Raw genomic sequence first — 114301 nt, forward strand, 5'->3', positions numbered from 1 at the left:
CAATGGACCATCTGCGCTATAGATATTTCCGCCAATCACTAAATCAAAATCGTAATCTGTGTATCGATAAATTTGGTTCTGTACCGTAGTGATGGTATATAGATCGGCCATTAGAAACTGATCTGCATCCAATAGAGTAATTAATTTTGCTGAAGCTGCTCTCATATTTTCATCCCCAATGATCCAATCATTTCAACTTTTGAGGCTTTCCAAAGCTTGGACATAAAATGTGTGTATTGCTGCTCATCATCTTTGAAACGACAGCGATAATAATACGTTCCTGAAATATGTATTTTCTGTCCATCTACTAATGGTTCAGAAAGTACAATCTTGCCATTCTTCGTCACACCAACTGTGTCAGCACTCCACATAGGTTTTTGTTCCACAGTAGCCCACATTCCTTTTGATTCAATTTGATTCCACATATCTGGATTAGATGGTTGTGTATCTTCAAGTGTGTTTCCAAGAGCAACTTGAGCTAAACCCTGCGATTTATAAAGTTGATAAGTTGTGGTAACCCCATCACCAACAAAAGAACAATTAAACTCATTGTCATCAGGTGCTTTATATAGGAATGAATCAAAAGCACCACGGCGAGCCTCGAAAAAGCTTTGTAGAATCTGCAATTCTTTACGCCCTTTGTTTTCACGTAAAAAAGCATAAGACATTGTAAATTCATACTTGGGTACAGACTGATAACTTGCTCGAAGCTCACGACCGTTCACCGAAGTCATAATTTTGGTATTAAAAATGGGAGTCTTTGTAAGCTCCCATTCTAGTCCTGGTAATTCAGGAAATAATTCATCCGACATATAAACTCCTTATTTACCGAAGTTGCGGTTATACCCTTTCAAACCTCCAGCCAACTCACGCCCGTGTTTCTTCATAAAGCGTTTTAAGTCTTTAGAATCCCAAGCCTGAATATTGACTTGTGGCATTGATCCAGTATCACCTGCACTTGCTTGGGCCATAGGCATTGAACCATCACCCATCACTGATTTACCCAGGGCGCGGATTGTATTGGCGTGTTGCTTCGGTAAAACCATTTCTTCTTCATGTAGCTGTGTCATTGGATTTACACCTGCAGGAATATCAAAGCCTCCTCGAGCAGATGATACCTTTCCAACAATTGCAGATACCCCTGCAAATGCGGCAATACCTGCTGCAACTCCAAGTGCTGGACCTACTATAGGAATTGCTGATAGTGCCGCCCAAGCTGCTGCCATTGCTTCCCATGCAGACATCATGATGGACTTAAGAACTTCCATGAGTTTTAAACCTAACCGGGCAAAAACACCTGTTGAAGTTGCTGCGGTTTTCATGCCTTCGCCTGTTACAACAGCAGTGGTTTGTGCAGCTTGGCCAGTTACTTCTGCTGCAGTTTCAGCTTTGATGAAACCCATTTTTACAGCAAGTCTTTTGGCTAAACCTGACATATAATCCTGAATGGGTTTAGTCACCATTTTTTGAACAAATTCCATGGCAACTTCAGAAAAAATCGCATTCGTTGCATTTTTCCACGTCAAGGTTCCGTTCAACATGGCTTGCATGCCTTGGTCCCACAAATTTGACATTCTAGAAGTTAGACCGCCGAACTTTTTATCAAAGTCTTTCATTTGGGCTTCGGTCATTAGACCTGGTGCGCTCACATCATTAATGGCCTTTTGATTATCAAGTTCAGCAATATTATTATTTGCTGAAACCAGTCCATCATTTTTACCTGTTAATTTTGCCTTATCTGCCTCTAGATCTAAACGCTCTAAAGCTCCATCACGTTTAATTTGATAAAGCTGATCCTGTAACTGCTTTTCTAGTTGAACTTTTTCAACATTGGTAATCCGACCTGCATCAAGTTCAGACTCTAAGATAGCTTTAAACAATTCGAAATTTCGCTGAGCTGACTCAATGCGTGACTGAATATCTTGTTCATTGATAACTTTCTTCTTTTCTAAAGCCTCAAGTTCCAATTGAACACGTTTTTCATTTGCTTCCTTTTCAGCCTGAATTGTATATGCGCGTTTTTCATCATCAGATGCCGTAGATTTATTGATACGATCAATCTCTTTAGCTAAATCCGACTGAACTTTTTCCTGCTCAGAAGCATACTTATAAGCTAATTCTAGACGTTCTTTTTCAGCCTTTTCAGTTTGACGATTTTGCTCCTCAACATATTTAAAATAATCATCATTTTTAGAGTTAGCCCCTTTGCCTGCAGTACCCTTAGTTTCACCCTTTGGTACTTTGTTCATCACATCGGGTGACTGATGAAGCAAACTTAAAATAACTCCATCACCAAAAGTCACTTTTGATACATAGCCACCCTTTCCACTGTTTGATGTCTCAACACTTTTTACACTGTGGTTTGTAGTAATAGGTGTGCCAACTGGCATGGCAAAATCCATACCTTTATGAAAAGTTGAAGCGCCTTCTGTAGGAGCCTTACGTGTACCATAGCCTGAGGTCATTGTGTAAGCTGATAATGGCTTACCACCAGCCTGTAATCTCGCCAAATGCTCTGCACTTACTGGTGCATTTTTACCAGAATAGCGAACATCTAAATGGGCCCCTGTTCCAATACCAGTATTCCCAGAAATACCAATAAGGCGGTTACTTACAGGTTTATCAGATTCTGATTTTTCCTTTTTATCCTTTTCATCTTTGGTTCCTGTTCCTACTCCTCGCTTTGAATCGAATGTAGACAATAATCGAGTTTCTTTTTTAGCCTTGTCAGTATCAGGTGAATATAAATTTTTAATTAATTCACCACCTTTGTTGGCAGAATCCGAGATCGTTTGTCCCATCAAATTAATTGCAGTTGATACCCCTGTTGCAGATTTTGTCCAGTCAGATTTAAGCCATTCAACTCGTTGCCCCATTTTTGAGGTGTATTTATCTGTAATTGAACTGAGTTCATTGAACCCTTGTTCAAAGGCTGCTTTAGCACCTGAGAAATTGAAATTTAATACATTCTCAACAATGTTTCCAAATGTCTTAAATTTGATCCCCAATACATCTAAACCAAATTGAATGGTATCTCTAAATCCACCAAATACATTCATAACTGTAGAAATTGATGCTGAAATGTATTGGCAAACGGAAACTACTACTGCTCGAATTGTTGCAAATGAAATTTGAATGCCTACTTTTAAACCAACAACTATTGTTGCTAAAGATTTTAGTGTTGCTGACAAAAGATCCATGAAAGTTATCTGTTGAACTGATCCATCACCAATGTCTTTTGTTAGGTCACTCCAGATATCAGAAATTAATTGCATAATACTTGTTGTACTATCCAACAAACTTTCAAAAATCGTAACAATTGCAGTGATTGAACCATCAATAGCCTCTTTAGACTTGGTTGCAGATGATAAGAAATTGTTGGCCATGTCTTTTAGACCAGGCGCTAACTCTGCAACCAATCGCCCTAGCAAGCCTTTAATCGTCGCGCTAATTAAACTTAAGGAAGAATCGAATTCCTTAGTCGCTAGAATTGCCTCATCACTCAGAATAATATTTAGTTCATGTGCTTGTTTCGAATATTCCTTTAATTTCTTGGCATTATCTTCTAATAGTGGCGAAAGCAATGTTGAATCATTTGCTAATGCTTCCATTTGAGTTGTTATTTCAGCTTGAGAAAGGCCAGCCTTTTGTAATGCATCATAATACTTACCTAGAATCTGAGGACCAGATAAACCTTGGAATGCTTTGGCAGTTAAACCAACCTTAGGGGCAATCTTCTCGAAGAAATCTGCCATCTCTCCGCCACCAGTGAGCATAAATTCACCAAACTTGTCATTAACATCCTTCATGATGTCACCAAGTTTTTCTTGGCTTATGCCAACATAATTAGAAGCAAAAGACCACTCTTGAAACTCTTGCGTTGTCGCATTAGCAAGGCGAGACATATTTTCAATTTCACGAGCATTCCGGATTACTTCACCAGTTAATGCACCAATTTGCAGTACCAGCTCACTTGCCATATTCGCTAGGAAGTTACCAAGGACACTTGTTCCTAATCCACTGCCACCACCGCCACCACCCGAACCAGATCCACCACCGCCACCACCCGAACCTCCTCCAGAACCACCACCGCCAGAATTTATTCGAGTCCTTAAATGATCAATACTCGTTTTTAAACGGTCCAAGGATCCGCGCAACATTGTACTAGTGGCATCAACATTAATAACTGTATTCAAGTTGATATTGGTGTGTTGCAGACGACTAATTGCACTTTGAATCATAGTGCGGGCTTGATTTAGCTGTGCTGACAATAAAGGCAAATTAACTGTAATTCGAATTGCATTAGAAAATACAGATTGCAATGTTGTTGATACAGTTTGCTTTGCCTGTTGTAACTCTGTGCGCAACTGGCTTAGATCGATGCCTAATTTGACTTTAACCTGTTGATTATTGATTTGATTCAAACGGCGTTGAATCTCATGAATATCGATATCTAATCTAACGTTTTGAATAGGAAGTGAAGACAAACGAGATCTAATCAAGTTTTCTGCATGGCCAATTTCGGAGTCCAATGCTGTTGTGTCAATTTTCAATTTGATTGAAGCTTCATCAACAATGCTATTAATGCGTGATTTAATGGTATTGGCTGCATTGCTCAATTTTTGTTGAACATCGCTCATATCAATGTTTAAGCTAACATCAATATTTTTTAGTGAAACACGTACACCATCAAAGGCATTTTTTATCGTATCTGCAATACGGTTAATATCAGCTGCAGCAGATTGAACTTTGTTAGTTGCCTCATTCATACCATCGGAAAGTGCATCCGTAGAGGCTGTGATTTTTACTTCAACTTCATTGGCCATAACTTTTCCTTAGGCATAAAAAAACCGATCCATTGGATCGGTTAGATAAATATTTAGTATTGAACTTTAAAAATCCAATTATATTTAAATTACATAACGACTAAATTTGTAATCCCGCAACTTGATGAGGTTGCCTGTGAATGTATAAAGCCCATATTGAATTCTTTAAATTTCTTGGTTTCACCAACTTTTATAATTTCATAAACTTGACGTTTATTACTGTCAATTTTAGTGCCACTATTTGAAGAGTGCTCACATTCAACTGTGAAATCTTTGATATCTTTAGTTCCATTATTTTTAATTGTCATATCGATCATCATAATGTTATCAAATCCTCCCTTGCTCCAATCAAACTTAAAATCTAAATCTTTAAGTGCTTGTTCTTTAGGAGATAATGATGGTTCGCCAGATGCTGATGAATTTGAACTAGAATTCCCACCACCAACCATTGCGCCGATGATTCCAAATACTATTAAACCTAAAAATATCCAAGTAATAATTGATGTAGGTTTTTTTACTTTAGCACCGCAACTCGGGCAATTTTTAGCTTGAGTACTAACTTGTGCACCACACTCTTTACAGTTGATTAATGCCATTTTCTGATATCTAATTTATAAAGCTACACAAATCTTAACCAACTGTTACATAAAAATCAATCAGGGCGACCGAAGTCACCCTTGCGGAAAGGCACTCAACATTTCTTCTAAATCATCTTCATCAACATCATCTTGAGACTGTGAATTATCTTCAATCCCCATAAATGCTTCTAAAATTCGACAAAGTCGCTGAATGCCAACATCTGCGGGAGGAAACTTTGTTTGATACTCATTTAATGCGCTGATTCTTGGTAAATCCATTTGATCACGGATATAGTCATAATCCTTACCAGTCGTCATCATTAAATGAGTATAAAGCTCCTCCCAGTCTATTCCCCCGATTCACCTGCATCAGCTTTATTATTTTTTAGTCCTGATACTGCCATAACAGCACCCATCACCTCTTCCAGCTGATCCATGTAAATCAAATCTGCAACATTATCACGACTGATTTCCGGATAATTACGCTTCAATGATTTATGCGCGACATCAATCACTGTACCAACATCATTTGGCTGAAAGCCTTGCAATGCTGGTAAAAGCTTTTCAACTGCACCAAGTGACAACGGCGCAAATACAAACGCTTGGCCATCAATCTTGATTGTAGTGCCGCGTGGATTTTCAATTTCTTTAAATTGCATAGGTTATTACTCCGAAGTATTCCAAGAAAAAACGCGGTTTAAATCATCAGCCATCGGCTGAAATTCGAATTCAGGAAGATCGTAATCATCCTGTTTAGAGCTAAACCCAAGTTTGTTACTGGTACAGCGGAAAAACTCCATGCCCATGAACTTACCTTTATATTCGCGCTGCAGGTTCACTGAAAATTCAGGTGTGTAACCCATATCAAGGTTATTGACTAAGCCTGACTTTGCACCTGCCACTGTTGCCGAATATTTAAAGCAGATAAATACCACTTTACCCACATCAGCAGTTGCAAATGTGTATGCACCAGTCGCCTCATCTACACTGTATTGACCCACAACTGGCGCAGATGCCACACGTGTAAGTGGAATAGCTTTACCATCTGTCACGCCCATATCTTTAACAAAGGTCCCAGCATTAGGCACAACAGGCGTAACAATTCCACCAGTGGCAATTTTTTCACCATTGATAGTTTGAGTGATAACCTCAATACCACCATCTGCAACAACACCACCGAAGAAAATCGAATTAAGCAAAGCACCATTAATTCGACCAATTGTAGCTTTACATTTAATTGAACCTTTGCCACGTGCAGCATCTACAGCAAATTGGCCACGTCCAAATAATTCTTTTAAATCATATGAAATATCCACTGATGTACTTTGCATTACACCCACTTCAATAGGTGTAGGATTGCTGATTGGTTTACCGTAAACATCTTGGATCGGTGTAGCAACGATTTTGCCTGCACCAAATAAATATTGAGCCATTGATTTTGACCTCTTAAAAATGACGAAACCGCCAATTAAGGCGGTTATAAATTAGGGTGAAAAGTTTAGTTAGTTGTTAAAATTTGAATTGGGATGATGGCAATACCTTGTCCATCCAGCATTCCATCAACACCTTCATAGACCTCAATTGTTCCATCGATCCAACAATGCTCAACCAAGCCATTTAAGGTTTGATATTCACATATTTCTGGAAACTCAGGTTTAATGGCTTCACGGATAGCATCAACATAGGTATTAATCTGTGTTGATATCGCTTTAACTGGATCTGCCTCAAAAACATATAAATACAAATCAGCACTAAGGATAATCTTAGCGTTTAATCCTTTGACGGGATTTTCAGCTTGATTCCCTTGGGTAAGAAATAATGCTGGTCGTTGATCATTATGAACATGATTAAAATGCTTTAAACGCCGACTGACTGAAACCATACCTTGTATATTTGAAAGCCGATTAAACAAAGCTTGGTAAATACTTTCACTATCCATTCAGACCTCGTTCAATCGCTTTATCTATATTTTTAGGCACAATCTTGGCAATCTCATCTAAAGAATCACGCATAAACCGTCTTTCTTTAAAATTCACAACACGGCTATGCGCCTTAACCAGTACATCTCTTGGGGTGATTGGTCTGCCAAATGCTTGCTTGATATGCCTTAAATGCTCTTTAATACTTATGGCAGCAGATAATCCAAACTCATGGATAAAAGCATATTTAACATGAGCCCCACCAGCGGAAACAATTCCTTCGATCACACCGCCGGTTTCTTCAACCTTTGAAGCAAGCGAACCACGTAAGCGCCCTGATTGAACATTCAGCCTTTGTCCGCTCAACATATCTTCTTGAACCATTCGCTGAAGTTTTAAGGTTAATGCTGTAATCGTTCTGCGTACTTCAACTTTCACCCGGTTATTTTCTTCGTTCAGTTGAATATGAACATCGACAGAATCAACCATAAATCACCTAGCTTTTAGTTATTGCCACTGTTACTGCTTTTTTGGGTTCATCTACATAGCGTGTAAAACCCAAAGGTTGTAGGGCAAAATAAATATCTTCTTTTGCCTCAACCACTCCATTTTTTAATGAATAGGATTGACCTGAAATCACTATACATGTGGGTTTGTAAGAATCAGGTGCTAGATACTTAAACAACATTACTTACTCCTAAATGACAAATGCCCCAACACCCAAACTATTAGGGTTTGTGCCTTTATCATCAATTGGGATTGAATTTTTTAATGCCAAATAGCGTTGGCCATAAATGCTTTGATCATAGAATGTTTCTTTTGAGGATCGAGCGTAACTCACACTCTGACCAGCGATCGACATACTCGAAGCATTGGAAATGGCTGTACCATTTGGATTGGATTTTTGAACTTTAAGAATATGTGCTGCATATAGACCTACAGCACGTTCCTTCAGTTTCCCAAACTCAATAATTGAAACAACAAGTTCAGCTTCTTCCAAAGCATCTTGAATTTCTGAATCATTTGAGTTGTAAAGTTGAGAATCTGATTTGAATCTTTCTCTAAATGCTTGTAGATCCATAGCTCCCACTTATTCCTTTGCTTGGGTTAACTTCGCCTGAAGTTGTTCAAGAGTTTCATCATCCGTAAATGTGATACCTAGCTGGGTAAGTTCACCTTTAACAGCGACTAATGCTGCATCATCCCCCTTGCCATCATCTTTTGCTTTGCTACCAGTTGATTTAGTCTTGGAATCTTCTGTAATTGAAACATCACCAGATTCAAGTAAAGTTTTAAAAACTTTACCCGATGAGATTTTTTTTAAATCTGTTGCTGTAATTTCAATGGTTTGATCTTTACCAACTTGAATCCCATCAAAAGAAAAAGCGGCTTGTAAGCCGCTGTATGTCAATTTTGGCATTGTTATTTTTCCTTATTCAACATCATAGTAACGAAGAGAGTCGACACGTTTTAGATAAACACCTTCATACATATAATGCCCAGGTGTACGCATCACATAATTGATTGGCTGTGCTGCTAAGAACTCCAAATCATTACAACGGAAAGTTATGCAGTTTGGATCACGGCGATAAATAATGCTTCGATCTGTTCCTCCAACACCTTTACCTTCCAAATAAGTTTCTGAAGCAAAATTAAGTGTTTTATTTTGCATCGCAAAGGTGTTCTTTTCCTTGATGTATTCAAGGAAGGTTTTACCCGCTGAATCAGGAACAATACGGCTGGCCAAGATGGTAAATTTATTTTCAGGCATTACAAATGTATCTGGCTGAACACTACCATCAAACTTAGATGCATTATTTGCACCTTTAATGGCTTTATTAATATCTGCCAAAACTACTTCAATGGTTGCAGTTGTATAATCAACAGTTGATGCCAATACTTCCACACCAGTTTGATTATAAAAGCCATTCAGACCTGTTTCAGCCTCACCAAACCACGCCACATCACTCATGTGATTTTCAAAAGCTAGACGTGTTGCAGTGATTTTGTCGGTTGCTAAAGCAATTCCAGCTTTTAGAGCGGCGGCAGTTTCAAAGATTGAAGTTTCATATCCAATCACACCAACTTGTACGGTGAGTTTTACTTCGTCATACATTACCTCAGCCAAAGGCACATCATTACCTAAACCAGAGTGACGTTTACCACGGCCAGCACCACGTTTACGTTGCAAAACACTGGCTGAACCAACCACCGCACCAGCTAAACCTTCAATTGGTAAGTATTTAGCATAGGCCTGTGCTTCTGCGAGTTGTGGCGACATTTCATCTACCGATTCAAGTTTGATCAGTAACTTGGCAAATGTATCTAAATTGAATGCATCACCCACTGCAGCTTTAACACTATGTGCTACTGCAGATAAACGAAGCTTCATTTGTTCTAATTCTTTAGACATGTATTACGCTCCACGTAAACGAAGAATTGCTAAACCATCAGAACCGGTGATGGTCTCCCATACTGAATTTGGTAATTCAGTTGAATCTGTAGCTACAGAAGATAAAGAGCCCAACGGCGCTTCGGCTGTTGGGTTTGAGGTACGAACATATACCTTTGCGTTGATGTTGGTCACTGGTGCTGTAGGTTTTACCCAAACAGATCCAATTTGCATGATCGGTGCACAATCAAGTTTTTGATACGCTTCTTTACCTTTAGAATTTTTGCCCGATTTTCCAATGTGCTGGAAAACGATGACTCCAAATTTTGTATTGGATGCATCAGTTACAGATTTAATTGTTTTTCCATCTGATGATTGCACAACAACATCACCATCACTTAAAACCCCATCTCCTGAGACTGGCAAAGATAGGATTTCTTCAGGCATGTGCAAACGTGCACGCATACCAGGAATCGCTTGAGGTGTTAAAGACATACTCAATTCCCCTTAGAGTTTTTGTTTCCAAGCATCTTTTTTTGAGCTTGGTTGTGGTTGACCTAAAGGCTTTTCATCACCAATTTTATGTTGTTGCTGAACATTGAGCGCATCATTGACAGGGTTTGCTGGAGTAACACCTTTGACCGCTGACAACGCTCGAAAAACAGTATCAACTTGATCAGGCTTTGCATCACCCACAGCAACACCACCTAATACTGCTGTCACAAGGTTGTCACCTGTTTTTGATGCAATTACTTCACGTTTGATCTGTTCGCATGTACAGCCTTCTGTTTTAACAGTTGGTAATAATGCTTTGGCATCAGCAATAACAGTTGCACGTTCCGCTGCAGCTTTTTCTAACTTGTCAGGTGTCATCTGATTTTTTTCTAAATCACCGACTTTCTGTTCAAGCGTTGCTTTATCAGTGTGTAATTGATCAACGACCGCTTGCACTGCTGGTAATTCATCACCAATAGAAAATTGCTTGTCGCCTACTTTTAATTTGGCGGCTTTTAAATTTTCCAATTGTTGTTTTTGAATGTTTAAAGCATCCGCTAAAGGTTTGTTATCACCGATATCGAAGCGGATACCATTTACTTCTACTTCCATTGTTTTCCCCTTTGGGTTTGGTTTTTGGTCACCGATGCGACAATCACCACCACAGCGACCGTATTTCACTAGTGCCATGTGATCGCCTGTAAAATTAATAAACTTCGCTTGGTACGGCGTACCATCTGGCGCCATACCTTGCTCAACTACTAATATGGCTGCATAGCCAAGCGACATTTCAATGCGCTCATTGCTTTGAATTAGGTCAATACTGACTTTATCCTTGATGAGAAGATCACCCACCAAATAGTCACCTTCTTGGCGCACGTTCTCACAATAGCCAATGTGATAATCCTTCCAGTTAGACGCATTAATTTCATTTTTAGGTGGGTGATAGTCAGTAACATCTACACCATTAAAACTTGCAACCGATTCAGGCTTAAAAAGTTCATCTGCAGGTGTGTAGACATTGATGTTCTGATCTGCCGTGAATCCCTCTAATGATGGGAATTCGTAGGCGTAGTACTGACGTACTTGTGGGGCTTTGGCCAAGCGAACATTGACACATTTCAAATACCCTTCTTTGGTAAATGAGCGTGACGATTCACTTGGCGCAAAGTCACCAATTTTTAGTTGATATAGGATTTTCATAAATAAGGCTCAATAAAAAAGAGCCCTATCGGCTCTTTGGATTACATGAATACAAATGTTTAAATCGTTTCTCAGATATTTCACCAATCAAACTTACCATCACTTTCGCTGCTTTTTTCAACGCCTTACGCCATGGTTCTAAATTCCAAGTTAAAGAATAATCACCACAACCATAATCAAAGCCAATATATCTAATATTTTTCTTTTGAGCTTCTAAACGTCGATAAAAACGCTTCTTGGAGTATTTCTTTCTGCGCATGACATCACCTTTCTGTTGGCAATAAAAAACCCACCAAAGTGGGTCAATGATCAATATCATTCAAGGCTTCAAATGCACTCGGATAGAGTGACGACCTTGAGTGGCATTATAACTATGCTCAATATCACGTACAGTGCCTGAAACTTCAACACCATTTAAATTTGAACCAATGAAATACTCACCAATACGAGGAATAATTTCTAAATTCGCATCTATTGCTAAATGATCATGACTAATAATTTCAACTTGCATAATAAAATTCCTATCTAATAAGAATCAACTTTATGAAAGTAATAAAATTTATTCAACCAAAATATCCTCATAATTTGGCAACGCCACACACCGACAACGAATAGGTTCACCAGGATGGCCACCGCTTGGCGGTTCATCCCATCTGAAAGTTTTACCTTGCTTGTTTCTGTGATCTGTTCGCACTCGCTCATCCTTGGCAGTCTGCCATGTATAAGATTCAACGCCTAAAGCCAATTGTCGCTGCTTATTGATATTAGAATTAATCTTACCCATCTGATCGGCAGCAATTAAACGTGCACGATACTCTGTAGATTGACCAAGCTTGTATATTTCTAAAGCAAGTTCTTCATTGGTCTGGCCTGTCTGCAAAGCATTTAAAACTAAGGCCTCTAACTTATCGGCATACTGTTGTGGTATCGATTTAATTAAAGATACGTTGGCTGCTATACACTGATCGACTGTTAGCTGAATATCACTTGCTTGGTATAAGGGTGTTAGATCAACACCAATAACTGATTTGGTGTGCTTAGCAATTTGATCATCCACTTCTTGCCTTACATCACTTACAACTTTGGTTGCTAATGGTTTTGATGTTTCAGAAACATATCGAACAATCTTATCTCGAATTTTCGAGAACATCTCACTGAACCAACTATCACCAATATTTTCACCAATTGCTGGTAAAACTATTTCTTTGGTCTGCTCTTGGCAATATTGAGCGATCGCTAAAAGTTGTCTGGTGTAATAAAGCTCCGTACGGCGATTAACCTTAATTGGCTTTAGCTTTGGCTTTCTGCCACGTTTATTCTTCTGGATCTGTTGGAGTTGGGGCTTTAGCAGTTGGATTATTGTCGTCATCTATATTCACCATCGATTCAAGCAACTTAATATGAGCGTCATCTATCACAGAATAAACACCGTCAATTTGTAGCTGACGAGCAATTTGTGGTTCGGTCAAAATGCCCATATCTAGATAGCCTTGGTCTCGCTCCTTATTATTTTTTTCAACTTCAGAACGTACCTTTGCATCCAATTGCCACAATGGATTAAAAACCACATTCAAGCCTGTAAATTGCCGACCAAATGTAGCTTGGCAAATCAAAGCTAAAAATTGCATCAGTACCGGCTTTACATCCCATGTCTGCTTTGTAGCAATACCATCATAGTAATTACGAGTGTCGTGCTCACCTGTGGCATTTAAACCTGCAGGTGATTGACCAAACAAAATGGTATATGGAATATCTGCTGCGCCTGAGGTTTGAATCGAAAATTCACGCATCATTTCAGGCAAGCCACCGAATGTATAAGACTTAGAGTCGTATTCCTCTTCCTTATCCAAAACCAACATGCCGTTTAAGCCTTTAAGCAAACCCACACTCAGAAAACGGTCAGTTACTGCTCTAAGATCATCTGTGATTTTTTCAATCAAACTTGGTGTCCTAATAATATCGATCTTTGCTTCATGGACTAGACTTGCAGCACCACGTTTCACACTAGCATGGTCTAATAGGTCGTTATACACTTCCTGTAAGATGCTTTGAGGCTCTTCATTCACCACATCCGCATGGCAAATCTTAATTAATCTTGTGTGATGAATTCTCTGCTCCGGTTTAACATCATCGAAACGTAACTTGTAAAACTCAGGCTGTTTAAGCAATCCACCACACTCTTGAGGTGGTAAGTACTTGGTCTTATCGGCCGTTATATATTTCTTCTTAATCACAGTGAAAAACTCTAATCTCCCAATTCCAAGCTTATTCAGCTCAAATGGCTGATCTAAAGTTTTTCCGTCAGCCGTTCCAAGTAATACATAAACAACACCGTATAAGCGAGATAAAATCAAACTAGATAGTAAAATCTTATTCAGATTGAATTCTTCACAAGCTTCTGTAAGTTTTAATAAATCATTGCCTTGAATACCTTCATAGAACCATCCAGCACGAAGCATGTCACTTGCTGGACGATTTACAATACGGCGCGCTAACCAATCCTGATAAACCGCTTCAAGCTGATCATCAGCAATATCACGGCGCACGAAATGTCCATATGATGCCTTGTCTCGACCTGTGCCGATATTAGACACAAAATTAGTGTAAGCCCCTGCATCGCCGATAGCGTCAGGCTTTTTCTTCTTAGCCATAATTTTTCCTAATCAAATACAGTTGGCTTACTTGCAACAGTGTCATTTATTGCATCAATTGTTGGATCCCACTGGTCGTCATGATCATGTGTCATATCAGCGGATAACCCTTCTATTTCTTCTACATAGTTCAAAAGCCATGGCGCAGATGCTGGCAACATCACCATGCCATCCTCAACATAAAAAACCACATCCATTGTACGTGTGAGTTTGTCTGTGCTTCGTTGAATGGCTCGGATCGGCAATGTAGTTTGTCTTGAAATGGTTTGAATCAGCGTTGTACCTGATGCTTTATCCTCAATGGCCATGTATCGAAGCTTGCCAATTTCTGTATTGGATTCTTTATGCTTATTGATAAATAGCTTGGCTTCCTTGATCAGCTCTGGTGCTTCCCACTTACCTCGCTTCACATCAATAATGTAAAGCTTGCCATCATGACCAAGTCCACCACATAGGAACACTGAAAAGTCGTTATGCTCTTTGGTCTTTTGCGCTGTATCAACCCAGATTGCCCGCCATTTAAGAACAGGTAATTTAAGGTACCGACCGAACCATTCAGCTTTAACCAAATCTCCACCAAGCTTTTTAGGTGCTTGTTGATATTGACTGGCAAAGGTGTAACGGGAGACAGTGGCTCCATCCTTATCTTGGCCACCCTTTTCTAACTGCAACAGAGATTGCAATGATTCTTTCAATGGCCAATAACTTTGACGACCTAATTCATCTCGTTCAACATCACGCGGGATTTTTCGCTGAATAATTGCAGGCAATTGATTAATGTAATCATCATCAATCAATGCAGGTATGCTTATCTGTTCCCATTCACCAGGAACATTACCCGTCATCACAAAGTTTGTTGGATCTTCATCGTGCAAACGTTGCATGATTAAAATGATCGGTGTATCAGAACGTGCTTTACGTGAATTGACCGTATTCAGAATTTTACGGTTTGCTTTACGTCTAGCCGTTTGGCTAAAAGCATCCTCGGGCTTTAACGGGTCATCAAGAATAATTGCCCCGGTAAAACCATCATTCGCTAAAGTACCAGCACGACGACCTGTAACCTGTCCACCCATTGATGCAGAATAAACATGCCCTGCATCGTAACCATCAACAGTAGTTTTCCAGCTTGATTTTGCATCCGTACTGGTGGAGATTTTCACTAGCCATAAGTTTTGAAAATCTTCTGACTTAACAATATTTCGTGCAGTTGCTGAAACATCCTCAACCAATGATTGAGAATATGACAAATATAAAAATCTTGACCGAGCATTACGTGCAATACCGCGAGCAATTAGATTGGTTAAAAGCTCTGTCTTACCACTACCAGGTGGAACATTAATAACTAGGTTTTTAACCTTTCCTGTTATCACTTCATCAATTTTGTCGGCAATATACTCATGGTGCCAATTGACTGAAAATTTAAACCCCATACGAGGTAGAAAAAAACGGCGTGTAAAGAACAAATGCTCCTTTTCACAACGTTCTTGTTCTATCTGCATTTCCAGCAAGCTAGTATTTACTTTCGAGTTCATCCATAACCTGCCTTACTTGCTCTTTTGTGGCAGTTACATAGGTTGAATTTTCACTTTGAAGTGGCCCACCGCCTGCACCGGTTATTTCCTGTTTATTGGTATATTTACCACCTATATCTTCAGCAGCTTGTTTAAGAATATTTAAAGCAGCTACTCGATTCTTAGAATGCTTCTGATATTGATTCTCTAATCGTTGAAGTCGCACAGATAGATTTGCTATAGGAATGTTTTGAGGTGTGTCTAAGAATTCTATTCGTGTAGCATCAAATTCACCCTTAAATTCAGCACTAAGATCCTTGCCAGCTCGTTTAGTTGGGTCATAAGTTTCAACCTGTTGCCTAGTCACATCTACATTAAACTCTTCCTTGACAAGCACAACAGTTTCTTGAGGAGTATTAAACTGTGCAAGTGACCGTACGATAAAGAGTTTTTGCTTTTTATTTAATATTGCCATTTCTCTCTATCCGTCAAGGTAGGTCAAGGAAACATGCCAAAAAAAATGAGCCCTAAGGCTCAATTAATTAGACATGTTCCGCAGCACTTGGAAATATTTAAATCTGATACAAACGGCGGGTTTTGAGCGACCTCAATCATTCGCTTGACATTCTCGCTTGCACCCCAGCGTTTGACAACGCCTATAAATTCTTCTACATCATGGCCAGCTAAATAATGCTTAGGTAAGCCTGTATGATCGCTGTAAAGGATTTCTCCATCATCATCACGTTCTACACCGATATGGTAAAGCTCATGCTCAATCAAAGCACAAAATTCTCGGTCGTTTGCACTTTCACAAAAGCTTGCATCTACCGTAATGAGATATATAGGTACAAATCCAAACCAGTCGCGCATTTGTTGTTCTTGTCGCGCTTTACGCCAACCGCCCTGGTTAAACATCACCTTTTCACATTGACCTAATACCATTCTCTTTTTAGCAACGGCGGCAGATGATGCCCATGCGAAAGCTAAAAAAGTTTCATCGTCGTGTAATAGCTCTGCTATGTGGTCATGGTCGGGATTATGAAGTGCACCGCCAAGTGTAAGAAAGTTGGTTACCACCCATTCTTTTAGATCTGCTGCAGGTGCCAAGCGAATCGCCTCTTCTTCCTCAGCTTGATCAATCAGTTCTGTCGGTGGAAATGGTCTGATCTGTTCCATTGAAAATTTGCCTCTTCAAATTCTTTAGCCACTGACTAGTAAAATTAGTTTCAACCTGTAGTGGCCCATCTTCCTGAATTTTATATCTTGGCGCTGACTCTATTCTAACAACGGTGTAACCCATTTCGGCAGCAACATCGTAACGATCCATACTCCAAGCTTTATCTTTCAGCTTACCTTTGCGACCACCCGACCATGGTCCCCCAGATATTTCAACTAAAATTCTGTGTTCAATAAGATGAAAATCAAAACGCCAATGTTTTGTTGATTCAAATTGGAATAGTTTCTCATACTTGATTTTGAATACATTCAGTGATTGCTCAAAGTCTTTAAAAGCCTCTAAGTATGCTTCTTTTGCCTTAGGTAGTGGTCTTGTTCTTGGTTTTGATTTAATTGGCTGCTTTCTAGTTAAGTTGGTGTATTGGTTAATTTCCATAAATAGCACCCATTAAAAAAGCCACCATATGGCAGCTTTAATTTCAACCCCTAGCTTCACGCCCAGGTTCATCTTCAAGTACTCTAAAACGCCAGTAGCGGTCAGGTTTAACCCAGACAACATTTTCTTCAGTCTTTTTCTTGAATCCACTATTAACGTTTAATTTCAGTACTAAATTACCATCAGCATTTTCTTTTAGAAAATCCATTTGATTATTTTTAACAAGATAATCCACTACATCATCTTGATATAAACAACTATCTTTTTCTAGATTTGTAAGCATCCAATTAATAATATCGCTAAGTTGCACTTTCTTCACCTTTCTTACGAATCAAAATCAGGCTATCCTCAGGAAATTCGCCACTATCTAATTTTTTACCTGCAAACCACTGGCATCTGTATGTTCCAAAAAACCTATTACTACTTGGATACCCTGGATGTGTTTCTTTTATAGCCATTTCAGGACCACCAGCACTCAATTTAACAATATCACCTATCTGATATTTTGGCACTAATCCTTCACTCATATTATTTTCCTAAAGTAATAGTAATGAAATTAATATTTTGGGATGAATGAAAAATATTCAAGTGCCCTAATTTTCAAAGATCGACAAAAGTTAATTAATTAAAAAAACCACCCTCAGGTGGTTTCTTCTACAATTGTTAATATTCTTGGTTTTCGTGGAATATTCATACCAACTAAGTTTTCTAGAAAACTAACATTTACATCCAAAGCCGCAGCAACATCCTCAGCGAAAATTTTCTTTTTTGCGAGCATATTAAAGCAAGCTTGAAGTAGCTCTGGCTTCTCCTTTGGAATCAGATGATCCTCTTTTTCATTAATACCCTCACCAGTTTTTTTTAGGTAAATCACTCCACTTGTATATTGTTCAGGAGTCAATAAGCCTAATTGCTTAGCTCTATATAAAATAGCCGCTTTGCTGACTTTCCATGTTTGCTTAAATTCACTCAACTTAGACCAGTTAAATCGTCCATTTTTATACCAAGTTGAAAAATGTGTCCGCATCATAACTTGAGGAATCAATAAGGCAGAAGCAAAATGATTAGCTTGAGATTCAGTCAGTCTATCACCAGTTACAATACCATCATGAAGTACTAAATGACCAAGCTCGTGCGCCAAATCAAAACGCTGACGACATATACTCTCCTTGGCTTCATTTCGTACAAATACTGGACGTTTTGTTGCTAAGGATAATGCATCCACTTCCTTAGATACTGAAGGAAAAGTAGTCACAATAATACCATGCGTTTCGCATAGACGAACCATGCTACTAATTGGTCCCAAACCTAAACCCCATTTCCCACGACATTGCTCAGCAATAGACTCAATTGCAGGATCTTGAGTAATCAGCTCATTTTCTGAACTATAAATATCATACTTTGGTAATCTTAATTTTGAGTCCAGATACTCAGTCAGCCGTTTTGTGTACTCACCTCTAGCAATAACAATCTGTTTAAAAGAAACTTTGGCAGTACGATTACTTCTAAAATGAATTTGATCTTCCTGTAAAACAGACTTTATCTGCATAAAAAAAGAATGTGGCACATTAAAATAATTTGCCACTTTTTCAACAAATTGATCGTTGGGTATGGTTTGCCCAGTTTCAACTTTATGAAGATATTGACGTGTATAATCCAGCTTGTTACCTAAGTCATCTAAAGTTAATTCATTGAATTGTCTTAGAAGCTTTAGTTCCAAGCCATTAAACTCAGTTGTCATGGCTAGTCATCTTACAATTAGTTGTTTACAGCTTCAGAATCATCGTCATCATCTTTATCCATTTCTGGATCTTCTACCAATGGTGAACCTAGTTCCACAGAATTTGGAGTTTCAGGTTCAACTAAATGAATATGGTTGATATCAGTAATACTACTAGAATCCCAATAAGCAACTACTTCATTTGCTAAGTTATAACCTGCAAATACAACTAAAGGTTCATCATCTAATGTTTTTGGCTCATTTAATATAAACCGCCAAAAATGAGGCTGAAGATCATCTAAAGGGAATAAACTCAAGCTTTGCAATTGTTGAATAAGGAATTTTTTCTTTTTCGGCTTCTCAAAATCATCTTTTACAAACCTTATAGTAGCATTGCCAATCTGGAATATTAGTTTATATGAACCATTAACCAAATGAACATCTACTGGGCATTGTTTATTTACGATCATATCCAAAAAGCAATTATAGGTCCTGTCGAAGATACTTGTTCCACGTCCATAATTTGAATCATATTTTTCACTCAATAAATAATTTATTTCACGATAAATATCTAACATATATTTGGCGAAGAAGCTTATAACCTCATCAGTTAATTGTGGTTCAAAACAAGAGGGATGACGCCATTCCATAATAAAATCCGCAATAAATAGTGAAATGTTGGGTTAAATCCAATTTATTGCTAATTTTAATTTCTGTCAACTAATTTTTATTGCTAATTTAAAGATTTGTCAACCAAAGCTTCTTTAACCAAGATTCTACTGTACTTTAAAGTGAATTAACCTTTTAAATCATAGATAATATAGTGATTGTAAAACCGTGACCAAAGACTAGGTAATAAAATGACGCCTAAGCGCCCTTTATTTCATCCCTGCCTAGCTAGCTTCTCAGCTTCGACAAACGCATCATGAAAACTTACTTTATCTGAAAACCAAAACTTATAAGTCTTGTAGCCGATTACGATTGACTGTTGAAAGTAATCATTTGGACTTTTCTCTACAACTTGACCGCTAAGATCACCACCGATGCAAATATTCATGTGTTTTCCTATTTATCGGTGGGAGTGTAGCACTTATTGTTTAAGGGTTTTAAAAGAAAGTTAGATAAAATAAAAAGATATAACCATCGCCAATAAAAATAACGCAATAACCAGATAAGTATTTATATTATTTAAGTTTTTAATAAATTCCAACATATTCAAATTCCAATAAGATTTTAAATAATTCTACAGTGAACCACTCATACTGCAAGAATTTAATAAAATATCAGACAAAAAAATACCCACGTATTGGAATAGATGGGTATGGAAATCAAAACCGTCTTGGTCTCGGATGAACCGTAATACGACCAGTATGGGAAAATATACCCCTATTTTTGGGACTATGCAATCATAAATCGTATTCTTCTGCGACTTTAAAGAAATGACCTCGTAAATGAGCATCTAAATCGATTCTCCAATCACCAAGAATAATTAAAGCTAATTTTTCATATTTATCGTATGTTTTCAAATAAGCTTTACGATCAATACTCATGCCTGAAATTCTATGTCTTTCAGATTGGTTATACGCATTCTCTTTTTTACCCTCACACTTACTACAATCAATGTGCTTACGATCCACTTTAGAAAAGATAAAACCTTTGCCATTACATTTGGTGCACAATCCACGCTTAAATAAAAATTGAATCAAGGCTGATCGTGCTACCCCTTTTGCTGCTTCCTTAGTTGTTATTTGTTTTGTCTTAAATCCATCAGCTTGAAACTTTAAACGGATCTCACTGGTAAGCAAGTTATGCAATAAAGCGAAATGTCTATCCATTGGATTAATTGAACGAACTAAAGCCCATAACATTGCATATTCTTCTGTAGCCATATCTTGCATCATTAAAGCCGCACTATTTACTTTACTTCCACAGTTTGAAGGGCCGCCTACCCCATCTTTAATCCCATCCATTGTTTTTTGTGCTAAATCAAGAAGTGTAAAATTTACTCGTGAAGAACTAGGCTTGAATAGCAAACGGCGTAAATCGTGGGTAATTGTCATATCTCTATGTTTTTCAAAACTTGCTGTAGCTACCATGTCACTCCCCTACCATCATCTCAATCTGTTGAACCGCTAAACCTGATTTCACTTGCTCTGTACTAAACCGTAAAACTTGAAACCCTAAAACAACTGCAGCGTTATATTTCTCCATATCACCGATATAACCCTTACCCCTTGTATGACGTCCACCGCTCCAAACACCGCCTTCGACCTCAACCAATATCTTCTTGCCTACAATATGAAAATCGGCTCGCCATTTTCGTTTAGGATGGAATTTATATTCTTGTTCAAAGCTGATTTTTAAAACTCGTAACTGGTTGGCCAACAATGATTCACCGATACTTTCACCTTGATGAGTTTTAACTCGAGTACTGCGCTTCGAGTTAGATTTCTTCTTAGTTCTAACACTGTAAAGTTTTTGATATTCAGCAATTGAGATGCTTTCCACTTACGCAGCACCTCTGCTTTTGGATTTAAATCCAACTGCCTGGAGATGTGATTTCCAGTTTTGGAGTTCATTTGGATCTGAGAGTTTTGCAGCAATACGGCTTGCTAGCTTTTCAAAGGATTCACCAGGCATACTGAATTTATCGATGACGTCTGGCAGTTGAGCGAGTTTGTTGGCAAACAAGTAAATCTGTTGAGGTGATGAGAAAAATACTAAATCAGATTCACCGATTGATTTTCCATTTTGCGCTTTATCGTATTTGTGACGGTTTTTCAAAAGTGTGTCAGCGAAGTGGTAAATCAAGAGATCATCACAAAGATTATTTCCAGCATTGAAAAGCTCGAATGCTTTTTTCTCACGTTCAAACCAACTTGCTTCGATAATCGATTTTGGTACTACCGTGGGATCAGCTTGATCTAATTCAGAACGAAGTTTTTTCAAACAAAGCCAATCTTTTTTATTTATAGATTCAATGGGAGATTCTATTGGGAGATTCTGTGTCCCGTTATTGGGACTGTTAGGCATCCCGTTATTGGGACTGTTACAGGTCCCATTATTGGAACTGTTCCGTTTTTGGGACTGTTCCGTTATTGGGACTGTTTTAGCTGGATTTTCATCATTTAACTGTCCCACTATCGGAACTGTTTCGCGTCCATTTATTCCTCTTAATTTATAAACTTTAACTTGTTTTGTGACGCCTTTACGCTCGCCAGTATCTAAAATAAAACCATCATCAATCAGCTCAGCGATTATTTTAAGTACAGTTTTACGCTCAATCCCAGTGTCTTTTTCAAGCCTTTTCATGCTTGGATATGCACAATGATCTTCTCCAGCACGATCTGCTAGAGACAACAAAACAAGGCGCTTATATGGAATTCGACAACCGCCCTTTTTTTCGCATAACTCGGCTCGCCAAGCCCAATTTGTTGCATCTAAACTCATGCTAAAACCTCCAGCAAAAGAATACGTTTTCTGCTCGAGCGCGTATTACAAAATTTTGAAACGAGATCCTGGTATTCATGTAAGAGTGAATAGTCAGGATTAATGCCAGTTAAATTTGGCAAGGGCCGCATACTGGCATGAAGTGAATATTTAGTTATTTTTTCAACCAGGCACATTAATGCGTAAACTTTTGGATTCTTTCGTGCTCCATGCATAAGATCTTCCACGCTGGCCATGATGCAGGCAATACAACTCAAGCGATCATTTTCTTGGTAAGCCCAATGAGGTTGTTGGCCAGCATCTTGAATCGTTCCGAAAACCTCATTGATTTTTAATTCATGGATTGGCAAATAATTAAACCAGGCACGTCCAGCTTTACCATTCTCTGGTGTGGGCTTGTATATTTCCTGCCTTGCTCTGTTATTTGATTCTTCGGCACGTAACCCCATGCAATTAACTATGCGTGTAAATCCATTTTCTTTGGCATAACGGCGCACTTCTCGCTTGATTGGATCTCGTTTTAAATCACTGGTACATTGGCGATATTTAGGTGATGGAAATGATGGAACCTCTGGACGTTCTGCATAACGCTTGAGGACCATCTCAAGAAATGATTTATTAGCCTTAGCCAAAATAAATGGTACGCCAGCTGCAGCAGCTTGATCTCTGGCAACCTCCAAAGCACCAGGCCACTCCATAAAACCCAAACTGGCATGAACCACTAGAATCTGCTCAGCAGGAACAAACTCCAGTAGTTTAATCATCATGGCCTGACTATCTTTGCCACCACTATGGTTAATAACAAATAAAGCAGGATTTAACCAAATATCATCAATGATCATGGGTGGTATCACTTATCACCCCCATCGTCGTTTGTTTTAATAAAACGACCAAACATTAGGATTTTACCTGCTCGCAATAAACTCGATATAATTTCACCGGCTTGATAAATAGTAATGCGGTGTTCCATCGTTAATACTTCTATGAACTCATCCCGTGTTACTGCAGCATTAGATTCATCACGCTTAATCTTGCGCAAATTCGAACGGCGGATATTTAAAATGCCTTCAAGCGAATTCAAAGCAGGCTCAAACCATGATTGCGTCCATTGGATCTGTTTATGCTCAGGTGACTTTTGGAAGTGTTGATTTGTAGTCATGAAACCTCCGCAATCGCTTGTTCAGCTTCAGTTAAACGGCGGTTGGCTTGGATTTCTGCTGTTGTCGCTGGGCGAATTTCATCTTTATAAATTGGTCCACATGCACCAGAAGATAAAACCTTAACCCTATACAAATCATTAGAATATTTATGCTTAATAATCTCTAGCAGTTCATTTTTTGTTCCGGCAGCAGTAAGCACAACCACATCACCTGGTAAAAAATCCACATCAAAACTTTTGTTACTCGGTAATTCCTGTACCAAGCAAGTCTTACACTGCTCGCCTTTAAATTCTGTGCACTTGTTAGCGCATGGATGTTTTGGTATATTTGGTTTCATATTCAATTCCTTGTAGTTTTGAATTAAAAGCCTGATCTAGTACATCAGGCTTTTTTAATGTCTGGATGTTCTTTCCGTACGGAATGTTTATCTTGTTCAAATAAATCAAAGCGTTCTCTAGGGATTCCAGATACCTTTGACATAAGATCCTTGTCGTCTTCACAACGCTTCATATCTAAAATGGCTAACCATCTTAAATACTGGCTATTTGACCAACCTCGGTCATATGCCTCTCTAGCAATATGCTCAGCAACTTTTTCTGATAAATGCGCAGGCATACATACAGTTTTCTTTGTGCTATTTCTGCGGGTCATGATTGTTCCTAAGGATCTAAGCGATTGGTTTATTTATTACATGGGGAATGTCTGGCTTGAGAATCAAAAGACCTCGAGCAGAAATTTCAGGGACATTCTCCCCCCATTGACTTATTGCAGCTCTAGAAACACCAAGACATCGAGCGAGACTTGCTGCGTCTGTATATGCAGCAATTGCATCGGTTGTTTTTATGATAACTTCCATACTGAGGACCATAACAATAAAATGTTAAGCAAAGTTAACCATACTTTATTTAAATTATCAAGCACACTTAATTATAGAAAAGTTAAGCTAGCTTTACTTTGTAAGGTAGAGTTACTATGAGCACCCTTCAGGAAAGATTTGCTTTAGCTATAAAGCACTATGAAGAATCTAAAGGTAAAAGATTCGTTAAGGCCCATCTAGCGGATTATTGTGGTGTGAGCAGACCAGCTGTTTCTGAATGGATTGACAAGAATGTCCAAACACTTGGACAAGATAATGCTGAGAAAGCGGCTAAATTTTTGGGTGTAAACCATAGATGGTTAAATGGATTGAGCTCAAAAATGTTAGAGGATGTTGAAAGTTCTAGTTCCGAAAATACACTGCAGGATGAAGGTGTACCTGTTATTGCTTGGGAGTCCCCCGATGATTTAGATCCAAATGTTTATGTAATTATTCCCCATGTTGAAGTGAAATTTTCAGCAGGTAATGGTCATTTGGCTGCTTATGAGCCAAGTCAAAGGGATATGGGGTCTGCCCATTTATTAAGTTGGGTACACAAGAAAAAAGTATCCCCTAAAAACTTAATAACTGTCGATACAGACGGTGACAGCATGGAGCCAAGAATACCCAGTGGTAGTGTTGTGATGCTCGATAAATCTATCAATACACTGGAGCAAATTCAATCTGGAAAAGTTTATGCAATTCGATATGGAAATGAATTAAAGATTAAAAGACTTTCTCGTCGATTTGATGGTGCACTAATTATTGATAGCGATAACCCGCAATATCAACGTGAGATCGTTGAACCAGATCAACTAGAGCATATTAGTGTTATTGGGAAGTATGTTTCCCATACGTATGATGGTGAAATCTGATTGGTCGTGTGTGAAATTAACTAAAAGTGAAATGATTATAAGTCGCCAGTTATTGTGAGATAAGTAATTAAAATTTTTAAGAAAAGAGAATATTATGATCGCAACACTAAACAAGTCTAAAACAGCCCTAACAATAAATCGCCAGGAATTCAAATTGGCCTTAGCAAAGATTGGTGTAGGAATTGATAAACAAATAGCTTCACTCAAAAAAGCTAAGCAAAGCTATGATCCTGCTGAAATTGCACATGAGGTTATTACTGAAGCAAATATCTTTGAAGCCATCATAGAAGGCTTTAATGAAGCAGAAGAAACTAACTTAAAGTTAATTGATATAACCAATATTGATGTGGCACAAGGATGGATAGATGAGTTTTTAGAAAAATACTCTGACACACATTAACTTACTTTCAGCATTAAAAACTACTAACCCACCCTGTGTGGGTTTTCTTTTGTCCACTAAAAAATAAAATTAAACATACTTTACAATATAATTGTTAATTGCACTTTACTTTATTTTACATGTTAAGTATGCTTACTTTACTAAATAAAAAAAAGCGCACCGACCGTCAAATCTAATGCGCTTTTCCAAACAACAGGTGAATTATGAACACAAAACCAAATTCAATCAATCCCATAGTTACACATCGTGTACAGCCTATGGGATTTTTCAAAGTCGCTGCAATCAGTGGTTTAGTTACAGTTGGTGCTATTGGTCTTACATATGATCAAAAAGCTACTGAGTACAAGCCACCTATCTCTACTCCTAATGTAACGCCATCAATTTATAGCGTTAGTGCTCTAAAGCTTACCTCTGAGTCTTCTGGGAAAGCAGTTATCAAACTTGATAGCTTCCTAGTTTTAGTCAGTTTTGATTTTGAATCCCATCCTGATAGTTACGGCGTACCTGGATCTGAATTTACTGCAATAGATATTACCAATTTGGCTGTTGAGAAAATCACAGATGTTAACGGTAAAGACTGGAATGACTTCACTGATTACAACGATCACCGAATGATTAATCAAATTATTGTCGGATATATAGAACGTAATAAATTAGTGGAGGCAATCTAATGAATACACCAACTACAAAAAAATCAGAATTCATTAGTGATGAAAACGGCGAATTTCGCATGCGTATTTATTCATCTGAATATATTCAGAAAAATGGAGAAATTTACCGAGTTAGCAAATCAGGATATTTGTTTCTTATCGAATTTGCAGAGCACTTAGAGAAACCTTGGATTAGCCTTAATTTTGAACTTGAGCGCAAGTTTCAGAAGCGCAAAGCATTGGCTATTGGGCTTCAAAATTCAAATATTCCCTCTTACGAACGTCGCGCATATAAAAAGCGTATGGGATGGACTGGAGCATAATTATGACAAATTCTAATAACCAAGTTTCAAATGTTCTTCAACAAATTCAACTTGAATTGAAAGCACCTAAAAGTAAAAAGAACACTTTCGGTAATTACAACTATCGAAACTGTGAGGATATTCTGGAAGCAGTTAAACCGCTTCTTCAGAAATATGATGCTTCCCTGGTAATCACAGATGAGGTTCAAGAAGTCGGTGGTGTAGTCGTTGTTACAGCAAAAGTAATTTTTACAGATGCAAACGGCAAAGAAACTACGGTAAAAGCCCATGCTGGTGTGGAGATTAGCAAGAAAGGTATGGATGTGGCTCAGACATTTGGCGCATCCAGCTCATATGCCCGTAAATACGCGCTAAATGGCTTGTTCTTAATTGATGACACCAAAGACTATGACTCAGATGAATATCACAACCAAGTTAATCAGGGTGCTACACGCAACAACAACCAGCAAAACACAAGGCAGGCTCAACAACCGAATCGCAATCAAAATAATCAAGCTAGTGGCCAGCAACAAAAGCCATTGGCTCAGCGTTATAACGATGCACTTTTAGCTATAAAAGATGCTAAAAATCCTCAAACACTCGATAAAGCAATTAACACATTCAAAGGCACTCAATACGAGTCAGGTATATCAAAAGCCTGCCGTGCTCGAGCAGATCAAATGGGATGGAATGAAGCGCCACCGATAAACCAAGTTCAACAACAAAATCAAATGCAGCACTGAGGTAAATAAAAAATGAATTTATTAAATAGTAACGAAGCATTTTCAGCACTCATGGCTGGTAAAAATATTATGTGCCGCGCTGTTGGCGAATTGATGGACTTTGATGACTTAAATCAATTCCCTGCTACGATCTTTGCTTTACCTGGTTATGAGTTCTGTATCAAACGAGAATCGTTAACTTTGGCAGATATTCAATTTACTAAGCCAGTAGAACCACACGATCTGGAGAATGGCCAAGAAATTTTTATTGTGATGCCAACATGTATCTTGCGTACTAAATACGATCCAGAACATGGAGATATATGTTTGAGTGTGGCAAATGGATTTGCTCAATTAGATGCTGAAAATGCACAACTGCAGCTTCAGGCATTTGGTAAAACATTTGGCAATATGATTACTGAAATTGAAATTAAAGACGGTTTCAGTGAAAAGCCTAAAAAAACTCGTACTCCACGTAAAGTAAAAGAGGCCACAAAAATTGAAGACATTTCAGAAATTGAAATAAATTCAGAGAAACTATATGCGTCAAAACTAACCAGCCTAGACCATCAAATTTATATAGACGGAATTAACTCTTGTGAATCTGAACAAGAGATTGAAATTACTTTGAGGGATGTTGATTCTCAAAGTTTTAGTGAAGAACAATTAAATGAAATCAGTAAGGCTAAACAATGCAAACTTACTGAGTTTGACCTTAGCTTAAAAGAACCCGCTTCAACATTAAGAGAATCCGCCCAATATAAAATTTTACTCAATGACTTAGTCAATCGTGCCCTAGAAGCTAAAACACCTACAGAGGCAAATGCTCTTATTGTTTATACAAAATCATGGTCTGAAGAACAGCGTAAGCCATTGATGGATGCAATTAATAAACGTTTGAGTGAATTAGGTGTGGCTGCTCCGCCTCCTGAACAACCTCCGTCACTTGCTGTTAAGATCCAAAATGCATCTGATTTAACAGCCTTGGATATTTTGGAAATTGATGTTGCAGGCCGTCATCCAGACATTCAACCGAAATTAATGGGACTGGTTCGTAAACGTCGATTTGAGCTTGAAAACTCAGTTTCCAAGGTGGTGGAAAATGAAATTTAAATATTCTTCCATCACTAGAAACTTAACCGTATTTGGCAACCGAATGACCCACATATTCAACAATGTTTCATTTTCGGAAATAGACAGTTTAATTGCGGACGCTAAATTTAAAGAAGCAGTCTGGAGATAAAAATATGAATACACCTATAGATTTAAATTCTATTTTATTTGCACAACTTGATCGTTTAAGCAATCCAGATCTTAAAGGTGATGAGCTTCAAGCGGAAATCCAAAAAGCCGGTGCAGTTGAAAAAATCAGTAAACAGGTTATTGAGAATAACAATATGCGCTTAAGTGCTGCCAAGCTTGTTGCTGAACATAAGGGATTGAAAAATGTCGATCCAATTGAAGTTCCTCAAAATCTGATTGGGTGATTTATGTCAAAAGGTACTGCTATTAAATATACCCAAGCTCAATTGGATTTTATTAAATCAAATTGCATCTTGGGGCGAAAAGAGTTAACTGAAAAGACTAATGCTCTATTCGGTACATCTTTTACTGTTGATCAAATAAAATCCCTTTGTAAGAGAAAAAAATGGAGTACTGGTAGAACCGGTTGTTTTGAAAAAGGGTCTAAACCTTGGAATACCGGTACCAAGGGCCTAACCAGTGCAAACAAAACCAGTTTTAAAAAAGGTCGGCCAACTTGGAATGCTAAGCCCATCGGCTATGAAAGAATTTGCTCTAAAGATGGTTATGTCCTGGTTAAAACATCTGAGCCAAGCGTGTTTGAATTAAAACATAGAATAGTTTGGGAAAAGGAAAAAGGCCTTATTCCTGAAGGCTATGTTGTGGCCTTTAAGAACCAGGATAAAACAGATTGTCGAATTGAAAATTTGATTCTAATGAGCAAAGCCGAAATGGTTAGATATAGTCAAAGCTATCATGAATTGGCTACACCAGATAGCAATGAATCCTGCCTATTACTGGCTAAGATCAAAAACTTGAAACATCAATTACATAAGCAGGTGGACTGATGAATCAAACAGTAGTGAAGACGAAAAACCTACTTGCTTTCAAAATTTGGTTGGAAATGCTTGGCTATGAAGTTAAAAATCTCAAATTTAAAGGTTTCACGGCGCGCACTAGCGATCGTGGAATCAAAAAGAAACATCACTATGTATTGGTAACAGATGCCCTAAATGGGAACACTGCTGCTTTCGAATTAGGTAAGGAATTCGAGGAGCATTTAGCTTCACCCGATTACATAACAGCAGAGGTAAATCCTAATGGAAATATTTCTCTTGTTGCTTGAAATCATGATTTATACGAACAGTTTAGTAATTATTAAATTTGAAATGTGGAGTTGGTGAGATGAATTCAGCTGCAGAATTAAAAAGACATAATGAATCACAGGCATTTGCACAAGCCAAAAGAACGGATAGTTGAGGAGAATAGTATGGGAGCAATTAAACTAAAGCCTGAAGAAAAATTAGCCCAACTCATTAATTCAGGCGCTAGTCTTGTAAGCACCACGGATGCAGCAACTATACTTGGTTATAAGCCAAACACTCTTAGAGTCTGGGCAAGCCAAGGTAAAGGTGATTTAAAACCTGTAATGACAGGAAATGGCGCTAAGTGGCGATTGACAGATATTCGAAATTTGGTAGGGGCTTAAAGCCCCTTTTTTATATTTATTTTATTAATTATTTTCGAAACCTCACCCACATTGATTATATGAAAAATTGAAACTAAAGATGTAATTGATGCTAACGAGAAAATTACGGTGATTAATATGTATGAACTTATAAAATTTAAATCACTTTTTCCTGTTGAAAATGTCTCTAGGTACCAGCTGTAAGTTTGTATAAGATAAACTGCAATACACCCAAAGATCATATACAGAACACCCCAAAAAGCTCCCTTTTTAATTAATCCATTTTCTGTATATTTACAACTTATAACATTATCATTTACCTCAAAATACCTTGAAGTCCTTTTTAGTTTTGAAACTAAATAAAAGTATTCAGACGCATATTTTGTTGTCAAACTATCAGTAATTTCTAGTGGTAGATCTACCCCATCGTTAAAAGATAACATTGCAGTTTTTTTAAGTAATTCGTTCGTTTTTATGCTTGTTGGGATATTTATAAATTTTCTATAATATTCTTCAATTTCTAAATATTTCTTTCCTGTATCTTTTTTAGAATTTGTTGATAAAAAATAAGATAAATACGTATATAAAGCAGCAAATATACCTGCTAAACAAGACATAATCGTTAAAAATAAAGTTAAATACTCAAATAATGAAAATGATGGAAATAAGTCAGGCATTTTTGTCTCTCGTGTTATATATCTTAGCTTCTTCTAGAATCCAATTTTCTATTTTTGTATGATGCATTCTCAAAAGATCGACTGGTCTATCTTTATAATGCTTCTCTGCTGTGGCACTTGGCTTATGCCCCATAATTTGAGCAACCACACCAGTTGGTATATCTAACCACTCTGCTAAATTTGAAAATGATCTACGCAAATCATGGATAGTAAATTTTGGCAGGCCCTTTTCTGCGAGAGCTGCATAATAACTGTTTCGAATATCTGTAATATGTCCTGACTCTGATTGCTCAGACCAAAAGACAAAATCTGACTCAGGGTGTTTTGGTAATTGTGATAAAAGCTTTTCAACATAAGGAGTCATCGGGATAATACGATTTTCCTGCTCTACTTTGTCCCAAATGCTTATAGTTTTCCATTTAAAATCAACTTGCGCATAGGTCAAAGAACGCATTGATTCAGAGCGAGGCCCACATAAGATACTAATTTGTAGAAAAGTTTTATGCATTATGTTTGGGATTTCATTTACAGCTAAAAACCAATCTTTTAATTGATTGCGCTGCACAGAATTTTTTACAGGCTTCAAAACTGGCACTGCTCGACGCACTCGTTTGGCTTGATGCACTTTAGCATCGATCAAATGCATATATATGTCATGCTCTTGACACCAATTTATACAAGATCTAGCAATCCTAAATCCTAATGCTGCCCTTCCAGGTCTTGTCTCTGCTTCCTTTGTTTGCCAAGCAATCAATGTATCTGATGATACCTTTACAAGTGGCACATCAAGTATCGAAGCTAAAACCCCCGGTATTGTTAAACCTTTCCCGCGTACTTTCTCTTCACCACCACGGTGAGATAGATCAATATGATCTCTAAGATGTCTCTCAGACCACAGGTGCTTATTCGCGTTTACATATTCAAAAAAGACATCACCAAAAGTTATTTTTTCATTTTGCTTATCTTGAGCAAAAGTTTCATTTTTCTGATCTTCTTCAGCCTTGTTTCTTCTTGGATCTATGCCTTGATCACAAAGTTGCTGTAAGCGTCTTGCTTCTTTTCGTGCATCATCTAGCGACCAGACATTTACATCACCCACAGTAATGCGTAAACTTTTGCCTGTAACTCGACTTTGAAAAATGTAAGATCTATTCTCGTTTTGGGTAACTCGCACAGAAAGACCAGGCGTATCAATATCCCAGTAAAAAACTTGATTCTTACCTTCTTCTGGTTTTTCTAGCTTAGCTACCTTATTTGTTGTGAATTTTAGCTTCATTTGCTTACATCGAACTCTGTGTAAGCGGTATGTAAGCAAATTAAATCAATAACAGTCAACACTGATAAATACAGATATCAAGTAAGCTATTAAAATTAAAGATAAAATATAATTTTAATCAACATTGATCAACAGTAGTAAACTCGAAAAATTCAGGACTCATAATCCGTTGGTCCCCAGTTCAAGTCTGGGCGGGCCCACCAAATAAGACAACCACTTAGGTGCATTAATCCTAAGTGGTTTTTTAATATATAAACTAACCTTACTACTACATAAAACAATTTGTTAGATTTTATCAATGAGAATGTGATGGTTAAGCTAAGTGGTCAGTTGATCTGTGTTTCTGAACAAGAATTAAATATTATAATTAAGTTTCTTCCAGAACATATCAAATTAACCAGACAAGAAGAAGGTTGTGTTTCTTTTGAGGTCAAACAAACTCCAAATCCCTTAATTTGGGATGTTCATGAAGTTTTTGAGAATCGACAAAGTTTTGAAAAACATCAACGTAGAATATCAGGTTCTGTGTGGGGAATTAAAACCCAAAATATTCGAAGATTATATGAAATAACCCTCGATTAAAGGGCTATCTCAAAAGTTTAAACTTTGCTTAGCCTGCTCTATTCACTTATTCCAACTCTTTTAATATCGCCTCATTAAAGGCAGGAATATCATCTGGACTACGCGATGTAATGAGTACCCATCCACCCGTATTACAACGATGAACTTCTTCATCTATCCAGTTTGCACCTGCATTCTCTAGATCGATACGAATACTTTTATATGAAGTCAAATTTTTCTCTTTAATTCTTTCTGCATTGATTAAAGCCCATGGTCCATGACATATGGCAGCAATCGGTTTCTTATGGTCAGTAAAGGATTGAATGATTTTCTTAGCATTCTTATCAATTCTCAATTGATCGGCATTGACCGTTCCCCCTGGAATAACCAGCAAATCATAATCACTTGGATCTACTTTTTCCAAAATCGCATGCGGACTATATGACACCGATTTTTCATCATCATGAACAACGGTTCGTACATCGTTTAATTCAATTGCAGCGTGTATGCTTTCTATGCCTTTGCTCGTCAAAAAGTCCAAAGGTTTTTTAAGCTCATCATGCTCAACGCCAGAATTGGAAGTGATGAATAGTACTTTTTTAGTCATTTTCTTACTCCAACAATACGGTATATTTTAAGCTAACAAAAAATGCGATTGTACATGTACAAGTTTTAGCTTCTTATTGTTAAATGTTTTAGGATATTGTTTTAAGGCTTGTTATATATCCTTTTTATTTTTTTTAATCTATAAATAATCGAAAACCGCATTAAGCAGTCTATGTATCAAAAGATCAAATATCGCAATAACAAAAACCACAGCAAAAACCAAAAATTATTCATTCAAAAATGGCATAACTATTGCTTTTTCAAGTGACCTTTTATTTATGAATCTCCTCAATGAAGCTTATTAAACGCTCTTTATTTTTACAAGTAATGATTGCATTGGTGATTGGTTGTTTATTTGGTTACTTTTTGCCTGATATTGCGATCAATTTTCAAGTGCTTGGTAATGGCTTTGTCAAACTTGTCAAAATGCTGATTGCACCGCTTATATTCTGCGTCATTGTTTTAGGAATTTATGGTGCAGGAGACTTAAAAAAAGCTGGGAAAGTGGGAATAAAAACGCTGATTTATTTTGAAATCATGACCACTATCGCTTTAATTTTAGGATTAGCCGCAGCCTACATATTTAAACCTGGACATGGAATGCACGTGGATATTTCGACTTTAGATGCGTCCCAAATGACCAAGTACAATGAAAATATCCATGCAGTTACAGGTATATCTGATTTCTTTTTAAATATGATTCCTCAGACTGCTGTAGGTGCATTCACAGGGAATGATATTCTGCAAGTGGTTGTCTTTTCAATTTTATTTGGCGTTGCATTATCTATGCTGTCTAAAGATGTCAGTGATCCTGTCGCCTCTTTTATTGACAAAATATCTCAAGTTATTTTTAAAATCATGTCCATCATCATCAAACTGGCCCCTATAGGCGTTTTTGGTGCAATTTCTTTTACCGTGGCAAAATTTGGAATAGAAACTTTACTTAATTTGGGCTATTTAGTCTTAATTTATTATGCAACTGTGATTTTCTTTGTGATCGTCATACTTGGTCTGGTATTAAGACTCTTAGGTTTCAATATTTTTAAGCTCATTCGCTATTTTAGAGAGGAAATCACCATTGTATGTGGCACATCATCTTCTGATTCGGTATTACCGCAAGTGATGTATAAACTAAAAAAATTAGGGATAAAAGACTCCACTGTAAGCCTAGTCATTCCGTCGGGTTACTCTTTTAACTTAGATGGCTTTTCAATTTATCTCACCCTTGCTGTTGTATTTATCGCGCAAGCGACAGGGGTTCACCTCACAATTTCAGACCTCATCATGATTCTTTTAATCACCTTATTTACCTCAAAAGGAGCACATGGCATTCCTGCATCAGCGATCGTTGTACTTGCTGCGACTTTATCCAGCTTTCCTGTTATCCCGGCGATTGGCTTGGTATTGATCCTTTCAGTGGATTGGCTGATTGGTATTTTAAGAGCAGTAAGCAACTTGATTGGTAATTGTGTCGCAACTTTAGTGATTGGTGTATGGGAAAATGATGTCGATAAGAAACGTGTACATCAAATGTTAGATGATCCGAACTGGGCAAAAAATGAATTGGGAAATTAAAACGCAATTAACACATAGTGGGGAAAATTAGAGTTTTATTCTGTAGCAAAACCAATGCACTACATAACCAACGCACTATTAGCAACACAATACGCTTTAGATAAAATCTTTTAACGCTATCTTAAGCACACATATTTCATCATAAGCCATTTCAGCATTGAGTCACTGAAATGGTTTTTTATGAATCATGGCATTTCCTTAAATTAAAGTCCTCAATCAAAGACCATTCCAGAAAACATAAGGAAATGAATCATTCGCATTATTTGGGCTGATGGTGAAAACCATAATAAAGGACTCAAGTCTGGAAGAGCTGCACTAAACCTTTTACTCCGAGGATTAGTGATTAAAGTAAATCAATAAAAATTCTGATTGCCATGCGTACACGGATTAAATTGAAACTCGATATTCAGAATAAAGTCAGAAAACTAGGATCGATATCCCTATTGATGACTTCAATTTAAGATCGTTTTTAGCTTAAACCTATCCTGATTTTAACCATGTACCTTTTGTCTTCTATGCGATAAATTAACCCTAATTCACAATTTTCGAGGTTCTTTTGAACTGGAATAATATAGAGATTCATTTTTCTCAAGTTGTTTTAAAACCATTTACACCTTTAGATGCTGATGAGGTATTTCAGTATATTACTCCCACCTTGACACGATATATGACTTGGGATCCACCGCAAAGCCGTCAAGAGTTTGATGAGATCTGGCATAAATGGCTAAAGAATATTAAAGATGGGAATGAGTTAATTTTCGTTGTCAGACACATTGTTAATCATGAGTTTCTTGGCCTGGCAGGACTGCATCAAATACAAACGGAAACACCTGAATTAGGCATTTGGATTCGAGAAGATCGACATAAGTCAGGATTTGGTAAAGATGCGGTAACAAGCATGGTTCATTGGGCTTCTGTTAACTTGAGTTTTAAAAATTTTATTTATCCTGTAGCTGTCGAAAATTATGCCAGTCGCCATATCGCGGAATCTTTAGGTGGGATTATTTCTGAGTATAAAAAGAAACCTAAATATGATTCTGTAAGTTATGCTATTCCTCCTCATACTCAATAATACCAATGGATAGCTTGAATTGTTTATGATTTATTGATGCAGGATGCCGAGCATCTTTGCAGTTTTATAGTCAACTCTCGCGGTAATGGTGGCATTTTCAAGTAAAAGCCGATACGATAATGAGAATTATTGTTATTTATATGGAATAAATCATGGCGCTGAATGCACATCGCACTTTTATTCAAGTGAAAGAGAAAATATATCTAGGTCCAAACTATATCCGTATTATTTTTGACTGTGCAGATGTAGAGAAATTCAAACACACCTGTATTGGTGATAACAATAAAATTTTTATTCCAAGGCATGATCAAACCACAATAGAAATTCCCGATTTTGATTTTGATCAGCGTAAATGGATCGTCAATAATCCTGAGATGATGCCAGAAATTCGGACTTATACCCATCGCGATATTGATTTAGTCAATAAAACCCTAACCATCGAGTTTGCAATGCATGGTACAGATACTGTGGCTTGTCACTGGGCAGATCGTGCCCAACCAGGGGATCAAATTGGTATAACCATGTCTACTGCCGCTAAAAATTCAATCCCTACAGGACTGAATCATTATCTCATTATTACTGATGGGACTGGGCTTGCAGTCACTCAAGCGATCTTAGAGAAATTAACAGTTGATGCCAAAGTATATGTCATTGCCGAAGTGGCAACTGTAGAAGATCAAATCGAACTGCATACACAAGCTAATTTAGAGCAAATATGGCTGTTCAATCCGCAGCCGCTTAAGCAAAGTTTATTGGCTGACGAGTTGCTACGCCATCCTGAATTTATTAATCTACCAGCAAGCCGTTTTGCACATATTACCGCTGAACTACAAGCTGTTCGCGCATGTCGTAACATCTTAAGAAAGCAAAGTGATTGGGGCAAAAAAGATTGTTATGCTTGTTCTTATTGGCAGATTGGGAAAGCAGATAATGAGCGACAGTCTAAAGTGATAGATGATTAAGCTCAAAGTGAATAAATGATCAATCCCAATATATAATTGGTATTATTTCAGGTAAAACTTCTAAAACCTTATAAACTAGTATTTATAAGGTTTTTAATTCCGAAAAAACTCAATTGAAAAGAACACGAGTCTTTGAAATATAAAATAATTAGAGAATCTGGTCATGTCTCTAAAAACTAAAGAAATTTCAAATTCCTTCATGAATGTAATGGAGAAAGCCAGTAAAACATCGAGACCAAACTCGTATTATCTAGGCCACAATACAGTTCATATTGTTGATTTAAAAACATTTAAATCGTTTTCTCATTCATATAACGCCAATATCGCTTTGGTACATATTGAATATGCAGTTTAATGTTTTTCCGCGCTGAAATATTTACACTGTTAAAATAATCTTTCCAAAGCTGATCATATAGAACCTCTTGATGATCTAATTCAACACTAAACTCCTGACTAGAGCCTTGACGAATATTTTGATCAATGTCTAAGACATTCATATTGACATGGTGAACCTGTTTTAAATCATAGTAGATACCAAAATTTCGTTTTTCATCATAAATAAGCCAGCGCTGGTCTTGATATCTGGATTTAAAATGCTTTTCGATCAAAGGCAAAACATTGAAATCTGGCTTAACCAAGCTTAAAAATAATTCATCTTTACATTTTTTAAAGCGAACAAAAGCTTCCATACGGTGCTTTTCTCTTCCCACTTGTTTGGCCCACTTTGACAGTGCCAAAACATCTGGATGACCATAATCACGGTCAATCGCTTTTTGAGCGAAGAATGCATAAACACTAAAATTAAACAGATGTTGAAAAGCATCTTCCTGTTCAGATAAAAAAGTATAGTAAAAATTACGTAAACCACTTGCTGAAACTTTTAACTTTAGGCCTTGCCAAACTCTATTGGCTTGGTCGTCATTAGATTCAACAAAAATCGTTTCATCAAATAAAGCCGATTGAGTGTTGTTTTCACTTGAGACAAAGACATCAAACTCTTTGAATTGAAATGCACGAAATACACAACACAAAATCCCGGTCATGGTCCCATCAAAAATATATTTCGCCATTTAGAATAATAAATCCAACTGGGGTGAAAGTTGTTGAGTATATTTTGAATGCCCTGTCTGTAATATTTTCTGGCGAATTTGGCTGGGTAATTGATCTTTTAAAAATGGCGGGGTATCTGCACAACGAATAAAATGCATTGCCCTATTATAAGCAATACCCAATTTTTTGATTTGATCAATATGAATTTTACCAAAGCGACGTGCTTGAACAATTTTTTTAGCTGAACGCACCCCAATTCCTGGGACTCTTAAGATCATTCGATAATCAGCTTGATTGATATCGATAGGAAATTGTTCAGGATGACGTAGCGCCCAACTTAGTTTGGGGTCGATATCTAAGTCTAAATTTGGATGCTGTGCATTAACAATTTCAGTCGCTTCAAAGCCATAAAATCGCATTAACCAATCAGATTGATACAATCTATTTTCACGCAGCAATGGCGGTGCTGAACCCACCGAAGGCAATGCTTTTTCTTCATCATTAATCGGAATATAGCCCGAAAAATATACCCGTTTTAGTTTAAATTCTTTGTAGTGACGATCAGCCATTAAGATAATATCCTGATCCGTTTCATTATGTGCGCCCACCACCATTTGAGTTGTTTGCCCTGCTGGGACAAACTTCGGCACAGTTTTTATAATCTTTCTTTCATCTTTAAATTGAATCAAACGATCGCGAATAATACCCAAATCTTTTTGCACTTCATCATGGGTTTTTTCAGGGGCAAACTTTTTAAGACCTTCAGCAGTAGGCATTTCTAAATTGATACTCATCCGATCTACATAAAGCCCTGCCTCATGGATAATCTCCTGTGAAGCACCTGGAATCGTTTTAAGATGAATATAGCCATTAAAGTTTTCTTCTAATCGTAGCTTTTTAACGACTTGTAGCATGCGCTCCATGGTATAGTCTGCTGACTTAAAAATTCCTGAACTTAGAAAAAGGCCTTCGATATAATTTCTTCTATAAAAATTAATGGTTAAATCAACAACTTCTTGTACCGTAAAAGCAGCTCGTTTGACATCATTAGAACGGCGAGAAACACAATATGAGCAATCAAAAATACACACATTGGAAAATAAGATTTTAAGCAGCGACACACATCGACCATCTTCGGTATAACTATGGCAAATTCCAGCCCCCGTATTGCCTAGCCCACTGTCTTTGTTTTTACGGTTACTGCCACTGGATGAACATGACACATCATACTTCGCAGCATCTGCTAAAATTTGCAGCTTTTCTCTAATACGCTCTGTCATCACTCACACCTAATTTTCCGAATGAACTCTAGTGATTATATAAATTATGAGCGTTCAGCAATGGCTATTTCTTTATTGTTGCGACATGAGCTGTCGTATAAATTTAAAGCATTAGGGTCTGTTGACAATTCGTCTATGTTTGCGACTACGTGTGTTTTTTAGGCGATACTAGGCGCGAAATACGAAATTTAGTCATTCTAAATGAGTAGTTCGTAACGACGTAGCGGCAAAAAACACGCTAGTCCCCCGCTGCGCCTTGCGCTGCAAACAAAGCAGTGCTTTGTTCTTGCTCAGGGTTGTGGCTAAAATTATCTCAGCCTACGTTATGAAACTCGAAAATAGTCTCGCTATTCTCTTCGTTTCATGCCTTGCCTGCTCAATTTTAACCTACAACGCAAGCCATTTATGAAATGTCTACAGACCCTAAATAGAAATTATTGTGCTAGAAAAACCTACATTATTTGCCCATTCAATTGAATGGGCAAATAACTTAAGCAGAAACAACTACATTTTAAGCTTGAGCAGAAAGTGGAACACCAAATAAACGATCAAAAGACCAATTAAAAATAAAGGTATAAATTGGAATGATAACAATTAAAGCCGCATCTAATAAAAATGCCTCTAGAAAACTAATATTCATCCACCATGCAATCAATGGAATAAGAAAAACCACCAAGGTTAATTGAAATCCGATCGCATGAGCTACACGGCGTTTTACTGTACGTTGACGTAAAGTTTGGCGTTTTTCCCATGCTTCAAAAATCAAGTTATAAATAAAATTCCAGCTCACGGCAATCGTGGTAATCAGGAAAGCCAAAGGCCCCGTATGGGTTAATTGTGTACCCGAAAGTAGTGCTAGCCCTAAAGAAGAAATACCCAATCCAATGATTTCATAGGTACTTACATAAATTGCTCTACGTTTAAGACCTTGCATAAACTTACCCAAACAGATTTTTAAAAAAGCTATTTTAATTTCAGTTATAATAATAGATAAAGACAATAGCTTTCAGTTTTACTGATACCAATTATGAATTTCACCAGCGAAAATATAGAATTATTTGTAAAAGTACTGGATACAGGCTCATTTTCTGCTGCGGCTCGTGCCTTAAATCGAGTACCATCAGCGGTCAGTATGGGTATTGCAAATATTGAAGCAGAATTAGGCTTACAACTGTTTGAAAGAACACCCCGCAAAGTGATTCCTACAGCGTCAGCACTTGCCTTAGCTCCACAGGCAAGAATCATCTCTGAACAATTAAAACAATTGAGTAAGCATGCTTATGAACTGTCCTTAGGTTTGGAGAGTACTTTAAAAATAGGTGTTGTATCAGATGTAAACAATCAAAAACTTTTACAATCTATTGATAAACTTGCATTAAAATATCCACTGCTCAATATCGAAATTATTACTGCACCACAAGATGATATTTTGCATTTACTGTATTCAGAACAAATCACAATTTGTTTAGCGGGTTCAGGACAACATATTAAAATGCAAGAACATTTGCAATTGGTCAGCATGGAGGTTGTTGTTGCAACGATATCTGCAAATCATGTCTTGATGAATCAAGCAGTTCATCCTATTTATATCGAGGATCTGGTCAATGTTCGGCAAATTGTTGTTGCGAGTAGTGCGCTTGATATTGCAGATTTGAGATCGGTCATTGCTGCATCTTATTGGCGAACCAATGATCTACAAACAGCGATTGATATGGTTGAAATCGGCTTAGGATGGGGAAATTTCCCATATTCATTGGTCAAATCACATATTGATGATGGGCGTTTAATCCAAATTGATTTTAAAAATACCTACAATCAACTTTCTGTTCCTATTTATCTAATTTGGTTAAAAGATAAAGCACTACCAAAAGCATCGCGCGAATTAATCGAGTTAATTAGACAAAGTCTAAATGAAGATAACAGCTCATTGAGTAACAGCAATACTCTCTGACTCAGTGCTCGATAGTGATTTTATTTTATCCAGTTTTCATCGTAAATTTATTAGAATTGAATGAAATTCTATAAAAAATTTGACTTGCGAAGCTCAGCACTTACAATACGCCTTTTAGATTTCTAGTATTGCCTAAATCATGTCAAACGATCAAATTGAAGCACAAATTGTAGAATTAGACAATTTGCAAGAACACCGTGAAATTGTGACATTTATGCGTAGATCGTCACCGCTCAATACTTCACAACGTACTGCGCTTGAACAACATCGTGATTTAATTTTGGAATACCCTGTCGGCGATTTACGTCAACACTTTGAACATCCAGAACGCCCACTTACGGTAGAAATTGGTTTTGGTATGGGCCGCTCTTTGGTCCTGATGGCTAAAGCCAATCCTGAACGTAATTTTGTTGGAATTGAAGTGCATGTGCCTGGTATTGCGCAATGTGTTTATGAAGCAGGTATGGCGGAAGTTAAAAACCTACGTGTTTTGGATGCAGATGCAATCCAAGTGTTACGAGAAATGCCTGACAATAGTATCAATACAGTTCAACTTTATTTCCCTGATCCTTGGCAGAAAAAACGTCATTTTAAGCGCCGTTTTGTTTCTCATGATCGTATGCCATTGGTTGAAGAAAAACTCGAAATCGGTGGTACATTTCACGCTGCAACAGACTGGGAACCATATGCAGAATGGATGCTCGATGTTTTAGATAATCGCCCTCGTTTAGAAAACTTAGCAGGCAAAGGCAATAGCTATCCTCGCCCTGAATGGCGTCCACAAACCAAGTTTGAACGTCGTGGTATTGAGGCAGGCCATAAGATTAATGACTTTATTTTTAAGAAAATGAGTTAATTAAACAGTGCTTAAGCTGTAACATTTGTTACAGCTTTTTTAGAAGACTGAATTTATCTACGCTTGAAAACTTGATAGAGGTTTAGATTTTGTACTAAACACATTGTTCTGTAATCGGGTCTGCATATATTCAGCATAAACCGATAATTTTTCATAAATATGTTCAGAATAAAACATATCTTCGACTAGGTTTTGCGCTTGTACTAGATCATAAAGACCTGATAAATTTAAAATTTTAGCATCCATTTCTGAAAATTTACGACATAAAGCTACATTAAAATCATCTTTATATTTAAACAAAAGCTTCTGCATATTTAATTTATTATCATGATGATCTAATTGCAGATTTAGACCATCTTGCTCATTTTCGGGATTTACCAAGAAAATTCGAACCTTAAAAAAACATTCTATTTCAAACAAATAATCTGGATTGATCGGTTGATCTGTAATTAAAAAGATACGATAAACTTCTGCCTGAGTCAGTGCTTTGAACAACTGAAAATAAACAAATTCCTGTGCATCCCATGTTTGATCTTGTAGATCTAAAAAGAGATTTAAACTTTCTAGAACGACATCATCCTTGGTCAAGTTCATGGTTTTTTCAACCTGATAATAAGGTTTTAAAATATCTTGAACCTGTGCCGTAAAAAGTGTTGAGTAAAGCACTGTTTGATTTAAATTCGCCAAAATAAACGGTGAAAACAAATAAGCCAGACTTAAATCATTTGAAGCAATTGCAGATTGGATAATCGCTGTACTTTTCTTTTTTGAAAATTCACGTAAGACTTTGGCACGCAACAATGTTGCTTCTAAGTTTACAAATCTTTGATTGAGTTGTTCTATCACCTTTTCAGAGCAACCATGCTCAAATAAAACTTGTGTGAGCACATTCAACTGAGTCGTAACAAACATATCCCTGCCTCATTCTATACTGCATCGCGTGCGACTATTTTGAAAAGAAATCAAAAAGAAATATAGCCACAAAATTTTAGAAAAAATATATAACAGATAGAGCTGTACTGATTGCGTCTGTTATAGTTATTTTAAATACTCACTTGCATTGACCTATGTATAAATCTGAACAACTGGCCCATAGCCTAAAATTATTGATTGAAAATGGGACGTGGAAAGCACATGAAAAATTACCCTCACTACGCCAACAGGTTCAACAATCAGGGTTAAGTCTAATTACGGTGATGAATGCTTATCAAGAGCTCGAAGCGCAAGGCCTGATTTATTCAAAAGAAAAGTCAGGGTATTTTGTGGTAGAACAAAGTTCAGATCATCCCACCACATTACATGTGATTAATGAAACAGTTGAAATTAACTCAATTGTTTTCAAATATTTGAAATCTACACAGTCTGAACACATTATCCCTTTAGGTTCTGCCTTTCCCAATAGCCAGTTGCTCTACTCCGCTAAACTGATACAAACGCTTGGACAACTTGCTCGACAACGGCGTAGCTATGAACAAACTCCAAGTCTCCCGCCCGGAAATTATCAACTTAGAAAAATTATTGCACAGAAATATGCGATGCAAGGCATCCCCACTGATCCATCTGATATTGTGATTACCTCTGGAGGTTTGGATGCATTAAATCTTTCATTGCAAGCACTTACACAAGCTGGGGACTATATTTTATTACAACAGACGATTTTTTATGGTGCATGGCAAGCGGCTGAACGACTTGGATTAAAAGTAATTACTATTCCAGAGCACCCTGAACATGGCATTGATTTAGATGCATTCGAACACGCAATTTTAAAATATCCAATTAAAGTGTGTTTGATGATGTTAAATGGTCAGAATCCAATTGGCTTTACTGTGAGTGATGAAATTAAATTAAAATTGGCTAAGTTACTCAACCAATATCAGATTTATTTGATTGAAGATGATGTCTATGAAGAACTTTACTATGATCAAAAAAAACCCCTCTCGATGAAGTACTTTGATCAACAAAATTGGGTGCTACATTGTTCTTCTTTTTCAAAAACATTAGGTGCAGGTTTTCGTATCGGTTGGGTCTATGCAGGTAAATTTTCTGAACATATTCAGCACACTCAACTTATGAGTACCCTTTCAGTCAACTCATTTATCCAAAATGCCTTGGTTGAATATCTCTCCCATCGTCATTATGAAAAACATTTAAAAACTTTACGTTCCACCTTACAACGCTATAAAAAACAATATTTTAATTATTTAAAAACCCATTTACCTGAGCAATGCCATGTCAATTATTATCCTTCCGGGTACTTTTTATGGATTGAATTGCCTGAACAGGTCGATAGTAATGACATCTATCAACACATGTTAGAACACGGTGTCAGTGTCGCACCGAGCAGCTTATTTAATATTAGCAATCAACAAAATCACTTTATTCGGATGAATTGTTCATTTGAAATGAATGAAAAGATTCAAAATGCATTAAATGAATTGATTCATATTATTGGTAAATTAGTCGCAACATAAGCTGAATTTTTATAACAGATTCATCATTGCTTACTTATCTGTTATAGTTTTTTTCTAATTTTTTGTATCTACAGTGTGAATTCGTTTCTATCCATAATGAATCTATATTAAGCAGAAAGAGATTTTGCGATGAATGATGACAAAAGCCCTAAAAAACCACAATATGCTGATAGCTCGATTTCAGACAAAGCCTTTAAACGCATGATCATCTGGTTTTTTATCTACTGTAGCCTGTTTTGTATTGGTGTTATTGTCACAATCGGTGCAGATCACGCTGCTTTAAACTAAATCTCAATTGATTTCAAAAGATACGATTGATAAAACACTCACTTAATCAAGTGAGTGTTTTTCCTGTATCTGTTGGCTTAAAAGTGTATAGGCATCTTTAAGATCTTCCCGTCCCATATCCTGTAACATGCGCTGATGCATATTTAAAATATTCACATCTCCACGCCTTGCAGGACCCGTCTGCATTGTTTCAGGATCATTTTGAGTGGCTTTTTTTGCTGTTTCCAAAATTAATGGATACAGTAAATTAAAATCGACCTGCTGTGCATCGACCACTTGTTTAGCCATGTCATAACAATAATTTGTAAAATTACAAGCAAATACCCCTGCCAGATGTAAGCTCAGCCGCTGCGCTGAATTATAGGGATAAACTTGATCGCTTAGACTATTTGCTAGCGTCATTACAGCAGACAAATCCTCTTGTAAAGCCGTTTCAATAAACAACGGGGTATTTTTCCAATCCACTTCACGTTCAAAACTAAAAGTCTGTAAGGGATAAAAAACCCCAGATTTTACATGGTGTTCAGTTAATATATTCAGATTGGTACTGCCTGAAGTATGGACAATCAAAACATCTGAAAGTTGTGAATGAATCATTTGGATGACTTGAGCAATGGCTTGGTCACTCACCGCAATAATCAATAAATCAATTTCAGGATCTATACCTTGTATAATATCAATAGCCTGAGCATTCACCAGCTGGGCTAAGCGTTGTGCTTTGTTTAAATCACGACTATAAATCTGAACAATATGATGTTGTTTTGACAATGCTTTTGCAAAATGTGTAGCAACACGACCTGAACCAACAATACTAATACGCATATCAACATCTAAAACTTTAAATATAGTTACAGCATGCCAATAAAAAAGGGATGAATCAATTCATCCCTCTCAGATCATTTTGATAACTACATCAATTTAATGCATTGTTTAAATAAATAATTCGCTCAGCGGTACGTTTATTAAAACACTTGGTATATTGCATCTCTTTGTTTTGCTGAGACATCGCATCATCCCAATATTGACGTTGTTGCTGATAGGTTTCAATTTCGCTATCTGGAATATCGCCAAAACTTTTCTGTGAAATGACTTTACAATCAACATCACGTTTTTCAAACCATTCTGCTTGATCTTGCTTAAACTGTTCTTTTTGTTCATCACTCAAACTATCCCAAGTCTGGTTTAAACGATCGACTTGTTTGAGTTTTTCTTCATCTAGCTCTTTTTTACGGATATCCATGGCTTTTTGTGCAAGCGCTGTTTGCTCTGCATTTTCAATTTGGTTGACCTGCTCGCGTTCACGCATATCTTTATTTTCTTTCATATAGGCTGCGTATTGCACTGCTTTTACCGTAACAAAAGTTACCCCTTGAATAACTGCATCCTGATTAAGCACATCAAGGGTTAAGCCATCTTTGTCTGTTTTCACAACATTATAATTAAACTTGCCTTTCAACTGATCATTGGCTAGTACCAATTTAGATTCACCAGCTTCGATATATTCACGTATGCTGCGATACCCATCACCTTCACATCCATCCTCACAATCTTGCCCAAATTCTGCATATGAATTTTCTGCACGCTGTTGTAAGCCTTTCGGGAATTGAACCACTAACTGACTTTCACATTCCAACTGATTGGTTTTAGAAGAGTCTTCAGTGATCGTACGAACATTCTTCACTTCAAACTTTAAAGCATTGTTAATTTTCTGAAGTAGTGCTTGGTCAGCTTCATAACCAGAATTTTTAATATTGTCTGCGACTTCACGCAAATACTCATCTTTCAAATATTTTTGAATTTGATTGATATTATCTTGATTGGTACAACTCCACTCTGCAAGCTCAGCATTACCTTCATCTTTTTTCTTTTTGAAGTAATCACAGCCTGACAGAATCAAAGTACTCGAAATCGCAGCAATCATAAATAATGGGTTTAATGATTTATTCATTGTTTATCCGATCATATTTTTATGTGGATCATTTAACCAAATAATTGAAGAATTTTCGAGTAAAAAATAAAAAGCTTCTGGATATTCAGAAGCTTTTTATACAATTTATGCCTGTTTTAGCACCGAACATACCACTTTAAAAGATTATGGTGTCGTTGCACCAATTACTTCAAACTCAATACGACGGTTTTTAAATTGCCCTTCTTTGGTTGAATTATCTGCAATTGGATTGTCTTGACCATGTCCTTCAGCAGTTAACTGTGAGGTATGTACGCCCTTTTCAACCAAATATGCCACAATCGATTTTGCACGTTTTTCAGATAATTTTTTGTTTGAATCCGCATTCCCAACATTATCGGTATAGCCTTTAACCACGAGTTTTGCATCTGGTAGTTGTTTTAACAAATTCGCTGCTTTATCCAAAATCGCTTTATTGGCTTCTGGAATACCAGAAGAACCTGTCGCAAAATTAATCACCTGTAAATTCAATGCAGCGGCAATATCATTTACATTGGCTTTATCTGCCTGAATGCTTGAAAGTGCTTGGTCTGCTTGTGAATTACTTGTATCTACATTTGCAGCACTGCTTGTTGCAGCTGCATTTGCATCGGCTGTTTGCTCTACAGAAATATGTAGATTAGGAGCAATAGCTTTTAACTCATCTGCCAATTTTTGTGCTTGCGCTAAATTTGGTGTTTGAATGGTAAGTTGATCACCGATCCAAGTCAGTGAAATATTTGGAATACCTTTAATTTTAGCCAACACCTGATCTACAGCATTTTGATCTGGCAAATCAGCGGCATAAGCACTGCTGGCTGTAACTTGACAATGATCGGTTTGACCAAACACTGAGGCAATACTGGTTTTTAAGCTGTCTAATAAAGATTGACTGCTCGATTGTGCCTGACAACTTGCTAATTTACCTTCTGCATCTGTAGAAATTTGCAGTTCAGCAGCTTGCAAATCAGCAACAGCTTGTGAAGCGCCACTGCTTACTGGATCTCCCCCTACTGGTGGTTTGCTACTGCATTGTTTAAATAACAATGCGGCCAATCCGGCAATCACCAACAAAGCAATAATTGGCAATAACCAATTGGATTTTTTAGGTTCATCTTGGATCGAATTTGTTGTGATTGTAGACGTATCAAGGGGTACTGGTGTTGGAGATACACTTTGTACAGGTGTGGGTGCCACAGGCTCTACAGGGGGGATAACAGCCTCAGCCACGGGAGCAGCTTGAGTAGTGCCTGCGAAACCAAGACCACCTACACTTAAGCCTAATGTTGCAAATAATCCTGTTGCCCAAGCGGGCAAAGCATCCTGAATATTGTTCCATTGTGCTTTGATAAAATCAAAAATTTCATGTTTACTATCTGAGCCAGCTTGATCCGCAAGCAATGATAAAGTTGGAGCAATAGAATGGTTTAATGTGGTTTCAATGTCTTGAGTTGGTGCATTGCCCGCAACCAAGCCTAAAAAATGCGCGACCGTTTCTGGTTGATGACTGAAAATTTCGCTTAAGCGAGGATTTAGATTTTGCTGCAGTGTGTCAATGAGTTCAGGTTTTGATTTTAAAACAGAGAGGAGAATGGGGTAAAAGGCACTTAAAGCACCGATTTTTTCGTCTTGAAACTGAAGATCACCCTGTAAAACTTTTGTGGTCACCCGTTCTTTTAAAAGCTCAATAATATTCATAATTTTGGACACTCCGATTTCATTGTTGTATTTGTCACTTTAATAATCATTTTATTGATCGTTTTTTATTCTAGTGATTAAATTCTAATAGTTATAATAGCTTTTTGTAGCGCAATGTGTTCAATATCTATTTGAAAAGCCAGCTTATGCTGGCTTTTTGTTTACTTTTTTAGGCTTATGTAAAATTTACATCTTAGCCAATAAAAGTATGGAGCACTTTACCAATCATTTTTTGATCGATTAATGGCGTATTTTTTCCATGAGATAAAATACTGTCATTGTTAACAACCCATTCCAAATCTGGATCAACCAAAGCCCAACCCGATTCTTTTACCCAACGATCCGTCATATTGGCCACTTTTGCAGGAGCGAGCGTGACTTTTTCAACCCATTCTAAAGGCTCAAACAAACCTTCACGAACCAATTGCACCCCAAAAGACACATAGGTATCAAATGCACTAATACCAGGTAAAGTCTCGGCAAAAGGCGCTAATTTCGCAGAACCACTCAAAGGTTCATGATGCGTACAAATCGCATCAATCACACCGTCTTTGACGCCTTGGCGCAGTAATTCTTTATCTTTTTCAGCACGTAATGGTGGGCGCACATGTGCCAAAGAGTTAAAACCATCAATTAAGTGTTCTGTTAAATGCAATTGATGCATTGCAACATCTGCTGTCACTGGCAAACCTTTGTTTTTTGCAATTTTAATCAACTCTACAGATGCACCACTTGAAAGCAAACCAAAGTGCGCTTTGACGCTTGTCGCTTCAATCATCAATAGGTATTTCGCAATAGCAACTGTTTCAGCCAGTGCTGGAATCATTGGTAATCCCTGACGTGAGGCAATAAACCCCTCATGTACACAACCATCTTTTGCGATCTGGTGCTCTTCTGGATAAAACACTACAGTCATGTCTAAACCAGCCGCATATTCCAAGGTACGCAGAACCACATCATCGTCTTTAAAAGTAGCATAGGCATTTGAAACAGCAGTACACCCCCCCTTTTTTAAACCTGCCATATTTGCGGGTTGTTTACCATTTAAACCTTGGGTTTGTGCACCAATCACTTGTAAATGAATACCACCATCTAACATGGCCTTTTCTACCAGTCCATGAATCAAAGCACCATTATCTTGCACGATCGGCTTTGAATCAGGTGGGGTAAATACATGCAAAATACCATTTTCACGTGCGGCTTTACCTTCTGACTTCAAGGTACCATGCTGTTGCTGACCTGGCTCGCGTAACCGTGCACACAAATCCACCATGGTGGGTATCAACCATTTGCCTTGTCCGTCAATTGTATCTACAACATTGGCAGATGATTCGACTATTTTTCCATGTTCAACATAAACCGTTTGTACAGTGTCAGTTTTTTTTATTGGGTCTAAGACACGTACATTTTCAATTTTTACACAACTCATGACTTTATCCTTCACCTTAAACCGCAATTGCTTCTAACAAACCTTTCTCTTGCAACTGACCTTGCATTGCCAAAGCCAAAACAGCCATTCGCACTGCAATACCATTGGTCACTTGATGCAAAATTACCGACTGTGCACCATCAGCAATACTAGAATCAATCTCTACACCGCGGTTCATCGGTCCCGGATGCATAACAATACAATCGGGTTTAGCCATGGCAAGACGATCTTTATTTAAACCATACATTTTGTAAAATTCAGCTTGTGACGACAAAGCTGGTGAATCAATACGTTCATTTTGAATACGTAAAGTAATGATCACATCACAGTCTTTAATGCCTTCATCCATTTTATTGAACAAGCGAACACCTTCACCATATTCGTCAAAACCACACGGAAGCAAAGTATTTGGTGCAATTACACGGATATCTTTGCAACCTAAAGTCTGCAAAGCTGCGATATCTGAACGTGCAACACGCGAATGCTTAATATCACCAATAATCGCCAGACTAATGTCTTCAAAATTCTTTTTCGTTTCACGGCGAATGGTTAACATATCTAACATTGCTTGAGTTGGATGAGCATGACGCCCATCTCCAGCATTGATGATTGCAACATGCGGACAAACTGTTTCAGCAATAAAATGTGCTGCACCTGATGAAGAGTGGCGTACAACAAAAATATCTGCTGCCATCGCTTCGAGGTTCCATAGCGTATCGCGCAATGTTTCCCCTTTTGAAGTACTTGATCGTGCAATATCAATGTTCAATACATTTGCAGATAACCGTTTTGCAGCCGCTTCAAAAGTAGTTCGTGTACGTGTCGAATTTTCAAAGAATAAGTTCATCACTGTACGACCTTCTAAAAGTGGTGTCGTTATCAGTTGATTTTGATCATTTATAAAGGAATGGGCTGTATCTAGAATTTTAGTGAGGGTTGCTTTAGAAAGACCTTCGATGGTGAGGAAATGCTTTAAGTTTCCGTCATTATTGAGTTGAATCTGACTCGGTGTATGCAATGCCGCCAAGTGCATGAGAGATTCCTTAGAGGTTAAGTTAACGTATTATACAGATTTTCTTTTTCTTTGGCAGTTGAAGTTTTGGACAAATAGTCATAAAAGTCAGCGATCAAATTTTAAATTTGATCTGCTTTAAGTCTGCCAGTTTGAGCGTTAAGTTCATTAATTTTTCTCGAAGTTGCTGAATTATATTGATGTAATCAATATCTGATTGATCTTTTAAAAGCTTGATATAAGCATCTATTCTCAGCAAGGATTGATTACGCCATTTAAGTAATTCTGCTATTGGATGGTAAATTTGTGGATCAAAATCATGCAATTGATATTCCAATATTTTTATATTGCTTAATGTCACATCATATTCTTTTACACGTTTTAAGCACTCTAAGGTATCTTCTAAACGAAAGCGGATCTCATGTTCACAAAGAAATTTTAAATGTGCCAAATCCTGTTGAGCAGCAAAATATTGTGCCAATGGCAGAGTAAAATCCTCATAAGGATACCAACGCCCATGCGCACAAGAGATCAATTCTTTATATTTTTTCTGTTCAATCCACAGGTTAAACACAGCAGCCTTTGCTTGATCATAGTGTCTTAATCGCAGTTCAGTTTGTTGTTCCGACTCATCAGCGGTACCCACATAAATCATTTGGTTGTTTTTTAAATATTTGCTAATTTCTGCATTTAATTTCGTATAACTCAAGAGATTGTCTCACAGCTTATCCTCAGTTTAAAAAATACTATAAATGAGTTTTAATTTTAATCACACTGTATCAATCAAGCTCTAACCCAATAGTTAGAGCTTAATGCCCGACCTATCTCAATGCACCAATATAGTGATGTGAAACTTGTGCTTGATAAATTTCTTCTTCTGTTGCACCAGAAACATATGCTTCCTCGCTTTGTTCAACTTGCGTTGTTGTTAGCATATTCACAGAAGAAACTGGTTGTTCCTGTTCTAATAAATGCTGTAAGCGCAAGGCATGCCGATTTAATTCTGGATCTTGAGTCGCCAATGACATATCAATCACATACTGTGCATAGCTTTTATTATCCACTAAATACATTACATCAATAACGCGCCCTGTCACACGTCTTAATCGCGTTAAGATTAATGCCCCAATGGAAAATGCATCTGCATGTGCAATAAATCTGCTGTTGTTAAGATCTTGCATAGAAATCCCCGTATTTATTAATTCATTAAAAATTCAATTAAATTTCTGAGCCAATACGGTGGATAATTAAGCAAATTGTGTACCAAAATAACGCCATTAAATGAAATAATAATGCATACACATTATTCTCTATTAAAATCTTGCCTACTAAAAATCGCCCTACACATTGCGGAGCGTCAAATAGATCTATAAATTACTCCGTCATGAAATTTGCTCTCATCATCATAAATCAAGAACTACATGTGTGCTTTATTCATAGATGATTCATCTATATAAATTGCAATACTGCTTGCAAATTTTTCTTGTTCTTAAATGATTTCAGTAACGCAAGAATTTTAAATCAAATTCTAATGATAAAAATAGCGCCAACACATTTCCAATGAAATTAAAATCAATAATAGCCCCATCACGATATTAAAAAAACGCGCCCGATTTCCTGTATTTAAAAAGCTTGCTAACTTTTCACCAGCAATCCCCCATAGCAATAAAGATAGATAACAGACGACAAAATAAATCACTACAAAAACCAATAAAACAGCATGAATATGCCCCGTTGAAAATAGCCCTGTACCCGCCACTGCGGCAATCCATGCTTTGGGATTTAGCCATTGCATTAACGCACCTTGTATAAAGGTCGGTATTTTTGCTTCATCTTGGGATTGACTAGAGATAATTGTCCCTTTTGCACGTAGAATATTCAGTCCAATCCACAACAATAAAACTGTACCTAAAATCGTGATCACATTAAGAAGTACAGGATAAACCACAATCATTTGATACAAACCAAAACAGACCGATGCCAATAACAAGGTAAAACCAATGGTCGCCCCTGAGATAAATGCAAAAGTTGCTTTTACACCATAATTCATACTGCTGGTTAAAATAGTTAAATTCACAGGTCCTGGTGAAATCGACATAGACAGCGAAAAAATAAACATTGAAACAATAAGACTAAGCATTTTTTAAATTATTTATTCGATCTTATCTACATATTGATATTTGAATATATTTCAAGCAAAAAAACCAAATTTTTAACTGAATTTAGTACTTTTTATAAAATTTCGGACTTAAAAGACCATTCTATAAGTTTTCGTCATTAAAATACGCTAAAATACGCGATTGCTTTTTTAATGTCTTTGGAAATATTCATGAATTCGAAACCACGTCTTTCTACATATTGGGTTACCTGTGCAGATGGACTAGAAACCTTACTGCAAGAAGAAATTCAAGGTTTAGGGATTCAAGATATTGAAAAATTTCCTGGGCGTTTAATTTTTAAAGGCAAACTCGAAGATGCATACCGTGTTTGTATGTGGTCACGTTTGGCTTCTCGTGTACTGACACCGATTCATGTTCATGAGCTTGAGTTTACCCATGATGCACGTGACGTTGCAGAAGAACTTTATGAAGGTGCGATCAATTTTGATTGGTCACTTATTTTTGCACCACAAAGTACTTTCGCGATTCGTCTTCATGTAGAACGTGATATTAAAGTCAATACACAGTTTGCGACTTTACGTGTCAAAGATGGTGTGGTTGATTCCTTCATGGAAGCTGTAGGTAAACGTCCAAGTATCGACATTAAACAGCCTGAAATTACACTATATGTACTTGCTGGAAAAACTGAACACACCTATTGTTTAGATTTATCTGGGGATTCTTTACATAAGCGTGGCTATCGTCGTTTTATGACAGATGCCCCAATAAAAGAAAACCTAGCAGCTGCTATCTTACAAAAAGCACAGCTTAAACAACGTAATCCAGAAATTATTCTCGACCCAATGTGTGGTTCAGGAACCTTTATTATTGAATCATTGATGATCCTGACTGATCGTGCACCTGGTTTAGTACGCCGTTTTGGCTTTAATGGCTGGAATGGACATGACCATGAGTTATGGATGTCGATTAAAGCTGAAGCAGCTGAACGTCATAAAGTTGCCTTAGAACAACCTTTGCCTAAATTCTATGCCTATGACGCAGATTGGGAAGCAGTAAAAGCAACCAAACAAAATATTATTGCTGCTGGATTTGAGCAACAACTGGATCAAATTCAAATTGAAGAGCGAACTTTAGCCGATTGGCCTGATTTCCAAGCAGAAGGAAAAACTTCATTTATTGTCACCAACCCACCATATGGTGAGCGTTTAGGGGAAAAGGCTTCTAACCGAGCTTTGTATCTGGGCCTATCCGCGCTTCTACAAAAGAATTTCCCCAATCAGCATGCTGCGGTTATCGCAGCTGCTGTTGAACAAGCAGATGTATTGGCGTTTAACAATCCACAAATTTTACGTTTAATGAATGGTAAATTACCAATTTACATTCGTTTTGGTGATATTAAGCCTGCTGCAGTGGTTAAACCTTTCCTTGCAGATTGGCAACCTCAACAATTTGAAAAAATTGAAGGTGCAGAAGACTTTACCAATCGCTTGCAAAAAAATATGCAAGCTTTAAAGAAATGGGCTGTAAAAGAAAATATTTACTGTTTACGTCTCTATGATGCAGATTTACCAGACTTCAATGTCGCTGTAGATTTGTATGGTGATCGTTTACATGTTCAAGAATATGCACCACCAAAAACCATTGACCCAGAAAAAGCCAAAAACCGTTTTAACCTTGCTTTGGCTTCAATACGTGCTGTAACAGGTTTAGGTCGTGATGCGATCTTTATTAAAACCCGTGCCCGTCAAGAAGGTAAAACCCAGTATGCAAAACAAAGTACAGCATCTAAACGTTTTATTGTTCAAGAAGGTAAAGCCAAGATTTTAATCAATTTGACTGATTATTTGGATACTGGATTGTTCCTAGATCACCGTCAAATGCGTCTGCGCATTGCAGCTGAAGCTAAAGGAAAACATTTCCTTAACCTATATAGTTATACCTCTACAGCAAGCCTACACGCTGCTTTAGGCGGTGCTGCAAGTACCACAAGTGTTGACTTATCCAATACTTATTTAAACTGGTCTAAAGAAAACTTTGTCTTGAATGGCTTAACGGTTGATCATCCTGATGAACAGCATCAATTTTTCTCAAGCGATTGTTTTGAATGGTTAAAAGAAGGTCATGAACAATATGACATGATTTTTATTGATCCACCAACCTTCTCAAACTCAAAGAAATTCTATGGTACTTTTGACGTGCAACGTGACCATATTTCTTTACTTAAACGTGCAATGAACCGTCTAACTACAGAGGGAACTTTGTATTTCTCAAATAACTACCGTGGTTTTGAGATGGATGAAGAAATCGATGCAATGTTCGATGTACTGGAGATCACCAATGAAACGATTGGCTTAGATTTCAAACGTAATCAAAAAATTCATAGAGCCTGGAAAATTAAACACTTCCCTGTTTAATTATGTTAGACCTCGGACTTATTTATAAGTCACGGGGTCAATTTCATGTCCTATATAAAGTGTAACGCGATCTTGGGTTGTAATTCGGACATCATGGCGTTGATATGGATTATAACCAACTTCGCTTATTCTATATTTTTCAAGTGGTTTTAAATATTTATCCCCAGGTTGATTTGGATCTGGGTCTTTTTTCTGCCACTCGAAATCAGTTAAAACTGTAGAATAAATTTCATCTTTTTTAGCATCATCTGACCTTTCCTGAGCAACTTGTTTATGCAAATTATTTTGCTCTTCTACAGGTTGTTGTGCATTTTCCTTTACAGCTTTAATAATAATAGGTGACAGTTTAACCACACCTACAGATTGCTCTGCAAGATCTTGATCATCTAATTTATCTGCCAATACCTCTACCGAACTGAATGCCATCAAGAGAAAACCGAATATTTTTAAATAATCAGATTTATCCTTATCTTTGATCCTCATGATCAACGTTTCCTTTCTTATTATTCCTCACTGAAAAAACTATCAATTTTTGACCGTTTTTTCAATAAATTCATGAAAAACCCGATAATAGGTAAAACCTAAATCAATACACATAAATATTTGATGATTAAAATAATATGATGAAAAGACTAGGCTATGCCGATTAGTGGTTTAGGATGGTTTATAAATCTATGCATTCCTATAGCTCTGGATGCTTGATTGGGGGATTAAACAGGCTTTAAACCTTTGCATCAATTCTACGATGTGTAGTGTTTTCCCTATTATGCGGAAAGTCTTAATGTGGCATTCTACTGCTCAATCAACCTCATCTCCCCTTCACAAGTGCTATCCATTAAGATTACTTACCTTTTGATCCAATGCTTACACTTATGTAGAATGCTAAAAAGTCCTAAAGCTTGCAATACCATACCTTATATTCAAAGTTTAAATACCTTTGCGTAGGCTATGTCTCACTTTTCGTAAGGGTTGCCAAACCTTACACTGTAAACAAAGCAGTGCTTTGTTTTTGCTCATGGACGGGGGTACGTCCTATACCACCGCCCAACTGTGACATCCATGTCGCCCCATGATTAAAACAACCATCTATGATTCAAAAGTACAAAAAATGAATTGTTAACCAATAATTTCTAAAAGTTCATTTAGAAACATAAGCTTCATTTATGATCAATGACTTGATGGAAACCACTTGTATGAGTAACTAGCTGGTTTGACTATATAACACGTAAAAATATAAATACTTCTCTACTAAAAAAGCCAACTACCTTGCGGTAGTTGGCTTTGGTTATACAGCTAGATAAATTAACTTAATTTTAATTTACCAAAATTAAGTTGACCATGTTCAGCACTGATTAAAATGGTATCACCTGCTGTAAATTGACCAGCAAGAATTTGCTGAGCCAATGGATTTTCAACCTGTTGTTGAATCGCACGTTTGAGTGGACGTGCACCATATACAGGATCAAAACCAGCATCAATCAGAATATCAAAGGCCTGATCATCGACTTTCAACCCAATATCTCGTTCAGATAAACGTGAACGTAAGCGATTCAATTGAATATCTGCTATGCCACGAATTTGTGATTTTTTCAACGAGTGGAATACCACCAACTCATCGATACGGTTAATAAACTCAGGACGGAAATGTTGTGATACGGCATTCATCACCGTTATACGAACATCCTCATCACTAGCACCTTCACCGAGCTCACGTACATCACTTGAACCTAAATTCGATGTCATCACAATCACGGTGTTTTTAAAATCAATCAGACGGCCTTGTGAATCAGTTAATCGTCCATCATCCAACACTTGTAATAAAATGTTGAATACATCTGGATGGGCTTTTTCAACTTCATCAAATAACACCACACTATATGGTTTACGGCGTACTGCTTCAGTTAAAACACCACCTTCTTCGTAACCAACATAACCCGGAGGTGCACCCACCAATCGACTAACCGAATGCTTTTCCATAAACTCTGACATATCGATACGAATAATTGCATCATCACTGTCAAATAAGAAATTACCTAAAGCCTTGGTTAACTCAGTTTTACCCACCCCTGTTGGTCCAAGGAATAAGAACGAACCACTTGGGCGATTTGGATCAGATAAGCCCGCACGTGAACGACGAACTGCATTTGAGACAGCAACCACAGCTTCATCCTGTCCCACCACACGGTTGTGTAAAAAATCTTCCATATGGAGTAATTTTTCACGCTCGCCTTGTAGCATTTTTGATACAGGAATACCAGTTGCAGCACTGACTACTTCTGCAATTTCATTTTCAGTCACTTTGGTACGAATCAGTTTCGGTTCTTCATTGACTTCCGCTACCTCTTCCTCACTCAAGCGTTTTTGCAATTCTGGAATCACCCCATATTGCAAACGACTTGCTTCAGCCAAATCACCCTCACGTTGCGCTTTTTCAAATGCAGTACGGGCTTTATCAAGTTCGATTTGCGCCTGATTTGTACCATCCACTAAACGCTTTTCAGCAATCCAAATTTCTTCCAAATCACTATATTCTTTTTCGACATCTGCAATTTGTTTTTCCAAATACTCAACTTCAGCTTTGCTGACTGAATCTGCATCTTTTTTTACCGCCTCCAATTGCATTTTTAACTGGATTAAACGGCGGTCTAAACGGTCAAGTGGCTCAGGTTTAGAGTCAATCTCCATTTTAATACGTGATGCTGCTTCATCAATCAAATCAATCGCCTTATCTGGCAATTGGCGATCTGTAATATAGCGATGTGACATTTTCGCCGCTGCAATAATTGCAGAGTCGAGAATTTGCACACCATGATGTGTTGCATATTTGTCTTTGAGACCACGCAAAATTGCAATGGTATCTTCAACACTTGGCTCATCTACCAAAACTTTTTGGAAACGGCGTTCCAAAGCTGCATCTTTTTCAATGAATTGACGATACTCATCCAGTGTCGTTGCACCCACACAACGTAATTCACCACGTGCCAATGCAGGTTTTAACATATTACCTGCATCCATCGCACCATCACCCTTACCTGCACCAACAAGCGTATGTAGCTCATCAATAAAGAGAATGATTTCACCATCAAACTTCGCTAGATCCTTGAGTACTGCTTTTAAACGTTCTTCAAACTCACCACGGTATTTTGCACCAGCCAGCAATGAGCCTAAGTCTAGCGATAAAACACGCTTACCTTTTAAGCCTTCAGGCACTTCACCATTGATAATACGTTGTGCCAGACCTTCAACAATCGCCGTTTTACCTACACCAGGTTCACCAATCAATACAGGATTATTTTTAGTACGACGCGACAACACTTGAATAGTCCGACGAATTTCTTCATCACGGCCAATCACAGGATCGAGTTTACCTTCCGCAGCACGTGCTGTTAAATCTATGGTATATTTATTAAGTGAATCTCGTTGATCTTCATGGTTATTTGCCATAACTTGTTCGCCACCTCGAATATTTTCAATTGCTTTGCGTAGTTTGTCAGTCGTGACACCTACGCTTGTTAACAATGTTTTGGTAGCACCTGTTTCAGCAAGTGCCAAGATTACCCAATCAGTAGATAAAAATTCATCTCCTGCTTTTTGAGCAAAGCTATCTGCCAAATTAAGCGCACGTACAGCTTCTGGATTTAAATTAATATCTCCAGTTGGTGTTCCAATTTTGGGCGCATCTGTTAAGGCTTTTTGCAGTTTTGTTTTTAACTCAGGTAGATTGGCACCTGACTGTTGCAACAGACTAAGATTAGATGGTTCTTCCAATAAAGCGGAAAGAATATGAATACCCTCAATTGCGGTATTATCATTACCCATTGCCTGAGATTGTGCATCAGATAAGGCTTGCTGCAGGCGGTTCGTAAATTTTTCAAATCGCATTCTTGTTATTCCTCACAACAAATTTTGTACTTGAATAATAAATGGGAACGTTTTTTTCGATTTCAATAGCAATAATGAATTAATTTATATATTTTTCAAAAACTTACCAAAATACTTAGAATGGATTTCAGTATTAATATCTGTGCTGAAACGTTATTTTTCAAGTAAGCTTATGGAAAAATATAGAAGATTAGTTTTTTAAACGTTTGTATTTTCAACGATATGCTTTAGAGTAAGGAGTATTGAGAGATTTTAGTATAATAACAATGTTGACTTTCGGTAAATCATTATCTGTATTAATTGCAGTATCTGCACTGTATGCCTGTGGCTACAAATCGCCAAATAGTGAAGAATTTCCCCACAAACATATCCAGCAATTAACACCGAATATATCAGGCATAGAATTCACATGGTTTAAAACGTCTGATGACATGAATAGAAAAGCCCTCAATGAAAATTTTATTGTTTACAATTGCCCTGAAAGTCATATAAAACAAAATCCTGTAAAGAATTTTAAAATATGTACTTACGATCTAAATCATGATCAACAGATTCAGCCTCATTTCATTGCTGCACAAACAAATCAATTGATCGATCAAATTGTCGCCTTAAATCACAATCACTTTCTCATCACTATAAAAACCTTTCAATCTGGTGTGAATAATCCAATGCAAGCTTATTTATTCAATGCACAGACACAAAATTTAACGGCCATGACTTCGTTTTCCTATGCTGCATTTTCTCAGACAATTTTAGAGCAAATGGTGCAAGAGAAAACATATCAAAAGAAAGTCTTAGAATATGACACAACAGTTTATTTTGATCCTCAATATATTTCGGCCAAAGCAGCCGCAGAAGCTCAAAAAGAACATAAACAACAGCAGCAATCTGTAATCAAAAATTTCAAAGATATTTTTAGAGACAAGCCTGAACAACCAAAACGTGATTTTTCACCAGATGATTATCCTGCTCAACCTGCCGAACCTTTTAATTTAAAACTCATTCAACAATTAAGGCTCTATCTACAACAGCACCAAGCAGAATGTTATTTAATTCTTGATCACGAAACACGGCTCTTAAAAACACCTCAAAGTTATCTCTATAGTCGCGATTTTTCCAAATTTCTGCCACAGTTGAAAGATGAGATAAGACTGCCTGAATGCAAAAAGCCAGTAGAGTTACCCACTGTAAATGCCAAATATCTAAAATATCAAAGTATTGATGATGTTCAAGGTTCAGGAAATCATTATATATTCTGGTTTACACCTATTGGCTATGACGTATTTGAAATCAAACAACATGGGCAAAATAAACAATTTAAGCTGCCCATTGACACTGCTTGGATATATCAAATTAGAAATAAACTGATCATCTCGGTTGATCAAACTTACTACATCATTCCACTTTCTTAATGAAGCATTTTAACCTCATAAAATTTTAAGCTACACAACCTATTAAGCTTTTAATGCACTTACACTTCCGACTTGGTTGCAGAACTTTGAGAAACTGCGCTATTCGCTGCGACATTTTGGGTAATCCATACATTTCCACCGATTACAGCACCCTGACCAATGGTAATACGCCCAAGAATAGTTGCACCTGCATAGATCACCACATTGTCTTCTACGATTGGGTGACGTGCATATTCTTTCTGTAAACGCCCAGAATCATCGATTTCAAAACGTTTAGCGCCAAGCGTTACGGCTTGGTAAATTCGCACATTTTTACCAATAATACAGGTTTCACCAATCACCACACCTGTACCATGATCAATAAAGAAACCTTGATCGACTTGTGCGCCTGGATGTATATCAATGCCAGTTTTTGAATGTGCAATCTCAGCAATTAAACGTGCCAACAGTGACAAGTCTTTTTTATAAAACTCATGTGCAATTCGGTGGTAAATAATTGCCAAAATACCCGGATAACACAATAAAACTTCATCGACACTTCGTGCAGCTGGATCACCATCATAGGCTGCAATCACATCTGTATCTAAAATTCGGCGTAGATCTGGTAATTTTTGTGCAAATTCACTGACGATACTTTGTGCCAATACCTCAATTACGTCGGCATTTTCGCTGTGCTTTTTATATTTATAATCATAAGTTAGATTAAGTTTGACTTGCTCCAATAATGAGTGCAAAGTTTTCTCAAGTGCATGTGCAATATAAAAATTTTCACTTTGTTGGCGTAGATCAGGTGGCCCTAGTCGCATAGGGAACAAGATACCACACAGATCATTCATGATTTTCTTAATTTCATCTTTTGAAGGTAATTCCCTACCGCCAAAGTCTTTTAAGCTTTTACGTTGAGTACGCCATTCATTACGAGCTTGTTGTAGCTCATCCACAATATTGGGGATATTCCATTGGGTCATATATTTACCTACTGAAATGACTTTTCACAATCCATGCGCTTAACATGAAATTTTATTATTCACTTTGAATATGTAAATACTATTTTATTAGCAATCTTGTAGATAAACATTCTTCGTATAAAGATATCTTTAAAAATCATTTAAATCTTATTTCAAAATAAGAATAAGCAATTCAATTTTTATTAATTTATTGAATATATAAAATCATTATAGTTGTTATCAATACATCTGATACATCAAGACTTAGATGTAATTCTAAGTTTGAAGAAAGGCAACTGAAATGACGAGTTTAAATCAACAACACTTTACCGAATTAACAACGGCTCAAATTGAAAATATCTTTGAACAAGCAAAACAACGTGTTGAAGATCATTATTTAGAATTTACGGGAACAATTTTACCTCATGAAGCATGGGCATTGTTTAAAGCGGGTCATGTGGTGATTGTCGATGTACGCACCAACGAAGAACGTAAATTTGTCGGCTATGTAGAAGATACTATTCATATTCCTTGGGCGACAGGAACTGCGCTGAACCGCAATCCACGCTTTGCCAAAGAACTTGAAACTAAAATTGGAAAAGACAAGATCATTCTACTGCTTTGTCGTAGTGGCAAACGTTCCGCAGCTGCTGCAAATGTGGCTTTTAATGCGGGTTTTGAAAATATTTACAATATCGAACAAGGCTTTGAAGGTGACCTTGACGAAAATGATCATCGTGGTTCTTTCAATGGATGGCGTTTCCACAACTTACCATGGCGTCAGGAATAAGGCTCTTGCTTTATTCCTCTTATGAATTTTTATAAGCAGTTGATAATGATTAAAAACGCTCTTAATTAGAATCAAATTAATGCAATAAATACCGGTCACAATTAAACACCAATAGCAAAATTCTTACTTTATTGGAGATGATAAAAACAGCATTTTTAAATCAGATGAGTAATCAATAAATTAATTTCCAATACCACCAAGGATTAAAACATGGCTAAGAACCAAGAAGTCACACGCCAAGCGCTAAATGATCAAGCAGCCCGTCAACTTGCCAATGCGACAAAAACAGTACCGCAACTCTCTACCATTACGCCACGTTGGCTAACACATTTATTGCAATGGACCCCTGTTGAAGCAGGTATCTATCGGGTCAATAAAGTCAGCAATACCGATGATATTCAGGTGGCTTGTACACAACGTGATGAAGCAACACTTCCACAAACTTTTGTCGACTATGAAGTTAATCCACGTGAATACTTTTTAAATGGTGTTTCCACAGTTCTGGATATTCATACTCGTGTTTCTGACTTATATAGTAGTCCTCACGATCAAATCAAAGAACAGTTACGCTTAACCATCGAAACAATTAAAGAACGTCAAGAAAGTGAATTAATCAATAATCCTGAATACGGCTTATTGGCAAGTGTTGCAGATGAGCAACGTATTTCCACTTTGACAGGTGCACCCACACCAGATGATTTTGATGATTTACTACGTAAAGTTTGGAAAGAGCCAGGCTTCTTCTTAGCACATCCCGATGCGATTGCAGCTTTTGGACGTGAATGTACCCGTCGTGGTGTTCCACCACCCACCGTAAGCCTATTTGGTTCACAGTTCATCACTTGGCGTGGTATTCCACTGATTCCTTCAAATAAAATTCCAGTTGAAGATGGCAAAACCAAAATCATCTTGTTACGCGTTGGTGAAAAGCGTCAAGGCGTTGTTGGCTTATTCCAACCAGGTCTTGCTGGTGAACAGGCACCTGGCCTATCTGTACGCTTTATGGGCATCAATCGTAATGCAATCGCCTCTTACTTAATCTCCTTATATTGTTCTCTTGCTGTGTTGACAGATGACGCACTCGCTGTGCTCGAAGATGTGGAGGTAGACAAGTACCATGACTATCCAACAACTTACAAGTAATCAATCTACTCCAGATATTTCTTCTGATCATATTGCTGATGCACCCATCAGTGAATCTGTCATTGCACAATTGGCTGCTGAATTTTTTTCAGCTTTACCCAAGCAAAACCCACAAGGTTTTAACTTTGATATACCCGATCAACGATCTCAAGGTATTAGTCACCAACCACAGCCTAAAGACCCAATTACTGCTTTGTCTGGGCGTATACCTGCCATTGTGCAACAGGCAAATTTAAACCCGGATTCTACACATCACTATGTAGAACCGACCGCCGACCATCCTGAGCGTAGAATTCTATCTTCTTCGCCCATTGTTGGTGGTGCAAATACTCCTGATCCATTTGCTGTCGGACAAAAGCTAGATTTGTCATTGAATCCTACACCAATCACACAACAGACAGCACCATCAAACCTAACAACGACTGCGCCACATCAAGCTCAATCGAGTTATTACTTTTTGGATCTGCCTCATCCTGAAGTTGCCAGTGCCCAAACAGTCAATACAAATGTGGCTCAAACTGATGTGCTTAAAAATCCATATGCGTTTGATCATTATCATGTGACAGATGACCAGCAATTAAAAAGTGTATTACAAGATCGTAATGACAAACCTGCAACAGCAGCGTCTGGTTATTATTTTCTTCAATCACCTACCATTGAAGCTGTTCGTCCGCATTTAGATGTGCAGATACCAGCGAATGCTCAGAACTATCAGCCCATTGATATTTTGCAAATCCGTCGGGATTTTCCCATCCTACAAGAACGTGTAAATGGTAAGCAATTGGTTTGGTTGGATAATGCAGCCACCACCCATAAACCTCAGGCGGTCATCGATCGAATTTCATATTTCTATCAACATGAAAACTCGAATATTCACCGCGCAGCACATGAACTTGCAGCACGTGCCAGTGATGCTTATGAGCATGCCCGGGATGTTGTGGCTCGCTTTATTGGGGCCGCTTCAGCAAAAAATATCGTCTTTGTTCGAGGTACAACAGAAGGTATTAATTTAATCGCAAAATCGTGGGGTAAACAGAATATTCAAGCGGGAGACGAAATTATTGTGTCCCATCTTGAGCATCATGCCAATATTGTGCCTTGGTACCAACTTAGTAAAGAAACTGGTGCAAAACTCCGTGTAATTCCTGTGGATGATACTGGTCAGATTCAAATTGAGGAATTTGTAAAATTGCTTAATCCTAGAACCAAACTGGTTTCGATCACACAGGTTTCTAATGCTTTGGGTACTGTAACGCCTACTCAAGAAATTATTGCATTGGCGCATGCAGCAGGTGTGCGAGTTTTGATTGATGGTGCTCAGTCTGTTTCGCATATGCCCACCAATGTTACTGCCTTAGATGCCGATTTCTTTGTGTTTTCTGGGCATAAAGTTTTTGGCCCAACGGGTATTGGCGCTGTTTATGCCAAGTCTGAATTACTTGATAGCATGCCTGTATGGGAAGGCGGCGGAAATATGATTCAGGATGTGACGTTTGAGAATGTAGTCTATCAACCTGCCCCAAATAAATTTGAAGCAGGTACGGGGAATATTGCAGATGCTGTTGGCTTAGGTGCTGCTTTAGAATACGTAGAAAGTATTGGAATCCATAACATTGCACGTTATGAACATGACTTGCTTGAATATGGTCAACATGCACTACAAAGCGTTTCTGGACTACGCCTGATTGGTACTGCATTAAATAAAGCCAGTGTGATGTCTTTTACACTGGCAGGCTATGAAACGGAAGAGGTCGGGAAAGTACTCAATCAATATGGTATCGCCGTGCGTACTGGGCATCATTGTGCCCAACCGATCTTACGCCGTTTCGGTGTTGAACGTACTGTACGCCCTTCTCTTGCGTTTTATAATACCACTGAGGAAATTGATTTATTGGTTTCAGTATTGCATCAACTCCGCCGTGCTAAACCTTATAAATCCTAATTTTAAACTTTAGCTTTTAAAGCTTAGTTTTTAAGTTTTAGTTTTCAAAGACTTTATTGATCGATCATAATCACATGCTTAATTAATTAGGCATGTGATTTTTCGAGGTGACGATTGTATGATCTATTTTTGAATGGGGATGCGTAATTCATCCAATTAGTGAAAATATCCCCTCAATTCGATAAAACGATACACTACAACAAAAAAATTAAGCCGCTATTTAGTTTAAATCAGGTTGATTTACCATTATTTTTATCAACCTATTTTTGCAACATTTTTAAGACTATATTACTCATAACTTTAAAAGTAAATATATCGGCTGTACCTGTTAGTAAGGACAGTAATTTTTAACGGACGTATCATTCCCAAATTTTTTACTAATATGCTGAGCCCATATAGCGCGCTTTTTATCCAGCCATTGCAATGTTTCAACATCTACTAAAGAAGGCTTGGGTGCAAAGGATTTATAATCATTGATGAATTTTCCCATCCAACAATAGCCAAAGAAGTTTTCAGACATCATCTTGTCTTCGAGATTGTAAATAGGGAATAGCTCTTTCTCATAACTTTTTAAAAAATAAAGCTTGGCTAATGATGATTTATAAATTGCGTCAGCCATCGCATTTTTCTTAGTCGTGTCAGCTAATCTATAAATAGGTGTATCAATATTGATAAATACATCACTTGTTTCTACGTATTTTTGAATGTCTTTTTTTGTTATTTCATTAGCAGAACATCCTATCGATACCAGTGGTATTAATATTAGAGTTAAAAATTTAAATTTCATAATTACCCACTTCCTTTATTGTCAAACTGCTTCAAGTCTACAACAGAACCTTCCCCCTTATACGTTCCATCTCCTGTTAACTGTTTTAACATTCCCGAATGATAATCTTCATTAAATATATTTTTAAATGTGGATCTGTTTACATATAGAGGACAATGATTATTTTCAGCCAATTGCCGAAGATGTACTATGGTTTCTGGAACAGTAATATTTTTTGCAATTCCTATTACTGCCAATACATCAAAAAAACTAAATCCTGTTTTAAGTCTGATTGAAAAGGTTTGTTTTTGAAATTGAGCAACTAATTTACTGGCTTCATGCATTGAGTGTTTCCGTACATACTGTTGAAACTTTACATACATCATAGTGTTGAAGGAAAGCTTATTAATCATTCCATCACCAAATTTGTTTATGTCATATTCCATACCAAAACGTAAAGCCAGTAGAAACTCTACTTTATTTGTGCGTTCCAGCCTTTGCCAATGATCTTCGTCAAAGAAAAAATTGTAAGGCGCAGCAATGTAGTAATTACCAACTTTAAACGCTGGATTACACGTTACAGAGGGATAGTTACAAACTTCAACATCCCTAGGAAACATACCCTTATCAGTTACAATAACGTCAGCCATAATTTTTTACCCTAAGTCATCATCTAGTGGAGGCATTGGTTTAGAAAGGTCATAAATTATTAGCTCTACCTGTTCCTCTTGATCACCTGAATCAATATGAACTGTATTTCCATCTTCATCAGTTTTCCCCTCAATAACTTCACCGTTTGCACGTTTCAATTGGTATGGAAAATCAACTAACGGTTTCTGAGTAGCTTTATCTAACAATTGGTGTTGCAAACCAAAATTTGTTGAGATTACTTTATCTATAAAGCTATTTTGTAAAGGCTCTTTTGAGCTTGAAGAACTTCTATAATTCTCACCTTGGCTTGTTCCAACAACATGATCTTGTTTAGGTAAAATTTTAGCTCCACAAGTCAATAAGTCATCAACATAAGCAACAGCTTTGCCATCCATAATAATATGATCATGGCTTTTAACAATTTCAGACCAACATTTGCACTTAGGGCAAAAGTGACCATCTCCAGCACGTAGAAATAGATTTCCCATTTGAGATGTTCGTTGTTGTGTTGCTTGAATGATGCCTCCATGATTTGTCATAGAGTTATGAATTGCAAAACCTTTAGTCATGATTAAAACCATCTTGGCACAAAAAGCCTTCAGGGGCCTTATCACCGATAAAGATATTTATAGCTACAGAGTTATTAGGGCTATCGACAATCTCATCACCATTCTCTAAGTGGCTTCCTACCAATGCAGCGGACTGACCATTTATAAGACAACCCTTGCCAGCACCTGAAATGATTTTAGAAATTGTCCCATCTGCGTAAATAGCATCGTCACCAACTAAAGCAATAGGCAATCCACCTATTCGGCTTTGCAATGCAGTCGCTTTAACTAACCCACCATTTTTGGTTTTAGCCCCATTTACCGCAAGGTAATAGATCTTTTTGGGTCTGTGTCGAAAATAAAGCTGCTCTGCTTTTATTGTTTGCTTTATGTCTTCTTGAGACATCTGCTTTAACTGCTCAATTGGTAATTCATGTAAAAATTTAGGTTTCGTCATACTGAGGCCAATTATTGTTATTGAATGAAGAACATAGCAATTGAAACATAAAACCAACTATTAAGACAAATTTAATAGAATTATTAAATAATTTTAATAATTTAAATTGATCAATATCTTTACACTATTCATATTTCAATCAACTCGCTTATCAAGCCTATTGACCAATGTTCTCAATTAGATCTCTTGAATCTTTCTTAACAAATCAGATATTCAAATAATTGGGTAATATTCATTGCCCTACAGTATTTTGAATAGTCATCAAGAACACTCTACTTACAATTTAACAATCACATGCTTGAGCATCTGAATAAAAAAGCGAGATACTACAAAAAATTAAACCTTGTATGTTATTTATGCCTTCAATCAAAAAACTTTTCCTACTATCTAGCTTAATTATAGCAACACAAGCTTTTGCCTTACCTCAAGACTCACGTCGTGCAGGTGGCATAGCGGTTATTCCTGTTGCTAAAACCGTGTTAAATGTCACTTATCAAGACAAACCTGTCTTGATCGTGGATGGTGAAAATGCAGTAAACCATATTGTTTTTGGTATTCCGCTTTCAGCGCCACTGGGTACACTGCAATTACAAAGCTCTAAAGGCCCAATTAATATTGAAGTGAAGCCATTTAAATACGCTGAGCAGCGCCTCAATGTAAAAAATCAGGACTACGTCAATCCGAATCAAGAACAACTTGATCGTTATAGCCAAGAAGCGAAAGAACAAAACAGTGTTTATAGCTCTTTTAGCCCTGCACAATGGAAAGACTTTCCAACATTTATCCGTCCTACAGCAGGAAAATTTAGTAATTCATTTGGTCGTAAACGCTTTTTTAATGGTGAAGAACGTGCTCCACATTCTGGTTTAGATATCCCTGCCCCCATCGGACAAAAAGTGGTTGCGCCTGCCGCAGGAACAGTGGTTGCCACAGGCAATTATTTCTTTAATGGAAATACCGTTATGATTGATCACGGACAAGGTCTGATCAGCATGTTTTGCCACCTCAGTAAAATCAATGTAGAAAAAGGGCAAATCTTGAAACAAGGTGAATTATTGGGATTGGTGGGTAAAACAGGACGAGTAACAGGTCCACATCTACACTGGGGAATGAGCTTAAATAATGCCCGAGTTGATCCACAATTATTTTTATCACTTTAATTTTGCAAGCAAAATGCAAAGAAAACTTTGAACATTTGTTTCAAAAATGGTCCTTTTAAAGAAATACACATTTTGTAATAATTTATTTTTTAAAAAATTGTTAGCATGAGTCATGAATTTAAAAAGTTAGAGCACATAAAAAAAAGCCAATCTAAGGATTGGCTTTTTAGAATAATAATTTAATTATTCAGCTAAAATTATTTCAAAATCATGGGTGATTTCAACACCACCATCGGATAGCATTTTACTTGCTGAGCAATACTTTTCGGCTGATAATTCAACAGCTTTCGCTACTTGCTTCTCTTTTACATCATGCCCTGTTACCACAAAATGTAAATGTATCTTCGTAAATACAGCTGGAATCGTGTCTGCTCGATCCGCTTTGAGCTGACAAACAACATTTGTTACATTTTGCCTAGATTTCTTTAAAATGGTCACAATATCGAATGAAGCACACCCACCAAGTCCCATTAATATGAGTTCCATAGGACGTGGGCCACGGTTTTCACCACCATATTCAGCAGAACCATCCATCACAATTTGATGACCACTTTCTGATTTTGCTTCGAAAGCAACATTCTCTAACCAATGAACGCTAGTTTGCATTGCAACTACCTAAAAAAAGCTATAAATTTACGGGGTACCTGTACACTAGCATAAAATGAGTTGATAAGGAATTTCATCTCTACTGCTTCTACGTGACGAGTTCAATTTAGATCAACAGATCTAGTTATTATCCAATTCGGAATTTTTAAGCATGTCTTCTAATTTTGCACAACTTAGTACAGATGCTTTGTCTCCTGGTCAACTACCTGAGTCAGTCAAAGCTTTGCTCAAAAGAGCCCACATCAATCGTTTTCCAAAACGCTCAACGATTATTGATGCAGGTTCAGAGTCAAAATCACTGTATTTAATTTTAAAAGGTTCAGTTTCAATTATTTTACGTGAAGATGATGAACGTGAAATTGTTGTTGCATATTTGAACCCTGGGGACTTTTTTGGGGAAATGGGATTATTTGAGCAGAATCCACAACGTACTGCGGAAGTAAGAACCCGTGACGTATGTGAAATTGCTGAAATTTCATATGACAATTTCCACGAAATTAGTAAACAATATCCTGACTTAAGTTATGCCGTATTTGCACAACTTGTTCGTCGTTTAAAAAATACAACACGCAAAGTAACTGACCTTGCATTTATTGATGTATCTGGTCGTATTGCACGTTGTTTAATTGATCTTTCAGCACAGCCTGAAGCGATGATCTTGCCAAACGGCCGCCAAATCCGCATTACTCGCCAAGAAATTGGTCGTATTGTGGGCTGTTCCCGTGAAATGGTTGGTCGTGTTCTAAAAACACTTGAAGAACAAGGCATGATCGAAACCGACGGTAAAGCCATCCTTATATTTGATGTATCTTTAGAAGAATCTAATTTTTCTGAAGACGAACTAAGCACAGATGATGAATAAAACTTGAGAACAAATTTGAGAATTTATTTCCTTAAAGAATTATGTTGAATGGGGTAAATATCAAATATTGTCAAAAAGTTGAAATATAGTTTAAAAGCAAACTCCCGAGTTTGCTTTTTTCATGTTGCTAGAACTACACAGTGAATGACTGTGAGCTGGTCTCATGACCATGCTATAAAACTAGACCAAGCTAAAATGAGCATTTTATAAAAGAATCAGATAACTTTATCTTATTTTGATAATTAGAAACATTTTTTCACTTAGTTATCAAATTTAAATTACGCTATTATTCTCACAAGATACTGAATATTAGTTTTGAAGGACATAAAATGAAGTCAAATCGTTTAGGGCATTCTGATCTTGTGGTCCCTGAAATTTGTTTAGGTACCATGACCTTTGGTGAACAAAATAATCAGAATGAAGCATTTGAACAACTTGCTTATGCAATCGATCAAAATATCCATTTCTGGGATACTGCTGAAATGTATCCGGTACCCCCTAAACCAGAGACACAGGGATCGACTGAAAGCATCATAGGGAATTGGATTGCTCAAAACGGTCAGCGTGACAAACTTATCATTGCCACAAAAATTGCAGGCCCCCAACAAGGTGGCAGTCAAATTCGTGATGGGCATACCAAGTTTATAGAAGCAGAGATCAGTAGTGCTATTGATAGCTCGCTCAAGCGCTTACAAACAGACTATATAGATCTTTATCAACTGCACTGGCCACAACGCCCTGTTAACTTCTTTGGCACGCTGGGTTACAGCAATCAGCTTGCGGCACGTACACAAGACATCACCCCGCTTGCTGAAACCTTAGAAGCACTCTCGAAAGAAGTTAAAAAAGGGCGTATTCGTCATATTGGCTTATCCAATGAGACACCTTGGGGTACCTTAAAGTTTTTACATTTAGCTGAACAATTGGGCTTAGAAAAAATTGTGAGTGTACAAAACCCTTATAGTTTGCTCAATCGTACTTATGAAATTGGGATGTCTGAGATCGCACAACACGAGGGCGTTGGCTTACTCGCTTACTCACCCTTAGCCTTTGGTTACTTAACTGGCAAGTATCGCCACGGCGCACGCCCTGAAAAAGGACGTATTACACTATTTTCTCGCTTTAGCCGCTATAGCAATCCACAGAGCGATTGGGCGACAGAACAATATGCACAGCTTGCAGAAAAACATGGTTTAAGCCTTACCCAATTGGCTTTAGCATTTATTAAACAACAATTTTTTGTGAGTAGTACCATTATTGGTGCGACTACGCTCGAGCAACTAAAAGAGAATATTCAGGCCTTTGATACCCAATTGTCTGAAGAAATCTTATTGGAAATAGATGCGATTCATCAGCAGCAGCCAAACCCTGCACCTTAAGCACAATTTTTGAAACGCTCATTGTTCTACGTTGTTTTCAATAAAAAAGGATGCATAAGCATCCTTTTTTATTCGATAGGTTTTATCAAAAAACTTATCTTCCGCCTCGCGCAGTATAAACTGCCATTGCAGCAGGTAAATTCTTTTTCATTGCATTGATACGATTAACATCAGATGGATGTGTTGACAGTAATGCAGAACCTTTTCCTCCACCCTGTTTCGCCATTTTTTCCCACAAGCTAATTGCTGCTTGAGGATTATAGCCAGCTTTTGCCATCATCATTAAGCCGCCCTCATCTGCACGGCTCTCTAAACTACGTGAGTATGGTAAACCCACTCCAACTTGGCTTCCCAAATCGAGAGCAGCATTACCTAATTCACCAATTTGGCTACCTGCATACGATTTACCAATTCCTACTGCAAGATTGGTCAACGCTTGCGCACCTAATTTTTGTTTAGAATGTTCTTCTAAAGCATGGGTCATTTCATGTCCCATTACTGCAGCAACTTCAGCTTCAGATAGATTGAGTCGATTTACAATCCCTGTGTAAAAAACCACTTTACCACCGGGTGCGACATAAGCATTGATTTCGTCTGACTTAAGGACAGCCAACTGCCAATCAAATCTTTGACCCGTTTGGTTCATTTGATCTGCAAAAGGTTTTAATCGGATAAATGCTGCATTCACTTTTTTATAAGTTGCAGAAGTTGTATCTAGAGTCTTATTCAAACGTGCTTCTTGCACCGTTTTATTAAAGCCTTGTGTTGCGTTTAAATTAAGCGTTGCAGAATCAGCACCTGCCATATCCGCAATAGTTGAGCACCCTGAAATTGAAATGGCAGTCGCCGCACAAAGACTAAGCATTAATTTATTGTTCATTATAATCAACTCCATGGAGAACAATGAAAAGCACTGTGGATTATATGCAAATGTTACATAAGGTTAAATCAATAAGATCCATTAATTCATATTAATTATGTAAGTGAAATTTTACAAAAATTGAATCGCCAACCAATAGATGAGACAAATCACATTAAGCATCAAATATATGTTTTTCAATGGAATAATTTTTGTCTCTAACAATTGGTCGTTTCTTTTGATAAATAAAAATGCATTTTGGATCAAAATAACAGGAACCAGCACACATGCAACCATTACACTCAGACCTAACAATGCATTATTGATAATATTCAGATCAGTGGTTTGAGCCTGAATAATCAGCATTGCAATCGTTGGAGCACCGCCCATTGCGAAAATCAGAGAGTAAAATATTGTGCTCGATATATTCTTTTGCATCCTACAAACTCAATGTGTATATAAAAGGACATTTTAACAAGCTAAGCTTGAAAACCTAGCCTGATTGATATCGACTTTAGTCTTTTTTAGCTTTAAATAAAAAGCCCGATTTACATCGGGCTGAACACTCTGCGATCAAATTACTTTTTAACAACAGATTGATAGATTTGCTTTGCTTCAACCATATTTTTGTTTAAATCTGATATACGGTCGTTATTTGATGGATGTGTTGAAGTGAACTTCTGTACACCATTATTACTGCCGCCATCAATCTTGTTCATTTTTTGCCAAACACTGATTGCCGCTTCAGGATTATAGCCAGCTTTCGCCATAAGCATTAATCCACCACGGTCAGCAGATGATTCTAAACTACGTGAATATGGCAGACCTACACCATATTTACTCCCGATGTCTAAAGCTTGAGTGCCGACTGAACCCAATTTATCGCCTGCATAGGTTTTGCCCATTTTCACAGCAAAGTCAGTAATTGCCGTTGCACCAGCACCACGTTTAGAATGCTCCTCTAAGGCATGGGTCATTTCATGTCCCATAATGGCAGCAATTTCAGCATCAGTCAGTTTCAATTGATTGACAATACCTGTAAAGAATACAACCTTACCGCCAGGCATTACAAATGCATTGAGTTCATTTGATTTAAGTACACTCAATTGCCAGTCAAATTTTTGACCAGTTTGATTTGCTTGATCAGCAAAAGGTTTCATCTTTAAGAAAACAGCATTGACTCGTTTATATGTTGCAGATGTTGTATCAAGTGCTTTTTGTGCCCTTGCATCATCTACAAGAAGTTTATAATCTGCTGCTGCATTGAGGTTTAGCGTCGCAGAATCATTACCCGTTAATTCAGCAACAGTTGTACAACCTGTTAAGCCTATAGCCAACCCTAATCCAAGTAATAGTTTCTTGTTAATCATTATTTTCACCAAATTTCATAGATCTTATTGCAAGCTTCAAAACGAAGCTCAGCTCTTAGCGGCTGCATTATGTTGTATTTTACAAAAAAAATCAAAATATAATCACAGTTTATTTAAAACGCCTAAAAACAATAACAATAAAAAAAGCTCCCGAAGGAGCTTTTTAAAGATTGAATCAATTAAGCATCAAATGGATGACGCATCACAATTGTTTCATCACGATCTGGACCTGTTGAAATGATGTCGATAGGACATTCAATCAACTGCTCAATACGTTTTACATAATTAATTGCATTTTGTGGCAATTGATCTAATGATTTCGCACCAAACGTAGACTCAGACCAACCTGGCATAGTTTCATAAATTGGTTTTAAGGTTTCAAATGCAAGTGCATCTGTAGAACCTACACAACCTGAATCCGCAGCTTCATAACCGACACAGATTTTTACTTCTTCCAAACCATCTAAAACATCAAGTTTAGTTAAGCAAATACCTGATAATGAGTTTACATCTACAGAACGACGTAAGATTTCAGCATCAAACCAACCACAACGACGCTGACGACCAGTCGACGCACCAAATTCTGAACCCACAGTACCCAAGTGTTTACCAACTGCATCACCAACATCATTGGCAGCATCATAAACAAGCTCAGTTGGGAATGGACCTGCACCTACACGAGTTGTATAGGCTTTGGTAATTCCCAAAACATAGTCAAGATGCAATGGACCAAGACCTGAACCTGAACTTACACCACCAGCGGTAGTATTCGATGAAGTTACATATGGGTATGTACCATGATCAACATCAAGAAGTGAACCTTGCGCACCTTCAAACATGATGTTTGCACCATCTTTACGATAGTTATGCAATGTTGTAATCACATCTAAAACTAATGGCTTAACCACTTCACGCCATTGATCACAAAGTGCCAAAACATCTTCAACTTTAACGGCTTCAACACCGAAGAATTGAGTCAATTGGAAGTTATGGTATTCAAGAAGCTCTTCAAGCAGTGCTTTAAGATGATCGCCACCACGTACTAAATCTGCAACACGAATCGCACGACGAGCTACTTTATCTTCATAAGCAGGGCCAATACCACGACCAGTTGTACCGATTTTGGCATTACCACGTTTTTTCTCACGCGCTTGATCAAGTGCAATATGGTGAGGAAGAATCAACGGACAGTTTGGAGAAATACGCAGACGTTCACGAACGGGTACGCCTTCTTTCTCAAGAATATCCATCTCTTTGATCAATGCTTCAGGTGAAAGTACAACACCATTGCCAATTAAGCAAAGTACGTTTTCACGTAAAATACCTGATGGAATGAGGTGAAGAACTGTTTTCTTACCACCAACGACGAGCGTATGCCCTGCGTTATGTCCGCCTTGATAACGTACTACCGCAGCTGCTTGATCTGTGAGCAGGTCAACGATTTTACCTTTACCTTCGTCGCCCCATTGGGTACCGAGTACCACAACACTTTTGCCCATAATAGCCTCATTACATCATGCTGTTAAAATAGAAAACCAAATCGAATGACATGAACATTCAATCTGATCCTTAAATTGTTTCGATTTTCCACTCACCGGCAACATTCACCATCTGGTGGGTTGCATTTGGAACTGAGTTTAAATCGTCATTACCCAATAACTGAATTACACTTAAACCTTGTTGACGTGCTACGGCAATCGCATCCAGCAAAGTGGATTCGGTACCTTTCGGTGCAACCACTTTTTCAATCTGTTGACGTTGACCCGCACTTAAGGAATACAAGTCACAAGAAAAGCCTGTTGCAGGACGCGCGCGTCCAAAGTGTTCACCAATACCATCATAACGACCACCTTGTGCCAACGGTGCAGCACGGTTTGGTGCATACACGGCATACATTAACCCAGTGTGGTAATGGTACGAACGAAGCTCTACAACATCGATACCAATATTGAGTTTTGGCCAACGTGCTTGAATTTCTGTATATGTTGTTTTAAGTACCTCAAAAGCATTTTTAAATGCTTCATCAGCAAAAATTTCTGCGCTAATATTCGCTTGCAATGCATCCAGATCACTTGCATAACGACCTAAAGCATAAAAATCAGAACCAAATTCTAAATTTTGAGTGAATTCAGCAAGTTCTGGTAGTGCTTTGCGCTGATACAAATCAGATAAATGGCTTTCTGTTGATTTGTTTAAACCCACATGTTTTACCAGACTTCTAAACAGTCCTACATGCCCTAAATCAAGATGGATACCATCAGCTAAACCCGCGGTATTAAGCAGATTGAGCATCACATCGATCATTTCAACGTCTGCGTCAATACTGTCTGAACCAAATAACTCTGCACCTAACTGAAGTGGTGCACGCGTGGTATTAAAACCTTGTGGTTTAGTATGAAGTACAGTTCCTGCATAGCAGTAACGCGCCACACCTTGTACTTGATGTACATGGGCATCAATACGAGCCACTTGTGGTGTCATATCGGCACGCACACCAAGTAAACGACCTGAAAGTTGGTCGATGACTTTAAAAGTGGCTAAGTCTAAATCTTGATTCGATTCGGAGAGAGAAGAAAGAGATTCGATGTATTCGATGAATGGCGTATACACCAGCTGATAACCTCGTGATGCGAGGAAATCTAAAGCTTCACGGCGCAATTTTTCAATTACTTGCGCTTGCTCTGGTAATACATCAGCTACACCATCAGGTAATAACCATGTCTCTGAAATGGGCATGTTGTAAACCTAAATCCTGTCAGCGCGGAAGTAATCCGCATAAAAAAATCGGGAACACACCCGATTTCTCTTATTTTAGCACGATCATCTGCGCCATGCATTAATAAAATAACTTTTGATGCCTAGATAATTTGACCACTTATGCATAATTTAGGCAAAAAACTATCTATTACACATTACCCCACTTCAATTCTTTGTATTTATTTAACTTTTCACACAAGTGTTGATTGCTATTTGCGTTGTTGAAAATATAATTTATTCGTTTAGAAAAACAGCATCTATTTAAAGCAACTGAAATACTAAAAACTGGGGAAGTATGGAACTACATAGCAACTTATATTACACGCATCCAAATACGGAAATCATGCAAAAGCTAGGCCGTTTATTTCAAGAGCATCGCGGTGAACAAGACAAATTTATTGCTGTTGCAGTTGAGCTCAATTCACAATTGGGGCAAGAACTTGCAGAAGATCTTTTAAATACAGTTGACAATATTGAGTTTGATTTGGGTCCTGAATCATTACACACTATTGCAGGCTATTCAGTTGCCCATTTTGTGCATGGTTCTTCGGGTGATGAGTTTATCGAAGCAATCCTACTTTTCTTAAAAGCATTACTCCCTGAAATTCACACTCTGGCTTGGGGTAGTGGGGATGATGACCCGTGGGAATTCTGGTTTAAATTTGAAGGCGATGAGTTGATTCGTGAAGATGATGAACCTTTCAATGATCCTGAACAAGATGACGAAATAAAATCTTCCATTTATACATGGTGGCATACAGGTTTACCTGAAAAAATCAAAGAAGGTTTCTTAAACCAAGAATAAATTTTTATTCAGATTTAAAGGGAAGTACAAAATCGAATCGCTGTACTTCCCTGTTATTTTGACTCTTTCAGCTATTTTAAATAGTCCTCGATACTCACCACTTGTGAAAACATTTGAAAGGCTGACAAACAGGCTGTTTGTACATCTTCTGCTTCAACTGTTTTGCCTGAATAGCTCAATTGACGCGTCGCTGTAGCGTCTGCAATGATCGTCGGTTGATAAGCAAATTCTGCCGCTGCACGTGACGTCGCATCAACACACATATGCGTCATCATGCCACTAATCACCAATTTATCAACATTCAGTCGCTCTAATTCTGCTTTTAAAGTGGTTTGAAAAAAGCTATTGGGATAATGTTTTTCAATCACAATTGAATCGATCTTAACACGTAAACCCGAATGTAGTGCTACACCCTGCGTTCCTGCTTCAAAAAATGTAGCATTGGGTTGATTGGCAATATGCTGAATATAAATAATCGGCTGCTCACGCTTTATAAATAGATCTTCCAATCGATTGATATGTTTTAAAGCCTGTTCCGCACAGAACAACTCCATCTTCCCTTGAGGAAAATAATCGTTTTGTACATCTATCACTAATAATGCTGTTTGACTCATGGTGTTTCCCTAACCCTTGTGTTGATGTTTTTATAAGATTAATCAAAACAACTGGCGATTTGCAGTCACTCATGAAAGAATAATCGATTAGAAACTTTCAAACTGAAAATTTGTTCAATTCACTATGTTGCCAAATGACCCAATTGACCTCAAAATTTTAAAAATACTAAAAACTGATTCTCGGTTAAGCAATAAAGAGATCGGAAAATTAGTACACCGTACAGGCCAAGCTGTAGGAAGTCGCATTGCGCGAATGCAAGATGAAGGCACAATTCAGAAATATACGATTACGCTACAGAACCAATCAACACAATTTATACGTGTGATGATGCAGACTAATGAATTTGAACAGTTTGAAGCATTTATCGCTCAATTTGAGTCAATTGAAAGTTGCTATAAAGTCTGTGGTTCCGCTTGCTATATGCTGGTTGCGCATTTTGATAGTCATGCAATCAATCTATTTATCGAGCAACTCTCTAAATGGGGACAATATTCAGTAGATAGTGTCGTAAGAGCAATTGAAACTCAGCCTTAATTTTATATCCAAATCCATATCATGTAAGAATAACAAATGAAATCTTCAGAAAAAACATTACGCGAACATAGTAAATTTCTAAGTTTAGTACTTCGACATCAACCAGAAACCATTGCAATCCAACTCGATTCTGAAGGCTGGACGGATGTACACATCCTTTTACAGCAAATGATCAAACACAGAAGACCACTTAAACTCGTAGAGTTGATTGAGGTCGTTGAAAGCAGTGATAAAAAACGCTTCCAACTTTCACCTGATCAAAACAAAATCCGCGCAGTACAAGGTCACTCTAGTGCTCAGGTTCAACGTGAGTATGTTGCTATTACGCCACCCGATACACTTTTTCATGGCACAGCAACTCGCTTTGTCGACAGTATTTTAGAAAAAGGCTTAATTTCAGGTGAACGTCATCACGTACATTTATCTGCTGATTTAGTCACAGCCCAGAAAGTGGGACAACGACATGGCAAAGTCATCATTTTCATCCTAGACACCAAACAGATGCATCAAGATGGTTTCCAATTTTATTGTGCTGAAAATGGGGTTTGGTTGACTGAACAAGTGCCGATAAAATATTTAAAGTTATTCGAAAGCGAATCAAAAAAACTAATCCAGCGGTAAGGCTGTGGTCTGTTTAATCTTCTGTAAAGGGATTTCAGTTTTGACATTCTGGATCCCTGGAATTTTATTTAAATGATTAATTTGAAATTTACGATATGCCTCTAAATCAGAAACCACAATACGTAAGAAAAAATCACAATCTCCTGCCATAAGTTGACATTCAACAATTTCAGAAATATTCATAATGCTTTCGATAAATCGATTGACCGCTTGTTCATCCTGACTCTTTAACCAAATTCGTGCAAAGACTGTCAAACTAAGATCTACTTTGTGTGGATTGACCAATGCAACATATTGGTCAATGATCCCCTCATCCTCCAGTTGCTTTACTCGTCTTAAACAAGGTGAAGCGGATAAACCTATCTGTTCTGCCAATTCATTATTTTGTAGTTTTCCATTACGTTGTAATGCACACAGAATACGCCGATCTATCTGATCCAATTTCATAAAATTATTTCTAGTAGATAAAACCAAAAAATAACATATTCCAGCAATAATATTGCAAAAATTATTTTACAGGCAGCAATTTTAGCAAAATATAGCGAATCAATTGGCATAAAATAAAAATCATCTTGTTTTACCGACCATTGAGCGACTCATGTTAAGTTTTAAGAACGCTACGACTGAACTGACCTATTCAATTGAATTTAGAGAGTTTGTACGTGGGCTTAAAACCTCTATTCCAATGCTACTGGGTATTATCCCTTTTGCACTGGTTTTAGGAACGCAAGCAGCGCAAAAAGGATTTTCTGCCTTAGAAGTTCCATTGTTAACAGGACTCAATTTTGCTGGTGGTTCTGAATTCGCCATTATTGAAGTCTGGACGCAACCACCTCAATTGTTGTTTTTAATTCTGATCACTTTTCTGGTCAACAGCCGCCATATTTTAATGGGTGCAAGTTTAGCACCCTATATTCGACATTTGCCCAATCGTAAAGCCCTTCCATTATTATTTTTTATGTGTGATGAGAGTTGGGCCCTTAGCATTACGGATTCACACAAACAAAACCCTCGCAATCCCTATGCAGGATTTAGTGTGTTTTTTTATATCGGCCTTTGTTTTGCGTTATATGTTATGTGGGTGGTTTTTACCACTATGGGAGTCGGCATTGGTTCTTTCCTTGGTGATGTCACAAAGTTTGGTTTTGACATGGCATTCCCCGCAGTTTTTCTGGTGCTTTTACGCGGAATGTGGAAAGGCTTTAAACCCGCACTGCCTTGGTTGATTAGTCTGATTGCCGCTGCACTGGCCTATTATTATCTACCCAAAGGCTGGTATGTATTGATTGGTTCTATTTCAGGAATTATCGCTGCTTTTTTACTGATTGGAGATGAAGAATGATTCATATGACGACATTCATCGCCATTGTTTGTGTGGGATTAACAACCTACTTAACTCGAATTTTAGGCTATTTACTGTTAAAGAATAGACATCTCAGCAAAAGAACCACGCGAATTTTACAGGTTATCCCCGGCTGTGTTTTGATATCAGTGATTGCACCCTACTTTGTTACAGATCAACCAGCCAACTTGATTGCAATTATCATCACACTATTCGCAGCTTGTTATTTTTCATTATTACCCACTGTACTGATCAGTATCATTGCAACAGGGATTTTGAGATACTTTATGCTTTAAACGTTCTCAATAGCCTGTCACTCCTGACTTGATGCAATTCAAAACCTCAATTAAGGTTTTGAATTTTGCTGTAATATTTTAATTAATTCAGCATTTTGAAACTCAACTTGAGTCAAACGTGTTGAGGTATTGTCTAAAACTTCCTGCTGTACATGCATTTTTTTAGCCAAATCTTGCATAATTTGTAAGGTTTGTTTGAGATGTTGCTCTTGTGCATGGATCTGTTGCTCATGATTCTGCACATGCTTAAGCCATTCAAGGTTTTCTTTCTTTAACTTTCCCATTTGCCAAATCACAAACATCATGGCCAGATAAAGAATCACAATAACCAAATATATGAAAAACATCATTCCCCCCCAACAAAACATGTCAATCTTCGTCTTGATTAAACTCAAGTCATTAAAGTTATTTTTAAGTGATAAATATTAGATTAATAAAATGATTCACACAAATCTAACAAGCGATTTGCATAGCCCCATTCGTTATCATACCAAGCAAACACTTTCGCCTGTTGACCCACGACCATAGTTTGAGTCAGATCAACAATCAGTGAATAAGGTGAATGATTAAAGTCACTTGAAACCAATTGCTCATCTGTAACAGACATAATCTCAGCATAATCATATTTTGCTGCTTGAATTAAGGTTTGGTTAATTAAATGAGCTGTTACAGGCGCTTTAGCAATAAATGTTAAATCAATGGCGGCAACATTAATTGTTGGTACACGGATTGAAAAACCATCAATACGGTTTTCCATTTTGGGCATGACTTGTTTTAATGCACCCAAAGCAGAAGATGTAGTTGGAATAATATTTTGTCCTGAGGCACGTGCGCGGCGTAAATCTCGATGTGCATGATCCAGTACAGATTGATCTGCTGTGACCGCATGAATTTCAGTCATTAATGCGCTGTCAATTCCAAATGCATCATCAATAATTTTGACCAAAGGGACTAAAGCTTGTGTGGTACATGACACACCCGAAATAATTTGATCACTAGCTTTAACATCATGATGATTTACCCCATAAACAATGGCAGCATCAACAGTATCAAAAGGTGCAGCACCGATAATGACGCGTTTTGCACCAGCTGTTATATGTTGTGTTGCAGCGGCTCTTGAACGAAACAGCCCTGTACATTCTAAAACAACATCAATATTAAGCGCTTCCCAAGGCAATAATTCAGGATTGGCTTGTCTTAAAATTTGAACTTTCTGTTTAATTTGCCGTGCGTCAATCAACATATAAAGCTGTCCATCTTCTTGTAAGATATTCACCGCACCATCAAAACGACCATGCGTTGTATCGTATTTAAATAAATGAACCAGCGTTTCAACATCCGCAATATCATTAATGGCAACAATTTCAAAATGGAAGCTTTTCGGATTTTCAAACCAAGCACGTAATACATTCCGTCCAATTCGCCCGAATCCGTTTATTGCCACACGTTGCATCAGATGTCCTTTTACAGCCAAACTACTTTATGCGTATATGTTATAAGATTTATAGAGTCTACTGTTAAAATATGTTTTATTTAGTCATAAAATTTTCTCAAAAATAAGTTTTTAATTTATTTAGGATAAAATAAATGTATTCCCCCATTCAAAATACTTTTAAATTAAATCAATTACCTTACCTTTACTGTATGATTTTACTAACTTTTTCATGTATACAATCAACACATGCCCAAGATCTCTATTCGCGATGCACAGAGCCACAGACTAAACAACTCATTCAAAAATTCAACTTAAACACCCAACAAAATTTAGATTCCCTTTATCCTGTATTACAAACCTGCTTAACGATCGGGAAACATCAACAGATTATTGCAATCAGCAATCCTGTTCCAATGCAATCTGGCTTTGCGGATTATAATTTGAATTTATATTTGATCGATCCTGCATCTTCAAAAATTTTAAATCATTATACTTATCCAAAAATCATCTCTTCAAATGCTGGTCAGTTTGAAAGTTTAAAATTTGATATTCACCACTTTTCTACCGACAATGCGACACCAGTCATTGGTCTAGCCTTAACCTATGGGCATTTAGGTAGAATTTACTATACAATACGTGAAATAAAGTTATTCAAAATCAGCAATCAACAAATGCAATTGGTTTTAGATAAATTTATGACGAATTACTCAGCTGGCGAAAGACCGTCTCTATGTGAAAATAATGCACAAACTGAGACTCAAATTTTACTTCACCCCTTAAAACAGAACAGTCATGGTTTAGCAGATATTCAATTAACGGAAAAAACAGAGCGTATAACACTTAACGAAAAAAACTGTAGTACCCAGCGTATTGTCAAAAAGCAACGCCATATCATGAAATTTGATGGGAAAAAATATCATTTTGAACATGTTAATTTTTTAGACTTTGGAATTTAATTGTATTTTGAACTTTTTATAGATGAGCGCATGAAAACATTACAAATTGTATTGAACGCTGCACTGCTTTTGATTACTGGAAATAGTTTTGCAGCACCTTATCAAGCTTGTTCAGAACAATTACAAGATTCTTTAATTCAAAAATTTAAACTAACCAACCCAAGTTTTGCAAAGACTGAAGCTAAAACATATAAAAGCTGTATCAATTTGGACAGTACACAAAGAATTCAATTGGTTGCCATTAGCCAACCGATTAATTATAAATCTTATGATGATATGGAGCATGATCTAAATTTATATTTAATTGACTCTTCTCATCATAAAATTCTGCAAAAGTATAAAGCCCCAGAAACTTTTTATTCAGATGCAGATCATTATGATGGAGCAAAACTCCACAACACAAGATTTTCAACCTTGCCGAATACAGATGTGATCGGCTTAGAGACCTCATCCTCACATGAAGGTGGTTTTACCTATAGCCATAATAATCTTGCTTTATTTAAAGTTAATCCTCGCCAACCAATTAAACAAGTTTTTGCGGGTATTGGAACAAATGATAGTGGCTATGAAAGAATTGGAAATTGTATAGGAAATAATACCAGTTCAGATGTAAGACGTATTTTAGTGCTTTCCAACAAAACCACACATGGTTTACAAGATATTGTATTAAAAGAAATCAAAGACCAAACGAAAACCAACTATCAGACATGCAAATCTGTAAAAAAACAATATAAACAACAACAGACCATTAAATTTAATGGTCAAGAATATAAATTACAGCATAATGATCTACTGGGAATTGACCCTTTTTAAGCAAGCTTAAATACGATAATGGTAAAGTGGCTAAGTTTTAAATTTATACAACCAAAATTTACTCCAGACGAAAGTTGAAAATGTATAGAAATACCAATAATTCACCTTAAAATCATTGGTGGACACTACATTTTCCGTTATACTTTGGCGTTTTTAAAAATAAGCCCGTGTGGTGACTGAGCGCAAAAATCAGACTCAGCAACGCACTTTTAGCCAATACGAAAATTAAGGAGTGACTTGGTTGTGAGTACTCGTTTTATGACAACTGCTGAAATACGTGAAGCATTTTTGCGCTACTTTGAATCGCAAGGACATACACGTGTCGCGTCAAGTTCACTTGTACCTGCCAATGACCCTACTCTGCTTTTTACCAACGCAGGGATGAACCAGTTTAAGGACTGTTTCCTTGGATTAGAAAAACGTGACTATGTTCGCGCAACGACGTCGCAAAAATGTGTCCGTGCAGGCGGTAAGCACAACGACTTAGATAATGTCGGTTATACAGCACGTCACCATACATTCTTTGAAATGTTAGGTAACTTCTCTTTTGGTGATTACTTTAAGCGTGACGCGATTCGTTTCGCTTGGGATTTCCTTACGGGTGAAGAATGGTTGGCACTACCTAAAGATAAATTATATGCCACTGTTTATCATACAGATGATGAAGCTTTTGACATTTGGAACAAGGAAATTGGCTTAGCTGCAGATCGTATTATCCGTATTGGTGACAATAAAGGCGAAAAATACGCTTCTGATAACTTTTGGGCAATGGGTGATACTGGTCCGTGTGGTCCTTGTTCTGAAATTTTCTTTGACCATGGCGATCATATTTGGGGTGGCTTACCGGGTACACCTGAAGAAGATGGTGACCGTTTCATTGAAATCTGGAACAACGTTTTCATGCAGTTTAACCGTACTGCTGATGGCGTACTGCATAATCTTCCTGCACCATCTGTAGATACAGGCATGGGCTTGGAACGTATTTCTGCTGTTTTACAGCATGTCAATTCAAACTATGAAATTGACCTGTTCCAAAATTTATTAAAATCTGCTGCTGAAATTATTGGTGTTGATACATCTGAAGCGGTTGCAACTGCACAAGCAAACAATAAACCAATTGAATACCCTGCTTCACTTAAAGTAGTTGCAGACCATGCCCGTTCATGTTGCTTCCTGATCGCAGATGGCGTTAATCCTTCAAATGAAGGTCGTGGTTATGTATTGCGTCGTATTATCCGTCGTGCAGTACGTCACGGTAATAAAATGGGCGCAACGGGTACATTCTTCTACAAAATGTTACAACCATTAATCGATGCCATGGGCACTGCTTATCCTGAGCTTGAACAGCGTCGTAATGTGATTGAAGCTGCTTTGGTTCGTGAAGAAGAATTGTTTGCGAAAACGCTTGAACAAGGATTAAAACTGCTTGAAGGTGAATTAGCCAATCTTAAGGGTAAAACCATTCCAGGCGAAACAGTCTTTAAACTTTACGACACTTATGGCTTCCCTGCTGATTTAACTGCAGATATCGCACGTGAACGCGAACTGGAAATTGACGAAGCAGGTTTTGAAGTTGAAATGGCAGCACAACGCCAACGTGCACGTGATGCAGGCAAGTTTGCTATTGACTATAACAGTATTGTGAAAGTAGATAGCGATACTCAATTTGATGGCTATGAAGCAACTCAAGGTCAAGGTCAAATTATTGCGATCTACAAAGATGGCGTACAAGTTGATGAAATTGCTGAAGGCGACGAAGCACTGATCGTATTGAACCAAACACCATTCTATGCAGAAAGCGGTGGTCAAATTGGTGATACAGGTGTGTTCAAAAACGATACGGGTATTTTTGAAGTTCAAGATACTAAAAAATCTGGCGGCGCGTTTGTCCACCAAGGCATCGTGACAATGGGAAGCTTAAAAGCGACTCAAAATGTTGAAGCAATTGTAAAAGCCGATCTTCGTGAAGCTACTGCACGCAACCACTCTGCAACTCACCTTTTACATGCCGCTTTACGTCAAGTATTGGGCGAGCACGTACAACAAAAAGGTTCGTTGGTCGCTTCTGACATTTTACGTTTTGATTTTGCCAATGACCAACCTGTGACATTTGAACAAATTCAACAGGTTGAACGTATTGTAAACCGTGAAGTGATTGCAAACACCGCCGTTTCTACTGAACTTTTAGACATCGATGCCGCTAAAGAAAAAGGCGCAATGATGTTGTTCGGTGAAAAATATGGTGATGAAGTTCGTGTACTTTCTATGGGCTCAATCAAAGATGAGAAAAATTTCTCTATCGAACTTTGTGGTGGTATCCATGTTAAACGCACTGGCGATATTGGTCTGTTTAAAATCACCTCTGAAAGTGGTGTTGCAGCAGGTGTTCGTCGTATTGAAGCTGTCACAGGTACCAAAGCGCTTGAAATTGTTCAAAAATTTGATGCAGACATTTTGCATATCAATGACTTATTAAAAGCACAGAAAGATCAAACAGTTGAAAAAGTTCAATCAACTCTAGAAACAGCACATCAATTGCAAAAACATATCGAGCAATTGAATCAAAAATTGGCGAACTTCCAAGCCTCTGATTTAATCAATCAAGTGACAGAAATTTCAGGTCGCCAAACACTTATTGCCACAGTTCAGGGACAAGATGCGAAGTCTGTTCGCCATCTTCATGACAGTGTCAAATCAAAATTAGATAATGCAGTGATTGTGCTTGCAGCTGTAGAGGGTGAAAAAGTTAGCCTTATCGCTTCTGTAGCTAAAGATTTTACTGCAAATCTAAAAGCGGGTGACATCATCAAACACTTAGCTACTGAGTTGGGTGGTAAAGGTGGTGGTAAACCTGACTTAGCACAAGGTGGCGCGCCACTAAACGAGAAGTTTGAACAAGTAATGGCAGATTTAACTGCTTGGCTTGCTCAAAAATAATACTTCACCTTTTGTGTAACTGACCCTAATGCCGATTAGGGTCATGGCTTATATGGAACAACTATGGCATTAATCGTTCAAAAGGATTAGTGCCATTCAGCCACACCAAGACACACTAAGACAAAAATCATAATAAAGCCCTTATTCTTCAAGATATCCCTCAAATTTCATATAGTCACACTAGGACATATTAGGACACAATAAGTCTCTATAATTATGTACACATGCGTGTACATAATCATGAATTTTATTAGTCTTTTAAAATTATGTACACAGGTGGACTATGGCTTTAACTGAGGCATGGCTTAAAGCCAATAATGGTAAGGCGCGAGACAAAGTCGAAGAAGTAGCAGATAGAGATTCTATGAGTGTCAGAGTTTCTGCAAAAGGCAAGATAGTATTTCAATTGCGCTATAGATTCGCTGGTAAAGCTGAAAGAATGGATTTAGGGTCCTACCCTCACATTTCTTTAAAAGATGCCAGAAATAAAGCACAAGAAATGCGCTCATTGCTTGATAAGGGCCAAAATCCGAAAATTGAAGTTCGTGTTCAACAACAAAAATATATTGATGCAACCACACTTAAAGAAGTATTTGAGGATTGGTATCAAGGTTACTGTGTTAAGAAAAAAACATCTGCAGCAGATATAAAGACTTCTTTTGAATTACATGTGTTTCCTGAAATCGGTGATTTGCCTATTGACCGAATTACATTACAGCAATGGCTTGCGATATTAGAAGAACTTGCTGAAGAAAAACCCTCAATTGCAGAAAGAGTGCTCACTAATGCCAAGCAAGTATTAAAGTGGGCTAAGAAGCGTGAATTACTTGAAGTTAATGCCCTATCTGATATTTATGCGAAAGAAGATTTAGGAATAGAAAAAAATAGAGTTAATCGGATTTTAAGCGATGAAGAAATTACTATGGTTTTAATGGCCATAGATCAATCAAAAATTCTGCCAAAAAATAAGATATTTCTTAAGCTTTGTTTGATGTTCGGTTGTCGTAATGGTGAGTTAAGAAAAGCCAAAAAAAGTGATTTTGACTTAAAACGTAAAGTTTGGATTGTTCCAGTTATAAATAACAAAGTAGGTAAAAAGACTGGACGTGAAATAGTGCGCCCCATCCTTCCTGAAATGGAGGAGCTAATAATAGATGCAATGGAACATAATAATAGTGAGTTTTTTATAACCAATGATAATGCTGACACACCAATGGGAAATGGAGCCTCAATTGCCTTGCCAGCCAATATTATGGAAAGATTGCGCAGACATCATGATTATTACATGAAACATTGGACATTGCATGATCTACGTCGAACGGCACGAACAAACTTTAGTGCCTATACTTCACGTGATGTTGCTGAACTGATGATCGGTCATGTAATGCCAGGTGAACAAGGCACATATGATTATTATGAATACATACCTCAACAGACAGAAGCTTACTCAAAATGGATAAATAAGCTTAAGGAATTAGAAAAAAACTGATTTTATATACATGATACGCAATTTTTATTATTATTTTGGTGAAATTGTCATTACATCTAATTCATGTAACATTATGCCACCCCATCAAAAAATTAATACTCATAAAAACAATAGATTATAATATTTAATAACTCTGGCCAAACTTGGTTCCAAGTTTGGCCAAAGTAATATTATGCAAATAGTATAGCGATTAATTTTCAGGCCAAGCATCCCTTAATTTTTCTGCATCAGCCGCGTGTCCATCAGCGGCTTTTGCCACTTCTTGATATTCTGTGATGCACTTTTCGAGTATGTCACTGTTGGTATTGGTGTACTCAATGATGGTTTCTTTGGAAGCACTGGACAAGCGACTGCTTGCAATTTTGAGCTGCTTTGACAAGCTGTCAGCATTGGACTGAGCAAGATCAGCATCAGACTCAATTTGCTTAATTTTGGCATTGTAATTTTGCTCCGCTTTTAACTGTTGTTCAGACCATTGTTTCTCTTTGAGTGCTGCTGAGGCTTTGGCTTGTTCTGCCAATGCTCTGGCTTCAGCAACTTCTGTTTTGTATTTTGCATCTAGCAATGTAAATTCACTTTCAAAATGATTTACGCGCCAAGATTGAATACCTAAAGCCGTTATGGTCAACAATAAAAAAACCGCCAAAGTGATAATGACGGTTTCATAGAATTTCGCTAAGAATGCCTGCATTTATAGTTCCTCAACTTCTGGAAGATCAACAGTTTGACTAGCTAATTGATGATGACAATCAGCGAGAAATTGAATCTGACCATTTCTAATAAATGAATGACATTGAGTTGAATGACCACCGTTGACCATCAAACTTGGGCTAAAAGTTGGCTTCTCTAAATTTCCATCAAACTCCCAACGTATTGTATGTTGAGGGCCTACATGCAAAGGGTGAAGATATTTACAGCCTGGGCATTCAATAAAATAGATCCCATTCGACTCAAGCATGACATTGCTTACTTTTATAAATTCAGCCATCTACTGCACCCCCATGCATTTGTTATACCGATCCTGTTGCCGTGTCCAAACGCCATAACATCCGTTAGATCTAATAGAACAATCACGCTTTGCAACGTATTTGTATTTCAGTAGTGATGCACAAGCCTGCTTGTACTGCCCGGCTTTCAAATTACGAAGCATTGAGGAGCCATTCCAATTGGCTTGGCCATAGTTGTAAACAAAGTCGAGATATACGTCATATTCAGTCTGAGTAAGCTTTACGCCTGATAAAGATTTGCGAAACGCAACTTCATCCTTGGCGATATGAGCCTTTGCAATTTGAACCGCACGTTCTTTAGAAATCGGCTTATCTGTCATTTTGACCTTGGTGCCGTTTTCGTAAGATGTCGATCCGATACCGATTGTTGCAACTTTTGCGCTGTCTAAATATGGCTTTGATTTGTATCCCTCGTAGCCAATTAAAGATGCAAAAAAAAGCGCCGATGCGCTTAATGTTGTTGCTATGATTTTAGTCTTGTTTGACATCAATCTTCCCCTTGATTTGAAGTGATGCGATATAGGCCTTGTGCTCTAATTCATCACGCTTGTCTTTTTTGCGTGCGAAATACCAGTTCATAATTAAGCCAGCGATTGCAATCAAAATACTGATCCAAAACGCAAGATCAATACTCCCAAGCCATGCAGTAATAGCACCAGCAGTACTACCGCCATATGCCGCGGTTTTACTTGCAGCGATAGCTACTGACGCGTCAATTGTTGCCTGCGTTTCAGACATGTAACCCCCTATTTTTGGCAATAAAAAAGCACCCGGTCGGGTGCTCATATTTGGTTAATTTCATACTTCCATCTGAACCACAGTTCCCTCTGGTGCAGATCTTTTGATTTCATTATTCGAGATAAATACTCGATCACCAGTTTTGTATTCAACTGAACTGGTGCACATCACAAGCCCAGAATTATCAGATACTAAAACTTTGTAATTTGGGTGATTTGATGAAGTGATTACACCAACAAATTCTGGTGTTTTAGGCATCAAATCCATTAATCGTTTTAATGCATTACTCATTGATTGTACGCTCCACCTTAATTGATTGGCTCACAACAGCATAATTAAAAGAAACACTTACAGCATCAACTATGCCCCACCACTCACCATTGAACGCCAAGATTTCACCCGGTACACACTCCCCGATTTCATAGGTTATTGGAAAATCAAAATCATGAGATTCAACATTTCCTGACTTGGCTAGTTTAGCTTTACCAAATCCCCCCATGCTTACAGCATTGAATAATGGATTACTTACAGGATCTAATAAAATATCACCTGCAGTGTTGCGTCTACGGATCTGTCCAACATTGCCGTTTCTAGGGTTTGTTAATGTGATTGCATTAAAATCAAGCAACTCATCAAAACTATCACCATGTTGAATAACAATGCTTTCAGGTAAATTTCGATCATAGTCATCTAAATTTAGAGTGTCCCAAAAAGTCTTTTTATAAAGCGGTCTGATTGAAAGTGTATTACTTCCCTTTTCACTATATACAAAGCCACCCCCAGCTTCAGCAATAAGCTTAATCGCATCGATTGGCGCAAGATTCGTATAGCTCAAGCTTTCAGTTTCAACAATCCAGCCAAGCTCATCAATAAGCTGCCAATCCAATGCTGTTTCACTACTAACTCGATCTAATTCAGCTTGAACAAGTTGAACTGAGGTTCGCTCATTTTCTTGCAAATAAGAGCGTACAGGTGAATATTTACTTTCAAGATATGCTGTTTGACTGCGCCCAGTTAAGTTGTATGTGGTATCAGCAAATTTTTGAGATTTTGAATACTCTTCATACATCATCATGTGAACATTTCCATTCACATTGATTTTTAAAATATCTCCCTTTTCGAGCTTCAACATTTCAGGCTCTGTAACTGTCAAGCTGTATGACCAACACCATCGGCTACGATCTGTACTGTAAGAACCACTAAGTACCTTAATCTCTTCATTTGTTCGTATATTAATAATTGATACGTCGTTCACGATATGCCACCAATTTTGATTAGGGATTGAGGAAATACAGTCATCACTTCCAAAGTTTAAAATTATGTTGTGAGAATCTACTTCAGCGCATAAACATTCAAAATTAAGAGCAGAAATTCCAGTATATTCAGGTATTTCAGGTTCTGGCCAAGGTTCAATTGAATGCTTTCTATAGTGAATCGGTTTAGTTTTTTCCCAAGCAAAGTTACAAGTCGTAACTAGCTCCAAGCCCTTATCCCAATCGATTTGATATTGCCTTTCAAAGTGCAGAGCCACATCAGAACTATAAGTAAACTGCTTACGTTTACGAACCAACTCAACCCAATCTATAGACCGTTGAATATGTAATTTATTGGACTCATCAAAAACCAAAGATTTTGTTATTTTGATACGTTGATTGTCTTGCCATGCAATACATGAATCTGATTTCAATCCTGTAGATTCTTCAAAGATCAATTTAATCGAATGGCTGAGATTTAATGCTTGATCGTGCTTTACCTTTGAATAATGAGAAATACTTAAACCATGATCATAAAAAAAGGCGCTATTGAGGGCCTTTATAATGGGTTTTGAAAACTTTAGGCCATTATTTCTTAAGATATGCTTAGTGAGTTGATAATTTGCATTAAGTTGAACAAAGACACCTAGATTAAAATTAATATCAAACTGTGCATTTAAATTTGGGATGAGGCTTGTATTAAAGCTTGCTTCAATTGTACAGAACTGATCAATTCTAGTAGCTTCAATTACTGCAATAAAACTTGATGAAACTTCACATACAATCTGGCTAGTCTGACCTTGAAGCACTTCAATTTCAGCATTAAACCCTGTCTGTAATTCAGAATCTAGTAGGTTTAATGTGAAGCTCTCAGCAAATATTTCTGAATTAAATGCTGTGCAAATTTCAGCAATTAATGAGACTTCTTGAACCTCGTCTAAACCGAAATTTAATATAAGATTATGAGCATCAATGCTCTGAAGTTCATCTTTAAAATTTAGGTTGGTTTGCAGTGGATCAGGTGGCGTATAGTTTGGCACATCTACACCCCTTTTTTTATTGAAGCGTTGGTTTTAAAACAATGGAATTGAGCATTAATGTTGAGCCAGCAACTAGAGTTGGATTGTTTAAAGTGATATGAGTGCCCACTTCAAAATCAGCTACAACTTTGCCTGCAGCTGAAAATAATCGAGCAAAGATAGCTGTACCGCTTCTCAGCACAATTGCTGTATCAGTTTGGTGTAACTCGATACTGTCTGGATTTAATTTCTTAAAGCAGGGATTGGGCAAGGTCATTGTCACTAAGCGCTTTGATTCATCGACATCTATAGTCGTATTTGCTGGCTTAGCGCTGCTATAAAAAACAAAGGTAGCATTTTCGCTACCTTGATCTATATAGTTTGTTAATGCTTGCAGTTGCGCAAGGCCTGCATCAATTGATGGAATAACTGTACTCATTTAGGCACCACATTATCTTGAATAACAGCATTAAACAAAGAAGCTGGATGGTGAGCAACCAGAAAGAAGTTTACAGGAGTTAAATGATCAAAATAATAATTACCTTTTGCGTCTGTTAATGTTTCAGATATTAAACGTCCTGATAGCTTTTCAAAAAGACGCACCCTACAAGGAATTAAAATTTTTCTTTCTGTTACAGTACCAATTATTGATAAGCCCTTATTATTTGTCAAAATACTTAAATTAGTATTGGTTATTGCTGGTGTGATTTTTAAATTTAATAGCATTACAAGCCCCCTATTTTGATAATAATTTGACCTTCTGTATTATTTGGAGCGCAATTAGTAGCAATATAAAGCTCACCATTTCTTTCAATTAACTGCAGGTCTAAATATGGTTTCTTTTGAAATAACCAATAAATTCCATGCATTTCACCTCGCATTACAGATTCAACAACAAATATTGGTGCGAATGGGGCAATATTTGTTAAAGCAAATCCTCCAATATAATCCATCGAACCTGTAAATGTACCTGTTGCTGATGACTTATCTGGACGCAATGATCTGTTATTACCTTGTGAAAAAAAGGAATTTTGCAAATACCCTCTTTGCAATACCAGAGCTTGGGTGTCTAGAGTTCCGCTTAGAGGGGTATATTGTGCAAAATAGCGACTTGTATTAGCTGGAAGATTAAGTAAGCTCGCACTCAAAAAATTATTAGAACTATCATTATTAATTAACGAGTTGAAAGAGCCGAAACCATAAATAACTGGGTGGGTATCTGTTGGGGTTGTTGCTGGCAAAATATAAAAATAGTCTCTATTCCCAACCAATAACCACTTTCTAGTGCCTGATAAAACACCACCCGTCTCATTAAAAATATTTGGATGAGAAAAACTTTGCTGACATGCATAGTACCACTTCGCCCAACCATTAATTGCAGAAGGTCCAGAACCCGTTCCTACCCAATTTTTATTAGGATTTTCAATATCAAAAGGCGCCTGCACACCAACCATCGTATCAATTTCTGTCATATCTTCAACGATCCCCACTTTCGCATATTTTGCATAAGTTGCTGTGTAAGCAGGATCCAACTCATCAACAATGCGTAAAAATGGACGACTTGCTAACAGTAAATTCGTAGTACGATATGCTGCTTTTCCACCTGTGCCACTGCTATGTGTGCTGCTAAAAGGTTTTTCCCAACCTAATGGCGGTAATGAGCAAATAATTGTACCGGTTGCTTGTGCAATTGTTGCGGTATTTTCGAGTTCAAAAGTAAAGGAATTGGCATTTGGCACAGATAAAATACGATGTTCGCCATTAAATTCGGATTGATTTGTGCCTGTTATTTTAATCACTTGGTACTGCATAAAATTATGTGCTGCACCAAAAGTTACAGTGGCAACTTTGCCTAATGCCCTAAGTGTTGAAACAGATTGAGCCCCAAAACCATTGATTAAACATGCATCTAACACATCGATCATGCAACCAAAGTTATTTGTGAGTTGTGGTGCATTGCTATTTGTATGCACATAAAACTTAATTTCAGTACTTGCAACCATTTTATTATCCATAAAAATGACCGCTTAAAGCGGTCGTATTTGAACCAAGTTTAAATTACACGGTCAATGTCACCGCGCAACATCACTTGGAATTGATCTGTAAGCACAGTAGGTTCTGATTGTTTGACTGTACGTATTGCCCAGACTGGATACATTGCTGAGATCGAGTTAAAGCGTAATACATTACTATTTGCCCAACCTGTACCCCAACACTCTTTTTTAATCACAAAATATGGGACTAAAGCAATCGGATTGATTGGCGCAAAATCAGCATTTATACTGCCTGTACCCACCTCGCCGGAGTATTCACCCACACATTTGAAAGTCGTGCCACTGACAAACACGATCGCCCAGCGTTCTTGGATTGCACCTTTATTCGTCATTTGAATCGGATAAATCGCATCATTGTAATTTGCAGAAATTGCACCACCCGATGCTTCATCTGCCCAAATATTATTCCAAGTCTGTTGTACAAACTTTTTAGTGTAACGCGCCTGCATCTCATCAATAACTAGAGCAGAGCCTACAATGGTATTTTCTGCATCATAGCTATGTGTAAGTTGCTTAGTAAATGTAAGTTGCCCATTGATTTGAACATCACGTAATAAGCCCATATCTTGATAGCGATATTGAGCCGTAAAAGGAGGAGTAAGTGCATTTACAGCAAAGTCACCAGATAATGTGAATTTGCCATAATCATAATCAACTACATATTGATCGAATGGAACTTTAATCCCTTTTGAATCAATCAATTCACACCAAGAAATACGAATGTCTGGCAACTGATAAATTTTTCCTGCCACATGATCTGGCATTACATAATCTTTACTCGCACTAACAACACAAATCCCCCCAATTCTGAAAATTGGCACTCGACCATCAAGCGGTAATCGAGTGGCTGATAATCCTAAAATCTCAGCATCAAGAGGAATATAGGTATAAGCTACAGCGTTATATCGAGCAGATGATGCATCCACCCAAACTGGAACATTCAAGAATTTCTTAGATGCTTCTTCATACTCAAGTAGTGGGTCATACCATGGTTTAGCTTCAATCTCAGGTCGATTCGCTACAGTGATTTCTGTTTTAGTATAAAAGTAGATTTCTACAAAACCAGTTTCATAATTAATCTTGCCGTGTGCGCGACTTGTTTCAATCACCCCATTTTCATCCGATGTTAGAGTCATCTGACCAAAATCTAAAGATGAAATTACAATAGTCAAAGATTGTGGGCGAATTGGAATGATTGGTGTTCTGAAACTGAGCTTATTAACTGGTGGTAGGTCGGTTGTCGTCGTTAATGATTGAAGCCCAACTGTGTTATCGATGTTCGGTGTCCACGTATCGAGTTCAACAACACCATTTCCATAATAAATTACACCAGAAGCAATACCGCTGTTTGTCGCAGGATCTACATTACGATATAAGGTGCCTGTACGATCAAGAAAAGTATCATTCCCTATTTTGAAACGGACTGATCCATTTAAAATCTGCTCATCGTATCCAGATGAAAGGTCGAGCTTAACTTTCTCGGCAATCACATTTTCTGTCGTAGCATTCAAACCCGAAGTATCACGATATACAACTTGAACATCCACAGAGCTGTAAGCTTTGAGCTCAATATCTTTATCATCAATACTTGAGGTTTGTGGTGAGTAAAATGACATATTCCCTCGCTTTAATTGGAACCATAAACAGAAGTTGTCGTATAAACCAACACGAATTCTTTTCTGGTTAATGTTGGTGTAACTTCCACAAGCCCTGTTGAATAGTTAATTGAGCCTTGAACCCTAGATTGACTATCAACTAAATTCCCTACTGTTGAAGTGATAGGAACATCGGTAAGGGTTATAAAATCTAAAACTGTCTTATCTGTGGATTCGACAGGTATCTTTAGAGAAATGCTATTAGGTTGGAGTGTTGAGCCTGTACCAATAGTGAATGATAGTTTTTGACTTGAATCTGGATTAACATTAGAAACTGTTTGCGTTTGGGCGGTTCCATAATTATAAGTAACAACAAAAGCAGTATTCTTTTGAGGTAATTTCAGAGGAATGATTTCACCAATACCTGTTGTGTAGTTAATTGAGCCTGTCGCATCTCCTGTAAATTTTCCCTGAGCATTACTGATTGCTTTTTTTGCAACACCTTCTAATAACCAATCAATTGTTACACCAGGCGCAATACTTTCTTTGTTTAATTTAAAAGCAAATGCAGCTTTATTAACTGGCAATCCAGAGCGCACGAAAGTAACAATTGGTGTTCCCCAAAGTAGTAGTATTGGTGAGCCAACATCAGGTAAAGCCCCAGCTGTCAGTGTCCAAGATCCAGTTTCATAATTAATTCGACCAGAACCAAATGAAGTGCTTGAACCTTTTAATTGTCCAGAGCCATCATCTTTTAATTCATAGAACTTTCCTTGAGCCATGTATGAAATCGATAAACTACCCGGTGCAGGAATTGGAACTAAAACCCCTGTCCAGTTTGTACTTTGATTATTTTGAGTTACTGGAATGGAATAACTTTGAAAATATTGGCTAGGCGCTGCAGCTGGTGTAAATGTAATCGCCAATGTTGTGCTTCCAGTCCCTGCAGATGCTGTCCACTGAATTAGACCGCGCTGATAATCAATCGTCCCAACCTGAGTACCTTGCACATTCTTGAGTAATCCGCCCTGATCTATCACTTGCTGACCAAACAAGGTGAATGAAATACTTGAAGGCATTACACTGGAACCAATGTAAAGGTTTTGGCTTGTGCCAATTGTTGTAGCAAAATTAGCAGAAATTGCAGCTGAGTTACCTGGTACTAAAACAACACTTTCACCTGCAGCATTAACATCAACAATTGGTGATTCAGTTTGTGCTGATGGAATAAGCTGAGTAAACACATCGCCCACATTGACTGTGTATTCGCCTAGTTGAGCATCAGTTTTTAATTTTTTTGATGAATAGTACAGGCCCGTATCAGCAACAAGGGTGTCACGTATAATGGTTTGACTCTTCTCACCCGAATACCATTGTTTTGCAGACAATCCGACATAATCTTGATCAAGCGGATCATTCAATGAGTAAGAGGCAATCTTATACTCAACTTGTTTACCATCCACAATCATGATGGAAATACGAGTTTCAACCTTGGTGATTCGCACATATTGCTCGTGTTGCAGCACTTTACCTTCATTCGATACAAGTACAATCGTATCTCCCACAGATGATTCAACCTCTTGCGCAAACATAACTGCTTGAAGAATCTTCATACCTTGATAATGTGTGTCCTGTGGGGTGCCAGCCATTTGACCACCTTTAGCCAAATAGTTTTCAATGCGGTTCTGTGCTGATTTACGCTGATCAGTCCAATTTCTTGTACTGAATAAAAGCGCTGACACATTGGGATCTTTCGGCAATTCAGATACAAAGACTGTGGCACCCATAAGCTTATCTGTATCAGCAGTTGTAACAGCTGGAAAAATCTTTCTTAAAGATACATTTCCCATGGTTCGGTCTAATTCTGAAATGTCATCAAACAGATTATTACTTAAACCATCAACAATGATTTTTCCGTTGTATTTTCCACCACCATCATCATTATCGGTTAACCGTTCCGGCTCATAAATCACCAAATCTTTAGTTTCAATCGGCATCACTTAACTCCAAAAATCGCAATGTCACGTTATATTCGTCATCATCCGAAACAGCTGGATGCTCAAGGACTGGTTTGGCTTCAATTGCTTTGTCTTGATGATTGAAAACAACATTAAAAGTGCGTTTATCATGAAAGTAATTAAATTGAAGTTCGAATTTTTCTTGCAGGACCGACCAATCTTTTAACTTGCTTACAATATGACGTTTAAGCCACGCCATGTTTTTATCAGCAGTCAAAGTGATTGGCCGACCAGACTTTTTTTTGCCCTCTTGAATAATGAAAGCACCATCAACGGCATAGTCTTGTTTTTGTTCAATAGGGTTCCAATCAAACTCATCAGACCATAAAAAGCCGTCAGACAATGTGACGGCTTCAGATGTACTTTTTCGTACTAGTTTCATGATTAAGTGCTCTTATTAATTGTTTCAAGCTCAGTAAGAATAGAATTCAGATTTGATTCTGTTGATGATGAGCCATAGACAGTTGCCTTATTTTTACCAGTACTAAGTTCATACTTCACAGTTTTAGAACTTCCAGTATCTAATGTTGCTGCTGTTTTGTTGGAGTATTGGCTATAACGCTCCAATTGCTCACGCACATAGTTCGCATTTGAAGTACCACCGCCACCACCAGCAAATGACCCAACAACATCTAAACCATTCTTAGCAAGCCATGAAGTGGATGCATTTCTGTATCCATCTCCCAACTTAGATCCTTCAAGAATAGTCCGCGCAATTTCAGCAGCCTTCTTATCGTCATAACCCATTGCTTTCAACTCTGCTATCACACCGTTTTGATCGAATGCTAAGCGTGTTTTTTCGCCCTGAGTTGTTGCATGCATACCACCAGTTTGCGAATCGAGTGCTTTAGCCCAAGCTTCCGATGAAGAAAGGGCTTCTTCACGGGCGACATTACCCAGATCCCTAAAGCTTTGCTGTGCACCATAAGTCGCATTACTGACTCGTTGCATAGAGGTCTCCATTTTATTGGTTGCCTCTACAGTTGCCTTTCCTGTGCTATCAATTTGGATTTCAAGGTTTCGACCTGCACCCGCAGCATTAGCCATGGCTATAGCGCTTGTGTTACCTGACAATGCGGCAGCTTGAGCAGCTTTTTCATAAGCTTTTTGTACACCTTCAGCTGTAGCCTTGCCACTATCTCTCACGTTAATAAAATCCATCATTGCTTGTTGTGCAGCAACTTTAAGATTCTCTTTAGTTTCAATGCCAAGTCGTTTAAAAGACTCAGTGACAGGATCAATAGTAGCTGGTAATTGCTGTGCTTGATTTTTAATATCAATCAAGCCTTGTTCTACTTGTCTTGTTGACAACACACCTATATCGCCAAACTCTTTTAACTTAACCTTAGCGGCTTCAATTTCAGCTTGACTGTTTGCGGTTTCAAGTAGCTTACGCCAACCTGCCATAGTTACTAATGCTGCTTGCTCACCTGTTGCACCCAATGAAGTCAAATTTGCTGATGTAGCGGTAAGTTCGCCTTGAAGTTTTAAAAAATCAGGTGACACTTGATTCAGTGACGCACTTAGATCGATTCCTAGATTTTTTGCAGATAATGAAGCAGAGGCAAAAAGCGGATCAAGATCAACAACCCTAGCTGTGATTTCAGCTACACCCTGTGCGACTTGCGCAGTGGACAATTGACCTGTTTCACCAAATTCTTTTAATTTGTTTCTAGCTGCTTCCAAGTCAGCAGTATTTTTAGCCTGCTCCAACCATTTTTTCCATCCTTGAAAAATCAGCTCCCCAGCTTTCTGTCCTGATACACCAGATACCTCAAGCCCTTTGGATAGATTTGCTACGATTGTTTGAGTTTCGCCAAATTTAGCAGATAACTTGTTACTGTATGCATCTAAATCAAGCCCCAGTGTTGAAGCTGCTTTACGCGTGTCATCGATTAACTTTTGCGTAGTAATAGCAACCTGTGCACTACTAGTTGCTATTGCAGTAACAATAGCCTTACCTGTCTTGTCAAATTCGACAGCAAGCCCTTGCGCTGCAACTTGAGTCTCAATGATTTTCTTGGTTTGCTCAGATAAAGCTGCCCCACCTACAGTTGCTGAATTGATTTGAGCATTAGCAACCTCTTGAGCTGCCTTAATCTTTTCATCAGTTATCTTCTTACTTTCTGCTTGATATTCTTTTTCTTTAACATCAAGCTCCGCAAGCCCTGCCAAGGCTGCCTCAATCGCAGTTTTATTACCAGTTTTCCGTGCTTCAAATAATTGCTGTTCAAGCTGTATACGTTGGTCGCTAATCGCTTTGTAATCAGTTACGTGTTTAGCTTCTTGCGCCTTTAGCTCATCAAGTGTTTTTTGATTGTTAGCTATTGTTTCAGCGTTTATTTGCTCCTGGGTCTTACCTATTTCTTTATAGGTTGCAATAAGACCGCCTTTATGATCCTCAGCAATACGCTTTGCCTCTGAAACATTTTTTTCAGCCTGAGCAAACATTCGATCGGAAGCTTTTAATGCTTGCTCTGCAAGTGTATCAAACCCTAAAAAATCCAGTACTTGTGAGCTAAAAGCATACAACCCACCTGATAAAAACTGAATACCAGACAAAATTAGCTTTAAACCTATACTAAAACCAGCAACAGCATCTGATAGGAATGCAAATGCCATTCTTAAAACATTTAGCGCAGTTTCCAACCCACTAACATTATCTTTACCACTTAGAATTGCAGCAAAAAGCGGAGAAACAGCATCCAATGCAGTAGTGAAAGCACTCCAAATTGTTTCACCAAGGGATGCAATATTTGAAATTAGCGATTTAACTGTATCATACGCCTCACTCAGAGTTGATTTAAGCGTATTAATTGTGGATGTATCAATGCTTTGTAGCCTATCTCCAATCCAAACAAACCCCTCACCAATGTCATCAATAAACATTTTGAGATTCTGAATATTGTCAGCAAGCATTACCAACCATTGCGCAACCTGTGAAGACGTTCCGCTTGCCTGATCCATTTGACCAATTAAGATCTCCCAACTAGTCGAAATACGCTGTAATGCATTACCAATTGTTAGAGGAAATTTATCGTAAGTCGCCTGTACTGATGCAGATTGACCTTGCAAGGCTTTAACCACACGTTCTGATGAAAGCTCTCCCGCCTCAGCCATCTTACGGAGCTCACCTGTAGTTACCCCTAAACCTTTAGCTAAAGCCTCAGCTAAACCGTAACCACCCTCCATAATGCTGTTAAATTCTTCACCGCGAAGTACACCACCTTGCATGGCTTGAATAAATTGAGTAACCGCACCATCAGCTGCTTCCGCTGAACCACCACCAATTTGAATTGCTTGAGTTACTGTTTTTGTTAGGTCTAGCGCTTGTTGTTGCGTCATCCCCATATCTTTACCCACGGCATTTAGGCGAGTAAATAGATCTGCAGTTGTGGTTAGATTGGAGTTAGTAGCAAGCGCGACTTGGTGAACACCTGACATTGCTTGATTGAAGTCGCCACCATCTTTTGTAGCTATGTTGATTCGTGCTGAAAGGTTTGTGTAAGAGTCTGCTGCTTGTGCCAAACCCTGAACACTCAAACCAACACCCACAGCTGCCATTGCAGCAACTAAGGCATTTACAGCAAATTTAGCGCCATTCATGCCTTGCTGTAAGCCTGCAGTATTGGCTAACAGGTTTAAGCGAAAATCTAATGATCCTGAAGCCATACATTCCTCAACTTTTTACAGGCAATAAAAAACCTCCTTTAAGGAGGTGGATTAGGTATTTACCCTTTTGGATTTAAAATCTATAAGGGGCATTTGGTTAATTGCCTTTAAAATCTAAAGATGGCTGAGCTTGTTCGATCAAGTCATCCAACTCTTTCAACATTGCGGGCTTAGTTTGCTTGCCATTTACACACAAAAATCGACCAGCTTCTGACAAACATTGAGTGATTAAATCAACTTGAGCTGAAAGTTTGCCGATACGAATCTGCAAACCATCTTTAAGCTGACGAGCTAATTCCTCTTGCTCGATGTAGTATTTACGAATTTCATGCCCTTTTTCATTGCGTTCCATCATTCCAAGGTGTTTAGTCATATCTACAGAAATAATGTATTCAGTTATCCATTGGCCTGTTTTTGATAGCTCGTCTTTTTTGACGACCTTAATAAAGTCATAATTTTCTTCAAAACCACACTGTTTGATTCGTCTATTAATCCAATGTGAAAAATCAGATTTCACATCAAGCATCTTATACAAATCTCGTGCATTTACGCCAAATTGATTTTTCCCATTTAACTTAACTTCTATAAATGGAGTTTGATTTTCGATTTTTACAATTGCATTCATTGATACGCTCCGACCACTCATAAATAAAAGAAAGCCAACAAGAAGATGCAATGAGTAGTCGAAACGACCATCTTCCTTTCAGGAGCTACCCTAGTTGGCTTGGATGCCATATTTCAGGCATTAAAAAAGCCGACTTTTTAGGTCGGCTTCACTTGGTAAAATCTTAAATAATGTCAATAGTTTTTTATAATTGTTTGAGTTGTATTAAGATCTATTACAGCTCAATGGATTTTTGGCATTAAAAAAGCACCCTAGGGTGCTTTCTATTATTTTCAACAATAATCAATTAATGCTGTCGCATTCCTTTGGTGATCAGACCCCATGCTTATAAAAAGATTAGAAACATCTTCATTTTTCTGCATAAATTGTAAAAATCCATTAATTGAAAAATCATAGGATTTTAGTAACTCTTGCTTCATCTTTGCTTCACAATCAGTTTTAGGTGAATGGGACTCCAAATCTCGTTTGATTTGCTGCATATCTTTAACTGGCTGAGATAAAGCAATCCTAGAAGTAGATCCAGCGACACTAAAAGCATCACTCCATCGTCCAGCCAAATCAACATAGAATTTCTTTTCAGCTATAGTGATTTTTGGAGATTCGACAACTTTTTTAGCCTCCAAGTAATCCATCATGTATTTGCTTTGAAGCTCTTTGATCTTAATATCTGTTGCATCTTTTAATTCTTTTTTAGCAACCTCTTGATTAAGAATTGCTTGAGCGTTAATTATCTTTTGTTTCTGCTCGGACTCAGCCTGCTTCAATCTCACCATATCTTCTTTATTGCTTTTATTGATGTAATATCCAACAAATAAAACAATTACAATAAGAGCTCCAACTGCATATTTCACTATCAACGCTCCCACTGAATTCTATAAATTTTGCCCTCTAAAACAGTGATAGTGTACTTAAGACCATCAATGCTGTAATAAAAATCAGTAAAAAACACTAATTTTCCTCTGGCGTCTCGTCCTGAGTATTCATATTTACCATCTGGGCGACCTAGCTTAGACATCATGGTGCCAACTGAATCGTTGTATTCAACAATATCAGTGGTTGTTCTAATGTTGCGAGCATCAACAGCAAAGGCATTCGCTGAACTTAAAAGTGCAAGTGCTAATAGTATTTTTTTCATAAATATCCCCTCATTATGAGAACAGGATAACTTTTGAATGTTTGTTGTGCAATGTGAAATTTATGAACCTTTCATCTCGTTTGAAAATTTCTTATAGCCATTATTGTCTGCATGATATGAAACACGCATTGTGCTTCCAAGGCTTAACAATGAATTCCTTTCATTACGTTGCGCTGCTTTTAAGTATTCAAGGAAGGCACCAAAACTATAATCTAAAATATCTTTATGTCGATGCCCTTTGCTGATTAAAAACTGAAATGAATCAAACCAAGTATTTTCTGATTTTTCAGTAGATTTTTTCCCATCTTCTTGATCAAAATAAGCTTTATTAATCGTTAATACATCTGAAAAAATTGATAGAAATGTATCAGCATCGGTATTCATAATATTTGAATAATAATTTGCATCGTGAATTGTTGTAAGCGAGCAAACCATAATGGCTGCTACAATGTGTTGTTTTACAATTGATTCTAGATTTTCATTTGAATAATCTTTTTTTAAGTCTTTTCGAATCATTTCAGCAAACTGCGACCATTGATCCAAGTCTCTTACAGTGATTTGCTTGATTTCAATATCTTCATTAAATACAGATCTATTAGACGCTAAAAAGAATTCATTCATTTTAATTACTCGAAAACAGGCACAAAAAAAGACGCTTATGCGCCCCTGTGCCTGATGTCTTAATTACGCTGCTGGAATAGTCACAACATGACCATACAAACCAAGTGTAGGGTCTAAACCTTTTTCAGTATCAGAAAGTGCCTGTCCTGAGATTTCGTATTGACCTAACTCTTCATGAATCAATGGGAAAGTAGTTTCTGGAGATTTTTTAGTACGCCACAAACGTACAGCAATATTTTCACCTGTTGCAGTATTGATTCCTTTAAAGAACAGTTCGTATTCTTTATTGAATTCACTTGCGATCGTTGTATGACTTACTTTACCAGTAGTGAAGCTGGCTGTTACTGGATCTGCAATTAACTCGTTGAAAGTAACCGTGCCAAATACAGCATCTAGTGTGTATTTGTCTGCTGCGATCGTGGTTGAGCTAGTTTTGAAAGAAACTTGAGTTAAGTTGTAGCCATCAAGTTTGATTTCTTGACCAGCTTTAATTGTTCCAAGTACCTGATCCGTAACTGTAACACTGGCAACTTCAGACTTCATACCCGACAAGATATATTGCAAATTGGCTTCATCAACTTCTTCAAGTTGCCCTTTGAAATTCACACCTGTTGTCTTGGTTAATACAAAATCTGTGGTACGTTGCCCTGATGTGCTTTCTTGATGCTCAACCTGATCTGTTGTGATTTCAAGCTCAAATTCAGGTACGTTGCCAAGATGCCGCATACCGCCAGCAACACCATTCGCAATTTCTGATAAGTAAAACTTACCTTGAAGCGAAATATATTTTTTAGCCATCTGTTTTGACCTCTTTTAGTTTTGGTTGTGCAGATGGCTTCACTTCTTCAATGATCTTATCTGCTTCTAATCGTTTAATTTGGTCATCTGAAAGACCACCCACAATATCGCCTTTTTCAAAGCGACCTACAGGCTGTAATGCTTTATATGTTTTCATAGTCACCATGATTTAATCATTTGTGCTTCAAATAAGAATGGGAAGAATGCTCTTCCAGCAGTTGTCTTACCTACTGGCACTCCAGCATCAACACGCAAGAAGCGTTTGTATCCGACAATCTGAGGTTGGTAACCTTGCATTGCCGCAAGAATTTTTCTGATATATGGGTCAGCCAATTGGCGAATCGACATAGTTTCATCGAGTTGAGCTGATGCATCAGAAACACCAAGCGCGATCAACCACTGTTGATAAATTGCATTAGCTTTGCCATCCCCTGATGTATCAGAGATGCGGTCACCAACATAGATAATGCCTATACCCACATCACCAATAAGGCATTCAAAAAGATCATCCACATTGAACGGCGTAACAACTTCATCAATATCAGGTAGTTCAGTTTTAATACGCTTCAAAATATCCTCTTCAAGCGCAAAATAATTATCAATCTTTTGCATCTTTTAATACCTTTTCCAAATATTCCTCAATTTCAAAGAGAATTTCTTGTGAATCATCAACAGAAATTCCCATAAATGGACGAGGTGGGATATACACGGCCTTAACCTTTACCCAACCACCCATGGGTGTTCTAAATACTAAATACTTTCCTGATTTTGGCTTAATGGTTCCACCAAAATGTAAGATAGGTGCATATTTAACATTGGTACCGACAGAGATTTTATTACCCTGAACTTTTGCAAAAATTGAATTATACAAACGCCCAGTGTCTCTTAAAGTCTGTCCACCTTGAACCTTCGCTCGCCATGACTTTTGCCAAGGCTTGTCATCAGTACCAATGCCTGTTTTTATTCGTTGCTGAACATTAAAAACAAGTAGGTCCGAGATGTCATGCCATAGCTTTGATGGGTCTTCTACACGATCAACAACTCGTCGCATAAACTCTTGCAACTTATTTTGACCATGCATCTGTATAGAGTCAGTCATATCAAATACTCGGCATGTTATCTAAAATGCTGTCTGAGAAAACACCCCCTTTATACGTTGTACCAATTGGCATAGTTTTCGGTGATGTATCTGCAATAGCCGTCTCTTCTTCACCAGATTCATTGATGATTTTGATTGTCAGAATTCCTCGACCTACAGATACTCTCTCTAGGAATGAAATTGCATCTTCATAGCGTTGGCGTACCTCCTCACTAGCCTTAGTCTTCCAAAGCAAGTATCGGGCAATATCACAGATATAAATTTTGAGATTTTCAGGAACTTCAGGTAATGGGATTGGGTACTTCAAACCGATATATCCATCTGCAATATTTGAAGCATCTTGAATTGCTGATTTAACAGACTCATTAGTTGTTAAAGCTTTTTCTAATCTACTGATCTCTAACTCACCAAAGCGCAAGACGAGATCTTCACGACTTGCATACTCAGACATATATCACCTATTTAGCTGATTCCTTTGGCTTCGCAGCAGGTTTGTTATCTGCAGGTTGAGATTTTTCAAACTCGGCAACTTTAGCTTTTAACTCAGTTACTTCAGCTTCTGCTTTATTTTTAGCCTCCATAAGCGAAAGTTTATTTGCTTTCAACTCTGCATTTTCTGCAGCAAGAATAGCCATTTGAGATGCATAACTATTCTCTTTCGGCTGTTCAATGGCTTGCTCTTCTTCAATAGCCCCAGATGCTAAAAGGGCCTGAAGTTGTTTAGCTTCAAGCCCTTTGATTTCATCACCCGGTCGAAAGTGACCAATGGATTGTTTTGCTATATATTTAGGCATTTGCGCCTCCTTAATTAATAAAGCCCGTACCACCACATACGCCATTTTTGTTTGATGGCACAACCAGTGGAGCAGATTCAGTCATCAGCATGATGCCGCTTGGATCTTCGCAGTACCACTGACGATCAAAGTATTGCTGAGCAACGCCGTTGGCCAGCATGTTTTTAATCTTACAGTGAGCAACTGAACCATTGGTATCAGAGATCAAAGAGAAGTAATCCTTAGGAATAAAACGATTCACCTTGCCCTTGTTGCGGTAGTTTGCGTCATATACCCAGAATTCGATTCCATCAAAAGTACCTTTGAAGGTCGCTGATTCCTTAACACCAAAACTTGGATTCACTGGAACAGAAATACCGGCATACGGCGTGATGAACTCCTTCTTAAACTCTTCATTGTTCCAGAGAGCTGCCCAAACCAAGCCAGACATAACAGACAGCTTAGCTTCACCACCATCAGCAGCCAATTGACGTTCAAGCATAGTGCGGATATCAGTTACTGGTTTAGCACCAACTTCATTCCACTTGGTTAACGGCGTAAATGTTAAAGATGCATCACGACGGTAATCCACCAGGTTGTATTCATAGTCATCAGATTGAAGTAAATACTTTCCTTTGAGCAATAACTCCGTTGCCATCAATAAAACAGAGTTATCAATCGCATCATGATTTCGCTTCATAACTGCAATTTGAGCAATGACCATTTTTTCCTGATCAGATAATTGCTGACTTCCTGTAGAGATGATCCCCGCGCTACGTAAACGTTCCATTAAAGCTTCATCAAATGAAGTTGCAGGCGTCACCATGTTTTTTGGTTTGTAATACGCTGGTTGAACAAATTCGACCTTTGCTGCACGTTTAGTATCAAAAGGCTTACCAGGTTGATGTGGTGATACTAAGGGTGCAAGATCATGCACTGTATTGATTTCTGCAAGTGGGACCTCATCACGGTCAAATGATGGGCGATTTGGGAACAGCTTATCTAACAGCCAAGTATCCATTGGCTTATAGTTTGTGTGAATAATTGCAAGCTCACCCACATCAAGTAATTCAAGTGGTGCGCCATTGACTGTAAAAGACTGAGGCATTGTTTAAAATCCTTATACTTTTGAAAATTCGATTTTGTTTAGAGTTGCTTTTGCTCGTGCTGCATCATATTTAGATGGCTCTAAATATTCCCCAGCAATTCGCACTGCTTCGATACTGAATACACCACCAAAATAAATTGGAATTTCAATTCCATCAGCTACCATTTGGGTTGCTTGTTGAGTAGTTACATCTTGGCCACATACAACATTCCAAGTTTTTTCATCTGTTGCATGAGTGACAACATTGCTATCAGATAAAATTAACAGATCCCCAGCTTTGTAAGCCGTTGCAGTAGTCACCTTGGCATTTGCACGACGAAGTTTTTCAACATCTAGATTGAATGGGCGTGATTCACGGCTCACGTTTGCTAAGTAGGTTTTATTGCTCATTTATTAAGCCCCTTTATTCTGGCCAGCGAATGCTTGCGCACCAGAAGTAAACTTGTGAGGTTGATCTTGATTAGGTGTACCACTTTGCCCACCAGTAGCTTGATGGCTAAACAAATGAGCTAAATGAGTTGGTACTGTATTGTTTTGCTGTTGGTTTTGGTTTTCAGGTGGCTTTGTTGAGAACTGACGAAGTTGCTTAGCTGCGAAGCCAAACATTGAGTCGTCCATTTCACTATAAGTCTTTAAGTCTTCAGCACTGAAAGTTGTGTTTAACTCAGTTTGAAGCGCAGTAATATCTTCAGTTCGTTTTGCAGCTTTGAACTGTTTCAGTTCGGTCTGCGCTGCATCACGTTCTTGCTCTGCTTTTTGACGAGCAGCTTTTTCCTGTTCTAATTCAGTCACGTTTGTGTCCTCTTGCTTGAATTGATTTGTTTTAGATTGATGGCTTGCTGCCACCGCTGATGTGTTGTCATCCGCACCCAAAGCACAGAAAGACACTTCACGAATACGACCACCTCGAAAAATGGTAATTGGGGCATTTAAGGTTCGGCCATTTACAACGACTTGACCACGCTCCACCTCTTCAATTGATGTTGGATCAATGTAGACTGACATTTGCCAAGGAAAACCCTCATCACTATCACTAGCAACCTGTTGACCATATGCATTGGTTAGTAGGTCTCCACTAACCTTTAAGCCTGATGTATTGTCCTTAGTGAACTGTGTCACCACACCAACACGGCGACCAGTGTCATGATCTAAGAGTGCAGCTAAAGGGGTATCAATCTGCATAGATTCAAGATCAAAAATCACATCACCCCAATAGTAATGCCCTTGAATTGGCTCACCACTGTATGCAGTGCCGTTAAATTTACGCAGGTCACTGGTTTCAGTCTTTACACTAATTTCAAAAGGATTTGCTTTGAATTGCAGGACCTTTTGTTCAATCTGTTTTCCTTCTGGCATTTATCATGCTCCAATAAAAAACCACCGATTAAGGTGGTTTTGAACTTTCAATAATTTAAACACTGTATATTGTATTTTGGGCTATAAATAACCTAGTAGCTTTCTCTTCAGTGCGCTTAAGTATGATTGATTCACTGGTCACATCAACGACTTCTAAATTTAGTTCAGGTGCTAAGAGCGCACCATCCAATCCTTGAATTTTTGATAGATTAATCGCGTGGCCTTTCATATCCAAAATCGTGATCGTTTTACCTGCATTCTCAGCTGTTTTAAACAATGTAGGCGTTTGAATACCAATCACATTTCCCTTTTCCAAGTTGAATGAATCAAAACCTTTAATATTGTTTCCAGTGAGTTTATTTTTAAGATTCTTTGCAAATCCAAGCATTGATTGAAATGAATCATTCATCCAATCCCAAATAGACTTTGATTTTCTATCAATACCTTTCTTGGTTACAGCATCTTTCAATAGTTCTGTCAGATTCTCATCTTCAGTTGCAAGCTCTACAACAAAGCGCGGGGCTGACGGTGCTATATCTTTGCCACTATCAATCACAGTATCTAAAAAATCATCTAAGATTTTTCGGTTTGATTGTTCAAGTGGTTTAAATGAATCAACGATTGCCTTTTCAACATCTTGCTCAAGCAAAGCAGTATTCTTAATATCAAGAATTTCAGATGAGTAAGGTAGATCTAAAAGATTGTCTGCTATTTTTTGATCAAGTACTTCATTTAAATTCGAGCCCCAAGTTGCAGGGTTAAAACTCCAACCTAAATTACGTGCAACCTCTGGTAGATCTTCATCTGAAGTAATACCGTATTTCTCAGCTTGCTTCTTAGTTAAAGCAATCACATGACAACGACACATAAAATCCCACGGCGGGTAATACAACGTCCAAAATGGATCATCTATATGCCTAATGATGTTATTTAGCTTCAAATGAGTTGGCCTTACCCGGCTATCATTAATAGCAACATACATCAAATATGGGCGTGATTCCTTGTTAGCCTGTTGCTGTGCCCATCTTCCATGTGCGTAAGCCATCTGCATGTTAGTACGATAGATATTTGCTAGGTGATGATCTGAGAGTTCAATGCCCTCCTTAGCTATAAGTTTCTTAAACTCATCAAAAGTTGAACCATCTTCAGTTGATTTATTTACCAGCTCCAAAACAGTCTTGATTTGATCGATAGAGGCCAATCGACTTACTGTAGCTGAGTAATGTCTTGTTTTAAGATCTAGCAAGTAGAACTCTTCAGGTAAAACGACATTGCGACTGCGCGCATATTTCAAGGCTTCTACATAATCAGTCATGTCTATTTTCCTTGCCTGGCATGTACATATCCCATCACATCGGACATAAACAACGCTCTCGACATTGTGAGTTCAAAATCATCCACTGATGAACCTTTAGTTGCTGAATACAACTTAGATATCAATTCGCTTGTGTCCGCTGATTCAGATACGATTACTTCAAGTTCTGATTCTGATATAAGAACCTTAGGCTGATTTTTAGCAACCTCCTCAAGTTCAATCTGTTCAGGCTTTAAGTTTTGACTATGAGCTTTAAAATTGAATGAAGTTTTAGGGAGTGCATGGAATTGTTTTACTGATGCCTGCACAGATTCACCTATATCTCCATCCTGTAAGCCGTATTCGCGCTGGAAGTATTGAGGTGTGAGATTAGCCCCCGCATTTTTTAAATGCGCATCACGCTCTGCTTGATCCTTGTTTAGTGGTTTAGGTTTCTCACCTAAAGTTACTTCATACGTACCCCAATTATTCAGCTTACAAAGAGCATTCACTATCGCTTGCAAAGTAGGTGTAATCAAACGCATATCAGATTTTAATTTATCTAACCGAACATTTTCATGCACTTGACCTAATGCGCGACTCCCACCACCATCATTCCCACTAGTCAGGGTTTGCCCCAATACAACTTTTTGAATTTGACGAATCAACTGATTGTTGAATGATTCAAATGCAGCTCCTGCAGATCCACTTGTTCCAGAAGTTCCTAGTACCTGAACATCATCTTGACTATCAATTGAAAGGACGCTTTGAGCATGCGCGTTCAATAAAGCATTATTCATATCATTTGTTGTTGTATCTTTGCTTTTTACCTTACCAAGTAAAATTGGAGTTCCGAACCGCTCTAGGAATTTTGCCCAAAACTTAAAGCCATTTTGCTTAAAGAAGAATAACCAATACAAGGTGGCCAGCAATGCTTTACCATAAGGATATTCATAAGATGCTTTACGACGAGTGAGAAAGAATTTAAAAGTTTGATCAAGTTCTTTCTCACTTATTAAGCCTTCTTGTCGATATATCAAACGCCCATCACTCTTTGGTTCAAACCACTGCATTGGTTTTTCGCCGATCCACTGAATACCTATGTGACCTTCAGGTTTTACTTCATACACTGCTTCCAAAACTGAATAACCAAAAAACAAAGCATTTAAGCCACATGAAACTATTTCAAAGTACCACTCTTTAATAATTTCATTGAGCAATTCAGCTTCTGTTGTATCGTTTGGCTCAACTCGAAAGGGTGCAGCAAGCAAGGCATCTAAGCGTGTTTCAATTGTTTGAGCGATCTCATCATCATCAAGCATAATTTTAAGCTTATGGCGTTGAATACCTGCTTTTCTTAACACTTCGTCCGTATCGGGTTGTCTTCCAAAGTTCACTAAAAACTTAGTTACCGCTTCCTGAGAATACAAATTCCCATAAGACAAAGCCTTTTTTGACGCTTTGTCCTTTTTTGACTTTGTCATATTTGCTACCTATTTATTAAAAAATTCGACTTCCAGCACCTGCAGGTTTTTTACCTTTTCGTCCCTGAACTCCACTAAAGCAGATCATTACACTATCTGCTCGGTTAGGTGATGAAGCGCCATCGGGTTGCTTATTTACTAGAATTTTTCCAGCACCATTTTTGGTGTATGTGGGTTGTGATAACTCAGTAATTAATGCCTCTAACTCAGCCTTTGGTAAATCCTCACTAGATAAAGAAATTATCGAATCAGGATCATATTTCATTCCATTGAGCGCTCTATATGTATTTTGGAATCGCAATCGTAATGACCACCAAGCTTGTGCTTTTAAATTTGCAAAGAAATCTCCATTCTTTCGAGCCTCAACCATCTCTTCATCTGGCTCAAACACAGCACCTGAACCTCTAAACGGATCCGCTTGTATTACTTTGATTCCCTTTGCTTCATTTTGCTCATTAATAACTCTCGAATCACCACGCACACCCGCACCAAGCCCATCAGCATCATAAAGAAACTGGTTTAAATTTCGCTCAATGCTAATATCTATTGTCTTTTGTGTAGTTCCAAAAATATCATCCCCAACACCAGACCATGTATCTAGATATTGCAGCACTACACCATGTCTATCGGCAAACGAGTTCTTATCTTTACCCTCATCAGCTACATCAAGTCCACCAATACGATCTCCTGATGGTCTAATATCCAGTTTTATATGAGCATCAATAGCTGCTTGTACCCATGCACTTGGTATCAAAACACCTTCAACAGAAGCGGCATAGTTAATATCCACCTCTTGAGCAAGGACTACATCATCAAGTGTGGCTAATTGCTTTTCATACCATGGAAAAATCAACTTACCACGCAATTCAACCTGCCAATTTTTATCTGGATTCGCGCGCCAAGGCATAGTAAATATTGAATAACGTCCGCTAAATCGATCTCGATAAAAACGATCACCAATACCATTAGGCGTTGATCCTTTGATATGAACGTTTGTATTTTGCGATATTGCTGCGTCTACCGCTTCTTGACGCTCTACAAATGCCCACTCATCAAGAAAATACATTGTGGTACGTCCACCACGGCCAATGTTGTCTCCCGCCTCACCTGTAATGGTTGCGCCATTATCAGGATTGATGATACGCATATAATTATCATGCACTTTTTCAACAAAGCCCTTTGGCTTCATCCAATCAGGCATTTTACTGAACATATCTCGGATTTTATGAAACAGCGTTTTAGGGTCACCCTTTTTATCGACCAATTCCTCTTTACGGCTACCAACACCGCCAGCGAAACCTTCAACAAATAGCCAACGATGCAAGAAAAATCCCAGAACGACATAGGACATTCCCTCATCACGTGATTTTTCAATCAATCCATGTGTTTGAGTGTTTTCACGTTCAAGCAACCAATCTACAAGTTCAACTTGTTTTGGACGTAACACAAAAGGAAGATTTGCGGGTAACCCGTATGACATACCACGAGGATCATAAGTCCAAATCCAATGATTAAACCAATGCACTGGATCAGTTCGGCATTTATAAAGTTCAGCCTGTTTGCTTAATTCGTTTTGCTCTGTCACCGCTTTATAATAATAACGGCGGCTCATTTCCCCTATCACATCAGGCAAACGTGTATTGATCGTCCAAGTTTTGATTAAGGGTGCAATTTCATCCAGTGCATAAGTCATAACTTACCTGTAATTGCTAAACGTGAAAGTTCTTGCGGGGTCAGTTTTGCGAGTTCTTCGGGTGTGTATTGTGGCAGTACTGGTGCGTGAATATTTTCAGTTTTAATTGCCCCACCGCCTGCGCCAGTTATTTCCACTCGCTTTTCATAAAAGCCCTTAACGATCTTTTGAATTTGATCAATTATCTTGATCGATAAGACAACATTGCCTTTTTTAGAAATTAATAAGTCACTAAGAATTTGCAATTGAACAATGTCATTTGCACCACTAATGTTATGAATTGGCTGCTTTAAATATTCTTCACGTG

133 protein-coding genes (2 of these 133 only partly in view) are annotated in these 114301 nt (G+C 37.7%); 35 read left to right on the top strand and 98 right to left on the bottom strand.

Annotated elements, in window-relative coordinates:
* From AC4CVF_RS09170 to AC4CVF_RS09345, 36 genes are all read right to left on the bottom strand, one after another.
* Positions 1-165, bottom strand: the 5' portion of a protein-coding gene (locus tag AC4CVF_RS09170; RefSeq protein WP_490789237.1) for a DUF2163 domain-containing protein. 693 nt of this gene lie to the left of the window's left edge; only the first 165 of its 858 coding nucleotides appear in the window; its start codon is at positions 163-165; the stop codon falls past the left edge of the window.
* A complete protein-coding gene (locus AC4CVF_RS09175) occupies positions 162-812 on the bottom strand; it encodes a DUF2460 domain-containing protein (RefSeq protein ID WP_490789238.1) in 651 nt (216 codons plus the stop codon). Before AC4CVF_RS09175 ends, AC4CVF_RS09170 begins: the two co-directional genes overlap by 4 nt.
* A 9-nt stretch (positions 813-821) precedes the next feature.
* Complete coding sequence (locus AC4CVF_RS09180; RefSeq protein WP_490789239.1) at positions 822-4826, bottom strand: phage tail protein; 4005 nt, start codon at positions 4824-4826, stop codon at positions 822-824.
* 89 nt (positions 4827-4915) lie between these two features.
* Positions 4916-5422 carry a zinc ribbon domain-containing protein gene (locus AC4CVF_RS09185; RefSeq protein WP_234623946.1) on the bottom strand — a complete coding sequence of 169 codons (507 nt, stop codon included), beginning with the start codon at positions 5420-5422 and terminating at the stop codon, positions 4916-4918.
* 75 nt (positions 5423-5497) lie between these two features.
* Complete coding sequence (locus tag AC4CVF_RS09190; RefSeq protein WP_490789240.1) at positions 5498-5725, bottom strand: hypothetical protein; 228 nt, start codon at positions 5723-5725, stop codon at positions 5498-5500.
* 26 nt (positions 5726-5751) lie between these two features.
* Positions 5752-6063: a hypothetical protein gene (locus tag AC4CVF_RS09195; protein WP_490789241.1), complete on the bottom strand. Its 312-nt coding sequence runs from the start codon at positions 6061-6063 to the stop codon at positions 5752-5754.
* Positions 6064-6069: 6 nt separating this feature from the next.
* Positions 6070-6837 carry a hypothetical protein gene (locus tag AC4CVF_RS09200; RefSeq protein WP_234623943.1) on the bottom strand — a complete coding sequence of 256 codons (768 nt, stop codon included), beginning with the start codon at positions 6835-6837 and terminating at the stop codon, positions 6070-6072.
* Between the two features lie 65 nt (positions 6838-6902).
* On the bottom strand, positions 6903-7343 hold the full coding sequence (locus AC4CVF_RS09205) for a hypothetical protein (protein ID WP_490789242.1): 441 nt from the start codon (positions 7341-7343) through the stop codon (positions 6903-6905).
* The gene (locus tag AC4CVF_RS09210; protein WP_209827000.1) at positions 7336-7812 is read right to left on the bottom strand and encodes a hypothetical protein; all 477 of its coding nucleotides are present in this window, start codon (positions 7810-7812) and stop codon (positions 7336-7338) included. The genes AC4CVF_RS09205 and AC4CVF_RS09210 overlap by 8 nt, the downstream gene beginning before the upstream one ends.
* Before the next feature lie 7 nt (positions 7813-7819).
* On the bottom strand, positions 7820-8011 hold the full coding sequence (locus AC4CVF_RS09215; RefSeq protein WP_490789243.1) for a hypothetical protein: 192 nt from the start codon (positions 8009-8011) through the stop codon (positions 7820-7822).
* A gap of 9 nt (positions 8012-8020) precedes the next feature.
* On the bottom strand, positions 8021-8404 hold the full coding sequence (locus tag AC4CVF_RS09220) for a DUF4054 domain-containing protein (RefSeq protein ID WP_419329092.1): 384 nt from the start codon (positions 8402-8404) through the stop codon (positions 8021-8023).
* Between the two features lie 9 nt (positions 8405-8413).
* Complete coding sequence (locus tag AC4CVF_RS09225; protein ID WP_419329091.1) at positions 8414-8743, bottom strand: hypothetical protein; 330 nt, start codon at positions 8741-8743, stop codon at positions 8414-8416.
* Between the two features lie 12 nt (positions 8744-8755).
* Entirely contained in the window at positions 8756-9736 is a 981-nt protein-coding gene (locus tag AC4CVF_RS09230; RefSeq protein ID WP_490789244.1) for a major capsid family protein, read from the bottom strand.
* Positions 9737-9739: 3 nt separating this feature from the next.
* Complete coding sequence (locus AC4CVF_RS09235) at positions 9740-10210, bottom strand: structural cement protein Gp24 (protein ID WP_490789245.1); 471 nt, start codon at positions 10208-10210, stop codon at positions 9740-9742.
* Positions 10211-10222: 12 nt separating this feature from the next.
* Positions 10223-11413, bottom strand: coding sequence for a DUF2213 domain-containing protein (locus AC4CVF_RS09240; RefSeq protein WP_490789246.1), 1191 nt, complete (start codon positions 11411-11413; stop codon positions 10223-10225).
* 25 nt (positions 11414-11438) lie between these two features.
* Complete coding sequence (locus AC4CVF_RS09245; RefSeq protein WP_490789247.1) at positions 11439-11732, bottom strand: hypothetical protein; 294 nt, start codon at positions 11730-11732, stop codon at positions 11439-11441.
* Complete coding sequence (locus AC4CVF_RS09250; RefSeq protein ID WP_490789248.1) at positions 11733-11924, bottom strand: hypothetical protein; 192 nt, start codon at positions 11922-11924, stop codon at positions 11733-11735. It lies immediately after the preceding gene.
* A 48-nt stretch (positions 11925-11972) separates the two neighbouring features.
* Positions 11973-12782 carry a phage minor head protein gene (locus AC4CVF_RS09255; protein WP_490789249.1) on the bottom strand — a complete coding sequence of 270 codons (810 nt, stop codon included), beginning with the start codon at positions 12780-12782 and terminating at the stop codon, positions 11973-11975.
* Positions 12727-14064: a DUF1073 domain-containing protein gene (locus tag AC4CVF_RS09260; RefSeq protein WP_490789250.1), complete on the bottom strand. Its 1338-nt coding sequence runs from the start codon at positions 14062-14064 to the stop codon at positions 12727-12729. The genes AC4CVF_RS09255 and AC4CVF_RS09260 overlap by 56 nt, the downstream gene beginning before the upstream one ends.
* 8 nt (positions 14065-14072) lie before the next feature.
* Entirely contained in the window at positions 14073-15599 is a 1527-nt protein-coding gene (gene terL / locus AC4CVF_RS09265) for a phage terminase large subunit (protein ID WP_490789251.1), read from the bottom strand.
* Complete coding sequence (locus tag AC4CVF_RS09270) at positions 15577-16053, bottom strand: DUF2280 domain-containing protein (RefSeq protein WP_490789252.1); 477 nt, start codon at positions 16051-16053, stop codon at positions 15577-15579. The genes terL and AC4CVF_RS09270 overlap by 23 nt, the downstream gene beginning before the upstream one ends.
* Before the next feature lie 59 nt (positions 16054-16112).
* A complete protein-coding gene (locus tag AC4CVF_RS09275) occupies positions 16113-16754 on the bottom strand; it encodes a putative metallopeptidase (RefSeq protein ID WP_490789253.1) in 642 nt (213 codons plus the stop codon).
* Entirely contained in the window at positions 16714-17190 is a 477-nt protein-coding gene (locus AC4CVF_RS09280; protein WP_490789254.1) for a hypothetical protein, read from the bottom strand. The genes AC4CVF_RS09275 and AC4CVF_RS09280 overlap by 41 nt, the downstream gene beginning before the upstream one ends.
* 43 nt (positions 17191-17233) lie before the next feature.
* Positions 17234-17500, bottom strand: a complete 267-nt coding sequence (locus AC4CVF_RS09285) for a DUF6953 family protein (protein ID WP_303577229.1) — start codon at positions 17498-17500, stop codon at positions 17234-17236.
* A complete protein-coding gene (locus tag AC4CVF_RS09290; RefSeq protein WP_303577228.1) occupies positions 17490-17717 on the bottom strand; it encodes a YodC family protein in 228 nt (75 codons plus the stop codon). Before AC4CVF_RS09290 ends, AC4CVF_RS09285 begins: the two co-directional genes overlap by 11 nt.
* A 113-nt stretch (positions 17718-17830) precedes the next feature.
* A complete protein-coding gene (locus tag AC4CVF_RS09295; protein ID WP_303577227.1) occupies positions 17831-18931 on the bottom strand; it encodes an XRE family transcriptional regulator in 1101 nt (366 codons plus the stop codon).
* 17 nt (positions 18932-18948) lie between these two features.
* Positions 18949-19560: a hypothetical protein gene (locus AC4CVF_RS09300; protein WP_303577226.1), complete on the bottom strand. Its 612-nt coding sequence runs from the start codon at positions 19558-19560 to the stop codon at positions 18949-18951.
* 233 nt (positions 19561-19793) lie between these two features.
* The gene (locus tag AC4CVF_RS09305) at positions 19794-19967 is read right to left on the bottom strand and encodes a hypothetical protein (RefSeq protein ID WP_490789255.1); all 174 of its coding nucleotides are present in this window, start codon (positions 19965-19967) and stop codon (positions 19794-19796) included.
* A gap of 349 nt (positions 19968-20316) precedes the next feature.
* Positions 20317-21006 carry a hypothetical protein gene (locus AC4CVF_RS09310; RefSeq protein WP_490789256.1) on the bottom strand — a complete coding sequence of 230 codons (690 nt, stop codon included), beginning with the start codon at positions 21004-21006 and terminating at the stop codon, positions 20317-20319.
* A gap of 1 nt (position 21007) precedes the next feature.
* Positions 21008-21418: a DUF559 domain-containing protein gene (locus AC4CVF_RS09315; protein WP_490789257.1), complete on the bottom strand. Its 411-nt coding sequence runs from the start codon at positions 21416-21418 to the stop codon at positions 21008-21010.
* Positions 21419-22360, bottom strand: a complete 942-nt coding sequence (locus tag AC4CVF_RS09320; RefSeq protein ID WP_490789258.1) for a helix-turn-helix domain-containing protein — start codon at positions 22358-22360, stop codon at positions 21419-21421.
* Positions 22357-23202 (bottom strand): phosphoadenosine phosphosulfate reductase domain-containing protein, encoded by an 846-nt coding sequence (locus AC4CVF_RS09325; RefSeq protein WP_490789919.1) that lies wholly within the window; start codon positions 23200-23202, stop codon positions 22357-22359. The genes AC4CVF_RS09320 and AC4CVF_RS09325 overlap by 4 nt, the downstream gene beginning before the upstream one ends.
* Before the next feature lie 8 nt (positions 23203-23210).
* Positions 23211-23519 (bottom strand): hypothetical protein, encoded by a 309-nt coding sequence (locus tag AC4CVF_RS09330; protein ID WP_490789259.1) that lies wholly within the window; start codon positions 23517-23519, stop codon positions 23211-23213.
* Entirely contained in the window at positions 23516-23857 is a 342-nt protein-coding gene (locus tag AC4CVF_RS09335; protein ID WP_490789260.1) for a hypothetical protein, read from the bottom strand. The genes AC4CVF_RS09330 and AC4CVF_RS09335 overlap by 4 nt, the downstream gene beginning before the upstream one ends.
* 44 nt (positions 23858-23901) lie before the next feature.
* Complete coding sequence (locus AC4CVF_RS09340) at positions 23902-24171, bottom strand: hypothetical protein (RefSeq protein ID WP_490789261.1); 270 nt, start codon at positions 24169-24171, stop codon at positions 23902-23904.
* 16 nt (positions 24172-24187) lie between these two features.
* Complete coding sequence (locus tag AC4CVF_RS09345) at positions 24188-24388, bottom strand: Cro/CI family transcriptional regulator (protein ID WP_490789262.1); 201 nt, start codon at positions 24386-24388, stop codon at positions 24188-24190.
* A gap of 104 nt (positions 24389-24492) precedes the next feature.
* On the opposite strand from AC4CVF_RS09345, the gene AC4CVF_RS09350 reads away from it, so the two are divergent.
* The 10 genes from AC4CVF_RS09350 (at position 24493) to AC4CVF_RS09395 (ending at position 30056) form a co-directional block, all read left to right on the top strand.
* Entirely contained in the window at positions 24493-25251 is a 759-nt protein-coding gene (locus AC4CVF_RS09350) for an XRE family transcriptional regulator (protein ID WP_490789263.1), read from the top strand.
* A 94-nt stretch (positions 25252-25345) separates the two neighbouring features.
* Positions 25346-25651: a hypothetical protein gene (locus AC4CVF_RS09355; RefSeq protein ID WP_490789264.1), complete on the top strand. Its 306-nt coding sequence runs from the start codon at positions 25346-25348 to the stop codon at positions 25649-25651.
* 203 nt (positions 25652-25854) lie between these two features.
* Entirely contained in the window at positions 25855-26322 is a 468-nt protein-coding gene (locus AC4CVF_RS09360; RefSeq protein WP_490789265.1) for a hypothetical protein, read from the top strand.
* Entirely contained in the window at positions 26322-26624 is a 303-nt protein-coding gene (locus AC4CVF_RS09365) for a hypothetical protein (protein WP_490789266.1), read from the top strand. Before AC4CVF_RS09360 ends, AC4CVF_RS09365 begins: the two co-directional genes overlap by 1 nt.
* A gap of 2 nt (positions 26625-26626) precedes the next feature.
* Complete coding sequence (locus AC4CVF_RS09370; RefSeq protein WP_490789267.1) at positions 26627-27346, top strand: ERF family protein; 720 nt, start codon at positions 26627-26629, stop codon at positions 27344-27346.
* Positions 27347-27358: 12 nt separating this feature from the next.
* Entirely contained in the window at positions 27359-28438 is a 1080-nt protein-coding gene (locus tag AC4CVF_RS09375; RefSeq protein WP_490789268.1) for a hypothetical protein, read from the top strand.
* A 134-nt stretch (positions 28439-28572) separates the two neighbouring features.
* Positions 28573-28812 carry a hypothetical protein gene (locus tag AC4CVF_RS09380; RefSeq protein WP_034616612.1) on the top strand — a complete coding sequence of 80 codons (240 nt, stop codon included), beginning with the start codon at positions 28573-28575 and terminating at the stop codon, positions 28810-28812.
* A 3-nt stretch (positions 28813-28815) separates the two neighbouring features.
* Positions 28816-29415, top strand: a complete 600-nt coding sequence (locus AC4CVF_RS09385) for an HNH endonuclease signature motif containing protein (protein WP_490789269.1) — start codon at positions 28816-28818, stop codon at positions 29413-29415.
* On the top strand, positions 29415-29693 hold the full coding sequence (locus AC4CVF_RS09390; RefSeq protein WP_490789270.1) for a response regulator: 279 nt from the start codon (positions 29415-29417) through the stop codon (positions 29691-29693). Before AC4CVF_RS09385 ends, AC4CVF_RS09390 begins: the two co-directional genes overlap by 1 nt.
* 144 nt (positions 29694-29837) lie before the next feature.
* On the top strand, positions 29838-30056 hold the full coding sequence (locus AC4CVF_RS09395; protein ID WP_234623910.1) for a MerR family transcriptional regulator: 219 nt from the start codon (positions 29838-29840) through the stop codon (positions 30054-30056).
* On the opposite strand, the gene AC4CVF_RS09400 is transcribed toward AC4CVF_RS09395, so the two are convergent.
* Together AC4CVF_RS09400 and AC4CVF_RS09405 are read right to left on the bottom strand one after the other, a co-directional pair.
* Positions 30053-30712, bottom strand: a complete 660-nt coding sequence (locus AC4CVF_RS09400) for a hypothetical protein (RefSeq protein ID WP_490789271.1) — start codon at positions 30710-30712, stop codon at positions 30053-30055. The genes AC4CVF_RS09395 and AC4CVF_RS09400 overlap by 4 nt on opposite strands.
* Positions 30705-31988, bottom strand: a complete 1284-nt coding sequence (locus AC4CVF_RS09405; protein ID WP_490789272.1) for a tyrosine-type recombinase/integrase — start codon at positions 31986-31988, stop codon at positions 30705-30707. The genes AC4CVF_RS09400 and AC4CVF_RS09405 overlap by 8 nt, the downstream gene beginning before the upstream one ends.
* A gap of 309 nt (positions 31989-32297) precedes the next feature.
* On the opposite strand from AC4CVF_RS09405, the gene AC4CVF_RS09410 reads away from it, so the two are divergent.
* Positions 32298-32570: a putative quinol monooxygenase gene (locus AC4CVF_RS09410; RefSeq protein ID WP_490789273.1), complete on the top strand. Its 273-nt coding sequence runs from the start codon at positions 32298-32300 to the stop codon at positions 32568-32570.
* Between the two features lie 46 nt (positions 32571-32616).
* On the opposite strand, the gene AC4CVF_RS09415 is transcribed toward AC4CVF_RS09410, so the two are convergent.
* Positions 32617-33156 (bottom strand): type 1 glutamine amidotransferase domain-containing protein, encoded by a 540-nt coding sequence (locus tag AC4CVF_RS09415; protein WP_419359292.1) that lies wholly within the window; start codon positions 33154-33156, stop codon positions 32617-32619.
* Between the two features lie 290 nt (positions 33157-33446).
* On the opposite strand from AC4CVF_RS09415, the gene dctA reads away from it, so the two are divergent.
* The 3 genes from dctA (at position 33447) to AC4CVF_RS09430 (ending at position 36764) form a co-directional block, all read left to right on the top strand.
* Positions 33447-34730 carry a C4-dicarboxylate transporter DctA gene (gene dctA, locus AC4CVF_RS09420; RefSeq protein WP_490789274.1) on the top strand — a complete coding sequence of 428 codons (1284 nt, stop codon included), beginning with the start codon at positions 33447-33449 and terminating at the stop codon, positions 34728-34730.
* A gap of 556 nt (positions 34731-35286) precedes the next feature.
* Positions 35287-35802 (top strand): GNAT family N-acetyltransferase, encoded by a 516-nt coding sequence (locus tag AC4CVF_RS09425; RefSeq protein ID WP_490789275.1) that lies wholly within the window; start codon positions 35287-35289, stop codon positions 35800-35802.
* Between the two features lie 152 nt (positions 35803-35954).
* Entirely contained in the window at positions 35955-36764 is an 810-nt protein-coding gene (locus tag AC4CVF_RS09430) for a siderophore-interacting protein (RefSeq protein WP_419327401.1), read from the top strand.
* A gap of 290 nt (positions 36765-37054) precedes the next feature.
* On the opposite strand, the gene AC4CVF_RS09435 is transcribed toward AC4CVF_RS09430, so the two are convergent.
* The 3 genes from AC4CVF_RS09435 to AC4CVF_RS09445 all read right to left on the bottom strand — a co-directional run bounded on the left by AC4CVF_RS09435 (position 37055) and on the right by AC4CVF_RS09445 (position 40028).
* On the bottom strand, positions 37055-37834 hold the full coding sequence (locus AC4CVF_RS09435) for a TIGR03915 family putative DNA repair protein (RefSeq protein ID WP_336953080.1): 780 nt from the start codon (positions 37832-37834) through the stop codon (positions 37055-37057).
* The gene (locus AC4CVF_RS09440; RefSeq protein ID WP_336953081.1) at positions 37835-39094 is read right to left on the bottom strand and encodes a putative DNA modification/repair radical SAM protein; all 1260 of its coding nucleotides are present in this window, start codon (positions 39092-39094) and stop codon (positions 37835-37837) included.
* A 511-nt stretch (positions 39095-39605) separates the two neighbouring features.
* Positions 39606-40028: a PACE efflux transporter gene (locus AC4CVF_RS09445; protein ID WP_490789276.1), complete on the bottom strand. Its 423-nt coding sequence runs from the start codon at positions 40026-40028 to the stop codon at positions 39606-39608.
* A gap of 93 nt (positions 40029-40121) precedes the next feature.
* On the opposite strand from AC4CVF_RS09445, the gene AC4CVF_RS09450 reads away from it, so the two are divergent.
* Positions 40122-41045: a LysR family transcriptional regulator gene (locus AC4CVF_RS09450; protein ID WP_419359299.1), complete on the top strand. Its 924-nt coding sequence runs from the start codon at positions 40122-40124 to the stop codon at positions 41043-41045.
* 139 nt (positions 41046-41184) lie between these two features.
* On the top strand, positions 41185-41901 hold the full coding sequence (gene trmB, locus AC4CVF_RS09455; protein ID WP_419820514.1) for a tRNA (guanosine(46)-N7)-methyltransferase TrmB: 717 nt from the start codon (positions 41185-41187) through the stop codon (positions 41899-41901).
* A 57-nt stretch (positions 41902-41958) separates the two neighbouring features.
* Here trmB and AC4CVF_RS09460 read toward each other — a convergent pair whose 3' ends face one another.
* Positions 41959-42813: a hypothetical protein gene (locus tag AC4CVF_RS09460; protein WP_490789277.1), complete on the bottom strand. Its 855-nt coding sequence runs from the start codon at positions 42811-42813 to the stop codon at positions 41959-41961.
* Between the two features lie 155 nt (positions 42814-42968).
* Between AC4CVF_RS09460 and AC4CVF_RS09465 the strand changes: the two genes are divergently transcribed.
* Together AC4CVF_RS09465 and AC4CVF_RS09470 are read left to right on the top strand one after the other, a co-directional pair.
* Positions 42969-44372, top strand: coding sequence for an aminotransferase-like domain-containing protein (locus AC4CVF_RS09465; protein ID WP_336953095.1), 1404 nt, complete (start codon positions 42969-42971; stop codon positions 44370-44372).
* A gap of 129 nt (positions 44373-44501) precedes the next feature.
* Positions 44502-44660 carry a hypothetical protein gene (locus AC4CVF_RS09470; RefSeq protein ID WP_004721086.1) on the top strand — a complete coding sequence of 53 codons (159 nt, stop codon included), beginning with the start codon at positions 44502-44504 and terminating at the stop codon, positions 44658-44660.
* 42 nt (positions 44661-44702) lie between these two features.
* Here AC4CVF_RS09470 and AC4CVF_RS09475 read toward each other — a convergent pair whose 3' ends face one another.
* The 8 genes from AC4CVF_RS09475 to AC4CVF_RS09510 form a co-directional block, all read right to left on the bottom strand.
* Positions 44703-45482 (bottom strand): Rossmann-like and DUF2520 domain-containing protein, encoded by a 780-nt coding sequence (locus AC4CVF_RS09475; RefSeq protein ID WP_490789278.1) that lies wholly within the window; start codon positions 45480-45482, stop codon positions 44703-44705.
* A gap of 91 nt (positions 45483-45573) precedes the next feature.
* Positions 45574-46608 carry a DUF1311 domain-containing protein gene (locus AC4CVF_RS09480; RefSeq protein ID WP_336953097.1) on the bottom strand — a complete coding sequence of 345 codons (1035 nt, stop codon included), beginning with the start codon at positions 46606-46608 and terminating at the stop codon, positions 45574-45576.
* A gap of 144 nt (positions 46609-46752) precedes the next feature.
* Complete coding sequence (locus AC4CVF_RS09485; RefSeq protein ID WP_490789279.1) at positions 46753-48303, bottom strand: OmpA family protein; 1551 nt, start codon at positions 48301-48303, stop codon at positions 46753-46755.
* Between the two features lie 193 nt (positions 48304-48496).
* Positions 48497-49732: a dihydroorotase gene (locus AC4CVF_RS09490; protein WP_490789280.1), complete on the bottom strand. Its 1236-nt coding sequence runs from the start codon at positions 49730-49732 to the stop codon at positions 48497-48499.
* A gap of 16 nt (positions 49733-49748) precedes the next feature.
* Complete coding sequence (locus AC4CVF_RS09495; protein ID WP_004721095.1) at positions 49749-50765, bottom strand: aspartate carbamoyltransferase catalytic subunit; 1017 nt, start codon at positions 50763-50765, stop codon at positions 49749-49751.
* Between the two features lie 94 nt (positions 50766-50859).
* A complete protein-coding gene (locus tag AC4CVF_RS09500) occupies positions 50860-51453 on the bottom strand; it encodes a hypothetical protein (RefSeq protein ID WP_490789281.1) in 594 nt (197 codons plus the stop codon).
* A gap of 112 nt (positions 51454-51565) precedes the next feature.
* Entirely contained in the window at positions 51566-51925 is a 360-nt protein-coding gene (locus tag AC4CVF_RS09505; RefSeq protein WP_336953101.1) for a hypothetical protein, read from the bottom strand.
* A 347-nt stretch (positions 51926-52272) separates the two neighbouring features.
* The gene (locus AC4CVF_RS09510; RefSeq protein ID WP_490789282.1) at positions 52273-52842 is read right to left on the bottom strand and encodes a LysE family translocator; all 570 of its coding nucleotides are present in this window, start codon (positions 52840-52842) and stop codon (positions 52273-52275) included.
* 231 nt (positions 52843-53073) lie between these two features.
* On the opposite strand from AC4CVF_RS09510, the gene rlmKL reads away from it, so the two are divergent.
* Positions 53074-55278 carry a bifunctional 23S rRNA (guanine(2069)-N(7))-methyltransferase RlmK/23S rRNA (guanine(2445)-N(2))-methyltransferase RlmL gene (gene rlmKL, locus AC4CVF_RS09515; RefSeq protein WP_490789283.1) on the top strand — a complete coding sequence of 735 codons (2205 nt, stop codon included), beginning with the start codon at positions 53074-53076 and terminating at the stop codon, positions 55276-55278.
* Between the two features lie 18 nt (positions 55279-55296).
* Here the strand turns inward: rlmKL and AC4CVF_RS09520 are convergent, their stop codons facing one another.
* Both AC4CVF_RS09520 and clpB read right to left on the bottom strand, forming a co-directional pair.
* Positions 55297-55761 carry a hypothetical protein gene (locus tag AC4CVF_RS09520; RefSeq protein ID WP_336953107.1) on the bottom strand — a complete coding sequence of 155 codons (465 nt, stop codon included), beginning with the start codon at positions 55759-55761 and terminating at the stop codon, positions 55297-55299.
* Positions 55762-56580: 819 nt separating this feature from the next.
* Positions 56581-59160 (bottom strand): ATP-dependent chaperone ClpB, encoded by a 2580-nt coding sequence (clpB, locus tag AC4CVF_RS09525; RefSeq protein WP_490789284.1) that lies wholly within the window; start codon positions 59158-59160, stop codon positions 56581-56583.
* 266 nt (positions 59161-59426) lie between these two features.
* Here clpB and AC4CVF_RS09530 point away from each other — a divergent pair, with 266 nt between their 5' ends.
* The gene (locus tag AC4CVF_RS09530) at positions 59427-60572 is read left to right on the top strand and encodes a hypothetical protein (protein ID WP_490789285.1); all 1146 of its coding nucleotides are present in this window, start codon (positions 59427-59429) and stop codon (positions 60570-60572) included.
* A 59-nt stretch (positions 60573-60631) separates the two neighbouring features.
* Here AC4CVF_RS09530 and epsC read toward each other — a convergent pair whose 3' ends face one another.
* The gene (gene epsC, locus AC4CVF_RS09535; RefSeq protein WP_490789286.1) at positions 60632-61540 is read right to left on the bottom strand and encodes a serine O-acetyltransferase EpsC; all 909 of its coding nucleotides are present in this window, start codon (positions 61538-61540) and stop codon (positions 60632-60634) included.
* 280 nt (positions 61541-61820) lie between these two features.
* Here epsC and AC4CVF_RS09540 point away from each other — a divergent pair, with 280 nt between their 5' ends.
* The 3 genes from AC4CVF_RS09540 to AC4CVF_RS09550 all read left to right on the top strand — a co-directional run bounded on the left by AC4CVF_RS09540 (position 61821) and on the right by AC4CVF_RS09550 (position 65394).
* Positions 61821-62309 carry a rhodanese-like domain-containing protein gene (locus AC4CVF_RS09540; RefSeq protein WP_004721117.1) on the top strand — a complete coding sequence of 163 codons (489 nt, stop codon included), beginning with the start codon at positions 61821-61823 and terminating at the stop codon, positions 62307-62309.
* A 210-nt stretch (positions 62310-62519) separates the two neighbouring features.
* The gene (locus AC4CVF_RS09545; protein ID WP_004721119.1) at positions 62520-63452 is read left to right on the top strand and encodes a family 2A encapsulin nanocompartment shell protein; all 933 of its coding nucleotides are present in this window, start codon (positions 62520-62522) and stop codon (positions 63450-63452) included.
* Complete coding sequence (locus tag AC4CVF_RS09550) at positions 63427-65394, top strand: family 2A encapsulin nanocompartment cargo protein cysteine desulfurase (protein WP_490789287.1); 1968 nt, start codon at positions 63427-63429, stop codon at positions 65392-65394. Before AC4CVF_RS09545 ends, AC4CVF_RS09550 begins: the two co-directional genes overlap by 26 nt.
* A gap of 328 nt (positions 65395-65722) precedes the next feature.
* On the opposite strand, the gene AC4CVF_RS09555 is transcribed toward AC4CVF_RS09550, so the two are convergent.
* Genes AC4CVF_RS09555 through AC4CVF_RS09570 form a run of 4 tightly spaced genes read right to left on the bottom strand, consistent with a single transcriptional unit; the run spans position 65723 to position 67816 of the window.
* Positions 65723-66181: a hypothetical protein gene (locus tag AC4CVF_RS09555; RefSeq protein WP_333667274.1), complete on the bottom strand. Its 459-nt coding sequence runs from the start codon at positions 66179-66181 to the stop codon at positions 65723-65725.
* Between the two features lie 2 nt (positions 66182-66183).
* Positions 66184-66810: a hypothetical protein gene (locus AC4CVF_RS09560; protein WP_335954936.1), complete on the bottom strand. Its 627-nt coding sequence runs from the start codon at positions 66808-66810 to the stop codon at positions 66184-66186.
* A 6-nt stretch (positions 66811-66816) separates the two neighbouring features.
* Positions 66817-67380 (bottom strand): PAAR domain-containing protein, encoded by a 564-nt coding sequence (locus tag AC4CVF_RS09565; protein ID WP_335954937.1) that lies wholly within the window; start codon positions 67378-67380, stop codon positions 66817-66819.
* Entirely contained in the window at positions 67373-67816 is a 444-nt protein-coding gene (locus tag AC4CVF_RS09570; protein WP_336953118.1) for a PAAR domain-containing protein, read from the bottom strand. The genes AC4CVF_RS09565 and AC4CVF_RS09570 overlap by 8 nt, the downstream gene beginning before the upstream one ends.
* Before the next feature lie 356 nt (positions 67817-68172).
* Between AC4CVF_RS09570 and AC4CVF_RS09575 the strand changes: the two genes are divergently transcribed.
* A complete protein-coding gene (locus tag AC4CVF_RS09575) occupies positions 68173-68976 on the top strand; it encodes a peptidoglycan DD-metalloendopeptidase family protein (RefSeq protein ID WP_419327387.1) in 804 nt (267 codons plus the stop codon).
* 183 nt (positions 68977-69159) lie between these two features.
* Here AC4CVF_RS09575 and AC4CVF_RS09580 read toward each other — a convergent pair whose 3' ends face one another.
* Positions 69160-69582 (bottom strand): OsmC family protein, encoded by a 423-nt coding sequence (locus AC4CVF_RS09580; protein WP_336953120.1) that lies wholly within the window; start codon positions 69580-69582, stop codon positions 69160-69162.
* 151 nt (positions 69583-69733) lie between these two features.
* On the opposite strand from AC4CVF_RS09580, the gene crp reads away from it, so the two are divergent.
* Positions 69734-70444: a cAMP-activated global transcriptional regulator CRP gene (gene crp / locus AC4CVF_RS09585; protein WP_004721139.1), complete on the top strand. Its 711-nt coding sequence runs from the start codon at positions 69734-69736 to the stop codon at positions 70442-70444.
* 329 nt (positions 70445-70773) lie between these two features.
* On the top strand, positions 70774-71823 hold the full coding sequence (locus AC4CVF_RS09590) for an NADP(H)-dependent aldo-keto reductase (protein WP_336953122.1): 1050 nt from the start codon (positions 70774-70776) through the stop codon (positions 71821-71823).
* 94 nt (positions 71824-71917) lie between these two features.
* On the opposite strand, the gene AC4CVF_RS09595 is transcribed toward AC4CVF_RS09590, so the two are convergent.
* From AC4CVF_RS09595 to AC4CVF_RS09615, 5 genes are all read right to left on the bottom strand, one after another.
* Positions 71918-72703 carry a M48 family metallopeptidase gene (locus AC4CVF_RS09595; RefSeq protein ID WP_336953123.1) on the bottom strand — a complete coding sequence of 262 codons (786 nt, stop codon included), beginning with the start codon at positions 72701-72703 and terminating at the stop codon, positions 71918-71920.
* A gap of 111 nt (positions 72704-72814) precedes the next feature.
* The gene (locus tag AC4CVF_RS09600) at positions 72815-73120 is read right to left on the bottom strand and encodes a hypothetical protein (RefSeq protein WP_336953124.1); all 306 of its coding nucleotides are present in this window, start codon (positions 73118-73120) and stop codon (positions 72815-72817) included.
* 140 nt (positions 73121-73260) lie between these two features.
* Positions 73261-74052 carry a M48 family metallopeptidase gene (locus AC4CVF_RS09605; protein WP_336953126.1) on the bottom strand — a complete coding sequence of 264 codons (792 nt, stop codon included), beginning with the start codon at positions 74050-74052 and terminating at the stop codon, positions 73261-73263.
* A 179-nt stretch (positions 74053-74231) separates the two neighbouring features.
* Positions 74232-75551, bottom strand: coding sequence for an adenylosuccinate synthase (locus AC4CVF_RS09610; protein WP_419820525.1), 1320 nt, complete (start codon positions 75549-75551; stop codon positions 74232-74234).
* 70 nt (positions 75552-75621) lie between these two features.
* Positions 75622-76788: an ATP phosphoribosyltransferase regulatory subunit gene (locus AC4CVF_RS09615; protein WP_209826323.1), complete on the bottom strand. Its 1167-nt coding sequence runs from the start codon at positions 76786-76788 to the stop codon at positions 75622-75624.
* Between the two features lie 316 nt (positions 76789-77104).
* Here AC4CVF_RS09615 and AC4CVF_RS09620 point away from each other — a divergent pair, with 316 nt between their 5' ends.
* On the top strand, positions 77105-77614 hold the full coding sequence (locus AC4CVF_RS09620; protein ID WP_490773961.1) for a hypothetical protein: 510 nt from the start codon (positions 77105-77107) through the stop codon (positions 77612-77614).
* Positions 77615-77685: 71 nt separating this feature from the next.
* On the opposite strand, the gene AC4CVF_RS09625 is transcribed toward AC4CVF_RS09620, so the two are convergent.
* On the bottom strand, positions 77686-78228 hold the full coding sequence (locus AC4CVF_RS09625; RefSeq protein ID WP_490789288.1) for a cysteine hydrolase family protein: 543 nt from the start codon (positions 78226-78228) through the stop codon (positions 77686-77688).
* A gap of 124 nt (positions 78229-78352) precedes the next feature.
* Here AC4CVF_RS09625 and AC4CVF_RS09630 point away from each other — a divergent pair, with 124 nt between their 5' ends.
* Together AC4CVF_RS09630 and AC4CVF_RS09635 are read left to right on the top strand one after the other, a co-directional pair.
* Entirely contained in the window at positions 78353-78763 is a 411-nt protein-coding gene (locus AC4CVF_RS09630) for an Lrp/AsnC family transcriptional regulator (RefSeq protein WP_490789289.1), read from the top strand.
* 36 nt (positions 78764-78799) lie between these two features.
* Positions 78800-79384, top strand: a complete 585-nt coding sequence (locus AC4CVF_RS09635; protein WP_105712858.1) for an RNA 2'-phosphotransferase — start codon at positions 78800-78802, stop codon at positions 79382-79384.
* On the opposite strand, the gene AC4CVF_RS09640 is transcribed toward AC4CVF_RS09635, so the two are convergent.
* Positions 79370-79825, bottom strand: a complete 456-nt coding sequence (locus AC4CVF_RS09640; protein ID WP_034614550.1) for an Lrp/AsnC family transcriptional regulator — start codon at positions 79823-79825, stop codon at positions 79370-79372. The two genes, AC4CVF_RS09635 and AC4CVF_RS09640, sit on opposite strands and share 15 nt — an antisense overlap.
* A 157-nt stretch (positions 79826-79982) precedes the next feature.
* Here AC4CVF_RS09640 and AC4CVF_RS09645 point away from each other — a divergent pair, with 157 nt between their 5' ends.
* Both AC4CVF_RS09645 and AC4CVF_RS09650 read left to right on the top strand, forming a co-directional pair.
* Entirely contained in the window at positions 79983-80726 is a 744-nt protein-coding gene (locus AC4CVF_RS09645) for an AzlC family ABC transporter permease (protein ID WP_004721160.1), read from the top strand.
* The gene (locus AC4CVF_RS09650; RefSeq protein WP_262085811.1) at positions 80723-81022 is read left to right on the top strand and encodes an AzlD family protein; all 300 of its coding nucleotides are present in this window, start codon (positions 80723-80725) and stop codon (positions 81020-81022) included. The genes AC4CVF_RS09645 and AC4CVF_RS09650 overlap by 4 nt, the downstream gene beginning before the upstream one ends.
* A gap of 50 nt (positions 81023-81072) precedes the next feature.
* Here the strand turns inward: AC4CVF_RS09650 and AC4CVF_RS09655 are convergent, their stop codons facing one another.
* Complete coding sequence (locus AC4CVF_RS09655; RefSeq protein WP_004721164.1) at positions 81073-81369, bottom strand: hypothetical protein; 297 nt, start codon at positions 81367-81369, stop codon at positions 81073-81075.
* Positions 81370-81452: 83 nt separating this feature from the next.
* A complete protein-coding gene (locus AC4CVF_RS09660; protein WP_490789290.1) occupies positions 81453-82475 on the bottom strand; it encodes a type I glyceraldehyde-3-phosphate dehydrogenase in 1023 nt (340 codons plus the stop codon).
* Positions 82476-82609: 134 nt separating this feature from the next.
* Here AC4CVF_RS09660 and AC4CVF_RS09665 point away from each other — a divergent pair, with 134 nt between their 5' ends.
* The 4 genes from AC4CVF_RS09665 to AC4CVF_RS09680 all read left to right on the top strand — a co-directional run bounded on the left by AC4CVF_RS09665 (position 82610) and on the right by AC4CVF_RS09680 (position 88652).
* Entirely contained in the window at positions 82610-83413 is an 804-nt protein-coding gene (locus AC4CVF_RS09665) for a PA3715 family protein (protein ID WP_490789291.1), read from the top strand.
* 30 nt (positions 83414-83443) lie between these two features.
* Positions 83444-84226 carry a PA3715 family protein gene (locus AC4CVF_RS09670; protein WP_419327383.1) on the top strand — a complete coding sequence of 261 codons (783 nt, stop codon included), beginning with the start codon at positions 83444-83446 and terminating at the stop codon, positions 84224-84226.
* 243 nt (positions 84227-84469) lie between these two features.
* The gene (alaS, locus tag AC4CVF_RS09675) at positions 84470-87163 is read left to right on the top strand and encodes an alanine--tRNA ligase (protein WP_490789292.1); all 2694 of its coding nucleotides are present in this window, start codon (positions 84470-84472) and stop codon (positions 87161-87163) included.
* 283 nt (positions 87164-87446) lie between these two features.
* A complete protein-coding gene (locus AC4CVF_RS09680; protein WP_004820929.1) occupies positions 87447-88652 on the top strand; it encodes a tyrosine-type recombinase/integrase in 1206 nt (401 codons plus the stop codon).
* Between the two features lie 190 nt (positions 88653-88842).
* On the opposite strand, the gene AC4CVF_RS09685 is transcribed toward AC4CVF_RS09680, so the two are convergent.
* The 30 genes from AC4CVF_RS09685 to AC4CVF_RS09830 form a co-directional block, all read right to left on the bottom strand.
* On the bottom strand, positions 88843-89343 hold the full coding sequence (locus tag AC4CVF_RS09685; protein WP_490789293.1) for a hypothetical protein: 501 nt from the start codon (positions 89341-89343) through the stop codon (positions 88843-88845).
* The gene (locus AC4CVF_RS09690; protein ID WP_490789294.1) at positions 89344-89640 is read right to left on the bottom strand and encodes a ubiquitination-like system serine protease family protein; all 297 of its coding nucleotides are present in this window, start codon (positions 89638-89640) and stop codon (positions 89344-89346) included.
* Positions 89641-90147 carry a lysozyme gene (locus AC4CVF_RS09695; protein WP_490789295.1) on the bottom strand — a complete coding sequence of 169 codons (507 nt, stop codon included), beginning with the start codon at positions 90145-90147 and terminating at the stop codon, positions 89641-89643.
* Positions 90131-90397, bottom strand: coding sequence for a holin (locus AC4CVF_RS09700; protein WP_419278217.1), 267 nt, complete (start codon positions 90395-90397; stop codon positions 90131-90133). The genes AC4CVF_RS09695 and AC4CVF_RS09700 overlap by 17 nt, the downstream gene beginning before the upstream one ends.
* Positions 90398-90457: 60 nt before the next feature.
* Positions 90458-90688, bottom strand: coding sequence for a hypothetical protein (locus AC4CVF_RS09705; protein ID WP_490789296.1), 231 nt, complete (start codon positions 90686-90688; stop codon positions 90458-90460).
* Positions 90681-92690, bottom strand: a complete 2010-nt coding sequence (locus AC4CVF_RS09710; protein ID WP_490789297.1) for a hypothetical protein — start codon at positions 92688-92690, stop codon at positions 90681-90683. Before AC4CVF_RS09710 ends, AC4CVF_RS09705 begins: the two co-directional genes overlap by 8 nt.
* 16 nt (positions 92691-92706) lie before the next feature.
* Positions 92707-93108 (bottom strand): hypothetical protein, encoded by a 402-nt coding sequence (locus AC4CVF_RS09715; RefSeq protein WP_490788969.1) that lies wholly within the window; start codon positions 93106-93108, stop codon positions 92707-92709.
* A complete protein-coding gene (locus AC4CVF_RS09720; RefSeq protein WP_490789298.1) occupies positions 93105-93395 on the bottom strand; it encodes a carboxypeptidase regulatory-like domain-containing protein in 291 nt (96 codons plus the stop codon). Before AC4CVF_RS09720 ends, AC4CVF_RS09715 begins: the two co-directional genes overlap by 4 nt.
* Positions 93395-94684: a hypothetical protein gene (locus tag AC4CVF_RS09725; protein WP_490789299.1), complete on the bottom strand. Its 1290-nt coding sequence runs from the start codon at positions 94682-94684 to the stop codon at positions 93395-93397. Before AC4CVF_RS09725 ends, AC4CVF_RS09720 begins: the two co-directional genes overlap by 1 nt.
* A gap of 38 nt (positions 94685-94722) precedes the next feature.
* A complete protein-coding gene (locus AC4CVF_RS09730) occupies positions 94723-96339 on the bottom strand; it encodes a hypothetical protein (RefSeq protein WP_490789300.1) in 1617 nt (538 codons plus the stop codon).
* A gap of 11 nt (positions 96340-96350) precedes the next feature.
* On the bottom strand, positions 96351-98315 hold the full coding sequence (locus tag AC4CVF_RS09735; RefSeq protein WP_490789301.1) for a hypothetical protein: 1965 nt from the start codon (positions 98313-98315) through the stop codon (positions 96351-96353).
* Entirely contained in the window at positions 98305-98718 is a 414-nt protein-coding gene (locus AC4CVF_RS09740; RefSeq protein ID WP_490789302.1) for a hypothetical protein, read from the bottom strand. Before AC4CVF_RS09740 ends, AC4CVF_RS09735 begins: the two co-directional genes overlap by 11 nt.
* Before the next feature lie 2 nt (positions 98719-98720).
* Positions 98721-102008, bottom strand: coding sequence for a tape measure protein (locus tag AC4CVF_RS09745; RefSeq protein WP_490789303.1), 3288 nt, complete (start codon positions 102006-102008; stop codon positions 98721-98723).
* A 97-nt stretch (positions 102009-102105) separates the two neighbouring features.
* Positions 102106-102633 (bottom strand): antA/AntB antirepressor family protein, encoded by a 528-nt coding sequence (locus AC4CVF_RS09750; RefSeq protein ID WP_315077090.1) that lies wholly within the window; start codon positions 102631-102633, stop codon positions 102106-102108.
* 272 nt (positions 102634-102905) lie between these two features.
* Positions 102906-103484: a hypothetical protein gene (locus AC4CVF_RS09755; RefSeq protein WP_490789304.1), complete on the bottom strand. Its 579-nt coding sequence runs from the start codon at positions 103482-103484 to the stop codon at positions 102906-102908.
* A gap of 2 nt (positions 103485-103486) precedes the next feature.
* Positions 103487-103768, bottom strand: a complete 282-nt coding sequence (locus AC4CVF_RS09760) for a hypothetical protein (protein ID WP_490789305.1) — start codon at positions 103766-103768, stop codon at positions 103487-103489.
* Positions 103769-103828: 60 nt separating this feature from the next.
* On the bottom strand, positions 103829-104389 hold the full coding sequence (locus AC4CVF_RS09765; RefSeq protein WP_490789306.1) for a hypothetical protein: 561 nt from the start codon (positions 104387-104389) through the stop codon (positions 103829-103831).
* A gap of 63 nt (positions 104390-104452) precedes the next feature.
* A complete protein-coding gene (locus tag AC4CVF_RS09770; RefSeq protein ID WP_490789307.1) occupies positions 104453-105187 on the bottom strand; it encodes a phage tail tube protein in 735 nt (244 codons plus the stop codon).
* Positions 105180-105344 (bottom strand): hypothetical protein, encoded by a 165-nt coding sequence (locus AC4CVF_RS09775; protein ID WP_490789942.1) that lies wholly within the window; start codon positions 105342-105344, stop codon positions 105180-105182. The genes AC4CVF_RS09770 and AC4CVF_RS09775 overlap by 8 nt, the downstream gene beginning before the upstream one ends.
* Positions 105345-105346: 2 nt before the next feature.
* Entirely contained in the window at positions 105347-105799 is a 453-nt protein-coding gene (locus AC4CVF_RS09780) for a phage tail terminator protein (RefSeq protein WP_490789308.1), read from the bottom strand.
* Entirely contained in the window at positions 105786-106286 is a 501-nt protein-coding gene (locus AC4CVF_RS09785; protein WP_490789309.1) for a phage virion morphogenesis protein, read from the bottom strand. The genes AC4CVF_RS09780 and AC4CVF_RS09785 overlap by 14 nt, the downstream gene beginning before the upstream one ends.
* Position 106287: 1 nt before the next feature.
* The gene (locus AC4CVF_RS09790; RefSeq protein WP_224963683.1) at positions 106288-106737 is read right to left on the bottom strand and encodes a gp436 family protein; all 450 of its coding nucleotides are present in this window, start codon (positions 106735-106737) and stop codon (positions 106288-106290) included.
* Positions 106738-106744: 7 nt separating this feature from the next.
* Positions 106745-107080, bottom strand: a complete 336-nt coding sequence (locus AC4CVF_RS09795; RefSeq protein ID WP_490789310.1) for a hypothetical protein — start codon at positions 107078-107080, stop codon at positions 106745-106747.
* Positions 107081-107090: 10 nt separating this feature from the next.
* A complete protein-coding gene (locus AC4CVF_RS09800) occupies positions 107091-108167 on the bottom strand; it encodes a major capsid protein (protein WP_490789311.1) in 1077 nt (358 codons plus the stop codon).
* A 12-nt stretch (positions 108168-108179) separates the two neighbouring features.
* Positions 108180-108557: a hypothetical protein gene (locus AC4CVF_RS09805; RefSeq protein ID WP_490789312.1), complete on the bottom strand. Its 378-nt coding sequence runs from the start codon at positions 108555-108557 to the stop codon at positions 108180-108182.
* Positions 108558-108560: 3 nt separating this feature from the next.
* The gene (locus AC4CVF_RS09810; RefSeq protein WP_490789313.1) at positions 108561-109523 is read right to left on the bottom strand and encodes a hypothetical protein; all 963 of its coding nucleotides are present in this window, start codon (positions 109521-109523) and stop codon (positions 108561-108563) included.
* Between the two features lie 55 nt (positions 109524-109578).
* Positions 109579-110838 carry a phage head morphogenesis protein gene (locus AC4CVF_RS09815; RefSeq protein ID WP_490789314.1) on the bottom strand — a complete coding sequence of 420 codons (1260 nt, stop codon included), beginning with the start codon at positions 110836-110838 and terminating at the stop codon, positions 109579-109581.
* A 2-nt stretch (positions 110839-110840) separates the two neighbouring features.
* Positions 110841-112301, bottom strand: a complete 1461-nt coding sequence (locus AC4CVF_RS09820; protein ID WP_490789315.1) for a phage portal protein family protein — start codon at positions 112299-112301, stop codon at positions 110841-110843.
* Positions 112302-112317: 16 nt separating this feature from the next.
* A complete protein-coding gene (locus AC4CVF_RS09825) occupies positions 112318-113994 on the bottom strand; it encodes a terminase large subunit (RefSeq protein ID WP_490789316.1) in 1677 nt (558 codons plus the stop codon).
* Positions 113991-114301: the 3' portion of a DUF2280 domain-containing protein gene (locus tag AC4CVF_RS09830; RefSeq protein ID WP_270386930.1), read on the bottom strand. Its footprint extends 196 nt past the window's final position; the window shows 311 of its 507 coding nt (coding positions 197-507); its start codon lies off the right edge, out of view; its stop codon occupies positions 113991-113993. The genes AC4CVF_RS09825 and AC4CVF_RS09830 overlap by 4 nt, the downstream gene beginning before the upstream one ends.

Source organism: Acinetobacter sp. LipI_19 (assembly GCF_058242925.1).

Bases quoted from the DNA above. Each gene is read 5' to 3' on its own strand.
- AC4CVF_RS09175 (WP_490789238.1), bottom strand. From the start codon at position 812: ATGTCGGATGAATTATTTCCTGAATTACCAGGACTAGAATGGGAGCTT.
- AC4CVF_RS09180 (WP_490789239.1), bottom strand. From the start codon at position 4,826: ATGGCCAATGAAGTTGAAGTAAAAATCACAGCCTCTACGGATGCACTT.
- AC4CVF_RS09185 (WP_234623946.1), bottom strand. From the start codon at position 5,422: ATGGCATTAATCAACTGTAAAGAGTGTGGTGCACAAGTTAGTACTCAA.
- AC4CVF_RS09190 (WP_490789240.1), bottom strand. From the start codon at position 5,725: ATGATGACGACTGGTAAGGATTATGACTATATCCGTGATCAAATGGAT.
- AC4CVF_RS09195 (WP_490789241.1), bottom strand. From the start codon at position 6,063: ATGCAATTTAAAGAAATTGAAAATCCACGCGGCACTACAATCAAGATT.
- AC4CVF_RS09200 (WP_234623943.1), bottom strand. From the start codon at position 6,837: ATGGCTCAATATTTATTTGGTGCAGGCAAAATCGTTGCTACACCGATC.
- AC4CVF_RS09205 (WP_490789242.1), bottom strand. From the start codon at position 7,343: ATGGATAGTGAAAGTATTTACCAAGCTTTGTTTAATCGGCTTTCAAAT.
- AC4CVF_RS09210 (WP_209827000.1), bottom strand. From the start codon at position 7,812: ATGGTTGATTCTGTCGATGTTCATATTCAACTGAACGAAGAAAATAAC.
- AC4CVF_RS09215 (WP_490789243.1), bottom strand. From the start codon at position 8,011: ATGTTGTTTAAGTATCTAGCACCTGATTCTTACAAACCCACATGTATA.
- AC4CVF_RS09220 (WP_419329092.1), bottom strand. From the start codon at position 8,404: ATGGATCTACAAGCATTTAGAGAAAGATTCAAATCAGATTCTCAACTT.
- AC4CVF_RS09225 (WP_419329091.1), bottom strand. From the start codon at position 8,743: ATGCCAAAATTGACATACAGCGGCTTACAAGCCGCTTTTTCTTTTGAT.
- AC4CVF_RS09230 (WP_490789244.1), bottom strand. From the start codon at position 9,736: ATGTCTAAAGAATTAGAACAAATGAAGCTTCGTTTATCTGCAGTAGCA.
- AC4CVF_RS09235 (WP_490789245.1), bottom strand. From the start codon at position 10,210: ATGTCTTTAACACCTCAAGCGATTCCTGGTATGCGTGCACGTTTGCAC.
- AC4CVF_RS09240 (WP_490789246.1), bottom strand. From the start codon at position 11,413: ATGAAAATCCTATATCAACTAAAAATTGGTGACTTTGCGCCAAGTGAA.
- AC4CVF_RS09245 (WP_490789247.1), bottom strand. From the start codon at position 11,732: ATGATATTGATCATTGACCCACTTTGGTGGGTTTTTTATTGCCAACAG.
- AC4CVF_RS09250 (WP_490789248.1), bottom strand. From the start codon at position 11,924: ATGCAAGTTGAAATTATTAGTCATGATCATTTAGCAATAGATGCGAAT.
- AC4CVF_RS09255 (WP_490789249.1), bottom strand. From the start codon at position 12,782: ATGACGACAATAATCCAACTGCTAAAGCCCCAACTCCAACAGATCCAG.
- AC4CVF_RS09260 (WP_490789250.1), bottom strand. From the start codon at position 14,064: ATGGCTAAGAAGAAAAAGCCTGACGCTATCGGCGATGCAGGGGCTTAC.
- terL (WP_490789251.1), bottom strand. From the start codon at position 15,599: ATGAACTCGAAAGTAAATACTAGCTTGCTGGAAATGCAGATAGAACAA.
- AC4CVF_RS09270 (WP_490789252.1), bottom strand. From the start codon at position 16,053: ATGGCAATATTAAATAAAAAGCAAAAACTCTTTATCGTACGGTCACTT.
- AC4CVF_RS09275 (WP_490789253.1), bottom strand. From the start codon at position 16,754: ATGGAACAGATCAGACCATTTCCACCGACAGAACTGATTGATCAAGCT.
- AC4CVF_RS09280 (WP_490789254.1), bottom strand. From the start codon at position 17,190: ATGGAAATTAACCAATACACCAACTTAACTAGAAAGCAGCCAATTAAA.
- AC4CVF_RS09290 (WP_303577228.1), bottom strand. From the start codon at position 17,717: ATGAGTGAAGGATTAGTGCCAAAATATCAGATAGGTGATATTGTTAAA.
- AC4CVF_RS09295 (WP_303577227.1), bottom strand. From the start codon at position 18,931: ATGACAACTGAGTTTAATGGCTTGGAACTAAAGCTTCTAAGACAATTC.
- AC4CVF_RS09300 (WP_303577226.1), bottom strand. From the start codon at position 19,560: ATGGAATGGCGTCATCCCTCTTGTTTTGAACCACAATTAACTGATGAG.
- AC4CVF_RS09305 (WP_490789255.1), bottom strand. From the start codon at position 19,967: ATGAATATTTGCATCGGTGGTGATCTTAGCGGTCAAGTTGTAGAGAAA.
- AC4CVF_RS09310 (WP_490789256.1), bottom strand. From the start codon at position 21,006: ATGGTAGCTACAGCAAGTTTTGAAAAACATAGAGATATGACAATTACC.
- AC4CVF_RS09320 (WP_490789258.1), bottom strand. From the start codon at position 22,360: ATGAGTTTAGATGCAACAAATTGGGCTTGGCGAGCCGAGTTATGCGAA.
- AC4CVF_RS09325 (WP_490789919.1), bottom strand. From the start codon at position 23,202: ATGATCATTGATGATATTTGGTTAAATCCTGCTTTATTTGTTATTAAC.
- AC4CVF_RS09330 (WP_490789259.1), bottom strand. From the start codon at position 23,519: ATGACTACAAATCAACACTTCCAAAAGTCACCTGAGCATAAACAGATC.
- AC4CVF_RS09335 (WP_490789260.1), bottom strand. From the start codon at position 23,857: ATGAAACCAAATATACCAAAACATCCATGCGCTAACAAGTGCACAGAA.
- AC4CVF_RS09340 (WP_490789261.1), bottom strand. From the start codon at position 24,171: ATGACCCGCAGAAATAGCACAAAGAAAACTGTATGTATGCCTGCGCAT.
- AC4CVF_RS09345 (WP_490789262.1), bottom strand. From the start codon at position 24,388: ATGGTCCTCAGTATGGAAGTTATCATAAAAACAACCGATGCAATTGCT.
- AC4CVF_RS09350 (WP_490789263.1), top strand. From the start codon at position 24,493: ATGAGCACCCTTCAGGAAAGATTTGCTTTAGCTATAAAGCACTATGAA.
- AC4CVF_RS09355 (WP_490789264.1), top strand. From the start codon at position 25,346: ATGATCGCAACACTAAACAAGTCTAAAACAGCCCTAACAATAAATCGC.
- AC4CVF_RS09360 (WP_490789265.1), top strand. From the start codon at position 25,855: ATGAACACAAAACCAAATTCAATCAATCCCATAGTTACACATCGTGTA.
- AC4CVF_RS09365 (WP_490789266.1), top strand. From the start codon at position 26,322: ATGAATACACCAACTACAAAAAAATCAGAATTCATTAGTGATGAAAAC.
- AC4CVF_RS09370 (WP_490789267.1), top strand. From the start codon at position 26,627: ATGACAAATTCTAATAACCAAGTTTCAAATGTTCTTCAACAAATTCAA.
- AC4CVF_RS09375 (WP_490789268.1), top strand. From the start codon at position 27,359: ATGAATTTATTAAATAGTAACGAAGCATTTTCAGCACTCATGGCTGGT.
- AC4CVF_RS09380 (WP_034616612.1), top strand. From the start codon at position 28,573: ATGAATACACCTATAGATTTAAATTCTATTTTATTTGCACAACTTGAT.
- AC4CVF_RS09385 (WP_490789269.1), top strand. From the start codon at position 28,816: ATGTCAAAAGGTACTGCTATTAAATATACCCAAGCTCAATTGGATTTT.
- AC4CVF_RS09390 (WP_490789270.1), top strand. From the start codon at position 29,415: ATGAATCAAACAGTAGTGAAGACGAAAAACCTACTTGCTTTCAAAATT.
- AC4CVF_RS09395 (WP_234623910.1), top strand. From the start codon at position 29,838: ATGGGAGCAATTAAACTAAAGCCTGAAGAAAAATTAGCCCAACTCATT.
- AC4CVF_RS09400 (WP_490789271.1), bottom strand. From the start codon at position 30,712: ATGCCTGACTTATTTCCATCATTTTCATTATTTGAGTATTTAACTTTA.
- AC4CVF_RS09405 (WP_490789272.1), bottom strand. From the start codon at position 31,988: ATGAAGCTAAAATTCACAACAAATAAGGTAGCTAAGCTAGAAAAACCA.
- AC4CVF_RS09410 (WP_490789273.1), top strand. From the start codon at position 32,298: ATGGTTAAGCTAAGTGGTCAGTTGATCTGTGTTTCTGAACAAGAATTA.
- AC4CVF_RS09415 (WP_419359292.1), bottom strand. From the start codon at position 33,156: ATGACTAAAAAAGTACTATTCATCACTTCCAATTCTGGCGTTGAGCAT.
- dctA (WP_490789274.1), top strand. From the start codon at position 33,447: ATGAAGCTTATTAAACGCTCTTTATTTTTACAAGTAATGATTGCATTG.
- AC4CVF_RS09430 (WP_419327401.1), top strand. From the start codon at position 35,955: ATGGCGCTGAATGCACATCGCACTTTTATTCAAGTGAAAGAGAAAATA.
- AC4CVF_RS09435 (WP_336953080.1), bottom strand. From the start codon at position 37,834: ATGGCGAAATATATTTTTGATGGGACCATGACCGGGATTTTGTGTTGT.
- AC4CVF_RS09440 (WP_336953081.1), bottom strand. From the start codon at position 39,094: ATGACAGAGCGTATTAGAGAAAAGCTGCAAATTTTAGCAGATGCTGCG.
- AC4CVF_RS09445 (WP_490789276.1), bottom strand. From the start codon at position 40,028: ATGCAAGGTCTTAAACGTAGAGCAATTTATGTAAGTACCTATGAAATC.
- AC4CVF_RS09450 (WP_419359299.1), top strand. From the start codon at position 40,122: ATGAATTTCACCAGCGAAAATATAGAATTATTTGTAAAAGTACTGGAT.
- trmB (WP_419820514.1), top strand. From the start codon at position 41,185: ATGTCAAACGATCAAATTGAAGCACAAATTGTAGAATTAGACAATTTG.
- AC4CVF_RS09460 (WP_490789277.1), bottom strand. From the start codon at position 42,813: ATGTTTGTTACGACTCAGTTGAATGTGCTCACACAAGTTTTATTTGAG.
- AC4CVF_RS09465 (WP_336953095.1), top strand. From the start codon at position 42,969: ATGTATAAATCTGAACAACTGGCCCATAGCCTAAAATTATTGATTGAA.
- AC4CVF_RS09470 (WP_004721086.1), top strand. From the start codon at position 44,502: ATGAATGATGACAAAAGCCCTAAAAAACCACAATATGCTGATAGCTCG.
- AC4CVF_RS09475 (WP_490789278.1), bottom strand. From the start codon at position 45,482: ATGCGTATTAGTATTGTTGGTTCAGGTCGTGTTGCTACACATTTTGCA.
- AC4CVF_RS09480 (WP_336953097.1), bottom strand. From the start codon at position 46,608: ATGAATAAATCATTAAACCCATTATTTATGATTGCTGCGATTTCGAGT.
- AC4CVF_RS09485 (WP_490789279.1), bottom strand. From the start codon at position 48,303: ATGAATATTATTGAGCTTTTAAAAGAACGGGTGACCACAAAAGTTTTA.
- AC4CVF_RS09490 (WP_490789280.1), bottom strand. From the start codon at position 49,732: ATGAGTTGTGTAAAAATTGAAAATGTACGTGTCTTAGACCCAATAAAA.
- AC4CVF_RS09495 (WP_004721095.1), bottom strand. From the start codon at position 50,765: ATGCACTTGGCGGCATTGCATACACCGAGTCAGATTCAACTCAATAAT.
- AC4CVF_RS09505 (WP_336953101.1), bottom strand. From the start codon at position 51,925: ATGCAAGATCTTAACAACAGCAGATTTATTGCACATGCAGATGCATTT.
- AC4CVF_RS09510 (WP_490789282.1), bottom strand. From the start codon at position 52,842: ATGTCGATTTCACCAGGACCTGTGAATTTAACTATTTTAACCAGCAGT.
- rlmKL (WP_490789283.1), top strand. From the start codon at position 53,074: ATGAATTCGAAACCACGTCTTTCTACATATTGGGTTACCTGTGCAGAT.
- AC4CVF_RS09520 (WP_336953107.1), bottom strand. From the start codon at position 55,761: ATGAGGATCAAAGATAAGGATAAATCTGATTATTTAAAAATATTCGGT.
- clpB (WP_490789284.1), bottom strand. From the start codon at position 59,160: ATGCGATTTGAAAAATTTACGAACCGCCTGCAGCAAGCCTTATCTGAT.
- AC4CVF_RS09530 (WP_490789285.1), top strand. From the start codon at position 59,427: ATGTTGACTTTCGGTAAATCATTATCTGTATTAATTGCAGTATCTGCA.
- epsC (WP_490789286.1), bottom strand. From the start codon at position 61,540: ATGACCCAATGGAATATCCCCAATATTGTGGATGAGCTACAACAAGCT.
- AC4CVF_RS09540 (WP_004721117.1), top strand. From the start codon at position 61,821: ATGACGAGTTTAAATCAACAACACTTTACCGAATTAACAACGGCTCAA.
- AC4CVF_RS09545 (WP_004721119.1), top strand. From the start codon at position 62,520: ATGGCTAAGAACCAAGAAGTCACACGCCAAGCGCTAAATGATCAAGCA.
- AC4CVF_RS09550 (WP_490789287.1), top strand. From the start codon at position 63,427: ATGACTATCCAACAACTTACAAGTAATCAATCTACTCCAGATATTTCT.
- AC4CVF_RS09555 (WP_333667274.1), bottom strand. From the start codon at position 66,181: ATGAAATTTAAATTTTTAACTCTAATATTAATACCACTGGTATCGATA.
- AC4CVF_RS09560 (WP_335954936.1), bottom strand. From the start codon at position 66,810: ATGGCTGACGTTATTGTAACTGATAAGGGTATGTTTCCTAGGGATGTT.
- AC4CVF_RS09565 (WP_335954937.1), bottom strand. From the start codon at position 67,380: ATGACTAAAGGTTTTGCAATTCATAACTCTATGACAAATCATGGAGGC.
- AC4CVF_RS09570 (WP_336953118.1), bottom strand. From the start codon at position 67,816: ATGACGAAACCTAAATTTTTACATGAATTACCAATTGAGCAGTTAAAG.
- AC4CVF_RS09575 (WP_419327387.1), top strand. From the start codon at position 68,173: ATGCCTTCAATCAAAAAACTTTTCCTACTATCTAGCTTAATTATAGCA.
- AC4CVF_RS09580 (WP_336953120.1), bottom strand. From the start codon at position 69,582: ATGCAAACTAGCGTTCATTGGTTAGAGAATGTTGCTTTCGAAGCAAAA.
- crp (WP_004721139.1), top strand. From the start codon at position 69,734: ATGTCTTCTAATTTTGCACAACTTAGTACAGATGCTTTGTCTCCTGGT.
- AC4CVF_RS09590 (WP_336953122.1), top strand. From the start codon at position 70,774: ATGAAGTCAAATCGTTTAGGGCATTCTGATCTTGTGGTCCCTGAAATT.
- AC4CVF_RS09595 (WP_336953123.1), bottom strand. From the start codon at position 72,703: ATGAACAATAAATTAATGCTTAGTCTTTGTGCGGCGACTGCCATTTCA.
- AC4CVF_RS09600 (WP_336953124.1), bottom strand. From the start codon at position 73,120: ATGCAAAAGAATATATCGAGCACAATATTTTACTCTCTGATTTTCGCA.
- AC4CVF_RS09605 (WP_336953126.1), bottom strand. From the start codon at position 74,052: ATGATTAACAAGAAACTATTACTTGGATTAGGGTTGGCTATAGGCTTA.
- AC4CVF_RS09610 (WP_419820525.1), bottom strand. From the start codon at position 75,551: ATGGGCAAAAGTGTTGTGGTACTCGGTACCCAATGGGGCGACGAAGGT.
- AC4CVF_RS09615 (WP_209826323.1), bottom strand. From the start codon at position 76,788: ATGCCCATTTCAGAGACATGGTTATTACCTGATGGTGTAGCTGATGTA.
- AC4CVF_RS09620 (WP_490773961.1), top strand. From the start codon at position 77,105: ATGGAACTACATAGCAACTTATATTACACGCATCCAAATACGGAAATC.
- AC4CVF_RS09625 (WP_490789288.1), bottom strand. From the start codon at position 78,228: ATGAGTCAAACAGCATTATTAGTGATAGATGTACAAAACGATTATTTT.
- AC4CVF_RS09630 (WP_490789289.1), top strand. From the start codon at position 78,353: ATGTTGCCAAATGACCCAATTGACCTCAAAATTTTAAAAATACTAAAA.
- AC4CVF_RS09635 (WP_105712858.1), top strand. From the start codon at position 78,800: ATGAAATCTTCAGAAAAAACATTACGCGAACATAGTAAATTTCTAAGT.
- AC4CVF_RS09645 (WP_004721160.1), top strand. From the start codon at position 79,983: ATGTTAAGTTTTAAGAACGCTACGACTGAACTGACCTATTCAATTGAA.
- AC4CVF_RS09650 (WP_262085811.1), top strand. From the start codon at position 80,723: ATGATTCATATGACGACATTCATCGCCATTGTTTGTGTGGGATTAACA.
- AC4CVF_RS09655 (WP_004721164.1), bottom strand. From the start codon at position 81,369: ATGTTTTTCATATATTTGGTTATTGTGATTCTTTATCTGGCCATGATG.
- AC4CVF_RS09660 (WP_490789290.1), bottom strand. From the start codon at position 82,475: ATGCAACGTGTGGCAATAAACGGATTCGGGCGAATTGGACGGAATGTA.
- AC4CVF_RS09665 (WP_490789291.1), top strand. From the start codon at position 82,610: ATGTATTCCCCCATTCAAAATACTTTTAAATTAAATCAATTACCTTAC.
- AC4CVF_RS09670 (WP_419327383.1), top strand. From the start codon at position 83,444: ATGAAAACATTACAAATTGTATTGAACGCTGCACTGCTTTTGATTACT.
- AC4CVF_RS09680 (WP_004820929.1), top strand. From the start codon at position 87,447: ATGGCTTTAACTGAGGCATGGCTTAAAGCCAATAATGGTAAGGCGCGA.
- AC4CVF_RS09685 (WP_490789293.1), bottom strand. From the start codon at position 89,343: ATGCAGGCATTCTTAGCGAAATTCTATGAAACCGTCATTATCACTTTG.
- AC4CVF_RS09690 (WP_490789294.1), bottom strand. From the start codon at position 89,640: ATGGCTGAATTTATAAAAGTAAGCAATGTCATGCTTGAGTCGAATGGG.
- AC4CVF_RS09695 (WP_490789295.1), bottom strand. From the start codon at position 90,147: ATGTCAAACAAGACTAAAATCATAGCAACAACATTAAGCGCATCGGCG.
- AC4CVF_RS09700 (WP_419278217.1), bottom strand. From the start codon at position 90,397: ATGTCTGAAACGCAGGCAACAATTGACGCGTCAGTAGCTATCGCTGCA.
- AC4CVF_RS09705 (WP_490789296.1), bottom strand. From the start codon at position 90,688: ATGAGTAATGCATTAAAACGATTAATGGATTTGATGCCTAAAACACCA.
- AC4CVF_RS09715 (WP_490788969.1), bottom strand. From the start codon at position 93,108: ATGAGTACAGTTATTCCATCAATTGATGCAGGCCTTGCGCAACTGCAA.
- AC4CVF_RS09720 (WP_490789298.1), bottom strand. From the start codon at position 93,395: ATGCTATTAAATTTAAAAATCACACCAGCAATAACCAATACTAATTTA.
- AC4CVF_RS09725 (WP_490789299.1), bottom strand. From the start codon at position 94,684: ATGGATAATAAAATGGTTGCAAGTACTGAAATTAAGTTTTATGTGCAT.
- AC4CVF_RS09730 (WP_490789300.1), bottom strand. From the start codon at position 96,339: ATGTCATTTTACTCACCACAAACCTCAAGTATTGATGATAAAGATATT.
- AC4CVF_RS09735 (WP_490789301.1), bottom strand. From the start codon at position 98,315: ATGCCGATTGAAACTAAAGATTTGGTGATTTATGAGCCGGAACGGTTA.
- AC4CVF_RS09740 (WP_490789302.1), bottom strand. From the start codon at position 98,718: ATGAAACTAGTACGAAAAAGTACATCTGAAGCCGTCACATTGTCTGAC.
- AC4CVF_RS09745 (WP_490789303.1), bottom strand. From the start codon at position 102,008: ATGGCTTCAGGATCATTAGATTTTCGCTTAAACCTGTTAGCCAATACT.
- AC4CVF_RS09750 (WP_315077090.1), bottom strand. From the start codon at position 102,633: ATGAATGCAATTGTAAAAATCGAAAATCAAACTCCATTTATAGAAGTT.
- AC4CVF_RS09760 (WP_490789305.1), bottom strand. From the start codon at position 103,768: ATGAAAAAAATACTATTAGCACTTGCACTTTTAAGTTCAGCGAATGCC.
- AC4CVF_RS09765 (WP_490789306.1), bottom strand. From the start codon at position 104,389: ATGAATGAATTCTTTTTAGCGTCTAATAGATCTGTATTTAATGAAGAT.
- AC4CVF_RS09770 (WP_490789307.1), bottom strand. From the start codon at position 105,187: ATGGCTAAAAAATATATTTCGCTTCAAGGTAAGTTTTACTTATCAGAA.
- AC4CVF_RS09775 (WP_490789942.1), bottom strand. From the start codon at position 105,344: ATGAAAACATATAAAGCATTACAGCCTGTAGGTCGCTTTGAAAAAGGC.
- AC4CVF_RS09780 (WP_490789308.1), bottom strand. From the start codon at position 105,799: ATGCAAAAGATTGATAATTATTTTGCGCTTGAAGAGGATATTTTGAAG.
- AC4CVF_RS09785 (WP_490789309.1), bottom strand. From the start codon at position 106,286: ATGACTGACTCTATACAGATGCATGGTCAAAATAAGTTGCAAGAGTTT.
- AC4CVF_RS09790 (WP_224963683.1), bottom strand. From the start codon at position 106,737: ATGTCTGAGTATGCAAGTCGTGAAGATCTCGTCTTGCGCTTTGGTGAG.
- AC4CVF_RS09795 (WP_490789310.1), bottom strand. From the start codon at position 107,080: ATGCCTAAATATATAGCAAAACAATCCATTGGTCACTTTCGACCGGGT.
- AC4CVF_RS09800 (WP_490789311.1), bottom strand. From the start codon at position 108,167: ATGCCTCAGTCTTTTACAGTCAATGGCGCACCACTTGAATTACTTGAT.
- AC4CVF_RS09805 (WP_490789312.1), bottom strand. From the start codon at position 108,557: ATGAGCAATAAAACCTACTTAGCAAACGTGAGCCGTGAATCACGCCCA.
- AC4CVF_RS09810 (WP_490789313.1), bottom strand. From the start codon at position 109,523: ATGCCAGAAGGAAAACAGATTGAACAAAAGGTCCTGCAATTCAAAGCA.
- AC4CVF_RS09815 (WP_490789314.1), bottom strand. From the start codon at position 110,838: ATGACTGATTATGTAGAAGCCTTGAAATATGCGCGCAGTCGCAATGTC.
- AC4CVF_RS09820 (WP_490789315.1), bottom strand. From the start codon at position 112,301: ATGACAAAGTCAAAAAAGGACAAAGCGTCAAAAAAGGCTTTGTCTTAT.
- AC4CVF_RS09825 (WP_490789316.1), bottom strand. From the start codon at position 113,994: ATGACTTATGCACTGGATGAAATTGCACCCTTAATCAAAACTTGGACG.